Source organism: Qipengyuania sp. GPGPB31 (genome assembly GCF_038396345.1).
Classification (GTDB): Bacteria; Pseudomonadota; Alphaproteobacteria; order Sphingomonadales; family Sphingomonadaceae; genus Qipengyuania; species Qipengyuania citrea.
In genome coordinates this window covers 277,489-386,609 of the sequence record NZ_CP149572.1, presented here as the reverse complement: position 1 = coordinate 386,609, position 109,121 = coordinate 277,489, and the positions used below count along the sequence as shown (strand labels likewise).

Genomic DNA, 109,121 nt, shown 5'->3' with positions numbered 1-109,121 from the left:
TCCGACAACATCGTGTCACTTGGCCTGTATGGCGAAGTTGCGGGCGTTAGCAGCATCGCTTCGCACCCGCAACAAGCCGTACAAGCGCTTGTTCAATCGGGACTTTGCACGGCGCCGCCTACCGGTCCGGCGGCAAGGATGGCTTCCAGCCTGTCGAGTCGGGCGGCCAGCGGGGCGCGCCACTCCGCCTGTTCGGGAGCCGATTGCAGCAATTCGCGCCACAGCTCCAGCGTCCGGCCGGGCTCGCCGCCGCGCAAAAAGGCGAGTCCGAGGAAATAGGTCGGTGCCGGATTGTCGGGTGCCACCGCCTCGGCCTGCGAATACGCGTAAAGCGCCGCGGCTGTCAGCTGGCCATCGGCATGTTCGACCAAGGCATTGCCCAGCGCCAGCCAGGCTTCGCTGTCAGCGGGGTTTTCCGCGACGGCGTTGCGCAGGAAATTCGCCGCCTGTTCGTGCTGGCCGCGCCGGGTGAAAGCATCGGCGGTGACCACGAAGCGCGAGGGGAGCCGGCCTTCGGGATAGAATTCGCGCCGCGCCACGACCATCATTTCACCCGTCTGCGCGGTCTCGTCGACCACCGGGTCGGCAGGCGCGCCGGGCTGTCCCGGATTACCATGCATGGCATAGCCGGCGAGGCCGAACAGCAGCGCCGAACCGAACAGCATCCACAGCGCGCGGGGCAGCTTGAGCAAATAGACCGCGAGCGCGAAGACCAGCGCGGCAAGCGCGATGATGGGAAACCAGCTCATGCGCGTTTCCGGAACCGGCGCAGCAGGATCGCCCCCGCCACCGCGATCAGCAGCATCGGGATGGCGAACAGCGGCCAGGTCGTGGCGCTGACTGCCGGCTTATAGCTGACATAATCGCCATAGCGCTGGATCAGCCAGCTGCGGATCTCGTCGGGGCTCTCTCCCGCCGCCACCCGGATGCGCACTTGGTGGCGCATGTCGCCGGCCATCGGCGCGTCGCTGTCCGCGATCGATTGCGACTGGCACTTGAGGCAGCGCAAGGTCTCCATCAGCTCCTGCGCCGCCGCTTCCTCGGCGGGATCCTCGAGCTGGCGATAGGCGAAGGGCGCTGGCGGCATGGTTTGCTGCGCCGCCAGCGGCATGGCGAACGCGAGGCAGAAAGCGGCAAGTGCGGGACGCGTCATCGGGCCTTCTCCAGCTCGTCCAGCAGGATCGGCACGTCCCGTGCCCGGATATCGCCGATATGCTGGTAGCGGATGACACCCTGGCCATCGATCACGAAGGTTTCAGGCACCCCCGAAGACCCGATCGCCAGCTGCACTTCGGACAGATCGTCGCGTCCGATATGGGTGTAGGGATTGCCATGCTGCGCGAGGAATCCGGCAACATCCTCGGGGCGGTCGCGAATGGCGATGCCTACTATCTTCGCTCCCTGCTGTTCGAGGCTTTCGAGCTGCGGCGCCTCGGCGATGCAGGGCAGGCACCAGCTGGCCCAGATATTGAGCAGCCGCGGCTCACCATCGGCAAAGGTGCCGCTCGCGACCCCTTCCACGCCGTCAATCGCCGGCGGAAGGTCGAAATAAGGCAGCGGCTGGCCGACCATCCCGCTCTGGACGAAATCGTCCTTCGGCTGGGTAAGCTGATAGGCTGCCAGGCCGACAAAGGCGGCAAAGGCGAACAGCGGAACCCACAGACGCCAGCTCATGCCAGTGCCTCCCGGTCGGCGCGCCGTTCGGCGATGCGCGCGGCAAGGCGACGGTGGCGAAGGTCGGTCAGCACCCGGCCGATCAGCGCGAGCAATCCGCCCAGCGCGATCAGCAGGCCGCCGTACCAGATCAGCGTGACGAAGGGTTTCCACCACAGCCGCAGCTGCCAGCGACCGTCAGGCGACCGATCGCCGACCACGGCGTAGAGCTGGCCGTTCCAGCGTGTCGCCAGCGCGCTTTCGGTGGTCTGCTGTGGCGGAGCCCAGAAATTGCGCGACTGCGGTGTAAGCTCGCGCGCTTCGCCATCTCCATAGCGCGCGGAAAGACGGGCCTGGACCGCGGTCCAGTTCGGTCCGGCCACCGGTTCGACCCCTTCCAGGACGACGGTCCAAGGGCCCACGGTGGCGGTATCGCCCTGTTCGATCGCGGCGAGCCGTTCCTCGGTGAAGGCACTTTCGCTGGCCATGCCGATCAGCGCGACCGCAATGCCGAAATGGGCGACGACCATGCCCCAGGTCGCCAGCGGTGTGCGTGCCAGGTTGCGCCCGCGCAACGGCAGCCAGCTGGCCACCGCCAGTCCGATCCCGAAAGCCAGTCCGAGCAGCGGCAACAGACCGATTTCCGTCAGCAGGCTGGTCAGGACCAGCGCGGCCACCACCAGCGCCGCGGTCAGCGCCACTTCCTTGCCGATCCGGTCGATGCGATCCTCGCGCCAGCGCAGCAGCGGACCCACGGCCATTACCGCGAACATCGGAATGGCGAAGATTGCCCCCACCGGATTGAAATATGGCGGCCCCACCGACACGCGGACATCGAAGGCTTCGGTCAGCAGCGGGTACAGCGTGCCGAGCAGGACGATCGCCAGAATGGCACTGAGCATGACGTTGTTGAACACCAGCGCGCCCTCGCGGCTTGCCAGCGCAAACCGTTCGCCTTCGCTGATCGTGTTGGCGCGCAGGGCGAACAGCAGCAGCGCGCCGCCGATAAAGATGCCCAGCAAGACGAGGATGAACGTGCCGCGTTCGGGATCGACCGCGAAGGCATGGACGCTGGTCAGGATGCCCGACCGCACGAGGAAGGTCCCCACCATACTCATCGAGAAGGCCACCACGCCCAGCATGATCGTCCATGTCCGCAAGGCGTCGCGGCTGGCGAGGACGCTGGCCGAATGCAGCAGCGCGGTGGCTGCCAGCCATGGCATGAGCGAGGCGTTCTCGACCGGGTCCCAGAACCACCAGCCGCCCCAGCCAAGCTCGTAATAGGCCCAATAGCTGCCGGCTGTGATGCCGATCGTCAGCATGATCCAGGCGGCCAGCACCCAGGGCCGCATCGCACGCGCGAAATCGGGAGTTACCTGCCGGGTCAGCAACGCGCCCACCGCGAAGCTGAAAGCGACCGACAGGCCAACATAGCCGAGATAGAGCGTGGGCGGGTGGAAGGCGAGACCGATATCCTGCAGCAGGGGGTTGAGGCCCATTCCCTCTGCCGCGGGGACCGGTAGCCGCTCGAAGGGGTTCGAACTGAGCAGCAGAAAGGCATAGAAGCCGAGCGAGACAACGCCCTGCGCCGCGAGCGTTCCGTTCATCGTCCGCTCGGGTAGGCGCCGTTCGACCAGTGCAATCAGCGCCCCCGCCAGGCCCATCACCATGACCCACAGCAGCATCGAACCTTCGTGATTGCCCCAGGTGCCCGATAATTTGAACACCAGCGGCTTCAGCGAGTGCGAATTCGATGCCACCAGCTTGACCGACAGATCGGTGATGGCGAACAGCCAGACGAGCATGGCGAAGGAGAAGGTTACCAGCACGCCCTGGACGATCGCCGCGGGGCGGATTAGCGCGGCCAGTTCGCTCGCATTACCGGCGCGCAGAGCCAGGAAACCAGCGCTCATTTGGAGCGCGGCAAGCGCGGCGGCAAGCCACAGGGCCGCAAGACCGAGTTCGGCGATCATTCGAGACCTACCGTGGTTTCTTCGGCCATTTCGGCAGCGCGGTGCTGCTCCATTTCCTGCAGCTCGCGCGGGACGTAGTTCTCGTCGTGCTTGGCCAGCAAATTATCCGCGATAAAGGTCCCGCCGGGACCGAGCCGCCCCTCCGCAACCACACCCGAACCCTCGACGAACAGATCGGGCGCAATACCGCTGAACCGGACAGGAACGCGCGCGCCATCGTTGCCCGTTACCGCGAATGTTAGCGTGACGCCGTCCGCCGCAGTCTGCAACGATCCCTCTTCGACCATGCCGCCGAGTCGCACCGCCTGGCCAGGTTCGGGCGGGTTTTCGAGCATCTGTTCGGGCAGGTAGAAATAGCTTGCCTGATTGCGCAGCGCATAAGCCGCCAGCAGTCCCGCCCCGATCAGCGCGACCAGCGCCAGGACGACAAGCACGAGCCGCTGGTGTTTGGGTTTCATCGCGCTCATTTCCTGCGGCTTTCATCACGGCGCTTCTCGGCGCGTTGCATATCGAACCAGGCCCAGGCGACCATGCCAAGCGTGCCGATGACACCCACCGCATAGGCCGCGACGACGAAGTCCCACTGGTCGAGCGCTTCACGCATCACACAGCCTCCATCGCACGGCGGCGCAAGCGGGCTTCCGCCTGGATATCGGCAAGCAGGGCGCGCATCCGGGCCAGCACGATACCGCCGAACAGCAGCGAAAAGCCGATCACCGCGACCAGCAGGGGAATGAGGAATTCGGCATCGATCGCGCTCTTGCCAACGGTGATGCTGGGTGGCTGGTGCAGCGAATTCCACCATACCACGCTGCGGTTGATGATCGGGATATTGATTGCGCCCAGGAGCCCGAACAGCGCGGGAATGCGCGGTGACAGCCCTTCGCGCTGCGCGGCCTGCGCCAACGCGATATAGGCGGCATAGAGGAAAGCGAGCACCAGCATGCTGGTCAGCCGTCCGTCCCACACCCACCAGGTGCCCCAGGTCGGACGTCCCCAGATCGAACCGGTGGCCAGGCAGATGATCGTGAAGGCGAGGCCCGGAAGCGCCGCGGCGCGTGCCGCCAGCGCGGCCAGTGGATGACGCCAGACGAGAAACGCGAGACTGGACAATGCAATCGCCATCCAGCCCCCCATTCCCAGCCACGCGGCAGGAACGTGCAGGAACAGTATGCGGACCGTTTCGCCCATCAACCGATCGGGCGGCACCTGGAACAGGCCCCAATACAGCGCCGCAGCACTCGTCAGGAGGCCGCCGATCAGCAGCGCCGGCGTAAGCCAGGCTGCAAGCGACAGGAACCGTTTGGGATTGGCGAAGCCATGCATTGAAATTTACCGTCCGGCACCGCTTTGGCAGCGCTCATCAGGCGTCGCAAGACCGCAGTTCAACGACCGATCAGTTCCTGCGCCATGCGGTCGGCAACCTGGTCGGGCGATACGCCGGTTTCGTCGCTCTGCCGCCAGATCTGCTCGAGCCGACCGGGGATCAGCGCGATACGCTTGCGCACTTCGTTGATGTCGCAAGGGGCATTGTCGCGGCGGCACAGATATTCGAGCGTTACCGAGATGATCCCGCCCGCGTTGATGACGTAATCGGGAGCGTAGAGAATACCGCGTTGCGCCAGCATCGGCCCGTGTTCGGGCCGCTTGAGCTGGTTGTTCGCGCCGCCGGCCACGATCTGGCAATCGAGCCGCGCGATTCCTTCATCGTCGAGCACCGCGCCCAGCGCATTGGGGCTGAAGACATCGCAGGCGATCGACATCACCGCATCGGGAGCCGCGGTTTCGGCGCCGAGTTCGGCGGCCAATGCGGCCGCGCGGTCTTCGTGGATGTCGGACAGCGTCAGCCGGGCGCCATCCTTGGCCAGCAGCCGCGCGACGCCGCCGCCAACGCTGCCGGTGCCCTGCACCGCGACATGGACGCCAGCGACGCTATCCTTGCCCAGCTTGTGCTTGACCGCGGCCTTGATGCCCAGAAAGATGCCCAGCGCGGTAAACGGGCCCGGGTCACCCCCGGCAGCGCCCTCGCCTTCAACCGGAAGCCCCGAAACATGCTGGGTGCGCTGCGCGACGGCGGCCATGTCGGCTTCCGAGATGCCGACGTCCTCGGCCGTGACGTAGCGCCCGCCAAGCGCATCGACGGCATCGGCGAAGGCCGCGAGCAGTTCGGGAGACTTGGTCTTGTCCTTGTCCGCCAGGATGACGGCCTTGCCGCCGCCCATGGGCAGTCCGGCCATGGCGTTCTTGTAGCTCATGCCGCGCGACAGCCGCAGCGCATCGCGCATCGCATCGGCGGGATCGGCATAGTGCCAGAAGCGCGTGCCCCCGGCACCGGGACCGAGATGCGTCGAATGCAGCGCGATAATCGCGGTCAACCCGCTCTTGGCATCGCGCACCACATGAACCAGTTCATGGTCATCGAAATCCGCTTCGGTCCAGAAAGCCGTCATGCGCGCGCGCCCCATATGCTTAGGTGGACGGCTGGAAAACGGGCAAAATGGGGCGATCGACGGGGTTCGAACCCGCGACCTCCGGTACCACAAACCGGCGCTCTAACCAACTGAGCTACGATCGCCATATGCCCCCGGAACCGCCCGGGAAGGGGGCCTGATACGCATGCGGGTAACAGCGTCAAGCCGCCCTGCGCAACGGCGCGTGCCTGTTGCACAATGAAGTGCATATGGGAAGCGAAAATCGCAAGCCGGCGTCATACACGCAATTTTCTTTCGCGGTTGTGGTCGGGTCTTCGCGCGCTATCGTGTTCCCCATGATCCGACCGGGCGAATCTTCAGCCGATACCCTGTTGAACCACCGCGGCATTCAACGCGTGCCGAGCGATCGGATCGAGCTGTTCCAGTTGCGCGAGTTCATTGACGGCGACTTGCGCACCAAGCTGATCCGCCTGATCGAACAGGACCGCCGACCCTCGACGCTCGCCGATGCCGGCGAAGACCGGTATTTCCGGACCAGCGAAACCTGTGACCTCGACGCCGGCGAACCCTGTGTGCGTGCGCTCGAGGACAAACTCGCCGCACTCAACGGCATCGATCCGGCGTATGGCGAACCGCTTCAGGGCCAGCGTTACGACGTCGGGCAGGAATTCAAGCCGCATTGCGACTATTTCAATCGCGGCGGAACGGACTGGGATAAATACTGTTCGGTCGCGGGGCAGCGCACCTGGACGTTCATGATCTATCTGAATGATGTCGAGGCAGGCGGTGCAACGCGGTTCAGGGTCATCGGCAAGACCTTCCAGCCCGAAGCGGGAAAGCTGCTATGCTGGAACAACCGCCGCCCTGACGGGACCGAAAACCCAGCCACGCTGCATCACGGCATGAAAGTCCGCAAAGGGCGCAAATACGTGATCACCAAATGGTACCGCGAGAAGCCCTGGGGCTGGTAAGCGAGCCCCGCGCAGAGTGTGGCGCAAACGCAAAAGGGCGGCCCCGCGGGACCGCCCTTGCATAAGCCTTGTGGCTCGCTGCGCTCAGTTCTTCTTGAGCGACAGACCGCCGAAGCGCTTGTTGAAGGCTGCGACACGGCCGCCTTCCTGAAGCTGCTTGGTGCCACCGGTCCAGGCCGGGTGGCTGGTCGGATCGATTTCGAGCGCCAGCGTATCGCCCTCGCTGCCCCAGGTGGAGCGCGTCTGGAATTCGGTACCATCGGTCATCTTGACCGTGATCATGTGGTAATCGGGGTGACCTTCGGCCTTCATGATTTGCGTCCTTTGAGCTTCGGAGCGGTTCCGACCGATCCAGCTGTTTGTGGGAAAGGCGCGCGCCTAATCGGATTCCCTGCCAAAAGCAAGCCCGATCACGCGGCGCCGCTTGCGCTGTTCAAGCCGCGAAGGATTGCCCGTAGGCACTCCCGCAGCCGGATGCGGATCAGTCCGCCGGAGCGTCGGCGATCATGGCGGTGAACTGGACTTCGCAGGTCACCTTGCCGTCAACCGAAGCCTCGCCCGCGAACTTGCAGACCCGCGCGCGTTTCTGAACGAAACTGGCCTTGAGGTCGAGCAGGACGCCGGGCGTCACCGGGCTGCGGAACTTGGCGTTTTCAATCGCCATGAAATAGACCAGCTTGCCCGACCCGGCGAGCCCGAGGCTGTCGACTGCGAGCACGCCAGCGGCCTGTGCCAGCGCTTCGATCTGCAACACACCGGGCATGATCGGCGCGCCGGGGAAATGCCCCTGGAAGAAGTCCTCGTTGAAGCTGACCGCCTTCACCGCATGGATCCGCTCGTCGGGCACGAGCTCCTTCACACGGTCGACAAGCAGCAGGGGATAGCGATGCGGCAAGCGCTTCAGCACCTCGACGACGTCGAAACCCGTATCGCTCATCACCCTGCTCCTTCGTTCAGGCTCAGCGGCCGGCCGGCTGCGCAGCGGGCTGCTGCTGCTGCGCCTGTTGCTGGGCGGCCTGCTGCTGCGCGACATTCATCAGGACCTGCGAGACGGTCTGCTGCGCGGCGAGAGAATCCTGGCGCGGGCGCCAGCCTTCGGGGGGCGTGATCTGGACGGTCGGCACGCGCTGGTCGAGCACGGCGACCAGATCGTCGGTCACGTTGACCGCTTCGGGGGCCCACTGGATCGCATCGGGGGTGAGCAGCAGCTGGATGTTCTTCTGCTGAACCACCTGCTGGCGGACGTTCTGGTAGTCGTTGATCAGCTGTTCGATGGCATAGGTCTGCGCCAGCACGATCGGCTGCGAAGCCTGGCCAAGCTGCTGTTCCTTCTGCTGGATCTGCTGGACCACGCCGGGGTTCGCCTGCAGTTCGGCCTGGCTCAGCTGGCCATTGCTGTCGGTGTCGAGGCTCTGCTGCAGCGTCTGCATTTCCTGGCGGAGCGTGCGGATCTGGCCGATCTGCGCGGCGAATTGCTGGTCGATCTGCTGATAGGCAGCGATCCGCGCCTGGCTGCGCACGATCACCGCTTCGGGGCTGCTGGTGGCAATGCCGGCCACCTGGGCTGCGGCGGGGGTGGCGATGGCCACCGTGCCAGCAAGTGCGGCTGCGGCGATGGTTTTGGTGAAAAGTTTCATTAGAATTGCGTTCCTACGTTGAAGGAGAAGGTTTTGGTGTCGTCACCGACCTGCTTCTTGAGCACGCGAGACACGTCGATCCGGAACGGACCGAAGGGCGAGTTCCAGTTCACGCCTACACCGACCGAGATACGCGGCGCCGGGCTGTCACCGACGAAGACTTCCTTGAAGAAGGTCCCAGGAATGACGTTGCGTTCATTCTCGGTACCGTCGGGAGCAAAACGGTTGGTCACCGCCTGGATGATATCATTGCCCTGGTCGTCGACACCGGGCTGGAGATACAGCAGATTGCCGTTGCCGTCGGTGGCCTGCAGGCCGTTGGGATAATCCTGCAGCACCGGCTGGGTCACGCTGAACAGCGAACCCACGTCGAGGAAGATCGACGGGCGCAGGCCCATTTCGCGGGCCCCGCTGCCGAGCGGGATTTCGAGTTCTGCACGGCCGAGGTAATAGGCCTTGCCGCCCAGCGCATCGTCGACGCGCTGGTCGCTGGCGAGCGCTTCTTCGATCGTCTGCGGGACCAGCGGCGTCGCATCGTCGCCATCGTCGTTGAGGTACTGCAGGCGAACGATGCGGGGGCCGACACCGCGAATGTCGAAGCCGCGCATCTGCGGTTCACCGAGGAAATAGCGGTCGGTCAGGCGAACATCGTCCTGCCCGGCGACCGAATTATCCTCGAGGCTGCGAATCCAGCCGCCTTCGCCGGTTACCGAGAAGATGAACCCGGCACCGACCGGCCAGTATTTCGCGGCACGCGCACGCGACCGGACGTATTTCACGTCGCCGCCCAGACCGGCGAATTCGGTAGTCCAGCTGACGGTTTCGCCGCGCGATGGGCGCAGGCGGCTATTGAGCGTGTCGTAATTGAACGTCAGACCGACGATCGAGCTCGTGCGCTCGCCGATTGCTTCACAGAGATAGCGGCTGGCAAGGATCGGATCGCAGGTGGCGATGCCGTCCCCATCGCGGTCGGAGAAATACAGCCCTTCATCAAGCGACACATCGTCATAATTGAAGGTGTAGCTGCCGATCGCCGAAACATATTCGGTCAGCGGAACGCCGGCACGCACCTGCAGACCGGTGGTCGACTGTTCGAAAGTGGTGTTGCGTTCGTTGTTGCGGAAGTTGAAGCTGTTGGTGTCGCGGCGATAGATATCGACCCCGGCAGAGATGTTCCGATCGAAGACATAGGGCTCCGAAAAGCTCACCTGCGCCGATTTCGAGTAGCGCGAATAATTGAGGCTCAAGCCCACGGTCTGGCCGCGCCCGCGGAAATTGCGCTGGCGGATCGAGCCGGCCAGGATGAAGCTTTCGAGGCTGGAGAAGCCGGCCGACAGCTGCAGCTCGCCGGTCGCCTGTTCTTCGACATTGGCTTCGAGCACGATTCGGTCGGGCGCGCTGCCTTCGACCTGGTTGATCTCGAAGTTTTCCTGAAAATAGCCCAGCGAATTGATGCGCGCGGTCGACCGCGCCACCGACAGCGAATTGAAGGCATCGCCTTCGGCCAGACGGAACTCGCGGCGGATCACCTTATCCTGCGTCAGCGTGTTGCCGTTCACGTCGATCCGCTCGACATAAACGCGCGGCGCCTCGCGCAGGACGAAGCTCACGTCCATCGTCAGGCTGTCCTGGTTGCGGCTGAACTGCGGCTGGACGTCGGCAAAGGCATAGCCGAACGTGCCGGCCAGCTCGCTCAGCTGCTCGACCGTGTCCTCGACCTGCTTGGCGTCGTACCAGTCGCCGCCCTGCATCGGCAGGCGGGCGGTCATCGAGGCGTCGTCGAAATCGCGGATCTGCGATTCGACATCGACTTCGCCGAATTTGTAGCGCTCGCCTTCCTCGACCACGTAGGTGATGATGAAATCGCGCTTGTCGGGCGTCAGTTCGGCCACTGCCGAAACCACGCGGAAATCCGCATAGCCTTCGGTGAGGTAGAACTGGCGCAGCTTCTGCTGGTCGAACGCCAGGCGATCGGGATCGTAGCTGGTGTTGGAGCTGAAGAAGCTGGTCAGCCGCGCCTGCTTGGTCAGCATTTCGCCGCGCAGCTCGCCATCGGAAAACGCATCATTGCCAATGATATTGATCTGGCGGACCTTGGACTTGGGCCCTTCGCTGATCTCGAAGACGATATCGACGCGGTTCTGCGACAGCTGCACCATCTTCGGTTCGACCGTGGCGGCGAAGCGTCCCTGCCGCTTGTACAGCTCGATTATGCGAGCAACGTCGGCGCGAACCTTCGAACGCGTGAATATCTGCCGCGGCGAAAGCCGGATTTCGGGCAGGATCTTGTCGTTCTTGATCCGCTTGTTGCCCTCGAGGATGATCCGGTTGATGACCGGGTTCTCGACGATGGTGATGACGACATTGCCGTCGCGGTTGACGACGCTGGCGTTCGAGAACAGCTCGGTTGCGTAGAGGTCCTTGAGAACCGCGTCGCCCGCTGCCTGCGTCCACGTGTCGCCCGGACGAAGCTTGATATAGGACAGGATCGTCTGCGGCTCGAGCCGCTGCGCACCGCTTACCGCGATGGTACGAACCACATCGGCTTGCACCGCTGCGGCAGGCGCAGCCTCGGTCGCGGTTTCTTCCTGTGCGAAAGCGGCGACCGGAACACCAGCGAGCATGGTACCGGCCAAGAGGCCCACCGCCAGCCGTGTGGCGGAATTCCTGCGTCGCGAGGCGGCAAAAGCAAAATCAGTCATCGACAAGGAGTTTCCCGTCCTCGTTATACATACAACGTACCCGGCTGGTGGCGCCCCGATCCGGCAGAGGGTCGCAGCATGCGGGACGACCCTGCCGTCCCCTGCCCCAAGCGCCTGCGCCGATCAAGCTTTGCCACCGTATATCGCCGGTTTCCCGCTCCCTTTCCCCGGCTAATTCCCGAAAACGGGCAAGCTTACGAGGTCGTTGATCGTGACGAACACCATCAGCATGAGCACGAGGGCCACGCCGGCGCGGTACGCCACTTCGGTTCCACGGGGACCCACCGGCTTCCGACGGACAGCTTCTGCCGCGTAGAAAGCCAGGTGCCCGCCGTCGAGCGCCGGGATTGGCAGCAGGTTGATGAATGCCAAGTTAAGCGAAATGAGTGCGGCGAAATTGATGAATGCCATGGCGCCCAGGCTCAGCTGTTCGCCCGAAAACTTGGCAATCTTGACCGGCCCGCCCAGTTCCTGGACCGAGCGTTCGCCGGTGAAAATCTGGCCTATCCCGGTGACCATCATGTCGATGATACCGAGCGAATGGTCGACCGCCAGACCGAGCGAGGCGATCATGCCCTGCGGTTCGAAATCGAAAGACGATGCGCCCGATGCGATCCCGATCAGACCGACTTTCGAGACGTTGCCGAAGCGGTCTTCCATCTCGACGCTGCGCACGGGCACCGCGAAGGTGCGTTCTGCCCCGTCACGGGCCACCGTGATGTCGAGCGTGCGGCCGGGGTAAAGCAGGATCGAATCCTGCACGTCGCGGAAATCCTCCATCCGCTCGCCCTCGACCGCAACGATCCGGTCGCCGATTTCAATTCCCGCGGCCCGCGCCGGCGAGACCTCGGCAAATTCGGCCACCGTCATCTGCTGCGCCGCATCGGCGGGAACCGGCTTGCCGTAAAGGGCGAAGAAGCCGGCGAAAATCGCCAGGGTCAGCAGGATATTTGTGGCTGGGCCAGCAAACACGATCAGCGCGCGTTTCCACAGCGCCGCATGATGGAAACTTCCGATCCGGTCCTCGTCGCTTGCCAGCGCAGCGGCATCGGCATCGGGAATGCTCGCGGGGTTCATATCGCCCTTGAACTGGACATAGCCGCCCAGCGGCAGCGCGCTGAGTTTCCAGCGCGTCCCGCGCCGGTCGGTGAAGCCCGCGATTTCCTTGCCGAAGCCGACCGAGAACGCCTCGGCATGGACACCGAACCAGCACCCGACGAGGTAATGGCCCAGCTCGTGGATCGTGATCAGCGGCCCGAGCAACAGCGGGAAACCGAGCACGTAATACAGCCAGAGAGGAAGGTTCAATTCCACGGGTCAGGCAGGCTCCAATATGCGCGTCGCGCGACTGCGGGCATCCTCGTCCACCCGCAGCACATCTTCGAGCGTGCGGGGAGCTTCGAGCAATTCGCCTTGGTTGAGGACATCCTCCACCACTACGGCAATCCGGCTGAACGCAATCTTACGGTCGAGAAAGGCGGCCACGGCAATCTCGTTGGCTGCATTCAGCACCGCTGGCGCGGCTCCGCCCGCCTCCGCCGCCTCACGCGCGAGACGCGTGGCCGGAAAACGCGTTTCGTCCGGGGCGAAGAAGGACATCTCGCCGATTGCGGGCAGGTCGAGCGGTGCCATCGGCGTATCCATCCGCGCGGGCCAGGCGAGGCACGAGGCGATCGGCACACGCATGTCCGACGGTCCGAGCTGCGCCAATGTCGAGCCGTCGCGGTATTCGACCATCGAATGGATCACGCTCTGCGGGTGCACCACGATACGGATGCGATTGAGCCCGACAGGAAACAGGTGATGCGCCTCGATCAGTTCGAGGCCCTTGTTGAACATCGTCGCGCTGTCGACGCTGATCTTGGCGCCCATGTCCCAGTTGGGATGCGCGATCGCCTGTTCGGGCGTGACCGCAGAAAGGTCATCTACCGTTCGCAGCGGGCCGCCACTGGCCGTGAGCGTGATCGACCGGACATCCTCGATCCTGCCGCCGGCGAGGCACTGGAAGATCGCATTGTGTTCGCTGTCCACCGGCAACAGCGTTGCCCCGTGGCGGGCGACTGCGGCGGTCATCACTTCGCCCGCGGAAACCAGCGCTTCCTTGTTGGCCAGCGCGATTGTCCCGCCCTGTTCGATGGCAGCCATGACCGGCCCGAGACCGGCGCAGCCGACGATCGCAGCCACGGTCATGTCGACCGGGCGCGAGGCCGCTTCGCACAGGGCACCCCGCCCCGCGGCCGCTTCGATCCCGCTTCCGGCCAGCGCATCGCGCAGCTCGCCGAGCCGGCTTTCGTCCGCCACCACCGCAACCTGCGCACCGAATTCGCGCGCCGAGGCTGCCAGGGCCGCGACGTTGCTGTTGGCCGTAAGCGCGACCACGTTCCACTCGGCCGGATTGCGGCGAACGAGATCAAGCGTCTGTTCGCCCACCGAGCCAGTGGCGCCGAGGATCGATATCGAACGCATCAGCGTGCCGCCCCGAGCAGGATACCGGCCAGCAGCACGACGGGGATCATCCCGTCCGTCCGGTCGAAGACGCCGCCATGACCGGGGATCAGCCTGGAACTGTCCTTCACACCGGCCTTGCGCTTGAGCCAGCTCTGCAGGAAATCTCCTGCCTGTGCGACGATTGCGACCGCCGCGCCCAAGCCCAGGATCTGGCCCGCTTCGGAGAGGTCGAAGAACATCGTCGTCTCGCCCGCAACGCTGCGCGCCACGACGTAGATCCAACCCGCAATCCAGACGGTCGCACCGACGATTCCGCCAAGCAGCCCCGCCCAGGTTTTCGACGGGCTGATTGCCGGCGCGATCTTCGGACCGCCCAGCGTGCGTCCGAAGAGATAGGCAAAACTGTCCACGAAAATGACCGCGCCGATCACCCCGACGACAATCGGCAGCGGGAAGCGCGACAGCATGTAGCCGGCAACGCCAATGTAGATCGTACCGGCAAGGATGCCCGCCAGGCGATAGGATATGTTGGGTGTCGCTTTGACGACAAGCAGGACGAATTCGACCAGCGTGGCCAGAACCACGGCCAGCACGAACCAGCCGAACCACGGTTCGCCCGCGACCAGCGCGCCCACTGACAGCGCGATCATCACCAGCGCGGAAACGATCCGCACCGGCAAATCGGCATTCTTGCGCGCGGCTACGCCCGCTCCAGTTTCAGCGTCCACCAAATCGCCTCTCCCTCTCCGCGAACTCGGCCAGCGCCCCGGTTAGGTGGTCCGGGGTGAAATCCGGCCATAGCACATCGAGGAAGAGCATTTCCGCGTATGCTGCCTGCCACAAGAGGAAATTCGACAACCGCACTTCGCCGCTGGTCCGGATCAGCAGGTCGAGCGGCGGCAGATCGGCGCTGAACAGATGGCGTTCGATCGATTCCTGCGAGATTTCGCCTTCGGCCGCCGCCTTGCGCGCGGCCTGCGTGATTTCCGCATGCGCGCCGTAATTGAGCGCGACTGCCAGCGTGCGCGATCCTTGCGCGGTCTGCGCCAACGCATCCTCGAGCATCTCGACGATGTCCGGTGCCAGCGAACGCCAGTCGCCGAGGATATGCAGCCTGACGTCATTGGCGATGAATTCGGGCAGGTCGGATTTGATGAACTTGCGCATCAGGTTCATCAGGTCGTCGACCTCTTCCTCGGGCCGCTTCCAGTTCTCCGAACTGAAGGCATAGAGCGTGAGGCATTCGACCGGCGTGTCCTTCAGGCTGCGCACCAGTTCGCGCACGGCCTCCACGCCCTTCCTGTGCCCCATCGCGCGGGGCAGGTGCCGGCGTTTGGCCCAGCGGCCGTTGCCGTCCATGATGATGGCAACGTGCCGCGCAGCTTTGTCAGGGGTGGTCACGAGTTCGTCCGATAGTGGCGGGCGCTACAGGCGTGCGCGCGCGAACCGAAGGTCCGGCATCGCCCGCAGCGAACACAGATGCGGCGCGGGCCGCTCACTGCGTGAGGATTTCCTTTTCCTTCTGCGCGGCGACCGTATCGCATTCGGCGACATATTTGTCGGTCAGCTTCTGCACTTCGTCCTCGCCGCGCTTGCGCTCGTCTTCGGAGACTTCCTTCTTCTTTTCGTCTTCCTTGAGCGCTTCCATGCCATCGCGGCGCACATTGCGGATCGCGATCTTGGCCTGTTCGGCATATTGGCCTGCCAGCTTCGCCAGCTCCTTGCGGCGTTCCTGCGTCAGGTCGGGCATCGGCAGGCGGACGTTCTGCCCGTCGATCATCGGGTTGAGACCGAGGTTGGCCTTGGCGATACCCTTTTCGACCGCGGTGACATTGGCCTTGTCCCACACCTGCACGCTGAGCATGCGGGGTTCGGGCGCGCTTACCGTGGCGACCTGGTTGAGCGGCATCATCGAGCCGTAGACCTCGACCATCACGGGATCGAGCAGGCTGGTGTTGGCGCGACCCGTGCGCAATCCGCCAAGATCGCTCTTCAGGCTCTCGACCGCGCCGTTCATACGGCGTTCGATATCGGCTTTGTCATACTTGGCCATGGCGGCTTCCTCTGTCTTTTCGTTCAGTTCCTGACGATCGTCTGCACGCCCTGACCGCTCAGCACGCGGGCCAGATTGCCTTTCTCGCGGATCGAGAAAACGACGATCGGAATATTGTTGTCGCGGCACAATGCAACCGCGCTGGCATCCATGACCTTGAGATCATCGGCCAACACCTTGCCGTAACTTACGGTATCGAAACGCTTGGCGCCGGCATTCTTCTTCGGGTCACTGTCGTAGACACCATCGACGCTGGTGCCCTTGAGCAGCGCATCGCAATTCATTTCCGCGGCGCGCAGGGCTGCGCCGCTATCGGTGGTGAAGTAAGGCGCGCCCACGCCGGCAGCGAAAATGACGATACGGCCCTTTTCGAGATGCCGCTCCGCGCGGCGCCGGATCACCGGTTCGCAGACCTGGTCCATCTGCACCGCGCTCTGCACCCGGGTCTGCACGCCGAGCTGTTCGAGCGCACTCTGCATGGCCAGCGCATTCATCACCGTGGCGAGCATGCCCATGTAGTCGGCCTGCGCGCGGTCCATCCCCTGCGCCGCGCCCGCCATCCCCCGAAAGATGTTGCCACCGCCGATGACCAGGCAGATCTCGAGCCCGGTCTCCTTGGCTGTTTTCACTTCTCGCGCCAGTTCCATCACGAATGCCGGATCGATGCCGAACTGCTGATCGCCCATCAGCACTTCACCCGAAAGTTTCAGGAGGACACGTTTCATCGTCGAAAGGGGCATGGATTCTCGCTCGGCAGAAGTTGGCGCGGCTTTAGAGCGCATGAAGGGCGCTGCCAAGTGCGCGGGAGGTTTTGGAACACCAATGGGATAGGCGGCCTTCCGGCCAGCGCGTGATTTGGCGCAGCGCTCCACGCGGGTTGCTTGCGCAGAATCACCGGCGTCCAATGGAAAGCGGCCGCCGAACCGAAGCCCGACGACCGCCCCCGAATACGGGTATTTCCTAGTAAGCGCAGGAAAAGGCTTTGTTCCAGCCTCTTACTGCGGCTCATGCACAGAATTATCCGGCTGCTGCAGCCGCAACTTCCGCGGCGAAGTCGGATTCTTCCTTCTCGATGCCTTCGCCCAGCTGGAAGCGGACATAGTCCACCAGCTCGACCTTGGCACCGACGTCCTTGCCGGCCTGCTCGACGACCTGCGCGATGGGGGTCTTGTTGTCCATCACGAAGACCTGGCTGAGCAGCGCGTTTTCCTTGGCGTACTTGCCGATTGCCCCTTCGACCATCTTTTCCTGGACGGCTTCGGGCTTGCCGCTTTCGGCAGCCTTTTCCTTGGCGATCGCGCGTTCGCGTTCGATCACTTCGGCGTCGAGGCCGTCAGCGGTCAGCGCCTGCGGGAAAGCGGCGGCGATGTGCATGGCCAGCTTCTTGCCCAGTTCCTCGAGCTTGGCGGCGTCGCCTTCGCTTTCGAGCGCGACGAGCACGCCGATCTTGCCGAGGTCGGGCGCCACGGCGTTGTGCATGTAGGGCACGATCACGCCATTGGTGACCGAAACGGTCTTCATGCGGCGGACCTGCTGGTTCTCGCCGATGGTCGCGACATTGTTCGTCAGCTTGTCGGCAACGCTGCCGCCATCGGGATAGTCAGCACCCTTGAGCGCTTCGACATCGTCGGCCGAGGCCTTGAGCGCGACCTGCGTGGTCTTGCGGACGAAGTCCTGGAACTGGTCGTTCTTGGCAACGAAGTCGGTTTCCGAGTTCACTTCGACGGCAACGCCCTTGGTGCCTTCGACGGCAACGCCGACGAGCCCTTCGGCAGCGGTGCGGCTCGACTTCTTCTGGGCAGTGGCGAGACCCTTGGCGCGCAGCGCGTCGACTGCGGCTTCGATATCGCCGTCCGCAGCTTCGAGAGCCTTTTTGGCGTCCATCATGCCTGCGCCGGTCTTTTCGCGCAGAGCCTTTACGTCAGCAGCAGTGAATGCAGCCATGGTGTTTTCCTTCTCGATATGATGTGCGGGCACCGGGCCAGCTAGGGAGCGGCCCGGCGCGTAACTCCGCTATATGACGGGCGCATGATGGCGCCCGTCAATGGAGGGCTCAGGCCCCGACGGTTTCCTCGGGCGGATTTTCCATCGCGCCGACATCGGCACCCGAATCCTGCACGCCGTCGCCCTTGCCGCTCTTGGCCGCATTGGCGACCGCTTCGCAGTAGAGGCGGATGGCGCGGGCAGCGTCGTCATTGCCCGGGATCGGGAAGGCGATGCCCTCGGGGTCGACATTGGTGTCGAGCACGGCAACCACGGGGATGCCAAGAACGTTGGCTTCCTTGATCGCCAGATCTTCCATGTTGGCGTCGATCACGAACATCACGTCGGGAATACCGCCCATGTCGCGGATGCCGCCCAGCGAAAGTTCGAGCTTGTCCCGCTTGCGGGTCAGGTCGAGGACTTCCTTCTTGGTCAGACCGGCAGTGTCGCCCGACAGGCGTTCGTCAAGCGACTTGAGATACTTGATGCGTTCGCTGATCGTCTTCCAGTTGGTCAGCATGCCGCCGAGCCAGCGATGGTTGACGAAGTGCTGGCCCGAAGCGAGCGCGGCTTCGCGGATCGCGTCCTGCGCCTGGCGCTTGGTCCCGACGAACAGCACCTTGCCGCCCGAACGGGCCGTCTGCTGGACGAAGTCGAGCGCGCGCGCAAACAGCGGCACGGTCTGCGACAGGTCGATGATGTGGATGCCGTTGCGCGCGCCGAAGATGTACGGCTTCATGCGCGGGTTCCAGCGGTGGGTCTGGTGGCCGAAATGCGATCCGGCCTCGATCAGTTCCTGCATCGTGACGGTAGGAGCCGCCATAGTAGAATTCCTTTCCGGTTATGCCTCTGGAAAGCTGGAACCCGAATGCGGTCATGTCCCGCGGCGGGCACCGGTATGTGCGCCTTCCATGTGGATTTGCCCGCAGCGCAACGACCGGGAATCGCCCGAATGCGTTGCAGACCGCGCGCCCTTAGCGCTGCGGCCGGACAAACTCCAGCATCAATTCCGGATGCGAAACGGAATTTACACGTCAGTTACCGCTTGACAGCGCAGAACAAAAATAGAACAAATGTTCCAGCAACGGAACAGCCGCGTTGCAGTGCTGGTTTTCCACACGGCTGGGCCCGGTCTGTCAACAGGTTTGTCGACAGGCATCTAGGGAGATTTAGAGATGTTCGCACTGGTCCTGCTCACGTTGTTTGCCGCCATGACCGCGGCGACCGCAGCCGTTTTGGCCGACAGCGCGCTGCGCTGGTGGTCGGCCTTTTCAAGCCTGCGCCGCGAACTCCCTGGCCAGGCGGACGGCGCCCTTCCCGCGCTGCGTCCGACCTCCGGCGCAGCGCGTCCCGCATTGCTCCGCCCTGCTGCTCTGCGGACAGCGAACCGCGGGATCAGCCGCGCCGCTTGAAACGGGCGTAGCGCAGTAGCGAATAGGGTAGCAGCAGCAGGTAACCGGCACAGATCGCGCTGAGCGTCCACCATGGCTCGACCAGCAGTGCGGCGAACAAGAGACCCACGAAAGCCAGCACCTCAAGCCTGATTCCCCTCCGCGGGCGCAGCGAGGTCCAGCTGGGTGTGGCGATGTTGGAGATCATGAGAACGGCTATCGTGGCCAGCCATATGCCGACCAGAATGGGATTGCGCAGCTCTTCCATTCCCGTCGCCATCCACAGATAGAACGGCGCGAAGGCGAGGCCCGCCCCGATCGGCGCGGGCACGCCGGTGAGGAAACCGAGCGATTTATGCGGCTGGTCCTCCACATCGATCTGCGCATTGAACCGCGCGAGGCGCAGCGCACAGCAGATCGCGAAAGCGAGCGCGGCAAACCAGCCGAGCCGCGGCTCCGCCGACAGCGACCACAGGAAGATTATGATCGCGGGTGCGGTGCCGAAGCTGAGCGAATCGGCAAGGCTGTCGAGCTCGGCCCCGAAGCGCGACTGCGCCTTCAGCGCCCGCGCGACCCGGCCATCGACCCCGTCGAGCACGCCGGCAAGAATGACGGCGACGACCGCAGCACCCCAGTTCTCGTCGATCGCGAAGCGGATGCCGGTCAGTCCGGAACACAGCGCGGCGGCGGTAACCGCATTGGGGATCATCGCGCGCAAGGTCAGCGCGCGCGTATGGATTTCGGCGGGCGGTTCGTCCTCGGTCGCTTTCGGCCCCAGGCGGACAGCCTTATCGTGTTCGGTCATTGTGCTACACCCTCAAGCAATTGCTGCGATCCGATTTCGGCCAGCACGGTTTCACCTGCGACGACTTTCTGGCCCAGCAGGACCTTGGGATCGGTTCCGGCAGGAAGATAGACATCGACCCGGCTGCCGAAGCGGATCAGCCCGATCCGCTGCCCCACGCCGACCGTGTCTCCGGGCTTGACGAAGGGGACGATCCGCCGTGCGATCAGGCCCGCAATTTGCGTGAAGCCGATCTTCAGCCCATCGGTCCTCTCGATCAGCAAGTGCTGCCGTTCGTTCTGCTCGCTCGCCTTGTCGAGACCCGCGTCGAAGAACTCGCCGGGGATATAGACCACCCGGCGAACCGTGCCCGCGATCGGTGCCCGGTTGATATGCACGTCGAAGACCGACATGAAAATCGAAATGCGTGTCACCCGCCCCGGGGTAAGCCCGAGATGGCCGGTGCCGTCGTCGACCATCATTTCCTCGGGCGGGTCGACCTGCGCGATCAGCGAAACGAGCCCGTCGGCGGGGGACAGGATCACCCGGTCATCCTGCGGCACCACGCGCTCGGGATCGCGAAAGAAGGCGAAGATGCCGAGCGAGAGGAGCAGGAGCGGCCAGCCGATGATCTCCCAGTCGAAACCGATCAGGAACACGAGGCTGACGAGCACCGCGACCGCGCCGAACTTGCGGCCTTCGGGATGAATCGGCGGCCATGACCAGCGCACGTCGCCGCGGCCACGATTGTCGAGAAGATCACCTGCCATCGCAAACACCTAGGGCCTGGGCCCCACGGTCACAAGGTGTCATCCCACCTTGCGCACGAACACCGCCCCCGCCGAGTATCCGGCGCCGAAGCTGCAGATCAGCCCCGTATCGCCGGCCGACAGATCTTCGTGGTGCTTGTGAAAGGCAATGATCGACCCGGCGCTGGAAGTGTTGGCATAGGTATCGAGCACCGTAGGGCTTTCGTCCGCACTGGCTTCGTGCCCCAGCACCCGCTGCGCGATCAGCCGGTTCATGCCCGCATTGGCCTGATGCAGCCATAGCCGGCGCAGCGCCTGCGGATCGATGCCAAGCCGCTCCGCTTCGGTCACGATCATTTCGGCGACCATCGGCACGACCTCCTTGAAGACCTTGCGGCCTTCCTGGACGAACAGCTTGTCCGGCCTCCCCTCGCCTTCGGGTGAAGCGCGGTTGAGGAAGCCGAAATTGTTGCGGATGTTGTTCGAGAATACGGTCTTGAGCCGCGTACCGAGGATATCCCAATGCTCTGCCGGGGCCATTTCGGCATCCTCGACAAGGACGGCGGTCGCCACATCGCCGAAGATGAAGTGGCTGTCGCGATCGCGCCAGTTGAGGTGGCCGCTGGTGACTTCGGGACTGACCACCAGCACGCTGCGCGCATTGCCCGCGCGGATGTAATCGGCGGCGGTCTGGATGCCGAAGGTCGCGGACGAGCAGGCGACATTCATGTCGAAGGCGAAACCGTCGATCCCCAGCTCCTGCTGGATCTCGATTGCCATTGCCGGATAGGCGCGTTCCATGTTGGACGCCGCGCACAGCACCGCGTCGACATCGGCCACGTCGCGGCCTGCCCGCTCGAGCGCATCGCGCGCCGCCTTGACGCCGATCTCCGCCATCACCGAAGGTTCGTCGTTCGACCGTTCGCGCATCCGCGGCGCCATGGTTTCCGGGTCGAGGATCGGCGCCTTGGTCATCACGTGGCGCGCCTTGATCCCGCTCGCCTTTTCGATGAACTCTACCGAACTGGGCTGCAGTTCCGCGACTTCGCCCGCCGCAATCGCCTGCGCGTTGTCGGCATTGAATATCTCGACGTAGCGATTGTAGCTTTCGACGAGTTCTTCATTGGTTATGGCTTCGCCGGGCGTGAACAGCCCGGTGGAGGAGATGACCGCGCGCCCGGCCGAATTCTGGTTCTGGCTCATTGCGGCTGGTTAGTCTCGCTCAGATTTTCTCGCAACCGTCTAACCGGCCCCGCCCTGCCGTCCGGCCGCTGCGCCGCGAGACGCCGCAGGCCAGACCGATGCCCCCCCTTGGCAATGACACGGCGACTCGATACCGCAGCCGCATGCCCGAACTGTCCCTTAGCCGTCCGACCAGCTTCTGCGATGCCTGCGCGATCCGCAATCGCGCGATTTGTGCCGATCTCGATGATCGCGAGATCGGCCTGCTCAACGGCATTGGCCGACGGCGCCATTTGGTCGCAGGCGAGCAGCTGATGTGGGAAGGCGACGAGGCCGTGCTGGTGGCCAACGTCATCGAAGGCATGCTCAAGCTCTCGACGCATCTGTCCGATGGCAAGGAACAGATCCTCGGGCTCGTCTATCCCTCGGATTTCCTCGGCCGGCCTTTCGGCGAAACCTCGCCCTATGGGGTCGAGGCGCTGACCGACACGGTCATCTGCGTCTTCGAACGGAAAGATTTCGAACGCTTCGCCAGGGATCACCCCCGGCTCGAACACAAATTGCTCGAACGAACGCTGACCGAACTCGATCGCAGCCGGCGCTGGATGTTGCTGCTGGGACGGATGACTGCCGAACAGAAGGTCGCCAGCTTTCTCCTGGAGATCGGCGAACGGCTGGGCAACGCCAAAGCCCGCGCAGGCACCCACGTCCCGCTGCCGCTTTCTCGGCAGCAGATCGCCGATGTGCTGGGCCTGACCATCGAAACGGTGAGCCGGCAACTGACCCGGCTGCGCAATGCGGGCGTCATCGACCTGCCCTCGCGCCGCGAAATCGTCCTGCAGGATCTACCCGACCTCAAGGCGCGCGCGAGCTGACCGCCGAGCCCCGCGGGCCGGTTTGTCATTTAGTAGAGGGTGGCGGTGGTGGCAGGGCTTGAATCGAACTTCGCAAATAAAGTTTTGAAATTGTTTTAGTATTCAGAGGAAGCGTAAACGCTCCCCCACACTCTCCCCCACATTTTTGTTCATATAAGCCTTGTTCGATTCAGCTTTTTGACAATTAAGCTGAATATTTCGAGCTATCGCGATCCGCCCACATGCGATTTTTGGGGTCGGTCGAGACCTACCGAACCCCACTTACAGGCATCGCTCCCGGCCGTCGAGAACCTGACTGCAAGGTCGGTTTGGGAGCTTAATTTAGCCCCATCCCCAGTTCTTGGTATTGACGTCCGATGCTAACGCTGACTCAACGATTCCGATGAGAAGACATTGCGGACGAAATTTGATCGACAGGTGCAACCATTCCAGCACCTTGCTAGGTGTCGGATGATGAAGACCGATCTCGACCATCTCCCACCGCAAAAGCAGCGTGAACTCGAGCGCGTGGTGCAGCTGATCTTCGAGGAATTCGACGACGCCTTCGCGCTTGCCAGGCACGAGTGGAAGAAGGCCGGGCGCATCCTCAAGGTCATCCTGTACGGCAGCTACGCGCGGGGCACCTGGGTCGACGAACCGCATACGGCGAAGGGTTATCAGTCGGACTTCGACCTGCTGATCATCGTCAACAACAATCGGCTGACCGACAGGGTCAAGTACTGGGCCAAGCTCGACGACCGGCTGATGCGCGAGTACGGCGTGACCGGGACGCTCAAGACGCCGGTCAATTTCATCGTCCACACGCTGCAGGAGGTGAACGACGGTCTCGCGCACGGACGCTACTTCTTCATGGATGTGAAGGAGGAAGGGGTCGCGCTCTATCAGTTCGACGATACCGAACTTCACACTCCGAAACCGAAGACCCCGGCCCAGGCACTCGCCATGGCGCAGGAGTACTTCGACGAGTGGCTACCCAGCGGGCAGCAGTCACTTGAGACCGCACGCTTCACGATGGAAAAGGGCTGGACCAAGAAAGCGGCCTTCAATTTGCATCAAGCGACGGAGAGCCTTTATCACTGTGTCTTGCTGGTCTGCACGTTCTACACCCCGCACGTGCACAATCTCGGCTTCCTGCGCACCCAGGCCGAACGCATCGATGCGCGCCTGACGCATGTCTGGCCGCGCGAAACCAGGCGTGATCGCGCGCGCTTCGAGAAGCTGAAGGAGGCCTACGTCAAGGCGCGCTATTCGAAACACTACCGGATCACGAGGGAAGAGCTCGAATGGCTCGGTGAACAGGTCGAGGAGCTTGGCCGCGTCGTGCACGAAGTGTGTTCCGAGCGGCTGGCGAAGCTTAGGGAAGCTGCTATCTGACCGCTCCTGAAATTACCTTTGGGGGCACGATCTGATGACCGACAAAGAGCCAGACCATTTGGCAAAGTTCCTTGAGTTGATTAGCACTCAGGAAGCGAATGAGAATGCTATTCAGGCTTTTATGGAAGCCCATACGGCATATATGCCCGCGCCCAATTCGTTCTCGCGGGGCCTTCACCTGAAGAGCATCATCGCCAAGTTCCCGATCGGTGACCGGGCATGCGACTACGCTTATCTCGCCAAAACCAGTGTTGAGTGGGAGCTGACGCTCGTCGAGCTGGAGGATAGCAGCAAGCGCATTTTCAAGCCATCCAGCAAGAACGAAGCGTTCACATCGGATTTCAATGACGCTGTCGCGCAAATCGGCGTCTGACGGGATTATGTCGAGAGCCATCTCGATCAAATTCGTGACCGATTGCGCCCGCTTCTAGTTCCGCCGCAAATGGCGAATAACAGGCTATCGGTGCGTTACATGCTGATCATCGGACGATCAGATGAGCTCGAAAACCATCAGCGACGGAGGCAGCGCCTCGCGAGTTTCGGCGAACAAAATCGAATCTCGGTCCTTACCTATGACACCGTCAGGCGCATGGCAGAGCGCGGCGAAACCAAGCCCAAGGCGGTCCTGCGCGCAACAAGCCGGGGCTACAAAATGCAGTCAGCGGAGGCGAGTCAAGATGTATGTTTCCAAGAGCGTCCAACAGGTTCTTCAAGATTGTGCGCATCGCAGGTCACTATCATGCCGATGACCGCTTTCCACCCAATTGCGGACGTCCGGCGTCGCAGCCGAGCTTCCAAAGAGCGGCCATTCGGAAGTGTTGAATGACCGCTCTCGCGTTAGATTTCTGTTCGCTCGGCCAAGAGCAAAGCGTCCTCAACGTCTACTCCGAGATAACGAACCGTGTTCTCGATCTTCGTATGGCCGAGGAGGATTTGGATCGCGCGAATGTTTCCGGTTGCCCGGTAAATCATCGCGGCCTTGGTCCGTCGTAGAGAATGCGTTCCATATTCGGCTTTGCGTAAGCCAATCGCTGTCACCCATTCATCAACGAGCCGAGCGTATTGCCGCGTGCTCATGTGGTGATTGCGGTCGATGCGGCTGGGAAACAGGAAGTCGGCATGGCTACCTCCTCGCCTCTCCAGCCAAGAAATTAGTGTTGCTCTTACATCGCTGGTAAGTTCGAATTGAACCGGCCGATTGGTCTTCTGCTGAACTACGGTGGCTCGGTTCCTGATGTCGGCACCTGCGACCACATCGCCGATCTTGATTTTGACCAGATCGCAGCCTCGCAGTTTGCTATCGATTGCCAAGTCAAACAGCGTTCGATCCCGCAACCGCCCCTCTCGATCCAAAAAGAACCGGATCGCCCAAATCTGCTTCTGGGTGAGCGGTCGCTTTGTCCCGACAGTCTTTCCAGCATTCCATGCTGCTCGTCCTAGTCCCGCGCTATCATAGTTAGAATATCCCATTGTCTTTCTCCTCGGCCGGAGTTGGCCGAGGTAGATAACGAATGGCTGCTTTTAGGATCGCGTAGCGACAGCCCGAATGACCGATATTAGGGCGCAAAGCTGCCATCGAACTCAAACGCTAAGATCGTCGCGAAAGCTCCACGACTATGCCGGCAGCTAGCGCTTCCTCGGCCCGCTCGCGACGCTTCTGAACCGATGAAACCAGTTGACGCTTTGCATGGTCCGACATCCGGGTGACTGCAGCAAGTATGACAGCTTTCATGAGATCGGGATGCATGGTCATTCCCCGTCAACTGTTGCGGGGTCGTCGGCGCGGATGCGCCTGCGCTCGACAAGCGATCTGAGACTTTCGGTCAGGACCAGCGTCGAACTCCCCAGCTTGACGATCTCGACCTCACCTTCACCGATGAGCAAGTAGAGAGTACTGCGCCCGATACCGAGGTAGAGGCAGGCATCCGGCACACGCAGAGCAATAGGCTCGATCCGGCGGCGTTCCTGTTGCTCGTGAAGATGCTCTGTCGTGTCTGCGGCTGGCATCGCGGTCGGTCCTTTCATCTGCCTGGTGATGACGGACCGACCTGGGGGACATGGAAGGGAGCAGGCCGGCTCGCCATCAACGTTATTATCGAACGAGGACGGCGCTTCCCGCCACATGACGATTGTTCGCCAGAGCTGGCGATCCCGCGAAGCTCCCCCGACAAGAGGTCAAAGATGGGAGAAGCGGACTATCCTGCATCGCTCGGCGTGCAAACGGATCACCTCTTGCGCAGCGCGGAGCCTGGTGAGCGCGCCCGGATTGCTGAGCGCCGTCGCGTTTGATACTGAAAAACAAGGACAATCCTGGCCGACAGCGGCGGTATGAGCAGCAAGCCATCGGTTAAAATATAAAAAAACCAACCACCTGCACCCCGACCGACGGCGGTGCTTTTATCTTGCCATCCCTTCCTGCCTCAGCACCACCGAGCCGGATTGCCAAAATCGGACGGCGGGATTGATCGCATTCGGGTGGTTGCCAATCCGCAGTCCGGGCGGTTTCTCTATGTTCACCACCCCAGAATGGATTGCAGAGCGGATGCAGTTTGGCTGCATCGCTCTGCAATTCGGAGTTGCCATTTCAGCTGTCTAGTCGTGCTCTAACAAAGCGTTCAGACAATTGCGGCGCGACCCCCAGAATGAGAACCTGACGGCACCAAAGCATGTCACTGATCGACTGCAGCCAATCCTGGATGATGCTCTCGGACTGATTTTGCTTGGATCGTGATCACTCTGACGGGCGAGCCTGGTCAACCGACCGGGCAACCATATCTTTGATCATGGCCGAGTGTTCTTCATCGGTGGGCATGGGATATCGCTCGTTGAAACAAAGCATCCGCCCGCTATTCCATGCATCGATTTCGTAGCGATCATCTCGCAGGCTCTGTTCGGCGGAAGCGGACAACTCGAGATGCTCGGGGCCAACATATGCGAACATGCCTTCCGGATCATCTTGGCGCGAGCACCGAGAACATGCAGGTTCCTTCGATCGTCAAGTCAGAGTTCGTCAGTTGGGCGGCCCCAAGGCGAGGTCAACTTAACCCCGAAGTCTTGACCAATCCCGTTTGGGCATGGCTGATTGAAACTGGGCTTAGTCCAGAAGTTGCACACATGGCGGCGGGAATTGGTCGGAGGCGCAAACCCGGCTGGAATTTCGGAGAACGGTTCGGACAATCGAGAACAGCACTAGATGATGGCTCTAGCGTTCTCATCGGCGGTGAGTACGAGGATTTCTACGACCCCGATTTCTATATCTACAATGACGTGGTTGTCGCGCGTTCTGACGGCTCAATCACGCTATACGGTTATCCTGAAGAGGTCTTTCAACCGACTGACTTTCATACCGCAACCAAGGTCGGAAACGGCATCTACATCATTGGCTGTCTTGGTTATGTCAAAGATCGTCGTCCCAATCACACGCCAGTGTATTTCCTAGATCTGCAATCGTTTCAGATATCTGCCGTGGAAACCGTCGGGGAGGCACCTTCTTGGCTCTTCAAACATACAGCGAAACTCGAGCCGGATACGCATGCAATTTCAGTGGAAGGAGGGCGGGTGATGCAGGAATCTACGAACGATCTTATTCCAAATGACGGTGTTTGGAAGCTTTGCTTAAGAACGTTCGAATGGACGAAGCAGAAAAGTTAGCAATCGGGACATTAGCTGCGGGTCCGCTCCCGGCACATCGCTAGTTCGGCAATTCGGGCGCGAACTGGGTCGAAAGAGGGCGTTTATCTCAGGGCTTACTCTGCAGGACATGGCGAAGAGAAGTAGGAGAGGTAAACTTCGAACGAGACCAGTCCGACCGCTTCGCGTTGCTCTGGCATCTTCTCTTCATCCTCAAGGGGCTGAGGCACGCGCTCACCGCCCTTGCAGTAGACTTGTGTAGCGTATCGCTGCTCGCCTACAAGTTTCAGCATGACACGATCATAGAGGTATGCGTAATTCTTTGCTGACACCTCTCCTCGCTCGACGAGAGGCTCCATCAACCTAAGTGCTTGAAGCTGAAATACGGGATCACGATCTGCGTGCTGGGCCAAAAGCCATGCTTTCGCAGATGCGTCCACGCCGACTTTAGATATCGTTGGCCAACCCTGATCAGCTACAATTTCTTTCAGCCATTCAGTGTTAGCCCTGTCACGAACCGCGAGTTCTCGGCGCAGCAATGCAAGGAATATTGGTTTCTGCTTTGGCGCTAGGTGAGGGACTCCATCTCTCGGAGTTTCCGACCAAGCCCAGGACAAAGCATTGCGATAGACTTGATCCGCAATTACCCGTTGGTGCAGATCCTCTGCTAATGAGCCGCTACGTCGATGGATATTGTTTTCGGCTAATTCTGTGGCGGCGACTAAAGCATCGAAGATTGGGCGCGTTGTTATATAATGTGATGAGAAATCTTCGAAGTCGTCATACGCCTCGGGTTCCGGCTTTGCCGCAACCTGTTCGCACACCGGATAGCTGACGGGGGCGTTTGATGGCGTCTCCTTAACACCCATCTCGATCAGTTTTTTCCTAGTTTCTTCGGCGGCTGAACGCGCGCATTCTTCTAGCCACGATTGGATTGCCTCATACTCCGTCCGTTCAATGACAGTCGCATTAGCAAACGCACCACGCATCCATGCAAAGTCCGGGGGCGAAAACTCTTCGTTGGCAATGTGTTGTTTCAGGACCGGCGGTGGCGCCACTTCCGGGGAAGCTGCTGCGGCGGCGAATGTCAGTGGAATTGTCGCTAAAGCCAACGATCTGACAATGAACAATTCTGACCTCCTCTACGGCGCGATCCAAAATCGCCTCACCCTGCGTCAAAGTGAATGGCATCCAAAGTAGCCAGAGGCAAACGTCGCCTTTCGGGTCGTTACCGGCTAGTCCGGTTTCAGCCCAAAAAGCACGGAAGCCGCCTGACGGCTCCTAACGATCGCCGCGCCATGCGCGAAGGTCTGATTATGGGTGGAAAGCGGAAACCAAGACTATTAGTATGAAGGTATGTCATACGTATCAAGGGCGGGCCGGATGACGCGCTTCAATCGTCGGTTCGGCCGCATCTTTATCCCCATCTGGATAGGGCTCGCGCTCCTGTTTACGATCGCTGCTGCTGCGGATAGCGTTTGGCAGTTCGGATGGGGTTACAGCAGCGAAGATGCATTGCTTGGTTTAGGCATGGTAGGCTTCGGCTTCTTGTTTTGGCTAGCTTGGCACTGGATGCTGAAACTCATCGACTGGCTGAATGTGATCTTCCTTGGGTCCGACGCAGGAGAAGGCACGCGAGACTGAGGTTTGCTAGCCCTGAAACGTCAGCAATCGGGTCGGCAGCAGAAAGGCGGGTTTCGGCAGTGACCAAGCCGAAGCTGCCTGGCCGTTCTGAAGGTCGCCCGGCGGGATCGGCACTGCGAGATTTGGGTGGTTAGCTGCCATGTGCCTACATCGCATTTAGCCGAGAGGGTCCGATCCTCTCGCCGAAGTTCCAAAGAACCGCGTTGCCTTCATTAAGCTCTGTGTGCGCTGCGGGCATGATAGGATGAGAGTTCAACGCAACCGGCGAACACTTCTTGATCCACCTTTCCACGCTCCCCACGATGGACCTCAATTTCGACCAATCGACTCTTTCAATCACTTCTTCGTTGAATATTGATCGTTGTCGCGCACCCTTCTCTGTCCAGCAAGACATGGAATAGGGATTGAGGCACCTTTCAACATCGGTAGTTGCGTTCACTCTGATGATCGCCGGGCTTTCGAGGATCGTCCAACCCTTCTTGCCTATCTCCTCCCGATACTCCCTGCTGAAGGCAACGTTCTTCCGGGTTAAGCCTCCACCCACCTCTGATGGCCATGCGGCGAATGATCTGGCACCCTCGGATAGGTAGCTCGAAATTTCATCGGGCGACTTGAAAAAGAGATTCGGTTGGTCTGGTGCGGAATACTCTTCGAAAAGCTTAATGCCCGGCACTTCGAAAAGACGGCGCGAGAGGTCCGTCAAATCGTCCATTGCAGCATAAAAGATAATTGTCATCGGCATGATCTACCATGTAGCCGCAACGTCCGAAATGGCGTAGTTACCGGCTAGTCCGGTTTCAGCCCAAAAAGCACGGAAGCCGCCTGACGGCTCCTAACGATCGCCGCGCCATGCGCGAAGGTCTGATTATGGGTGGAAAGCGGACCCTATACATCGAAGACTCTCGTGTTAGGTCGTGGGATATGAGTCCTTGGATAACTGGTCTAATTGGCGGCGCTATTGCTGCGGTCCTTTGCGCCCTGGCGCTTCGGAATCAAAAGGCTGCGGAGATAAGCAGGGACGGCTGGAAGACCCTTCACCCCAGTTTACTTCTCCATGCCATTTTCATTCTGGGCTTCGGACTCACTTCTCTGTTCGCTTACATCGCTTTGAGCGGAGGATCGTCGTTGCCAGACGCCGACGCCCAAAACCTATATCTTGCCGCTCTATTGACCACACTCGCAGTGATGACGGTTTATTTGTGGTGGACTACGTATGCGCAGACAATCGCATGGAAAGGGCAACAGCTTCGAGTTCGACGCGCATTTGGCAAAGACCGCAATTGGCAATTCACGGAAATTCGGTCCATCAAAGTGAGCGAATTTCGCGGTGACTGTCGCATCCGGTTCAATGATGGCTCCGGAATCACTTTCTCTTCTTACCTTCACGGCTCGAAGCAGCTTCTTGGGCGACTGCCTAAATCCAAGCGCTCAAGCTGAATGTCCGCTTTTGGGTCGTCTACGGAAAGACCGTTTAGCGCATCCGCGAACCCTGAAGCAGACGGACCGCTATCGGCCCAATTGCCGCCGGTCTGGAATGCGCCCAAAGTCGATCATTTAACCAATCGAAGCGCGATCCCGAAAACAGCCATTCATTCAGTACCCGACGTTGGCAGCTTTTGCCGGCTCACAGTTCGTTTCATTTTCCGCTACGCTGTGTCGCGTGCGAGCTCTTGATCACTTCGGCGATTACGCGACGAACCCGGCGCTTAACCCCACAAACCCACAGACAGCACCCGCGGATTAGAAGGGTATTTTGTCGTCGCTGTCGTATGCGAGAGCATCGTAGGTCTGACTTGCGGCCCATTCGCCGGGTTCGGTTCTCGCGTCAGCTTCGACTTTCGCGCTGATGTTCTCAACGATGCAGTGTGCCCGCTGATAGAGTTCGTCAAATGTGACGATTTCCGGCGATCGAGTATTCCGACGATAGAGTTCGAAGCACGCGATTTTGTGGTCGTTGCCGCGGAGTTCGGCCAAGTTGCCGATCACAAGGTAGCTGCGGGGTTCCACTGAATAGGCGAGTTCGCCGGTGTCGTTGCCGTCGCCGTCTTTCAGCACGTCCCGGAAGCGGTCGCGACTAAACTGGAATGCGGTCTTTTGCGTTTGCGTGACGGCTGCGGAGAGTTCGTCAGACACGGCCCAACATCCGGCTCGATACGGATCTTTCCGCAACAGGTCCGTTGAACCCTTTTTGATTTCGATGAGGACATATTGGCTGATTTCAGCCCGCGTTCGCATAAGCGCGTCGGCGGTTTTGCCGGGCGTGTCGAAGGCATTGCCGGTTGTTCGCGCCTCTAGCTTCGGACCTACCTTGTCCAAAAAGACGTAGTTCAAACCATGTCCGAACACCCACGGATTGCGTTCGAAGTACGCTTGCCATTCGCGTTCACTGTGGTCTGTACCTAGCATCGCTTCGAACTCGGCGAGCGCCTGTCGCTTCGCTGCTACAGCGTAAATGTCTTGATGAAGCGACGGCGTTTCGGCGAGGCCCTTTACGATTGCCGCGCCCTTGTCCGTCGCTAGAAGCGTAACGAGTGCAGCAACGTCAACATTTTCCAGTGACACCCTCGCCTTCGTAGCTTCAGACAAGTCTAAGTGCGAAATGATAGATAAGAGCTGCGCCATTTGGGCTGCTTGGCAATAGTTCACTTGGATGTGGCCGTCGCTCTGCCAGCCGTGCGTTTTGTGAAAGCGGAGCTTCGTGATCTTCAGCGAACCGAAGTCGTTTCGATCGCTTACATAGAATGCCTTCACCGCAAGTCTGCAGCGTGGGGTGATTTCGACTTCCCCTAAGTCTTCTTCGCTTTCTGCGACGATCGTAGCGAACGCTCCCTTTTGCGCCGGGTAGGTGTAAAGATGGTTCGGCTTATAATTCGCCAGATATTCAATGTCATCCGCCATGCCGAACTTTTACCGCGTTTGAGCGCAAGATCGAAGAGGGAATGTACAAACCTCGGTTTTGAAATTCCAGTCATTCCGCTCGGCCCCAAGCCGCTAGTCCGCGCACTAACCTTAGAATTTCTCGAGTATTAAAAACGTTGTTATTGACATACGTTGGTAAGTTGTCGCAGCTCGCGTGCATCTATAGCGAAATCCCGACCCTCCTGTGGACCGCCCTTATGAATAATGCCAACGACTTCGCCAGATTCGTTCGTGACAGGACCTCCTGACATGCCCTGTGCGAGCTTTTGGGTGACTTCGATCAATCGCACATCTGCTTTTTTGGTTAGCGTACTGACGACACCAGGTCGTATGTTGAGGGGGTCGCCAAATCCCCAGGATGGATAGCCTAGCGCGTTGACTTTATCGCCTACCGCAGGAGCCCTGACCCCAAGATCCAACTCAAAATATTCTGTTACCGGAATGTCGTGCGAGAGGATTGCGAGATCGCGCGCATTATCGACATGAGCGACTGTAGCGGCGAAGGTATTTGCATGGTTGGCCGGGTGAAAGATCTCAATATGGCCTTGTCCATCCAAACAATGGGCAGCTGTAACCAGGCCGACATCCTTTAGAAAGAACACGGAACCTTGCTCATTGTCGGACTCGGTCACCCAGATTGCACGCTCACGGCGTTCTTCCATGGTTGGCTCGATCGGTATCGCTTGAGATGGAAGGCAGATATTGTGCCGGACGATGATGCTGCGGACGACGGGATCATACGCCCCTTTGACATTGACCAGCCATTCGATTTTACCGCGGATGTGCTGCGCAAGAGAGCCGCTATTGCCCAAGTCAATAAATCGCTGCTGCGCACCGATCGGCCCCAACTTCTCGAATGAATGAAGTTTAGCACGAAGGTTTCGCACGAAACGGCGATCGACGTTCAGCAACTCATTCACCTTCAGACCTGTAACCGTCCGCCGGGAATTACGATCGGCAAAATGCACTTTGCTCGGATTGAGCGTAAATCCATTTGCAGTGAAAATTTCGAGAAGCTGCGATGAGAGCAGTTCGAGCTTGAAGTTGCCGCTGGGTGGAATGGCACTTTCGAAAGCGGCTGTTATGGGCTGGTGGCTCGAAAACGTTATATCGTCTGCATAGCGGGTGTAGATGCAACGCGCGCTCTTTGCGAAATGCATCAATTCCCGATCGAGTCGAAAGCAAATCATGTTCGACAGGACTGGGCTCGTTGGGGCACCTTGTGGAAGCGCGCCCTCGCAGCAGCATACCACGCCAATCGTTGATGCGACGTCATGGCTCACCCCGATGGCCTCCAGAACGCCTACGACACGGTTTTCCGTAATCGTGCCGAAGAAGTCTTGGACGTCAATATTGAGAATGTTCCGCCGGCGCAGATGAGCTGTGGCATTGGTTTTGACCGACTTACCACTCACGAAACCATGGACAGGATTGCGAACCCTATAGAGCTGATTGAGGAGCGGGAGGATGCGACGCTGCAAGTGCTTAAGACGCTTGTCCGGTGCGAGTATCCGCCGCCGTTTTCCGCCTGCCTTTTCAAGTTCGAAGACGTGATACATCTTCCGGCGATACCAGCGAATTTTCTTCAGTTCGCGTTCGTTCATTCCCCAATGCGCGAGCAAGGCCGCCTTGCTCACCAACTCTGGAGGTATCGGGACATGAACGGGAGGGGCGAATGGATTTGACGGTATGGGATCCCCCTTCCAATCACGCCCGGGCCACCGAAAAGACACGGCGCGCATGATATGCGTTGACGTTAGCTCTTACGCCGCAGTTTCACAGCGCGTATGCGAAGGAAGATCCCACGGCGCCCGCGATAACACCAGTCGGCCTGACGAGCCAGCGGTAAGGATCGGAGGGTCTCGATCCTCCAGGATGACAAGCAGCGGATGCTGATCGAGACGTTGTTTCAATACCCTCTTCGCTAGAACCGGGCGGTCCGCTGTCGGCCTAAGTCCGGCCCACCTCAAGCCGTTCAGGTCAGCGCCCACTCTGATCGCTTAGGCTATTCCGCCTTTCGCCCGAAAGTGACGCTTCGCGGATCCACATCAGAGAACCCGCGTTCTTGATGGCCTACGTAGAAACCTGCCACTCAAAGGGGTAGTTTCTAGAAAGCATGGATCAGGCTAGCTGTCCGTGACGTTCGAGCAGGCGCATGAGGACGGCATTCGCCTGCGTAAAGTTCTCGCGTTGGCCCTTGATTTGATATGCCCATTTCGCGCCATGGAAGAGATTGTTGCGCAGGCGCCAGACAATCATCAGCAGAGCCAGAGTGCGGTCCCGCGGATCGTTGTTCGCACCCAGGATAACGGCTTCCACAAGGTCGGGGTGGTCGGACTTGCGCAGGTCGAGGAACGGATAGTGATGGGTCAGTTCGCCGTCGGCGAAATAGCGGTCTCGAAAATAGGCTAGCTGTGCATCGTAGAGGTCCGCACCCAGTACGTCGGCAGCCGCCCAGGCATCGACTTTCTCGGTTATGCGATCGACGCGGGCGTTTTCCTCCATGATGTCAGCCTCGAACAGGCTCCAGAGGAAGGCGAAGTCGAAGATCGCGCGTCGGTCGTCGTCGGGTAGATCCTGAAACCCGGGGGCTCGCGCCTCCAGCCACGCTTCGCTTGCGCTATTTGGCTTCTCCTTCCATCGATCAGTCCTCCGGTTCATCGTCGCGCCCGCTCAGCTCCGAAAAGTCGGTGAGCGTGTCGCAGTTGATGCAGTAATACATCTGCGAGGCATCCTGAAAGGCCATGCCGCAAAGGCATCCGCAGAAGGGGCAGCACTCGTCGATCTCGAGATCGCCCCATTCCCAGACGCCGAGATATTCGGGGACGACATCGCGGTCATAACCAACGATCTCAAAGGCGTCGGCATTCTTCGCGACAAAGCCGTCGCTGGTGGCGCGCATAAGGATTGGCAGGATGTCTGCCGGCTCGATCGCGAACCACTCACCGCGGACCCGCGTCGCCGCGAAATGATGATGGAGGCGGCGTTCCAGCTCGAACGTCTCCTCGGTATTGATCCACCCGAGGAGACGGATCGCGGAGGGGTTGCCGGTCTGGAGGTTGTTGCGGCGCTTCTCAATGTCCTTGGCGACGCCAATCTTGATGCGGCAGTAGCCGCTATCCTCTTCTCCGATGAAATAGACCGGCATACCGCGTTTGCCTCAGCCGATCAGGTCGAGAAGGCCCTCGACCACGGCCTTGTCCGATGTAGCGACGAGATCAAGCGGCCGGCTCTCCTGGCGCATGATCGCGATGAGCAGGCAAGCGGTGAAGGTCCAGAATGGAGACCCTTCCGACAGGCTATGGCCATCGATCATGGCACGGATGCGCTCGGCGATCGGCGGGTATTCGTCATTTCCCCAGTGTGCATGGGTGGGTGTCATTGCGTGGACGATGATCGCCGCGAGGGCGATGCCCATGGCCCGTTTCTGAGCGACCTGCGCGAAAGTGTGGCCATGGGCACCAGCATATTCGGCCACATTGCTCGTCATCGTCTCGCGCGCCCAGGTGTCGCAAGCCATCTCTTCCTCATAGCCTGGTGTTGGCGCGTCACCGGCGGCGCGGAACATGACGTGTTTCAATTCGTGGAGAAGCGCGAATGCGAAGGCGAGGCCGACAAGGTCGAAGGCCGCCTTTGCTTGCGCGTCGCCCAAGCTGGCGCGGTCAGCGGTGGGCAGGGGAATGTCTGTCGGCCATTGGATGGCGGCGGTACTACCTGCCTCCCGGAGACTGTGGGCGGCAGCGATTCGCTGCTTGAAATCGAACTCGAACTGGCCCCGACCGTGATCGGCCTTGAGCGCGGCGTCGATCGACACGCCGGTGCTGGTGGCGAGGACCAGCGCGGGGGCGTAGACCTCGACTGCGCGCCAAGCGGCGAAACCCAACAGCCAGAAGAAATCCAAGGTTTTGGTGTCGAACTTGATCCGCTTGCTGGTCGCGTTCAATGTCAGACCAGCCCTGCTCGGGGCGATCTCAACAGAATGTTGGTGGTCGGCCCACAGCCGGCAAAGTTCATCGGCCTTTTCCGGAACGGCGCCTCGCAAAAGGCTAAGCACAATGGTTTGGTTGGAAGGTTCGGTCGGCATCGGAATCTCACGGCGGGAGGGCGCAAGCGCGTATCATGAATAGCTTCGGCCATTCAATATGATGGCACCTAGGTGAAAGCCGAATATCCAGATGTCTCGGGTGCTCATTCCACGAGGCGGCAGATCGGCGTTTGAAGCGTAAGGATTTGTCAAAGGATTGGAACTTGACCGGCCGCTGTAAGGACGTGACCTGACCCGCACACCAAAGAGCCTAAAACGGTGGCTGCCGACAAGCGCCGACGCTTTTTCGCCCCGCTTAAGGAGCGACAATTTGATCGACGTTTGCTGCTTGGAAGGCGGTAACGAAGGTCAGCTATTCATCTTGAGTTTCTCGAAAGCCGCCTGTCTGTTACCGGCCCAGGAGCCGTCCGGCGGCTCCGGGAAAAGCTGACAAGCAGCAAAGCGCCCTATTATCAATCGGAGAGCTGTTCTATCGGCATGTTCGACAGCCGCCATTCGTTTGGGCACCCTTACCGTCTTGTGCTAGCTAGCGCATAGGAGGCGACAAGTGCTTAACCAAATAAACAAGATCAAAGGCTTTGGTGTCTTCGACAATTATTCGGCGCCAGCTGGATTGCCGAACTTTGGGCGCTTCAATATCATTTACGGGGAGAATGGCTCAGGAAAAACGACGCTGTCTCGCCTACTGGCTTGCTTACAGGCTGGAACGCATCCCGATCATCCAGCGCTCGAATTCAGTGTGGAGACGGAATCCGGCCCGCTGGCCCACGGCCAAAATTATCTACGCAAGGTACGCGTCTTCAACAGCGACTTCGTCGACGCGAATATCGGGCGCTTTGACGGTCCGCTCCGCCACATTCTCATACTCGGCGAGGAGAATAAGACGATCGCCGAGGAGCTGAAAGCGGAGATCGCAACGCGCGATGGACGTCTTGCGACCTTACAAACCCAGAATGCGGCTCTCACGAAGCAAGAGGCCGAAAAAGGGAAAGTCTTCTCCAAAATCGCTCAAACGATTGGCGAGGCTACTAGTGGCTCGACACTTCGCACATATCGGAAGCCAGACGCTGAGGCCGCCTTCGCCAAGCTTACAGAGGATTCAAAATCGCTTAGTGATGAGGAGCTTGGGGCGCATCGAGCGACCGTTCACCAAGAGGAAATGCCGACCGTCGGTGCGCTAACTCAACCCATCATCCAACAGCCGGATGGCACTGCACCGATTGGGGTAGTCGCCGCTGCTGGCGGGGCGGCCGAGCGAGCCGGCATACTCACAAACAGAACGGCGCAATCAGCAGTCATCGAGAGGCTCGCGAGCAAACCCGCCATTGCGGCCTGGGTAGAGGTTGGAATCAAGCTCCATAAAGGACACGGTTCCGAGAGCTGCGAGTTTTGCCAGCAGACATTGCCTGCAACCCGCTTGCAGGCCCTGGCGGAGCATTTCAGCACCGAAGATCAGAAACTCAAAGAAGACATAGAAGCCGAGAGACTTTTTCTTGCTGAAATCCGGGAGGCGCTCGGCCGCTTCAAGCTGCCCGATCGCCTCGCGCTCTACTCTGAGCTCCGCGCGGACTACGACACCGCGATCGAAGCCGTTAGCAAGCAGACTAGCTTGTTGAGCGAAAAACTCGACGAAATCGATGTGGCGCTGAAGGTCAAGTTGACCCAGCGCACAACCACTTATGAGCCGACGATGGTGTCTGGCACGGAGCGATTAACGGCAGCATTGCAGGCCGTTGCAGACATCCTGAAACGCCATGACGCAAAGACGAGCGTATTCGATGCTCAAAAGGTCAATGCTCGAAATGCGGTGGAAGCGCATTACCTCCTGACAATCAGTGATCAGGTGAAGGAGCAGAGCGACTCAATCGCAGCGCTGAAAGCAGAGATTCATCTGCTCACCAATGGCGGCGAAAGCCTTCCAGACAAGCGCAGCCTTGCGGATCTGTCGCAGTCGATCATCGACAAACAGGCAAAGGTCTCAAATGAGCACGCGGGCGGAGCTAACCTCACCGAACATCTGAAGCAATTTCTGGGGCGAACCGATTTGCGCTTTGAATCCGGCGCGGATGGCTATCGCGTGCTCAGACGTGGCAAGCCTGCCAAGCGCCTCAGCGAGGGAGAAAAGACCGCAATCGCGTTTCTCTATTTCCTGGTGCAGCTCAAGGATCAGGATTTCGATCTCGCCGAAGGCATAGTCGTGATCGACGACCCGATCTCAAGTCTCGACGCCTCAGCGATCTATCAGGCTTTTTCGTTTCTGAAGAATAGCGTCCAGGGGGCGAAGCAGCTTTTCATCCTCACTCACAATTTTGAGTTCCTACGGCTGCTCATCAACTGGGTGAGAAACATCCCCGGTCCCAAAACGGACAAAACCTTCACGATGGTTCTCTGCACCGAGACGGCCGATGGTCGGTCTGCCCGTCTCGCGCCGCTGGACAAGCTGTTGGTCGATCACGCTACGGAATATCACTACCTCTTCAAAGTTCTCTATACCTTTCAGTCCGACGGCACGATCCTGGGTTGCTATCATGTACCCAATATCGCCCGGAAGGTTCTCGAGACCTTCCTCGATTTTCATGCGCCGTCCAGCAAGAGCCTCTATTTGAAGTTGGAGGAAACAGATTTCGACCCCCACAAAAAGACTGCGATTTATAAGTTCGCGAATGACCTGTCCCATCACACAGGAAAGGGCTTTGATCCGGCCTTGGTATCGGAAGCCCAGAAAAATACCGCCTATCTGTTGGACATGATCAAAGCCGTCGCGCCACTTCACTATGCAGGCCTAAAGAAACTTTCCGAGCCGTGAGCGAATGGCCCCAGTGCGCCCCGAGTGTTTCGTTCAAACTATCTACCTCGAAGCTTGCCCCTCTACGGACGGTATGCAGCATTTACGAACCGATAGCTGCCTGTCTGCCATCGGTCCGATCTCGTACGTTTGCTGCTCATTTCACCAAACTGCTTAAATTGGCGGGATACAATCTTGTGATGATTGGCGTTCATACCAAATTGTGCAAAGGCGACCAGGGAGGAAGCGCGAGAAGTGGCCAGTCTGTTCTTTTCATATTCGCACGCAGACGAAGATCTTCGCGATCAATTAGAAACCCAGCTTGCGATGCTAAGGCGGCAAGGCGCGATTGAGGTTTGGCACGACCGGCGTATCGGTGCAGGCGATGAATTCGATCCCGAAATCATGCAGCATGTTGAAAACGACGACATCATTCTGCTGCTGGTAAGCCCTAATTTCCTCGCCTCAGACTACTGCTATGATCGCGAAATGCTTCGCGCCATGGAGCGCCACGAGGCTGGCGAGGCAATCGTAATTCCCGTAATCCTACGCGCATGCGAGTGGCATCACGCACCATTCGGTAAAATAAATGCAACGCCTCCGGATGGAAAGCCCATTACTCAGTGGCCAGACCGCGATCAGGCCTTCCTCGAAGTGGCCAAAGCAATCCGAAAAGCGATTGAGAAACTGGAGCCTGGCGCCCAGTCCGTTCAACTACACCCGACTGTTCAAGTGCAAGGTAGGTTGGCGAACGAAGCAACGAATCCGAGGTCCAGCAACCTGCGATTGGCGAAGCAATTCACTGAGAGACAGAAGGATCAATTCCGCGTCGAAAGCTTCGAATTTATCGCTCGGTACTTTCAAAACTCGCTAGCCGAATTGCAGGATCGCAACGACGGCATCGAAGGCGTATTCCGCCGAGTTGATGGAAACCGCTTTACCGCGTCGGTCTATCGAAATGGCAAGGCACTCGCCCGTTGCACCATTTTCCTGGGCGGCGGGTTCACCGGGAACGGCATTGCTTTCGTTCATGGTGAAACGGATTCCAGCAACACGCTCAACGAATCCCTTTCCGTCGATGCGGACGATCAATCGCTCTTTCTGAAAAGCTTTGGCATGTCTGCTGCGATCAACGGAAAGCAAGAAGCAAAGCTTTCTCAGGAAGGCGCAGCGGAGCACTACTGGGCAATGCTGATCGAGCCTTTGCAGCACAACTGAAAGGAGCGGTCGATGCTATCACCCGCTGAATTTACTGTAGGCGCGCTAACCGGCGCGCCTCACATGTCATTGGTGATCCCGCACGATAAGCGTTCAGGATGCTTCTTGCCTTTGCGGTTGGAAGGTCGCGGAACTTTTGCCGTTTTCCTGACCGGTGAAGATCGTTTCCGATTCTTTCACTACGGGAAGCCCGATGACGAGGAAGACGCCTATTTTCTGAAGGGTATCGTGATTTCGCAGATCGCAATCGAGCTTGATGAAACGTCGGCCTATGATCCTGATAGCGGCAATCGTGCGCTAGGTTCGCTAATCCGCACACAGGACAGACTTGAAATAGTGGTCAGGAGTGCGCGTGAACGAGTAGGCCAAACCATGTGCCTTCCAATCATTACCGAGCTGCCTGGGTGCGAAACCGGTGCGAGGGCCGCCTTTACTCGATGGCGCATTGTTCTTGGAGAAGGCCAGGAGAAGCGCGAACTTTTGCTGGTCGATTGTGTGGAAGTTCCGGCCTGAAATAAACTGCACGATTGCCGGTTCAATATTCAGAGAATATCGAGGCCAGCTTAGGTTTCATCAGCAATAATGATAAAAGCTGCGTCGCGCTGCTCCGCATGCTTCAGAGCTGCCTCTTCAGCAAGCTCAACAGTCGCATACTCTCCGTTCTCAGAAAATCCGGACATGGCGCCTTGAAGCATAAATCCTGATTGAACCCGACCATTCCAACCCTTGCTAAGCTTGAGATAAGCAACGGGTTTTCCCTTGGGTAATCGAATAATGTCCATCGCGTTCTCTCCGCAATATGGTCGACTAGGTTGTCCTTCGAGCAGCTTCAACGCGGCGTTGGCGAGCTAGCTCGTGCATGTTTACGGGCGTTGCGCCTAGAACTCGCGTCACCATGGCATTCAGAAAACGAGACGGTGACAGGTTGGCCGGCGTGAGATCCTTCAAAATTGTCACTTGAGGCAAATCGGGGACAGATTGGCCTTGATCTGACGTCGGCGCGGCGGTTGACTCTTCTTCATCTGCAACCACTTCAGCGCCTGGCTCAAGTATGCCTTCAGGATCTGGCTCTATCTCGTCTGCAGCCGCTGCCCCGTGGTCATCGTACTGCATCAGAATGAGGCAAGTCGCATGGTAAGCATCGTCTTCCTGCCCAAGCTTCGCCAGAAGATCGAAGAGCCAGTCGGCTGTTCTTGGTTCCTTCTGCAGAATGTCAGAACGTAGTCCGAACATGAAGCCAAGCGCAGCGAGGGTGGCGCAGCCGCAGATTCTTGGCGTCGCCGTATGATTCCTCGATACGGTTAGGTGCGTTCTTGCCGTAGGAGGAATCCATACGCTTGGTCGATATCAGGATCTCGGGCCCTGTGGCCCAATCTGTCATGATCACGTCGACCTGCTTGAGATAATTCTTGCCCAGGATCGCTGCCGACGATGAGGTCACCCCGGTAATTGAAGACTTGCTCTCGACACGTTCTACGATTTGCTCACGCAGCTTGATAGGAAGCGATTGAATCAGCGATGCGACGGGTGCAGGCAAGATACGCGGGTTTGCTGGGCGCGGCCAAACCTGATCGCGGTCGAAGCCAGCGCGGCGAAGTTCGTAGCTTAGCCAGACGTCGAGCGCGAGCGCTGGCACACCAGACTGGGTATTTGCTTTGAGGTAGAGCGGAACGCCAAGCAGTCGTTCGAGGGTGGCATAGTCAGGCTCAAATAGCAGTTCGCCGTTGGCGGAATTCAACCAAGGGTTGGTATGCGCGCCGTCCGGTGCCGCCTCAGAAACGATGCGGTCAAAAAGCACCCAAGCTTGCGACTTCGTCGAATCAGCCATTCGCTGGGCCTCCACGGTTCAAATTGTTGAATAAAGAAAGCCGGGATTGCCAAGCTATAGAGCGTGCGGATCCGACCGAATATGCCCCTCCAAATGGCCAACCTTCAGTCAGCATAATGGCGCCAGCGTTGCATTGTTTTCACTGCGTCTTCGAGTTCCTCGTCTCGCTCTCGGCCGAACGTAGAGATAGAAGGGAAGACGATGCGACCTGCCTCGCGTGGCTCAAGCTTGAGCATTCCGCCGCCTAGCGCGTGACCTTCGAGTTCGCAGCTTAGACGCACAAACGGCGAGGACCATTGTCCAAGATACTTTGCCGCTGCCTCGTTGTCCCTAATCCGGATCGAATGAACACTGTTCGTGCAGGAAACGCCGGCAGCATTACGAACGAGATTGGCGCGCCGTCCAGACATATAGCTGAGGACATAGTCGGGGATTTGGACGTCAGGGACTGCATACCAAGGCGCGCGATTGCGGCATTTATAACCTTGTCTCGCAGCTCGTCCGGCGCTGCTGTTGAGGTAATCGCGGATTGAAATGGGCAACTCCTGATCGCGTGTGAGCCGAAGCAAGAGTACGGGGTCGTCATTGCGCTTCCAGCTCTCAACGGTAGCTTTGGTAATTTGCCGCTCTGGCATAGCCCGCCCGTTGCGAACTGCTGGCTGCAGAAACCTTTCGGGGATACTCAGCCGTTCCGCATCCGAAGGGCGCAAGTGGAAAAAGTTGTTGTCGCCGCTGATATAACCGATGCCGACATTCGCAAAGTCAGCGAGGCGGCGGGTCTGTTGATCGTCGAGCGTATCAGCATACAGATTGCGAACCGATACGGGCAGCAGATAGGGACGAAGCCGTCGGTTCCAGATCGCGCGCCACTCGTCGAGATTTACCCGTATTGTTGGCTTCGGCGGAGACTTCGTTGACTTGAACTCGTCGACAATAGTGAACTCAATCGCTTCGCTCTTGCCCCCGAAGCCCTCGGTATAAAGCAACCAGCAGTCTTCCGAGAGAGTTGGGAATAGCTTTTTGCGCACCGCCACAATCTGCACTCGGGCAAACGATGCGACGAGATACTCGAGAAGCGGTGCTGCATAGGGCGCGTGGCCAATCTCGGCTGGCACAACGAAGGCCATTCTACCGCCCCGTTTCAAGAGTCCGGCGGTGGCAACTAGAAACGGTGCCCATGATGACGTGAGCCCACTGAAGCGGACGCCAAGATCAAGGCAAAGATCGAGTGCGCGGCGCCGCATTTCGCCTTTGAAAGTCTGGTAACGAATAAACGGAGGATTTCCGGCTGCACATTCGAAGCGCTCATGGGTTTCAATTGCCCATGTGAAGAAATCGCCTTCGTGCACCAACGCGCCAGGAGCACGCTCGATTGCCAGATGAGCCGATACCGGATTTTGCTCAATGCCGACGCTATTGCGGTGGTTGGCCAAGAATGCGCCATCGCCACACGAGGGGTCAATCATGCGATCGCTTGGCTTTTGGCAAGCCCAGCAAACGAGAGACTCGCTGACGCTGCCGGGGGTGAAATAGGCCCCTGACCGCTTCTTTGAAAATTCCGGAGACGTCCCCAACATGATGCATCACCTTAGATTATTTGCGCTACCCAGCAACAGGGTGGATGGGGAACATATAGCGAACATAGGGGATTGGCAACGTGCATCCGGGGATAAGAAGGAGCCGGCGTCCCAAAGCTTTCTGGCGCTCCCTATGGTGGATTGGCGGGTAGCAGTCCGACAACCTACTCAGACTAAGCTCCAGATTTTTGGCGTGTTGTCCTAGTATCGCATTTCAGGGCTGCCCTTGCGGGCGACCTGCTCTATTCGCTGCGCGAACCGGGCCTGTAGGCCCGGCCCATTCGGGTGACGATCAGGAGCGGGATCAGATTGAGCGGGAGTTTCCGGAAGTCGCGCTCTGTCCCGCGCTGCGCGCTCCTGAGGGCGCGGCGTTTTTGAGCTAACCCGCAGGCACTCTTGCCTCTCTCATTGCCGGATGCCCGCTGGCGCACTGATCGCGCGCGCAGGACGTCCGGCGGCTTCGCGCCGTCGCAAGAGTGCTGTTTCTTGTACGGATCGCTGACGCGATCCTTGCGCGGGAACGCCAAGGGCTTCGCCCTCTCGTTCCCGAAACCGCAAACAGACGCCCCCGGGTGGCGGGCTTACGCCCGCTGGCCCGCGCCAGGGCATCGGTTTGCGGTTTTCCCTCCCCCTCCCACCCTCGCCGGAAGGCAGGCGGCATGGCGAGGGCCATGCGCGCCAGTGGTAGAGGTGGCCTGGTGGCGGCGGACGCCGCGCTAGTCGTCCGCCTCCAGAGCTTCCTTCACTGTGACTGCGCCGGAGCAATAAGCGCCCCACTCATCCATGAGCTTCACTCGCATACCGGGATCCTCTTTGGTACCCAGGTAGGTGGTGCGGCGATAGGCCGCCTGAACCGCGTCTGGCGTCTTGTGTGCAAGCGCGGCCTCGACCACCGCGTTTGGAAAACCCGCGTTCGCTGCCCAGTCCGTGAATGCCGAGCGAAAGCCATGGACGTGAAAGGGCTCCTGCATGTCCCGCAACACCTTGAGCAGCGTCATGTCGGACATCGCTTTGCCCGTTACACCCGAAAAGACCACTTCGGCTCCCTCGACTCGGAATGCATCCGCCTTTGCAAGGACGCCGATTGCCGCCTCGGAGAGTGGGACCACATGTGCCTTGCTTCGCTTCATGTGCCCGGCGGGGATCGTCCAGAGCCGTTCTTCCAGATCGAACTCGTCCCACGTGGCGAGTCGGACCTCCTGCGAGCGCGTGCCGGTCAGGATGAGGAGATCGAGCGCAGAATCGTCCGAAAGATGGCTTGCGTCTCAGTGCGGTCAGGAAAGATGGAATGGCCACATAAGGCATTGCCTTGCGGTTCTGGGTTTTCTTGATTTGCCGAGGCAGGCCCCGCCCTGCTTTCAGGCTGCTGTTGGCAGACGGTGCTTCGGTCGATCTCCAGCCCTTTGCATGCGCATAGTCCAGCACCGCACAAATACGGTTGCGCACCTGGCGGGCGGTTTCCGGGATTTCCTGCCAGATCGGGCTGAGGACTTCGATGATGTCGGCTGCGGTGACACTGCCGGTCGGCATGTCACCGAGTTTGGGGAATGCGTAGTTCTCAAGACTGGCGAGCCATTGGCGTGTGTAAACATCGCTTTTCCAGCCCGCTTCATTGTCGGAGTGGTATTGAGTGGCGGCTTGACGGAAGGTGACCTTGGCGGCGGCTTCGTCTTTTCGTTCCGTGAGAACGTCGCGCTTTTCAACTTTAACCGCCTTGCGCAGTTCGTTAGCTTTCTCGCGTGCCTCCGCCAGCGTGACCAATTTGGCACTCCCAACCCCGATGTCCCTCCGCTTGCCGTCTTGCTGGAGTCGAAGCAGCCATGAAGCGGAGCCGGTTTTCCCCACTTTGAGAAATAGACCGTCGCCATCCTGATACGTGCCCGGATTCGCCAAAGCTGCCTTTACTGCCACCGCCGTAAGCTTACCCATTTCCTTCCCCACACTTCCGCAGGCCGTTCCGGAAAATACAAGTGTGGGGAAGCGTCCGTCTTTCCCCACACCTTCCCCACACTAGGCCTCGGATGCAGGTGGATCACGATGGCTCTGTGGGGACGGAATAGACGCAATATACCGCAGAAATCCAACAGTTTCCATGGATTTCTGGGGATGCAGGTAGATGCTAAGAGAGAGGGCGGTGGTGGACAGGGCTGGATTCGAACCAGCGTACGCTTGCGCGGGCAGATTTACAGTCTGCTGCCTTTAACCACTCGGCCACCTGTCCACACGGGCCATTTCACTGAGGAAATCGAGGGATCGGATAGTCCGACCCCGTGCCGAGAGGCGCCCCTTTGGCGAAGCGGCGCTTGCCTGTCAATGCCCTCGCTGGCACAGGCCCATGCAAAGTTACAGACAGGACGTATTCGATGGCTAAAGGCGAACGCAAACGTGCACTCAGGGGCCGTGCGGGCCGAATGAAGGGCGGCCGGGGCAGCGGCCGCGCGGGATCGGGGCAGGTGCGCCTGTGGGGCCGGCACGCGGTGGAAGCCGCGCTCAAGAACCCCGACCGGGTGCACCGCAAGCTGTGGGCGACGCGCGATGCGATCGATACGCTCGATGGCGAATTGCCGGCGGATTTCCCTCTCGAATACGCCGAAGCGACCGATCTGGCGCGGCTGGTGGCCAAGGATGCCCCGCACCAGGGACTCGTGCTCGAATGCGCGCCGCTGGAAGACACGCACCTCGACGAGGTACTGGACGGAGACCCGGCGCGCCCGATCGTGGTGCTCGACCAGGTCACCGATCCGCACAATGTCGGCGCCATCATGCGTTCCGCGGCCGCATTCGGCGCCGCCGCGCTTGTCACACAGGATCGCCATGCCCCGCCCGAAGGCGGCGTGATCGGCAAATCGGCCTCCGGCGCACTCGAAGTGCTGCCCTGGGTCCGCGTCGTCAATCTGGCACGCGCGCTCGAGCAGATCGCCGAGGCGGGATACTGGCGCATCGGTCTGACCGGCACTGCCGATGCGACGCTGGGCGAAACGCTGGCCGCAGGCCCCATCGCGCTGGTGCTCGGGGCCGAAGGCGAAGGCATGCGGCAGAATATCGAATCGCATTGCGACGTGCTCGCGAAACTGCCGATCGGAGACCAGATCGAGAGCCTCAACGTGTCCAACGCGGGAGCGATAGCGCTCTACGCGGTCGCCACGCGCTAGCCCACTTCAACACGGGGGAACCGACATGAACCGCATCCTTATCGCACTGTCCGCATCGTTCGCGCTCGGGGGATGCCTGTTGTCGCCGGGGACGTTCAGCAGCGAACTGCACCTGTATTCCGACGAAAGGTTTTCCTTCGCTTATGACGGCGAGATCGAGATGCTCGCCCTCAGCCAGCTGGCACAGATGAACCGGGCGAGCGAAGAGCGCTTCGAAGCCGAATGCTATGACGAGGATTACGAGGTCCGCGAGTGCAGCGAGGCCGAGATCGCTGCGCAGCGCGCTGAATGGGAAGAGACTGCCGGCGAACGCGCGGCAGAGCGCGTACGCGAAGCGGAAATGCTGCGCCAGTTCGTCGGCAGTATCGATCCGTCCGACCCCCAGGCCGCGCAAGAGATCGCTACGCGGCTGGAACGCCAGCGGGGCTGGGAAAAGGTCGAGTATCGGGGTGACGGCCTCTTTGATGTGAGCTTCGTCACTGCCGGGACACTGACGCACGATTTCGTCTTTCCCACGGTCGAAGGGATGCCGGGGGCCAATGCCTTCGTGAGCATCAACCTGCGCGACGGCGGCGAAGTGCGCGTCGATGCCCCCGCCTTTGCTGCAGGCAAGGAAGAACCGTCCTGGGGCACGGCGTCTTTCGCCGCCCTTGCTGCCATGGCACAGGCCGAGGAAAGCGGCGAAGCCCCGCGAATTGTCGTGCCCCAGGGCACATTCACGATCGTCACCGATGGACGGATCCTGGCGAACAACACCGATGAAGGCCCCAAGCCGCACGCACGCGGGCAGTCGCTGAGGTGGAATGTAGGGCCGTCGACGCAGCAGCCGCCCACCGCGCTGGTGGCATTCGACTGAACGATACGAAAACGCCGCGCCTCCCGGGATGGAAAGCGCGGCGCAGTTCGGTTCCATCCGCGCGTCAAGCGCGCGGATGCGGAAATCGTGCTTAGTTCACGGCGTCCTTGAGGCCCTTGCCGGCCTTGAACTTGGGCTGGTTCGAAGCCTTGATCGTCATCGGCTCGCCAGTGCGCGGGTTACGACCGGTCGAGGCCTTGCGCTTGGCGACCGAAAACGTGCCAAAGCCCACCAGGCGCACTTCGTCGCCGCTCGACAGCGACTTGGTGATGGCGTCGAAAACGCCTTCGACCGCGCTCGAAGCGTCGCTCTTGGAAAGGCCGCTGGAGTCGGAGACTGCGGTGATCAGGTCGTTCTTGTTCATTCTGGGAAACCCCCTTGTTTTGTCTTCGGGTGGGAATGGCTGAATCGCCTCGGCGAAGACGGAGGAATTGAGAGTTTTTTAGGCGCGCTGTCAAAGGCATTTTTGGCTGAAAACAGCGGATTTCAGGGCAAGATAGCGGAAAACTAGGGTGAACCGCGAATTCACCAATCAATCTGGCGAGTGGTCACGCGACATGGTCCGCGAAACCGAGTCCGCGGACCATGCGAGTCGCTGCAATGCAGCACATCAATTGTTAATGCGCAGTCTGTGATGCCACTCTTTGTGCGTGATCGGGCTGCGCTGCGAGATCGTCGGCTTCGGTCCATTCGATCGGGTCCGGCACGCTGCACAGCGCATGCGCGAGCACTTCGTCGACATGGGCCACGGGAACGATTTCCAACCCGTCCTTCACATTCGCGGGGATTTCCGCGAGGTCCTTGACGTTTTCCTCGGGGATCAGGACTTTGCCAATCCCGCCGCGCAGTGCGGCGAGGAGCTTTTCCTTCAACCCGCCGATGGCGAGAACGCGGCCCCGCAGCGTGACCTCGCCGGTCATGGCGACGTCGGGCCGTATCGAGATCCCCGACAGCGTCGAGACGATCGAGGTGACCATCCCCACGCCAGCGCTGGGGCCATCCTTGGGCACTGCCCCTTCGGGCAAGTGAATGTGGATGTTGCGGCGCTGGAACAGGCTCGGCTTGATCCCGTAATGCGGCGCGCGCGCCTTCACGAAACTGAACGCCGCGGCGACGCTTTCATTCATCACTTCGCCGAGCTTGCCGGTGGTCTTGATCTCGCCCTTGCCCGGCGTGGTGACGCTTTCGATCGTCAGCAGTTCGCCGCCGACCTCGGTCCAGGCGAGCCCGGTCACGGCACCGACCTGAGGTTCTTCCTCGCTCATGCCGTGCTTGAACTTGCGCACCCCGGCAAACTCGCTGAGGTTGTCAGGCGTAATCGTGACGCTTTCGACCTCGTTTTCGAGGATCTTGCGCAGGCTCTTGCGAGCCAGCCGGGCGAGTTCCCGCTCCAGCGTGCGCACGCCCGCCTCGCGGGTGTAATAGCGGATCAGGTCGCGCAAACCTTCTTCGGTCAGCTCGAATTCGCCTTCCTTGAGGCCATGTTCCTCGATCTGCTTGGCAAGCAGGTGGCGCTGGGCGATCTCGACCTTTTCGTCCTCGGTATAGCCTTCGAGCCGGATGATCTCCATCCGGTCGAGCAAGGGCTGCGGCAGGTTCAGGCTGTTCGCCGTTGTCACGAACATGATGCCCGACAGGTCGAGGTCGAGTTCCAGATAGTGGTCCTGGAACTTGCTGTTCTGTTCGGGGTCGAGCACTTCGAGCAGCGCCGAAGCGGGATCTCCGCGGAAGTCCTGGCCCAGCTTGTCGATCTCGTCGAGCAGGAACAGCGGGTTGATCTTGCCCGCCTTCTTGAGGTTGGTGACGATTTTGCCCGGGAGCGAGCCGATATAGGTGCGCCGGTGCCCGCGGATTTCCGCTTCGTCGCGCACGCCGCCGAGCGATTGGCGCACGAATTCGCGTCCCGTCGCCTTGGCGATGCTCTTGCCGAGCGAGGTCTTGCCGACACCCGGCGGTCCGACGAGACACAGGATCGGCCCCTTGAGCTTGCGCGTGCGCGCCTGCACCGCGAGGTATTCGATGATCCGGTCCTTGACCTTCTCGAGCCCGTAGTGATCGGCATCGAGCACCTGCTGCGCCTTGCCGATGTCTTTCTTGACCTTGCTCTTCTTGCCCCAGGGCAGGTCGAGCAGCACGTCCAGATAATTGCGGATGACCGTCGCTTCGGCGCTCATCGGCTGCATGGCCTTGAGCTTCTTGAGCTCGGCTTCGGCCTTTTCGCGGGCTTCCTTGCTGAGCCTGGTTTTGGCGATCTTTTCGGTCAGTTCGGCGATTTCGTCGCTCGCGTCGTCGTCGCCGCCCAGCTCGTTCTGGATCGCCTTGAGCTGTTCGTTGAGATAGTATTCGCGCTGGGTCTTTTCCATCTGCCGCTTCACGCGGCCGCGGATCCGGCGCTCCACCTGCAGCACCGAAAGCTCGCCTTCCATGAAGGACATGACCATTTCGAGCCGCTTGAGCGGGTCGCGCTCGACCAGCAGCGCCTGCTTGTCCGACACCTTGGCATTGATCGCTGCGGCAATCGTATCCGCGAGCTCGCCGGCATCGTCGATATCGCCCAGCTGGTCCGCCGCGTCCTCGCCCAACTTCTTGTTGAGCTTGGCGTATTCGCCGAACTGTTCGACCACCTGCCGCATCATCGCGACCACTTCATTGCCCGAAGCGGTTACCAGATCGCTCGACGAAACCACCGCTTCGACGAATTCGCCGCGCGGTTCGAGTGCTTCGAGCGATGCCCGCTCCGACCCCTGAACCAGCACACGAACGGTGCCGTCGGGCAGCTTGAGCAGCTGCAGGACCTGCGCCACCACGCCGACGTCGAACAGATCGTCGCGCTCGGGATCGTCGCAGCCCGGGTCGAGCTGCGCGAGCAGGAAGATGTCCTTGCTTCCTTCCATCGCCGATTCGAGCGCGGCGACCGATTTGTCACGTCCCACGAACAGCGGCACTACCATGCCGGGGAACACCACGATGTCACGCAGGGGAAGAAGGGGGTAGCTCTGGGTCATCAATCAATTCCATTGGGGGCCGTTGTCGGCCGTTCCCGAGGAATATGGTGAGCCATGTCCCGCAACGCAACGCCGCCGGTCAAAGTCATGTGGATGGCTGGTGACGCGCTTCACACGCGTTTAATGTCGCTTAACCATACACCGATTCGGTGCCAAGACGCGTTCTGCAGTGGGAGGGCTAGCGATGCTGGGTTCAATGGTCTGCAAAATGCGCGGCCATCGCGTGAACCGTCGCCATGTTTGGGACGACGGGATGAATTTCCGGACGAATTGCGCGCGGTGCGACGCGGCTTTGATCCGTGACCGCGAGGGCTGGCGCACCTTCGACAACAACCGCGATCTGGACGAACGGCGACGACCGCATCCTCGGCAGGACTGATAGGCCTTGGCCGGAGCGCTTCTGAAACGCCCCGGCCAGGGAAGTGCACATCACATTCCGGGCAGCTTGAACCCGGCGGGAAGGCCGGCGCCCTGCTGGATCTTGTCCATTTCCTGACCCGATACGCGATCGGCGCGATCGCGCGCGTCGTTGAACGCCGCCGTCACCAGATCCTCGAGCATCTGCTTTTCTTCGGGCTTCATCAGGCTGTCGTCGATCGCAACGCCAACGATCCGGCCCCGCGCGGTCGCGCGCACCTTCACGAGGCCGCCGCCGGCCGATCCTTCGACTTCGATTTCGTCGAGCTTGGCTTGGGCATCGCTCATCTGCTTCTGGATCGTTTCCGCGGCCTTCTGCGCCTGCGCGAGCATTTCTTCCATGTTCATGCTTTTCTACTCCAAGGGATTTCGCGGCGCTGGGAGGATGCGCCGCCGTCTTCAATCAATTCCGCTTCGGGGAAGGTGTCGAGCGCAGCCCTGACGAGCGGATGCGCGCGTGTTGCTGCGGCGGCCGCATCACGCTCGGCCTCGGCCACTTCGACCAGCGAGGGCGCGCCACCCCCGCCCGGCACTTCCTCGACCGCCCAGCGCTTGCCGGTATGGCGGTGCAATGTCTCGCGCAGGACCGGCGCGATATCTTCGGAATATTTCGCATCGCGCCCGTAGCGCAGGGTACCGTCGGTGAACTCGACCACCCGCACCTGAAGGCGCATGACGCTGGCCTGCTGCATCATCCCCGAAGCGTCGATCGTATCGACCGTTTCCTTCCAGTCCAGCGCCGCCTGCGGGGCCGCATCGCCCCCGCCTTCCGGTGCGGGGGAAGATGCTGGCGCAGGTCCTCGCTCGACAAGGGTTTCGAGCTTCCTGGCCAGCTTGCCCGGATCGGGCATCTGTCCGGCATGCAGGGTGCGCAGCAGCGCCATGCGCAGCGCAACCAGCGGATCGGGCGCAAGCCGGACTTCCTCGTGCCCCTTGAGCAGCAATTGCCACAGACGGTGCAACTGGCCGGCGGGGATCCGCGCAGCCCATTCCGCCAGTTGCTCGCGCTCGTCCGCGCTTACCCCTTCGGGCTCGTTGCCGGAAACCTGTGCCACCGTGATCCGATGGGCCACATCCATCTGCGCACGCAGCAGCGCCAACGGCTCTACGCCCAGCGCATATTGTTCGTCGACCGCCTCGAGCAGGGCCTTGCCCTCGCCCTCCAGCATGTGGCCGAACAGGCGCCGCTGCGCGCTCTTGTCGGCCAGGCCCAGCATGTCGCGAACCCGCGCTGCGGTCACCTTGCTGTCGGTATCGAGATCGGCATGCGCGATGGCCTGGTCGAGGATCGACAAGCCGTCGCGAACCGAACCCTCTGCCGCGTTGGCAACAATGTGCAGCGCCTCGGCTTCCGCCTCGACGCCTTCCTTTTCGCAGATCGACGCAAAATGCGCTTCGAGCAGTTCGGAAGGGATGCGCCGCAGATCGAACCGCTGCGTGCGGCTGAGCACTGTCACCGGGAGCTTTTCGACCTCGGTGGTGGCGAACAGGAACTTCACATGCGCGGGCGGTTCTTCCAGCGTCTTGAGCAAGGCGTTGAAAGCGTTGCGCGACAACATGTGGACTTCGTCGATAATGTAGATCTTGTAGCGCGCCGAAACCGCCGCGTAGCGCACCGCTTCGATGATCTCGCGCACATCGTCGACGCCGGTATGGCTGGCGGCGTCCATCTCGATCACGTCGATATGGCGCCCCTCGGCAATCGCGCGGCAGGGTTCGCACACGCCGCAGGGGCTGATGGTCGGGCCGCCCTGCCCGTCGGGTCCGACGCAGTTCAGGGCCTTCGCGATAAGCCGGGCGGTCGATGTCTTGCCCACCCCGCGAACGCCCGTCATCAAGAAGGCATGCGCCAGCCGGTTGCGCGCGATCGCATTGGCCAGCGTACGCACCATCGCTTCCTGCCCGATGAGTTCGGCGAAGGTCTGCGGCCGGTACTTGCGCGCGAGAACGCGGTAGGGCTGTGCGGGATCGACCGGCGCCGGATTGGCGGCATCTACAGTTGGCGGAGGCGATGCTTCTGCCGGGCTATCGGCATGCGGCGCCGCAGGCGCGGCAGGCTGCGGTGCAGCACCGCCGAACATCTGTTCCTGCCCCGCCTTCTCGAGGTCCGCCGCACTGGGCGTATCGACCTCTTGCGCGGCGCCGTCCCACGGGGGGCTGTCAGGATTGTCCGGTGAATCACCCATTGCCGACTAGGTAGGCACTACCGCGGCAAAAGTCATGCCATCACGGTTACGAATTGTGGGTGAAAGAGGAGCCGGCCGACCCGCCGCAATTCACCTGGGCTGCTTCCTTCCGGACCTGACCCGGTGAGCGAACGCAAACGTCCGACCGACTCCCGGCGCGCCATATGGTGAGGTTGGCAGGTTTTGTCCAGCCCCCAGGCCGGGCATTCGCGGCAGCGCTATCAGCCACTGGTTATCCTGCTGAAGGACGAACTGCGCTCAGCGAAAATTGTCGGCGTAGGCCTGCAGTTTGAGGCTCTTGGGCGGCGTAGCATGGACGCGGGCAACGATATCGTATTTGCGCGCATAGGCCTGCGCCTCTTCCTTCGTCGGAAAAGTCAGCTGAACCTGCGCCTGCGTATCGCCGCTGCCGGTCCACCCCATCAGCGGATCGGGACGCCGCGCTTCTGACTGCTCGAATTCGAGCACCCATTCATCGGTCCGGGCCCTGCCCGACTGCATGGCGTTCTTCGGTCGCTGATAGATTCGTGCTGCCATGGGTGCGCCCTTAAGTCAGCCGCCGGTTTTTGAAAAGGCGTTCTTGGTTTTCAAACTCGGCTTTTCCGCCCAGGGCTGCTCGGGCCAGCGGTGCTTGGGGTAACGACCCTTCATGTCCTTGCGCACGTCGGCCCAGCTCCCCCGCCAGAACCCCGGCAGGTCGCGCGTCGACTGGATCGGACGCCCCGCGGGACTCGTCAGCTTGAGCAGCAAGGGCGTGCGCCCGACCAGCGGATGGCGTTCCAGCCCGAACAGTGCCTGTACGCGCACTTCGACGCTCGGTGCATCATCCCCCGTATAGTCGATCGCATGCGTCGTGCCTGCAGGCGAAGCAAATACGCGCGGAGCTGCGCTGTCGAGCGTCTGGCGGCTATCCCAATCGAGCTGGCCCAGCACCGCATCGACCAGTCTGCCCTTCGGTATGTTCAGATCGCGCCGCCCCTCGACCAGCGGCAGCAGCCAGAGGTCTGCGGTCTGCGCCAGGGCCTCGGGTGAAAGCGCTTCGATCCCGGCATAGCTTGCACGCGCAAGCAGTTCCGCGGGAAGGAGTTTTGCCGCATCCTGCCGCGCCTTTTCCAGCAGCAGCGCAGCGATGGCCTGCGGGTCCGGCGAAGGGTCGGGTCCGCGCGCGAGAGTGACCGCGCCGAGTCTGCGTTCGAGCAGGGCCTCGACCCGTTCCCCATTCCATCGCAGGACCTGCCGGCGTTCGATCCGCTCGGGCAACCAGCGTTCGATATCGCCTTCGGCCAGCGCGATTGCCGAAGTGATCCGCGCCCCCTTGGCCTGCCCCTGCGCATCACCGATGACGAGATAGTCGGCGCGTGCGAGCGGCGATGCCGGGTCGAGGACGAAACCGCGCCCGCCGGCGGCGATCCAGCTCTCTCCACTCGCATCGCGGCGCCGTGCAATGAATTCGGGTCGTCCGGCAGCGAGGAGGATGCCGGGTGGGGGCCGGTTGGCATCCGCGTTCGCCGAAACGAGGCTGCGTGCGGTTTTCGCCCAGCGGCCCGCCAGCCTGCGGTTCGCTTCCGCACGCGTGCCCCGGTCCGCGTTCCAGCGAGCGAGACGCGCTTCCAGATCTTCGCCCTGCCCACCGAGCCCGCGTTCCTGGAGCAACAGGGCGAGCCGCGCCGCATCATCTGCTACGCCGTGTTCGCAACCGAACAGCACGCACGCCGCCCCCTGCGGGTCGAGAGGGAGCTTGGCGAGCTTGCTTCCCGTCTCGGTAATGCGCCCTTCGGCATCGAGTGCCCCCAGTGCTGCCAATGTGCTGCGTGCCGCGGCGATCGAAGCGGCAGGCGGCGGATCGAGCCATGCCAGTTCGCCGGGATCGCCCGTGCCCCATTGCGCCAGCGCCAGCACCAGTGGAGCAAGATCGGCGGTTTCCATTTCGGGCGGATCGAATGCGGGACGGCCCGCGTGACCGGCTTCTTCCCATAGCCGGTAGGCGACACCCGGGCCCTGCCGCGCGGCGCGGCCTGCCCGCTGCGCGGCAGCCGCTTGGCTCGCGCGATGTGTGACCAGCCGCGTGGTCCCGGCCGCGCGGTCGAATTCCGCGCGGCGGGACAGGCCGGCATCGACGACGATCGAGACGCCGTCGAGCGTGAGCGATGTCTCGGCGATGGCAGTTGCCAGCACGATCCGCCGACGCCCCTCGGGATCGCGCCGGATCGCGGCGCGCTGGCCCGCCGGATCGACTTGCCCGTGCAGCGGGAGGACGAGCGCATTCGGCAAGCGGCCTTCCAGCCGTTCGCGCGTGCGCTCGATCTCGCGCACGCCTGGCAGGAAGGCAAGGATGTCGCCCGCTTGTTCGCGCCAGGCCGTGCCGATCGCCTTGGCGACCGCGTCTTCCACCGGGATTTGCGGCATCGCGCCCAGCCATTCGATCTGCAGCGGGTGCGCGCGCCCCGCGCTTTCGATCATGCGCGCATCGTCACCGAGCAGCGTGCGGAAGCGCGCGCCGTCGATGGTCGCCGACATGACCAGCACGCGCAAATCCTCGCGCAGCACCGCCCGGCTTTCGAGCGCGAGCGCAAGCCCCAGGTCGCTGTCGAGGTGCCTTTCGTGCGCTTCGTCGAACAGTACCGCCGAAACGCCTGCCAGCTCGGGATCGGCAAGCACGGTGTTGACGAAAATCGCCTCGGTCATGACCAGCACGCGCGTTCGCGCGGATCGCTTTGTGTCGAGCCGTGTCAGATAACCGATCGTTTCGCCGGGCTTTTCCCCCAGCGCCTGCGCCATCCGTTCGGCCGCGGCCCGTGCTGCAACGCGGCGGGGCGAAGTGAGGATCACGGTGCCATTGCACCACGGCTGGTCGAGCAGTGCGGGCGCCACCGCGGTTGTCTTGCCTGCGCCCGGCGGCGCGACCAGCACGGCCCCGCTGTGCATGCGCAGCGCGTCAAGCAGATCGGGCAGGACCGCGTGGATGGGTAGATCGCTCACGGCCCTGCCCCTAACCCCGTCGTCCGCATGAAGTCGAGACGGCTTGGGCAACCGCTGCCCGGCCAGACCCATCCGGATGTGGTCGTTAGCCTGAAGCCGCTCAGTACCCGCGTGCGACAGAGAACAGCGCAGCCTGCGTCATCGCCTGCCGCGCGGTACCGTCGGGAAAAATCGACAGGGCATCGATCGCGCACTGCGCAAAGTGACGCGCACGTGCCTTCGTGTCCGCCACCGCATTGTGCCGATCGATCAGTTCGATCGCATGGTCGAGATCCGCATCGCTGGTCTTGAAGCCACCGATGGCTGCCTTCCAGAATTCACGCTCTTCCGCGCTACCCCGCGCATAGGCCAGAATGACCGGCAGCGTCATCTTGCCTTCACGGAAATCGTCGCCCCGGTCCTTGCCCATGGCGGCCGCATTCGAATCGTAATCCATCGCATCGTCGACGAGCTGGAATGCCACCCCGAGATTGCGGCCATATTCGTCGAGTGCCTGCTCCTGTTCCTCGCTGCATTCCGCGACCACCGCAGCAATGCGGCTGGCCGCGGCGAACAGCGCGGCGGTCTTCGCGCGAATGATATGGAGGTAGCGTTCCTCGCTGGTGTCGATCTTGCGCTGCGCGGTGAGCTGGTCGACTTCGCCTTCGGCAATGATCGCCGATGCGCCCGACAGGATCTTGAGAACCTTGAGACTGCCGTCTTCGGTCATCAGTTCGAACGAGCGGCTGAAGAGGAAATCGCCCACCAGCACGGTCGCCGGGTTGCCGTAGATGATATTGGCGGCCGCCTTGCCGCGCCGCAGGTCGCTGCCGTCGACGACGTCGTCGTGGAGCAGCGTCGCGGTGTGGATGAACTCTACCGCCGCGGCGAGCTTGTGCTGCCGGTTGCCCGTGTAACCGACCAGCTCCGCACCCGCGAGCGTCAGCATCGGGCGCAGGCGCTTGCCGCCGCCCGAAATCAGGTGACCCGCAAGCGCCGGGATCAACGGCACCTCGCTTTGCATCCGGTCAAGGATGACCTGATTGACCTGGTTCATGCCCGGAGCGGTGAGAGCCAGCATCGGCTCGATCGATCCTTCGGGCTCCTTGCGCGGCAGGGTAAGTACGTCGGCAGACATTTCGGCTTGGCCATGGTCTGCGCAAGCTTTCTTGGCAAGCGTACATTTCTTGTTAGCGTACCCAGATGTCCGATAACGCCCCGCCCGATCCCGTGCTCGCCGGCTTTCGCAAGAGCATCGACAACATCGACGCCGCCCTGATCCACATGCTGGCCGAACGGTTCCGCATCACTCAGGCCGTGGGCGAATACAAGGCGAAGGCCACGCTGCCGCCCGCCGATCCCTCGCGCGAACAGGCGCAGATCGCACGGCTGCGGAACCTGGCCGAGGAAAGCGAACTGGACCCCGAATTCAGCGAGAAATTCCTGCGCTTCATTATCGATGAGGTCATCCGGCACCACGAACGCGCTGCCGGCCGCTAACTGACAGCCGCGCGCTACGGCGCACTGCGCGGCAGCGTCAGGCGGACCAGCAAGCCGCCCAGGTCCTCGCTTTCGTCGAGATCCACCGAACCGCCGTAGATCTGGACGACATCGCGGACGATGGCGAGGCCGAGCCCCGTGCCGGGCTTGCCCGTGTCGAGCCGTGCACCGCGGTCGAAAATTTTAGCGCGCGCGCTTTCGGGGATGCCCATACCGTCATCCTCGATCCAGATCGTGCAGTCCTTCGCCGCGCGCACGGCATCGATCGTCACAAACACGCTGCCACCTCCGTATTTGGCAGCGTTCTCGATCAGATTGCCCAGTATCTCGTCGAGATCCTGCCGTTCCATCGCGACTGCGGCATCGCGGTTGCCATCGAGGTCGAACCGGGTGTCCTCGTAAATCCGGGTTACGGCGCGCAGCACGCTTTCCGCGCTCGGCCAGACTTCGGCGCGCGCATGGCCGCTGGCCCGCCGACCCACGGCACGCGCACGTGCAAGATGGTGCTCGACATGGCGCTGCATCGTCTTGGTTTCGCGGCACACCAGATCGGACAGGCGCGGATCGTGCGCTGTCGCGGCGTTGGTCAGGACGGTGAGCGGGGTCTTGAGCGCATGCGCCAGATTGCCGGCATGCATGCGGGCTTCCTCGGCCTGCTGCTCGGTATGGGCCAGCAGTGCGTTAATCTCATCGACCAGCGGTTCGACCTCGAGAGGGAGCGGCGCAGTAATCCGGTTGGTGCCATGCGTCCGCATCGCCAGGATCGCCTCGCGCACCCGGCGCAGCGGCGACAGGCCGTACCAGCTCTGCAGCATCGCCATCGTCAGCAAACCGAGCCCGAGCGCGGCGAAACTCCAGACCAGGATAGATCGTATGCGCGTGATCTGGTAATCGAGCTCGTCGCGGGCCGAGGCCACCGCGAAGGTCCAGCGCGTGTCGCTGTCGGGCAGGATGACCGTGCGTTCGACGATCCGCAGCGGTTCGTCCTCGAACTGGTCCGAATCGTAGAAATGGGGTTCGTTGTCGAAGTGATCGCCTTGTACTGTCAGGTTGCGATCCCACAGGCTGCGACTGGGGAACGGCTGGTGCCCTTCGCCGGTCACCTGCCAGTAAACCCCGCTATTGGGTTCGAGGAACCGCTGGTCGCCGAGAGAGCGATACAGCTGCACATCCCCGAAGCTGTCGATTTCGGCCGAAGTGATCAGCGCGGTCTGCACATATTCGAGCTGTTCGTCGAAATTGTCCTCGACCAGCCGGACCAGCGTCCGATCGAGCGCGAAACCGCCGCCGAGCAGCAGCACGCCGATCCACAGCGCGGCAATCGCCATCATCCGCCGCGCCAGGCTGCGTTTGGCGGGCGGCGGCGTGGCCACGGTCACCGGATTTTCGGCGGCAGGATTCGCCGGCGGGGATTTCCCGACCTTCGCAACCGCGCCGGACGCCCCGTCAGGCGCGCGGCTGGTCGGCGGGGTCGTCGAGGCTGTACCCGAGTCCACGGATCGTCGTAATCACTTCCGCACCCAGCTTCTTGCGAATGCGGGTGACGAAGACCTCGATCGTGTTCGAATCGCGGTCGAAATCCTGATCGTAGATATGCTCGATCAGTTCGGTGCGGCTGACGACCTTGCCCTTGTGGTGCATCAGGTAGCTCAGCAGCTTGTATTCCTGCGCGGTCAGCTTGACCGGCTCGCCCTGCAGCGTCACCCGGCCCGACCGCGTATCGAGGCGGACCGCACCGGCAGTCAGCTCGCTCGACGTATTGCCCGACGCACGGCGGATGAGCGCGCGCAGGCGGGCAATCAGCTCTTCGGTCTGGAACGGCTTGGCAAGGTAATCGTCGGCTCCTGCGTCGAGGCCGGCGACCTTGTCGGACCAGCTATCGCGCGCGGTCAGCACTAGGACGGGGAACTTGCGGCCTTCCTTGCGCCACATGCCGAGCACGGTCAGCCCATCGATTTCGGGCAGGCCGAGATCGAGGATCACTGCATCGTAATCCTCGGTGCTGCCGAGAAAATGGCCGTCTTCGCCATCGGTGGACAGATCCACCGCATAGCCATTCTGTTCGAGCGTCGATTTCAGCTGCTCGCCCAGCGTGGGCTCGTCCTCGACGATCAGGATACGCATATAAGTCCGTCCTCGGATAGTTTACGCCGCGTTTCGTTCATGTCGGTTAACGCGTCAACCGCGCCCGCGTTTCGGCGCCCGGTCAGCGGCTGCGCCGCAGCACCTTGCCGGTGCGCGCATCGACATCGACATACATCACGCGGCCATCCTTGATGAACTTGAGCCGGTAGGCCATCGCCGTCGAATCGTATGCGGGCCCGAGATATTCGGCCCCGCGCATCGATGGCAGGATACGCGCCTCGATATCGCGCAATTCGAGGATGTTGCCGGCGCTCATCTCGCGCCGCGCCTCGCCCTGTTCGGAACGGCGCTGCTGCGCAGAAGCAGGCTCGGCCAGAACGGGGCCCGCGACGATCCCGGCGGCCAGCAATAAGGTCAGAATGCGTGACATGATGCGAGTCTGCCTAGCCGCAGGGCATTGAACAAGGGGTGAATGTGCGCGGAAGCGATGGTTCGACCTAGCGCGTCATCTCGAATTTCACCGTCAGCGAAACCCGCGTGCCGACCAGCCCCGGCTCGACGGGGGTCGGCGCATCGGCAACCTTCATCGCCTGCCGCCCGGCCGATTCCTCGAAGGCGATCGGCGAGCCGGCGGCTACGGATTCGCTCACTTCGAGCAGCCGTACGCCGGTGAAGCCCGACCACTGGGCATATTGCTGCGCCTGCGAGCGCGCATTGTCGAACGCGGCCTTGCGGGCCTGCGCGCGCGCGGCATTGTCATCGTCCAGCGAGAAGCGGGGACCGCCGACGTTGTTCGCCCCGGCTGCAACCAGCGCATCGAGCACTTCACCGGCGCGGTCGACATCGCGCAGCGTCACGCTGACGCGATTGGAGGCCTGATAGCCGCGAAAGACCTGTTCGCGCGTCTCCTGGTCGTAGTCGTACTGCGCATTGAGATCGATGCCCGCGGTCTGGATATCGTCCGCGTCCACGCCCAGCGCCTTGATCCGGTCGATGACGGCGGTCATCTCACGCGCGTTGATCCGCATGGCCTCGACCGCGGTGCGCGCCTGGCTGGTCACGCCCGCGCTCAGATCGACGATATCGGGCTTGGCGTCGACCACTTCGCTCACGGTGAGTTCGACGACCGGGCCCTGCGCCTGGATCTGGACTTCGGCGGCCTGCGCGGCGGATGCGAAGGTGGCTGCCGCCAGGGCGGGAATTGCGAAACGGATCATGGCTTTGCTCCTCATAGGTCGAACGGATTATCCGTTTGGCTGCTTTACGGCTTGCTGAACGGGAATGTTCCCGCTTTCCTCGAACCGTGGCAGCCGCTAGCCACCGTCGCGGACTTCAGGGGGTATCTATGAAAGCTTGGACATTGGCACTGGCGGCGCTTGCCGGACTGGGGGGCCAGCCGCTCGCCGCGCAGATGGAGCGCGTGCCCGATCGTCCCGCCGGCGAAGGCGAAGGCCCCTTCGACAGACTGCTTATCCGCGGGGCTACCGTGATCGAGGGCAGCGGCGCACCGCCTGCCGGACCGGTCGACATCGTCGTCGAAGGCAATCGCATTGCCGCACTCTATCCCGGCGGGGCCCCGGCCGCAGAGGCGCAAACTGCCCAGCGCGTGGTCGATGCGCAGGGCATGTACGTCCTCCCCGGTTTCGTCGATGTCCACGGCCATAATGGCGATGCGTCGAAGGCGCCGCAGCCATCCTATGGCTACAAGCTGTGGCTTGCTCATGGCGTGACGACGGTCCGCGGCGTCAGCTTCTACTTCGGTCCCGATACGCCCGATATCAGCGACACGCGGCGCAGCGCCGCCAACACCATCACCGCGCCGCGCCTGATCCCCTATGCCGTGTTCGGCGACAAATGGGACCGCGGCACCCCCGAAACGCCTGCCGCTGCGCGCGAATGGGTGCGCTGGGCGAAGGCGCAGGGATACTGGGGGGTGAAGTTCTTCAACGGCTATTCCCCCGCAGTCTTCGAAGCGGCTTTCGACGAAGCCGAGAAGCTGCAGATGGGCACTGTCGCCCATCTGGCGCAGACGGGCGTTGCCGAAGTCAACGCGCGCACTGCGGTCGAACTTGGGCTCGAAGACGTCACGCATTTCTACGGCCACTTCGAAAGTCTACTCAAGGCCGGGCTGCCGCACTATCCCGGTGACTACAACTACTTCGACGAGCAGTCGCGCTTCGCCTGGGTGGCACGCCTGGCCCCGCAGGCGGTCGAGCCGGGTAGCGAGAAGTGGGAAGACTATGTCGACCTGCTGATTGACGAGGACATGACGCTCAGCCCGACCTTCAACATCTATGCCGCGAGCCGCGATGTCATGCGGGCGCGCGGTTTCGACTGGCACGCGAAGTACACGCTCCCCTCGCTCGGCGATTTCTACGCCCCCAGCGCGACCAATCACGGTAGCTATTACAAGGACTGGACCAGCGAGGACGAGGTCGCGTGGCGTAACTTCTACGCCAAGTGGTTCGAACTGACGAAGGACTTCCACGACCGCGGCGGACGCGTCACCGCAGGCTCGGACCCTGGGTACATCTACCAGACCTGGGGCTTCGCCTATATCGGCGAGCTCGAGATGCTGCGCGAAGCGGGCCTGTCGCCGCTGGCGGTCATTCGCGCCGCGACGCTCGACGGCGCGCGCTCCTTGTACGAACCGCTCGGGCAGGAACCGCCGATGGGGCGCATCGCGGTCGGGCAGCTCGCCGATCTCGTGATCGTGCCCGAGAACCCGCTCGCCAATCTCAAGGTCCTCTATGGCACCGGGCATACGCGGCTGAACCGGGAAACCGGGGCGATCGAGCAGGTCGGCGGAGTGCGCTGGACGATCAAGGACGGGATCGTCTTCGATGCCCATGCGCTGCTCGCCGATGTCGCGCGGATGGTCGAAGAGCAGCGCCAGGCCCGCTGACGGCTTGCGGCGGGGGCCAAGCGCGCCTACCTCGCGCGGCCTATGGCACAGCCCCCTATCCTCAGCCTCGAAGGCATCGCCCTGCAGCAGGGCGGCAAGTGGCTGTTCGGCGGGCCCGACCACGAGCCGCTGGACCTGCACGTCGGCCCGCGCGACCGGATCGCGCTGATCGGACGCAATGGCGTGGGCAAGACCACGCTGTTCCGGATGATCGACGGCCAGGTCGAAACCGATGCCGGCGAGCGCAAGATCAAGCCGGGCACGCGGATCGTGGTGCTCGAGCAGGACCCCGACCTGGCCGGCCATGCCACGCTGATGGATTGGGCGCTGGCCGGTGCCGGCGCCCCGCAGGAACACGAGGTCGACGCCATCGCGGGCCAGCTCGGCATCGAGATGACGCGCGCCACCGAGGGCGCGAGCGGCGGCGAGAAGCGCCGTGCGGCCATTGCGCGTGCGCTGGCGCAGGACCCCGACCTCCTGCTGATGGACGAGCCGACCAACCACCTCGACCTGGGCGCGATCGACTGGCTCGAAGGCTGGCTCGAGCGCTACAAGGGCGCCTTCCTGGTCATCAGCCACGACCGCACCTTCCTCAAGCGGCTGACGCGCGCGACGCTGTGGCTCGACCGAGGGATCCTGCGCCGCAAGGAGGTGGGCTTCGGCGGCTACGAGGCGTGGGAAGAGCAGGTCTACGCCGAAGAGGCCCGGGCCGCGGACAAGCTCGACGCCAAGCTCAAGCTCGAAGCACACTGGCTCGAACGCGGCGTCACCGCGCGGCGCAAGCGCAACCAGGGCCGGCTCGAGAAGCTCTACCAGATGCGCGAACAGCGCGCCTCGATGATCACCGCGGGCGGCACGGCCAAGCTGCAGCTCGCGACCGAGGCTTCGTTCAAGTCCAAATCGGTCATCGTCGCCGACGGGATCAGCAAGAGCTATGGCGAACGCACGATCATCAAGCCCTTCAGCCTGCGCATCCAGCGGGGCGACCGCATCGGTATCGTCGGCGCCAATGGCGCGGGCAAGACCACGCTGCTGAACATGCTCACCGGCGAGCTCGAACCCGACAGCGGCAGCGTCGAGATCGCCAAGACGCTGACCGGCGTGATGATCGACCAGCAGCGCCAGCTGCTCACTGCCGACAAGACCGTCCGGCAGGTGCTGGCCGAAGGCGGCGACTGGATCGACGTGCGCGGCAATCGCAAGCATGTGCAGGCCTATCTCAAGGACTTCCTGTTCGACCCCAAGATCGTCGACATGAAGGTCAGCGTGCTGTCGGGCGGTGAACGCAGCCGCCTGCTGCTGGCGCGCGAGTTCGCCAAGGCGAGCAACCTGCTGGTGCTCGACGAGCCGACCAACGACCTCGACCTCGAAACGCTCGACCTGCTGCAGGAGGTCATCGCCGACTACGAGGGCACGGTGCTGATCGTCAGCCACGATCGCGACTTCCTCGACCGGACGGTGACGATCACGCTCGGGCTCGACGGGACCGGGAGGGTCGACGTGGTCGCGGGCGGTTACGAGGACTGGCAGCGCAAGCGCCGCCAGACCATCGCCAGCAAGTCCAGGGCGGACAAGCCGGGCGGCAAGGCTCCGTCCGCGCCCCCGCCCCCGCCGCCTGCAAGGCCCGCCAAGCTGTCCTACAAGGACCAGCGCGACCTCGAGCTCCTCCCGGCGCGGATCGAGGAGCTCGAAGCGGCGATCGCCAAGGGCGAGGCGATCCTGTCCGATCCCACGCTCTACACCGCCGATCCGCAACGCTTCGCCAACATCTCGCAAGGCATCGAGAATGCCCGCGCCGAGAAGGATGCCGCCGAGGAACGCTGGCTGGAGCTCGCCGAGCAAGCCGGAGCGTGAGCCCCGAGGCAGAGCTGCGCGCGGCGATCGCCGGCTGCCGCACCTGCGCGGCGCATCTGCCGCATGGTGTGCGCCCGGTGACGGGGTTTTCGGCAACCGCACGGTTGCTTATCATTGGCCAGGCACCCGGGTCGAAGGTCCATGCCAGCGGAATCCCGTGGGACGATGCCAGCGGCGACCGGCTGCGCGAATGGACCGGGCTGACCAAGCAGCAGATGTACGACCCTGCGCAGGTGGCGCTGGTGCCGATGGGCTTCTGCTATCCCGGCAAGGCCAGCGGCGGCGACAAGCCCCCGCGCCGCGAATGCGCGCCGCAATGGCACCATCGCATCCTCGACCTGCTGCCCGAAGACCGGCTGACCCTGCTGGTGGGAACCTATGCGCAGGGCCATTACCTGCCCGGTGCGCGCAGGCTGTCGATGACCGAGCGCGTGCGCCGGTACCGCGAATTCCTGCCGCACTTCTTCCCGCTGCCGCATCCCGCGTGGCGTTCGACGATCTGGATGCGGCAGAACCCGTGGTTCGAGGCCGAAGTCCTCCCCGAACTGCGCGAGGCGATTGGCCGCCATATCTAGGATTGCCCCCGCACCAGCCCGACAGCATGCGGGAGACATGGACCGCATGGACCACGGTCCTGAGCGAAAAAGCCCCAGCACACGCAGCATCAACTAAGGCGATAGAAATCGGCCACCCGGTCGAGCGCCATACCGAGCACCAGCTTGCCACTGCGCGCGGGCCAGGCCAGCGCCTTTTCCGCCGCCGGCACGCCTTCACCCCAACAGGCGACGCGCCAGAGGATATCATTCAGCCCCGGCCCTGCCGCCGCCATCGCACCATCGAAGCGCGCTTTCGCCGCAAGCTGCCGCTCGCTTGGCGTGAGCCCGTCCCCGCCGCTTCCTGCGCAATCGACCCGCACCGGATCCCACCGCATCGTGACCGACGGCGCCAGCTGCGCCTTTTCGTAATCCAGCCGCAACCGCTCGGCGGCATCGAACCGGCGGTCGGACAAATGTCCACGCGCATGCAGCCAGGACAGCGGGCTTTCCGCCAGGTTAACCGTCACGCTGCGCCGTGCGGGCCGTGCCCCCCTGCCACGGCGCGGGCCTTCCTCGGTAAGTTCACGTTCGACAAGCTTGCGGCGCATCGGCATTTCTCCTGCGGTGGGTGGGAGTTTGCCCTTGCTTCCATCTGGTTCCTGTAGGAAAGATGGAAAACCAATTTGGTTATTCCGGGGACAGTGCCGTGATCAACCGCATCCGCGATATCCGCCGCCAGAAGGGCCTGACACTGGCCGATCTGGCTGCTGCGTGCGAGCCGCCCACCACTCCGCAAACGGTGGGCCGGCTGGAAACGGGCATGCGCAACCTGTCGCTCAAATGGATGGAACGGATTGCCGCCGCGCTGGGGGTCGAACCCGAAATGCTGGTGCGCAGCGAAAGCGGCGATCACCCGCAAGTCGTTGCGACGCTCGAACAGGCGGGGCCGGAAGCGCGGGCCACCCCGCGCGACGCCATCCTCGCCACCGATCTCGGCGGGGGCGGATCGCTGATGGTGCTCGATATCGCATTCCCGCATGGCGAATACCGCCCCGGGGACCAGTTGTGGCTGCGCCGGATCGCGCCCGAGGACGCTGCCCGCGCCATCAACCGCGACGTGCTGGTGCCCCGCAAGGGTGGGCGCTTCGCGTTCGGGCGGCTGATCGACCGACAGGGCAGCATGGTTGGGCTGTTGCCTCCCGGGCATGGCGAAAAGCAGCAGGTGGTCGACAATCCGGCGTGGATCGCGGTGGCGGAAATGCTGGTACGGCGGCTGTGAGCGTGGCGAAAACCCGCCGGGTCCTCTCGCTGTCGACCCTGTTCCCCAACACGGCACAGCCGCGCTTCGGGATCTTCGTGGCCAAGTCGCTCGAAGCGCTCCAGCGCGACACGCATTGGGACGTGGAGGTCATCAACCCCATCGGCCTGCCGCCGCTGGCGCTGGGCCGCTATCGCGTGCTGTCGGAGGCCGCTTGCGACACGCAGGAATTCGGCATGACCGTGCATCGACCGGTATTCCGCCTGCTTCCCAAAATCGGCGGGCGGCTCAATCCGGGGCTGATCGCCAGGGCGGTCCTGCCGCTCGCGCGCGAACTTCACGCGCAGCAGCCGTTCGATCTGGTCGATGCGCAGTTCTTCTATCCCGACGGTCCCGCCGCAATGGCCGTCGCGCGCGATCTGGGCCTGCCATTCTCGGTCAAGGCGCGCGGCGCGGACATCCATTTCTGGGGCGCGCGCGCCTATGGCCGCGATGCCCTGCTGGAAACCGCCGACGCCGCCGCAGGCGTGCTGGCTGTGTGCGAGACGCTGGCCGACGACATGGCAGAGCTGGGAATGGCGCGCGACAAGATCACGGTGCATTACACCGGGCTCGACCGCGACCTGTTTCGCCCGATGGATCACGTGGGCCTGAAAAAGCGCCTCGGCGAAAGCTTCGGCATCCCGCTGGCCGCGTCGGACACGGTGCTGGTCACGGTGGGCGCGCTGATCGAACGCAAGGGGCAGGCCTTCGTGATCAAGGCGCTGGCCGATCTGACGAATGCACGTTTGCTGCTGGTCGGTGCGGGGGCGGATGAAACCAGCCTGCGCGGACTGGCCAGGCAGGTGGGCGTGGCCGACCGCGTGCATTTCCTCGGCAGCCTCGAACCTGCGTTGCTCCCCCCATCCTGAGCGCGGCCGATGCCATGGTGCTGCCGTCCGCCAGCGAAGGCCTCGCCAATGCCTGGATCGAGGCGCTGGCCTGCGGCACGCCTATCGTCATCACCGATGCGGGCGGCGCGCGCGAAGTGGTCACCTCACCCGCGGCGGGCGTCATCGTGGCACGGACATGCCGTGCGGTGCGCGAAGGGATCGAACAGGTGATGCGCAACCCGCGCCCGCCCCAGGCGGTGGCGGCGACGGTGGAGCGGTTCAGCTGGGCAGCGAACGCCGCCGCGCTCGCCGCCCATTACGACGCGGTCGCCTAGACCAGGCCGCGCGCCTTCTTCTCCTGTTCGTCGGCAACGCTTTCGGTCGGCACGAAACTGTCGCTGGTCACGCCCAGCCAGACCAGGATCGGCGCTGCCGAATAGACCGAGCTGTAAGTACCCACGAACAGGCCCAGCGTGATCGCGGCGACCATGCCGAACAGGCTGGCGGGGCCGAACAGCAGCAGCGGCAACAGCGCCACCAGCAGCGTGAGCGAGGTCATCACCGTCCGCGCCAGCGTTTCGTTGACCGACAGGTCGAGCAGCGCGGGAAGTTCCATCTTGCGGTATTTCTTCAGGTTCTCGCGGATGCGGTCGTAGATGACGATCGTGTCGTTGAGCGAATAGCCGATGATGGCAAGGATCGCGGCGATGATCTGGAGGCTGAATTCCAGCTGGAACAGCGCGAACATGCCCAGCGTCAGGCTGACGTCGTGGAACAGCGCGAACAGCGCGCCCACACCGAACTGCCATTCGAATCGGATCCAGATGTAGAGCGCGATCGCCCCCATCGCGGCCAGCAATGCATAAAGCGCGGTCTGGCGGAATTCGCCCGAGACCTTGCCCGACACATTGTCGTTCCCGTCGAGCCGGAAATCGTCATATTCAGCCTGCAGCGTGTCGACGATATCGTTGGCCGCCTGCTGCGCGGCTTCCTTGTCGGCGGAAACCTCGTCGGGCAGGCGCACGCGGATCGAAACCTGGTTGTCTTCGCCGAAGCGCTGCACCACCGGCGATCCGTAGCCGAGCGCTTCGACCTGGTCGCGCAGTTCCACCACCGGCGCTTCCTCGCTTTGCGTGAAGGTGGCGCGCACTTCGAGACCGCCGGCGAAATCGACGCCGTAATTGAGGCCCTTGGTCAGCACCAGCGCCCAGCTGACCGCAATCAGCAGAACGCTGATGGCGAAGAAGGGCACGCGCCACTTGAGGAAGCTGATATTGGTGTCGTCGGGGACGAGCTTGAGCAGTTTCATATCGTCGCCCTCCTTACAGTACGATGTCTTTGGGCTTGGCCTTGCGCAGCCAGCCGGCGACCCACATGCGGGTCAGGGTAACGGCGGTGAAGACGCTGGTGAACAGGCCGATGATCAGCACCACGGCAAAGCCGCGGATCGGACCCGAACCGAACAGGAACAGCAGCACACCGGCAATGAAGTTGGTGATGTTGGCGTCGTAGATCGCGCGGCTGGCTTCGTGATAGCCGTTCTCCACCGCGGCGATGACCCGGCGCCCGCGTTTGCGTTCCTCGCGGATGCGTTCGTTGATCAGCACGTTGGCGTCGACCGCCGCACCGATGGTCAGCACGAAGCCCGCGATACCCGGCAGCGTCAGCGTGGTGTTGAGCGCGACCATGATGCCCAGCAGCATCGCCACGTTGATCCCCAGCGCCGCGGTCGCATAGACGCCGAAACGGCCATAGCTGACGATCATCAGCGCGATGACGAGCAGCGAACCGACACCCAGCGCCAGCATGCCGCGCTTGATCGAATCGGCGCCCAGATCGGGCCCGACGGTGCGTTCCTCGATCACGGCGAGATCGACCGGCAGCGCACCCGACCGCAGCGAGATCGCCAGCTGGTTCGCGGTCTCGACCGAGAAGCTGCCCGAAATCTGCGCGGAGCCGCCGCGAATGGGTTCGTTGATATTGGGCGCGGACAGCACCTTGTCGTCGAGGATAATGGCGAAGGGCTTGCCGACATTGTCGGTGGTCAGCTTGGCGAAGCGGCGTCCGCCGTCGCTGTCGAACTGGATATTGACGACCGGTTCGTTGGTCTGCGGATCGAAGCTCTGCTGCGCCCCTGTCAGATTGTCGCCGCGAATACCGCCGAGCCGGCGGACCGCCAGCGAAGTGCCCGCGAAATCGGAGGTATCGACATAGGGGAAGATTTCCGATCCCGGCGGGGCGAGGCCCTGTTGCACATCGCTGGGCAGCGCGTTCTGGTCGACGAGCTTGAATTCGAGCTTGGCGGTCTGGCCGAGCAGCGCCTTGAGCTGGTCGGGATCCTGCAGGCCGGGCACCTGCACCACGATCCGCGTATCGCCCTGGCGGATGATCGTCGGTTCGCGCGTGCCCAGTTCGTCGATCCGCTTGCGGACCACTTCGGTGGCGCTTTCCATCGCATCGCTGACAGCCTGGTCGGTGCCTTCCTGCGTGGGGGTGAGGACCATGCGGTTGCCGTCCTCGACCGCCATGTCCCATTCGCGCACCAGCCCGGTGCCGTTCATCGCGGGAAGCAGCAGTTCGCGGGCGCGGTCCACCTGGCCGGGATCGTCGAGCATGAAGCTGAGCCGGCCGTCGCGGGTGGAAACGTCGCCGATGCGGATCCGCGGATCGGCGCTGCGCATGGTGTTGCGCACGTTTTCTTCCATGTTCTCGAGCCGCTGCGCAGCGACCTGCGCGGCATCCGCTTCAAGCAGGATATGGCTCCCGCCGGCGAGATCGAGGCCGAGATTGACCATCGGCTGCGGCAGGGCATCGGGCCAGCGAATGCTGGTGGCCGACAGCAGCGAGGGCAGCGCGGCAAAGACGCACAGGCCGGCGATCAGCCATAGCCAGATCTTACGCCAGGTGGGAAAATCGAGCATGAAGTGGTGCGCCCCGTCCTAGTCGTTTGCGGCAGGCTTGTCGCGCGACGACAGCACTTCGCCGATCGTGTTGCGCACCGCCTTGACGGTCATGCCCTTGGTCAGTTCGACATGGACGTAGTGGTCTTCGACCTTGGTGATCTTGCCGACCAGTCCGCCGGCCGTAACCACTTCGTCGCCCTTGGCGAGACCCGCGACGCGTTCGCGGTGCTGCTTCTGCTGGCGCATCTGCGGGCGCAGGATGAGAAACCACAGGATCAGCAGCATGCCCAGCGGCAGGACCCAGCCCGTCCATGCGGGCGGCTCGGCTGCGGCGCTACCGGCGGCGGCGAGAAGATCGATCATCGATGAAATACCTGTCGGAAATTGGCGTTGTGTCGAATTCGCAATTGGAGCGCGCGGGCGCCGTGTTCAAGCCGCCTGCACCACCCTTCTTGCGAAAGTGCGGCGCGGTTAGCAGCAATGCGATGCCGGGGCAACGAATTGCCTGCGAACTGTGCTTGCCATGCTCAAACCCCCGCCCTATAGGGCCGCCTCCACTGGTTTCGGGATGTAGCGCAGCCTGGTAGCGCACCATACTGGGGGTGTGGGGGTCGCTGGTTCGAATCCAGTCATCCCGACCAGTGGACTTCCCTCATATCGCAGCAGCCATGACGATCCGCGCGGCCCCGCGCCGACAGTCACGCGCCGACGTTCGCGTTTTCCTACACGAACCAATCTGGTTATTCGATTCGGTCTCGCCAACCGGAGACGCCCATGCCGCTCATCGAATCGCTTATCGGCCCGCTTGCCTCGATCATCGACAAGGTGATCCCCGACAAGGACGCACGGGCCCGGGCGAAGCTCGAACTGCTTGCGCTCGAAGGCACGCAGGAGTTGAAGCAGATCGAGACGCGCCTGTCCGCCATCGTCGCCGAAGCGCAAAGCAGTGACCCCTGGACCAGCCGCGCCCGCCCAAGCTTTCTTTACGTGATGTATGCGCTGATCCTGTTCAGCATGCCGATGGGCGTGATCGCCGCTTTCGACCCCATCATTGCGCGCGCCATCGGCGAAGGCATGACCCGCTACCTCGCCGCGCTTCCCGAAGCACTCTACGCACTCTTCGGCACCGGCTACCTCGGCTACACCGCGGCGCGCCAATGGGGTAAGGTCAAGGGCGTGGATCAGTAGGTCTCACGGAAAGAGCGTTCTCAGCCCGCGTCGGCTTTCTGGCGCCAAGGCAGGCGCCCTTCGATTTCCGTCTCGAGACTGAAGCTCAGGAAGGTTCGGATCAAAACGATTCCCGACAGGACGGCAACGCTTTCCAATGTCGGTTCGATGGCGACCGTGTTGATGATGTCGGCAGCGACGAGGAATTCGAGCCCCAGCAGGATGGCCCGGCCGAGGCTGGATCGCAATTTCTGCACGGCCTCGTTGCGGTCGTACCCGCAGACCAGCCGGTACATGAACAGGGCCAATGTGGCGAAGCCGCCAATCGTAATGATGGCGATCCCGGTCAGCTCGATGATCCGGGTGGCGTGATTGGCAATTTCGATCGCGAGAGTGTCTAGCATGCGCGGGACCTCCTTTCCCCTGACACAAGACCCTCGAACGGCCAGTGCTGTTCCGAAAACCTCGCTCAATACGCGAAGCATCGCGGCCCTTCCGCGGCCTGCCGATTGCCGCTAACCCCTTCCCCATGACCGACACCGTTTTCGTTCTCAATGGCCCCAATCTCAACCTGCTCGGCACGCGCGAGCCGGAAATCTACGGCTCCGATACGCTCGCCGATATCGAGGCGATGCTTGGCGGGAAGGCGCGCGAGCTCGGCCTCGAGATCGACTTTCGCCAGACCAATCACGAAGGCGTGCTGGTCGACTGGCTGCACGAGGCGCGCAGCACCGGAGCGAAGGCGGTGCTGCTCAACGCCGCGGCCTATACGCACACTTCGGTCGCGCTGCTCGATGCGATCAAGGCGATCGGGGTGCCGGTGATCGAAGTGCACCTGTCCGACCCCGCGACACGCGAGGGTTTCCGCCATCTTTCCTATGTCGGCATGGCCGCAGTTGACGAGGTGAAAGGCCTGGGAGCGCGCGGCTATGCCGTAGCGTTGGAGAAAGCAGCCGCGCTCTAATTTGCGCCCTCACCCCTTGCCCAAACGCCGCGCGGGTAGCATAGGCGGCGCAAACAATACGCAAGGGGTTCCATGGCCGATCGTAAAGGCAGCACCGGCAAGTCCGGTATGAATGTCGACACCGCTCTCGTTCGCGAGCTCGCCGAAATGCTGGGCGACACCGGACTGACCGAAATCGAAGTCGAAGATGGCGAACGCAAGATCCGCGTTGCGCGCGGCGGCGTGGCGATGGCTGCGGCACCGGCCGCGGCGCCCGCCCCTGTGGCAGCGCCCGCCCCGAGCGCCGCGGCGCCGACGCCCGAGACATCCGCTGCCGACATCGATACCGCCGGCGCGGTCAAGTCGCCGATGGTCGGCACGGTCTACCTCGCATCCGAACCCGGCGCGGCGAATTTCGTCAAGCCGGGGGACAGCGTGAGCGAAGGGCAGACGCTGCTGATCGTCGAGGCGATGAAGGTGATGAACCCGATCACCGCCGACAAGGCCGGGACGGTCAAGTCGATCCTGGTCGAGAACGCCCAGCCGGTCGAATTCGACCAGCCGCTCGTCGTCATCGGCTGAGCGCGCCCGTGAGTATCTCCCGCATCCTGATCGCCAATCGCGGCGAAATCGCGCTGCGCATCCACCGCGCCGCCCATGAAATGGGTATCGAGACGGTGGCGGTGCATTCCACCGCCGATGCCGATGCCATGCATGTGCGACTGGCCGACCACGCGGTCTGCATCGGCCCGCCCAGCGCGACTGACAGCTATCTCAACGTGGCCAACATCATTTCGGCCGCCGAAGTCAGCCATGCTGACGCGATCCATCCCGGCTACGGCTTCCTGTCCGAAAACGCCAAGTTCGCCGAGATCGTCGAAGCGCACGACATCGCCTGGATCGGGCCCAAGCCCGAACATATCCGCACGATGGGCGACAAGGTCGCCGCCAAGCGGACCGCGGGCGCGCTGGGCCTGCCGCTCGTTCCCGGGAGCGACGGCGCAGTCAGCGAGATCGGCGAAGCCCGCGCGATCGCCGCCGAAATCGGCTACCCCGTCATCATCAAGGCTGCCAGCGGCGGCGGCGGGCGCGGGATGAAGGTCTGCGAAAGCGAAGACCAGCTCGAAACGCTGATGCAGCAGGCCGGCAACGAGGCGAAAGCAGCCTTCGGCGATGCCACTGTCTATATCGAGAAATACCTCGGCAACCCGCGCCATATCGAGTTCCAGGTATTCGGCGATGGCAAGGGCAACGCCATCCACCTGGGCGAACGCGACTGTTCGCTCCAGCGGCGCCACCAGAAGGTGCTCGAGGAAGCCCCCTCCCCCGTGCTGGGCGAAGAAGACCGCATGCGGATGGGCGAGGTCTGCTCGAAGGCGATGCGCGACATGGGCTATCGCGGTGCCGGCACGATCGAATTCCTGTGGGAAAACGGTGAGTTCTATTTCATCGAAATGAACACCCGCCTGCAGGTCGAGCACCCGGTCACCGAAATGATCACCGGGATCGACCTGGTCCGCGAACAGATCCGTATCGCAGCGGGCAAGCCGCTGTCGGTCACGCAGGACGAAGTCGAGTTCAAGGGCCACGCGATCGAATGCCGGATCAACGCCGAAGACCCGTTCGATTTCACGCCCAGCCCGGGAAAGATCACCTATTACCACGCGGCCGGCGGGATGCATGTCCGGGTCGATAGCGGGCTGTACGCCGGCTATTCGATCCCGCCCTATTACGACAGCATGATCGCCAAGCTGATCGTCTACGGCCGCGACCGCGAACGCTGCATGATGCGGCTCAAGCGCGCGCTCGAGGAAATGGTGGTCGAAGGCGTGAAGACGAGCATTCCGCTGCACCAGGAACTGCTCCAGCAGGACGATGTGAAGAGCGGCAACTACTCGATCAAATGGCTCGAGGAATGGCTCAAGACGCGCGAGGCCTAACAGAAGTTCGGCCAGTTCCGGTATAATCGGCAGGTGCGCGACTGCTCGGTGGGTTCAGCGCCTAGGTTTCGTCGCTCATGGCCGCAAATCGTGCGACCAGCGCCCGTACCTCGTCGTGATCGCACGGGGTGATCCGAAATCGCTTCCCGGCCACCGTGCGGATGTGCAGTTGCATCGCACCGAACCGCGATTCCGCACGGATGTGGCGAACTTCGTCCCAGCCCAGCGGATCTTTCCTGATAGAGGGGTGAAACCGCAATCCCTCGTCATCGGCCAGCACCGCGGTTTCATCGATCCAGCGACGGGCCATCTGACCGAGGTTGTAGGTGACCGCCGCGGCGAAGAGCACCAGCGGTATGCTGATGCCCTGCCAACGGAATCGGGCGAGATACGTAATCAGCTCGCTGCCCCGGGCCGAGGACGGTTCCACTTCGATTGCCGGGATCAGCGCGATCAGCGCCACGGAGATCGCGCCTACAGCGCCAGCCAGCATCACGATGGCCAGGCATCCGCCGGAGAACCGAACTCTGGTTGGTGGCACGCGGCAACGTCTGTCAGTTGAATTTGAAACCCGCCGCTTCTGCCTCGGCGATCACCTCGGCGCCCGTCTGGCGGGGGTGGTCGCCTTCGATGCGGCACCAGTCGGCGCGTTCGTCGACGAAAATTTCCTTCTCGATCGCATGTTTGGCAGCGGCATCGAACAGGCCCGCGGAGAAACTGCGGCCCCCCGTCGGCAGGAAGCGGAACCACAGATTGCTGCCGCAATGCGCGCAGAAAGCGCGTTCGGCCCATTCGCTCGAGCGGTAGATGGTGACACTGTCCTCGCCCGAGATGCGGACGGATTCGCCGGTCTGCGCGCTGTAGAACGAACCCGCCCAGCGGCGGCACATGTCACACTGGCAGATCTCGATGAGCTGCGCCGGATTGTCGAGCGCGATGGTGACCGCGCCGCACAGGCAATGGCCCTCGATCCGCGCGGCACCGCTCACAGCGGGACGCCGGGCTCGAGCTTGCTGGTGCGGATGGTGAGCGAGGTTTTCACGCTTTCGACATTGGGTGCCGGGGTCAGCTTGCTGGTCAGGAACTCCTGGAAGCTCTGCAGATCTTCGCTGACGATCTTGATGATGAAGTCGATTTCACCGTTGAGCATGTGGACTTCGCGCACTTCGGGCAGGTCGCGCATCGCCACTTCGAATTCGCGCAGCGCGTCTTCGGCCTGGCTCTTGAGGCTGACCATCGCGAAGACGGTGATCGAAAAGCCCAGCTTGGACGGATCGAGCTCGGCATGGTAGCCGCGGATCACGCCCTCTTCTTCCAGCGCGCGGACACGCCGCAGGCATGGCGGGGCCGTCAACCCGACCCGGTGTGCCAGTTCGACATTGGTGATTCGTCCTTCGGACTGGAGTTCCCCCAGCAGCCGCCGGTCGATATCGTCGAGATTGGCCATACTCATTGCCCCTGCTACCCTTACGCCGCGATGTGGCATCGCGAAACTTCCACGAAATGTTAACAACGCGACACAGGCGTCTTGGCTAACATTATTAGTCTTGCCAGCAATTGTCCCGCTTTGCAACGCGCTGGCAACTTTCCGTTCATTGTAAGTTTTACAGCGGTAGAAACCCTGGCCTGCGATGGGGTAACTGTCGCAAACCCTCGCCACCCCCGGAGAATCCATGCATTTCGACGATCGCCTTGCCACTGTGCTGCGCCACCGCGCCGCCGGCGAGCGCGCGGCGAAGACGCAGTTCCGGCAGTTGCTCGATCTGCTGGGTGAACGGCCGCAGCGTGGCGGCGACTCCGCGCTCAAGGCGGCGGCCTATCTCCGGCTGATCGCGTTGGCCGACATGATCCCGACTGCCGAACGCGCCGCGATCGTGGGCGAAAACGGCTGGCGGTTCCGCAATCCCGAACTGGTCCGCTGGTTCGGCGAGGCGCATCCCGCGATCGCCGCGGCGGCTTTGCAGCGCGCCGATCTCACGGGCGAAGAATGGGCCGGGATCATTCCCACGCTGCCGATCCGGACGCGCGGCTTCCTGCGGCATCGCCGCGACCTGCCATCGGCTGCCGTGCGCGTGCTCGACCGGCTGGGTGTATCCGACCGCGCGCTGCCGATGCCGAAGACCGTGGCTGCGAAAGAGCCCGCAGCACTGCCCGCGGAAGCCGAGGGGCCCGCGGACACCGGCGCTGGCATGCATGGTCCCGCGCCCTTCTCGCTGCGTCCGGCGCAGGCGCAGGCGCCGGACCCCGCGCCACCCCCGACCGAAGCGGCCGAGCCCACCAGGCCCGTCGAACCCGAAGGGCCGCCGGTCGCCTCCGAACTTGCCGAGCCTGTCGGTCCTGTCGATCCCGTGCCTGCTCCCGCCGCGCAGGATCCCGACAAGTCCGACGGCATTCGCGCGCTGGTCGAACGGATCGAAACCTTTCGCAAGGCGCGTGCGCCGCGCACCGCCCCAGGCGATGCGCCGACCCTGCCAATGGCCGAGCTCGAGCAGCCGGTTGCCCGCAAACCGATCGATTCCTTCAATTTCGGCACCAATTCCGAAGGCCGGATCGATTGGGCCGAACCCGCGATCGCGCCGCTGGTTGTCGGGATCGACCTGTCGCAGCGCCGCGCCCATGCGCCGCTGGGCGGCGATTTCGCCGCCGGTTTCGCCAATCGCCAGCCGCTGCGCGACATGCCGATCACGCTGCGCGGGGCCGAGGCGATCGAGGGAGACTGGATCGTCGATGCCGCGCCGCGCTTCACCCGCGGCGACGGGCGCTTCCATGGCTATGTCGGTCGCTTCCGCCGCGCGATTGCGGCGGTCGACGACCGCGTCCAGCGCGGTGCCGACCGACTGCGCCAGCTGCTCCACGAACTACGCACGCCGGTCAATGCGATGCAGGGCTATGCCGAAGTCATCCAGCAGCAGGTGTTCGGCCCGACCCCGCATGAGTACCGCGCGCTGGCCGCCTCGATCGCGGGCGACTCGGCGCGCATCCTCGCGGGTTTCGACGAGCTCGACCGGCTGGCGCGGCTCGAGACCGGCGCGCTCGATCTCGAGGCGGGCGAAAGCGATTTCGCCGCCATCGTCCGTGCCCAGGTCGACCAGTTGCAGAGCGTCCTCAGCCCGCGCGTGGCGCGCTTCGAAGCAGAGCTTGCCGCCGATACCGCACCATTGGCGCTGGCCCGCGAGGAAGCCGAGATGCTCGGCTGGCGCGTGCTGGCAACAATGGCCGGCGCAACCGCTGCGGGCGAACATGTCGCGCTGGCGATGGTGCAGGATGGCGAACAGGTCGCGCTGCGGATCGCCTTGCCCGCCAAGCTGGCCAAGGCCGAGGATATCTTCTCTTCCGATGTCCGCGCGGGCGGCAGCACGCTGAGTTCGGGCATATTCGGCGCCGGTTTCTCGCTCCGCCTCGCCCGCGCCGAAACGCGCGCCGCGGGCGGCGAACTGGCGCGCGAGGGCGATGCGCTGGTCCTCAGCCTGCCGCTCTTGACCGCTGCCGAGCCGCTGCCTAGCCCTGTCGATGCGCCCGATCGCGCCGCCGGCTAGGACACGCCCACCATCGCACATGCCAACCTCCTCGACCCGCCCGTACCCTCGCAGCAGGTCCGGTTTGCCGAAGGGTTCGGCCAGCGATCGCTGCTGACAGTCGACACCGAGGAGGAATTCGACTGGAATGCCCCTTTCCGTGCCGATGGCTACGGGCTGAGCCACGTCCGCGCGATTTCGGGTTTCCAGGAATTCTGCGAGGGGATCGGCGTGGTGCCGGTCTATCTGGTCGACTGGCCCATCGCCACCGACCCGCTCGCGCGCGAGATCATCGGCGATGCGGTCCGCGCGGGCACGGCCGAGGTGGGCGTGCAATTGCACCCGTGGGTCAATCCGCCGCATACCGAACAGGTCAACGCGCATCACAGCTATGCCGGCAACCTTCCGGTCGAACTGGAAGAGGCCAAGTTCCGCAAGCTGCGCGATACGATCGAGGAAGGCTTCGGCACGCTTCCGCGGATCTACCGCGCGGGCCGCTACGGGCTGGGCCCGCAGACTGCCAAGTTGCTCAGCGAAACCGGGATCGCGATCGATAGCTCGGTGCGCGCGCGTTACGACTATTCGGCGACGCAGGGGCCCGATTATGCCCGCCACCCGGTCACGCCCTACTGGACCGATCCCGACCACAAGCTGATCGAACTTCCGCTGACCACGGTGTTCTGGGGCCTGCTGCGCCAGCAGGGCGGCCATGTCTTCCCGCTCACGACGAGGTTCCCCCGGCTCGGCGGGGCGCTGTCCCGCCTCGGCCTGCTCGAGCGGATCGGCCTGACCCCCGAAGGCGTGAGCATGGACGAAGCGCTGCGCGCGATCGACATCGCCATCGACGACCAGCTGCCTGTTCTGGTGCTGAGCTTCCACAGCCCGTCGCTCGCCGCGGGTCATACCCCCTATGTCCGCACCGAGGCCGACCTCGATGCGCTCTACGACTGGTTTCGCGGGGTCTATGCCTATCTCGACACGCGCGGCGTGCGACCGACCACGGTCGAAGAAATCATGGCATCGGTCGACGCCTAGCGCTTGCCAGCCCATCGCCGCGCGGCTAGGCGCGCTGTTCCGCACGACGTGGCTGGGGGCCTGTAGCTCAGTTGGTTAGAGCTGGCCGCTCATAACGGCTAGGTCGCGGGTTCGAGTCCTGCCGGGCCCACCAAGCTCGGCGTCTTGCGGGAAAACCGGTCGGGGAGTGGCGCAGCCTGGTAGCGCACTTGTTTTGGGTACAAGGGGTCGCTGGTTCGAATCCAGTCTCCCCGACCAGTTTTTCATCGCCAGACGGCCCGGTGGCCGCTTCGGCCGGCCGAACGACCCGGCCCCGCGTGTGAGGAACAAGGCCTGACACCCTCCGCACCATCGGCTGTCGATCCGCGGCTCATCTGGGCCATCGCGCTGCCTGCGATGGTGACCAATGTCGCCACAGCGCTGATCGGCGTGGGTGACATGTGGATCGTCGGGCAATTGGGCGATGCCCCGACTCAGGGCGCAGTCGATATCGGTGCCAAGCTGTTCGCCGCTCTATTCACCGTCATGAACTTCCTCAAGACCGGCACCACCGGCCTCGTCGCGCAGGCGGGCACGCGCATGGGCCAGCACGCGCAGGCGCAGGTGCTGGTCAAGGGCGTGGTGGTCGGCCTCGCGATCGCGGCCATGCTGCTGCTGGCCAAGCCGGTCCTGCTGCCGCTGATGCTCGATGCGCTGGGCGCCGAGGCGCGTGTCCGCACGGCAGCCGTCGTCTATGCCGACATCCGCTACTGGAGCGCGCCGGCAGTGCTGGTGAATTTCGCGCTGATCGGCTTCCTCGTCGGGCGGCGGCGGATGCGCGAAGTGCTGGCGATCGAGATCTTCTACAATCTGCTCAACATCGCGCTGGGCCTGTGGCTGGCGCTGGGGCTGGACTGGGGCATCGCCGGGATTGGCTGGTCGAGCTTCATTGCCGAGTTCGCCAAGCTGGCGGCGACCGGCGCGCTGATCTGGTATCTGGCGGGGAATGATCTGTGCGCCGCGCTGGCAGACCGCTCGAACATTTCCCTGCGCGCGCTCAAGCCGTTCCTGGCAATCAACCGCGACCTCTTCCTGCGAACGGTGGTGCTGATGGTGGCGATCGCGATGCTGACCCGGCTGGGGGCGGAACGCGGCGCGGTGACGCTGGCGGCCAACGGCATCGTCTACCAATTGTTCGTGCTCGCCGCACTGCTGCTCGACGGGTTCGAGAACGCCGCCCAGGTACTCAATGGCGAGCGGGCGGGCGATGGCGACCGCGCCGGGTTTACCGCGCTGGTCCGGGCGATCCTGTGGCGCTGTCTCGGCGTGGCGATCCTGCTCTCGGCGGCCTTCGCCTGGGCTGGCGGGATGATCACCGACAGTTTCGCGGCGACGCCCGCGGTCGCCGCCGAAGCGCGCACGCTGTGGCCGTGGATCGTGGCGATCCCGCTGGCGGGATTTGCCGGGTTCGTGCTCGACGGGGTGTTCGTGGGTGCCAGCTGGACGCGCGCACTGCTGCTGTCGATGGCGGGCGCCGCGCTGGGCTATGGCGTCATGCTGTGGCTGACATGGCCGCTGGGCAATCACGGGCTGTGGGCCAGCTTCATCGGCTTCCTGGTGCTGCGCGCCGGATTGCAGCTGGCGCTGATGCCGCGGTTGCTGCGCCGCGAAATGGCTTAGACGCGGGCGCGGCGCATGTCGGGACCCTGCCGATGCGGCCCCATGGCGAGCAGCATCCCCTCATCCTGCGATACGATGCGGTTGCGGCCCGCCTGTTTTGCCCGATAGAGCGCCGCATCGGCGCGCGCGAACAGCCGGCCGTAACCTTCGTCGGGTTCCCACTGCGCGATGCCGAAACTGGCGGTCAAGCGGACACCGTCGGAAATGCCCTCGATCTGCATGTGTTCGAAGCGGGTCCGGATCCGCTCGGCGAGCTTGCGCGTCGGCCCGGCGGGGCAGTCCCACACGAACAGGCAGAATTCCTCGCCGCCGACCCGTCCGGCAATATCGGTCGACCGGATCGCCGAACGCAGCAAATCGCCGAAACCGGCAATCGCACTGTCACCGACCTGGTGCCCCCAGATATCGTTGACCCGCTTGAAGTGATCGATATCGGCTACGATCACGCTGATCGGGACATCCTCCTCCCGCGCGCGCTGCAGCATGGCGATCGCCTGCGTTTCGAAGGGGCCGCGCATTTTCAGACCCGTCAGCGTATCGCGCTCCGCATCGTCGCGCACCGCCTTGGTCTGATCGGTCAGCGCGGCACCCAGCAGGATCAGGGCCATCAGGACCGCAGCCAGCGCGAGCCAGACGACCATCACGGCGTAGAACGGGGTCTCGCGGTATTCCACGGCGGTCATCTCGCCCTGGACCATGATCGCGACCAACGGGCGGACGAAGAACTGGAAGGCGCCCATCGCGAGCAGGAAGAGGATCGCCTTGTCGAGCAGCTCACTGCCCGCCTTGCGGGCGATCGCCTGCGTTCCCAGCGCAAGGATCAGCCCATAGCTGGCGTTCGCGGCGTAGAGCCGCGCGTTGTAATCCGCCCCGAAGCTCGCCCCCACCATCATGACCAGGCCGAGCCCGGCGATAAACGCATAGAGACGGTGCGGGATCGGCTGGCCGTAGCGCGTGCCGATACCCCAGACCATGGCGATGGTGCCCAGGGAATAGAACAGGTGCATCGCCACGACCGCCGGGATGCCGTTGGGATCGGGCGTGAGGTGGAAGATGAAAAAACCGGCCGCGCTTGCGAAATAGCTTACGGATATGATCGCGATCCAGCTGGCGCCGGGTTCGCGGCGCCACAATATCAGGAAGGCGATACCGAACACCATGTTGAGCATGGGGTTCGCCAACGCGAGAATATTCTCCGACATGCTACACCTCGACCCTTCACCCCTTGCTTAGGTGATAACAGTTAAAGGTGGTTAAAGAATACCGCTTTTACTGGTGGATACCGTGTATGACGCCAGCGATGACATGGACCGGCCGCGCCGGAAACTGCGGTCAGGCGTTGGCTTCGTGCCGCTTGTCGGCCAGTTCGGCAATGGATGTCACGACCCCGCGCTTCTTGCCCTCGCCGTCGCGCACGATGCAGTTGCGGCCATTTTCCTTGGCTGCATAGAGCGCGCCATCGGTGCGTGCGAACAGCTTGCCATAGCCTTCGCCCTCGCCGCGTCCGGCAACGCCGAAACTGGCGGTCAGGCGCTGGTCGCCGGGCAATCCTTCGATCTGCGCCTGCGCGAACTTGCGGCGAATGCGTTCGGCCAGCGAGACCGCGGCCTGTTCATCGCAGTTCCACGCGAGGATGCAGAATTCCTCGCCGCCGATGCGCCCGGCAATATCGGTTTCGCGAATGGTCCCGCGAACGATCTCGCCGAACTGGGCGATCGCCTTGTCACCGGCCTGGTGCCCCCAGACGTCGTTGACCGCCTTGAAGTGGTCGATATCGGCAACCACCAGCGACACGGGCGCGCATTCCTGGTTGGCCCGCTCGAGCAGCGTGACCACGCCCTGTTCGAAGGCCCGGCGCGTGCGCAGCTTGGTCAGCCCATCGAGATCGGCCTGTTCGCGTACGGCCTTGATCTGGTCGTAGAGGCAGGCGCCGACCAGGACCATCGCGCTCATCAGCGCGATCAGCGCAAGCGACAGATTGAGGACCGAGTAATAGACCGACTGCCGGTAGACGCTGGCCGGGATCGACTGTTCGATCAGCAGCGTCAGGACCGGGCGGATCATGAATTGCGCGGCCAGAACCGAGTGCGCGGCAATGATCAACTTGTCGATCGCTTCGTGCCGCGGACCGCCCAGCAGCGACATCAGGCACACGAGATACATCGCGCCATAGCCGACATTGACGATGATCAGCCGAGAGGAAATATCCGGGCTGGTCAGCACCGCTACCGCCAGCGTGGCCGCCGACAGGCCGTAGATGACCAGCAGCACCCCGAGATAGGGCGGCTGTCCGGCGCGCTTGGTCAGCGCCCAGATCGCGGTCGCCGTGCTAAGCGAATAGAAGAACTGGGTGATGTGGAAGACGTAGGGGGAGCCCGTGTCGAACAGGTGGGTCGTCCCGAAACCGATCGCGAACAGCAGATAGGCCGACGCGAAGCCGAGCACGTAATTGCCCATCTTCCCGCGCCACCACATGATGAGGAAGACCGCGAAGAACACGATCGACATCGTCGGGGTGATCATGCCCATAATCTGTTCGCGCATGGACTGTCCCTACCCTTCCTGCCGGCATTTTAGGGGCGCCCTGTTAATAGAACGTATAAGGGAATACCCCAATCGGCGCTCCCATCGTGTTTCGCAGCTGAAAAGTCCAGCCGCCAATCGACACTGCGCCAGTTGCCGCGGTTCGCCCGCACCCGCCCCATATGGCATTCCCCATGCTTGCCCCGTGGCGTCGGTGCGACTATCTGCGCGGCAAAGCTTGCGGGCCGCCCGTGCCCGTCATCCCAAACCGATCCGAAGGACCCCGCCCATGGCCGCCCAGTACGCATTCGTCATGAAGGACATGACCAAGACCTTCCCCGGCGCTTCCAAGCCGGTGCTCAGCAACATCAGCCTGCAGTTCTACCAGGGCGCGAAAATCGGCATCGTCGGTCCCAACGGGGCGGGCAAGTCGACGCTGATCAAGATCATGGCGGGGATCGACACCGATTTCACCGGCGAGGCATGGCCGGGCGAGAACATCACCGTTGGTTATCTCGAACAGGAGCCCGAGCTCGACGAGAGCAAGACCGTGCTCGAAAACGTCAAGGACGGCGCACGCGAGATCGCCGACAAGGTCGATCGTTTCAACGCCATCAGCGCGGAAATGGGCGATCCGCAGGAGGACACCGATTTCGATGCCCTGATGGAAGAGATGGGCACGCTGCAGGAGCAGATCGACGCGGTCGACGGCTGGACGCTCGACAACCAGCTCGAAGTCGCGATGGAAGCGCTGCGCTGTCCGCCGGGCGACTGGGCGGTGACCGACCTGTCGGGCGGTGAAAAGCGCCGCGTGGCGCTGACCCGCCTGCTGATCCAGAAGCCGTCGATCCTGCTGCTCGACGAACCGACCAACCACCTCGACGCGGAAAGCGTCCAGTGGCTGGAAAACCACCTCAAGGAATATGCGGGCGCGGTGCTGATGATCACCCACGATCGCTACTTCCTCGACAATGTGGTGGAATGGATCCTCGAGCTCGATCGCGGGTCGTACTATCCCTACGAAGGCAATTACTCGACCTATCTCGAGAAGAAGGCCAAGCGCCTCGAGCAGGAAAGCCGCGAGGAAAGCGGGCGCTCCAAGGCGCTGTCGCGCGAACTCGAATGGATCCGGCAGACGCCCAGCGCGCGCCAGACCAAGTCGAAGGCGCGTATACGCAAGTTCGAGGAACTGCAGGAAGGCCAGAAGGACCGCAAGCCGGGCAAGGCGCAAATCGTCATCCAGGTCCCCGAACGGCTTGGCGGCAAGGTGATCGAGGCCAAGAACATTTCCAAGGCCTATGGCGACAAGCTGCTCTTCGAAAACCTGTCCTTCATGCTGCCCCCGGGCGGCATCGTCGGCGTGATCGGCCCCAACGGCGCGGGCAAGTCGACGCTGTTCAAGATCCTCACCGGCAAGGAAGAACCCGACAGCGGCACGGTGGAAATCGGTTCGACCGTCCATCTCGGCTATGTCGACCAGAGCCGCGACCATCTTAATCCGAAGAACAACGTCTGGGAGGAAATCTCCGACGGGCTGGATTACATGAAGGTCAACGGCCACGACACCAGCACGCGCGCCTATGTCGGCGCATTCAACTTCAAGGGGGCCGACCAGCAGAAGAACGTCGGCAAGCTGTCGGGCGGTGAACGCAACCGCGTCCACATGGCCAAGATGCTCAAGGAGGGCGGCAACGTCCTGCTGCTCGACGAACCGACCAACGACCTGGATGTCGAAACGCTTGCCGCGCTCGAGGAAGCGATCGAGAATTTCGCCGGCTGTGCGGTGGTCATCAGCCATGACCGCTTCTTCCTCGACCGGCTGGCGACGCATATCCTCGCATTCGAGGGCGACAGCCATGTCGAATGGTTCGAAGGCAATTTCGAAGCCTATGAAGAAGACAAGCGCCGCCGCCTCGGCGATGCGGCGGATCGCCCCACGCGCCTGGCGTACAAGAAGCTGACACGGTAACCACCGGCCCCGGCCATCCCGGGCTGCGGCGCGCAGGTGCTCCGCAGCCCGGTCGGACCTTTCGGCATCGCGCGCACGGCTGCGCGCCAGGTTTGCGCTGTCCCGTGGGCGCTCCGGGCCGACTGCGTTTGACTAGTGCAGGCCGAGTTGCGACAATCGCGGGCAAGGCGCCCTGCAATGGGCGCGTCCCCGCGCGGCGCATCGCCGCCGCCACACCAAATCTCGAAAAGGACAGTCATGACAACTCCCAACAACGGCGACACCGTATCGATCGACTACGTGCTGCGCAGAGGCGACGGCGAAGTCGTCGGCACGACCGAGGAAATGGGTCCGCAGGACATCGAACTGGGCAGCGGGCAGATCTTCCCGCAGATCGAACAGGCGCTGACCGGCATGGAAGTGGGCGACGAAGAAACCGTCGAAATCGCTTCGGACAGCGCTTTCGGGCCCCGCCGCGACGAACTGGTGATCGACATTCCGCGTGAAAACCTGCCGCCCGAGCCCGCCCCCAGCCGGGCATGGCCATGCAGGCCCAGTCGCCCGACGGCCAGCCGCTGACGCTCTATATCGTCGAAGTCGGCGAACAGACGGTCAAGGCCGACGGCAATCATCCGCTGGCAGGCGAGGACATCAGCTTCGCGATCACGCTGCGCGACATCAAGCAGGCGGCCTGACGATGTCCGGGCGGGCGGGCGGCACGTATCGCGGATCACCCGCAGCGTGACGACCGCCCGCCGCCTCATCGTACGCGGACGCGTCCAGGGCGTGTTCTACCGCGACTGGACGGTCGAGACCGCTGCCGCGCTGGGCCTCGCCGGCTGGGTCAGGAACCTGCCCGACGGCACCGTCGAAGCGCATGTCGAAGGGCCGCAGGCCGCGGTCGACCGGATGATCGCCGCCATGCATGACGGCCCGCCGCGCGCCGCACCCGACACTGTCGATGCAGAGCAGACAAGCGCGCAGGGATACGATCGCTTCGAACGGCGCTGACAGACGCCGCTAGGGCGATATCCACTGGCCATCGCCGGCAGTCAGCACTGCGCGCCGGTGCCCGGTATGCGCCAGGCTGAACCAGTCCGCCTGCTCCACCTGGACCAGCAGCACGGCGAAGTTTTCGCGCGCGCCCTGCACTTCGTCGTCGGTCGGCTCGACGCCTTCGAAGCGCTCCGGCAATCCCGAAGTGGGATGATCCGCCGCCACGCCCGGTCCCTCCCCGAGATAGCATCTCCGCGCGAAATTGTTGCTCTGCGCCCAGGCTGCATCGGCAACCAGCCCGGTCCGTTCGATGCGGCCGGTGCCGCGCAACCGCAACTGGATCTTCGCCTGCCTGTCATAGGCGAGCACCCCGATACGAGGATCGGTTTCGATGACCGCAACCTTGGGCGACCGGACATCGGTATGGAACCGCAGCAACCAGCTGTCCGCATCGAATGCGCGCAGTACCATCACCCGCGCATCGGCATCGGCCGTCGCCACGACGGGGCTGTGCATCGCCGATCTGCGGTCGTTGGCCGCGGCCGAAAGGCGTGCGGCGATATCGGTGCGGACTTCATCGAGCGTGTCGTACATGCCAATGGCAATGCCGGTATCGAACGATCGTGCCAAGACTCAGTGCGTTCATGTTTCGCCAAATAAACATGAACAACAACGTGACCAACCGGTTCAGTTTCGCGTCAGGCCGTTGTGATACAAAGTGCGACATCGGTGCCGCGGGTGGTGGAGCGGCTTCAAACGCAAGCATGAGGACAAGCTCCATGAACCTGACCAAGCTGATGAAAGGCACGGCCCTGAGCGCGCTTGCCGCGGCGATGGCCATCACTGCCCTGCCCGCCCCGGCGGAAGCACAATCGCGCGAACGCGGCGAACGCGGCGAACGGGCCCAACGCGACCGCGGCGATCGGAGTGAAGCGCGTCAACAGCGTGCCGCACGCGAGCGCATGCGCCAAATGGATGCCCGCGAATTCCGCAACGTGCGCAGCGAACGGCGATCGGTTCAAGTCGATCGCGGCGACAACCGCGCCGACATCCGGCGTGCACGAACGGAAAGCCGGCGCGGGGAAGCGCAACGCGCAGAACGCGCCGCAGCCCAGCGCCGCCAGGCAGAGCGGCAGGAACGCAGCGAGCAGCGCCAGCGTGTGCAGCGCGACGCCGCACGTGATGCCCAGCGTGCGCAGCAACGGCGCGAGGCACGCCGCGATGCCAGTTCGCGTCAGAACGCCTATCGCAGCGAACGGCGCCGCGACGCGCGCGAGGATCGTCAGCTCAGGCAGGAGCGTTACCGTGCCGAACGCCGCCGGGATGCACGCCAGGAACGCCGGTACAGGCAGGATGTGCAGCGCAGCGCGCGCCAGGATGCCCGCCGCGCACGCTATTACGACGGCCGCCGCTGGCATAGCTACAATCGCTGGGACCAGCGCCGGTGGCGCGACAATCACCGCTACGACTGGCAGCGGTACCGTCTGGGCAACCGCAGCATCTTCCAGCTCGGCCGCTATTACGCGCCTTATCGCGACTACCGCTATCGCCGGCTGAGCATCGGGGCACGCATCGGCAACCTGTTCTTCGGCAGCCGTTACTGGATCAACGATCCCGGTCGCTACCGCTTGCCCGCCGTCTACGGCCCCTATCGCTGGGTGCGCTATTACGACGACGTGTTGCTGGTCGATATCTACAGCGGCGAGGTCGTCGACGTCATCCACGACTTCTTCTGGTAAGCCATACCGCCAGCCGGCTTTCGAGAGTGGGCTGGACGGTGACAGAGCCCCCGCCAAGCGATTGGCGGGGGCTTTTTCGTCCCTGGCCCAGGACAGAAAGCCGGTTTGTCAGGCCCGGCCGAAGGGCAGCATGCGGAAGATCCCCCCGCTACGGTCGACGAAAGTGTGTTTGAGCGCGCCGAGGACATGCAGGACGATCAGCGCCAGAAAGACCGTCCCGCCCAGCGCATGGGCATCGAAGATGCGGCCCGCCAGGTCACCGTTCTCGCCCAACGGCAGCGGCGGAATGGTGAACAGGCCGAAGATATCGATATCGCGGCCGCTGAGCGAATTCGCCAGCCAGCCGCCCAGCGGCAAGCCGATCAGCAGGACGTAGAAAACGACATGGACCGTGCGCGCCAGTGCGGCTTCCCAGCCGCTGATCGTGGCTGGAAGCGGCGGCACCGGATGCGTAAACCGCCACAACAAGCGACCCAGGGTCAATACGAGGATCATGATCCCGACGGCCTTGTGATAACCGAACATCTCGATCTTCGCCGGCATGTCCAGCGCTTCGGCGCGTTCGGCGATCTGCCAGTTCGCGATCACGAGGACCGCGATAACCCAATGAAACACCATGGCCCCGGTCGAATAGCGGCGCGCAATCGTATCGCTCATCATTCCTGCTCCTGCTTTGACCCGGCCCGATCCTAGCGTGCACATGCTGTGCGACAAGCGCCTTACTTGAAGCCTCCGGCACGGTTGCTAACAGGAGCGCATGAGCAAGACTGCGAGTGTCCCCGATCAGGATGCCCTCAAGCGCGTCGGTGCGCGGGTGCGCCAGCGCCTCGAGAGCGATCCGCAAGCCTACAAGGTGCCCACCGACGCGGCCGAGATCTACGCCATCGGCGATTTCCTGTCCGGCGAGGAATGCCGCCGGCTGACGCATATGATCGATGCTGTCGCCCGGCCGAGCGAGCTGCACGAAACCGCCTATGTCGCCAAGTTCCGCACATCCTATTCGGGCAATTTCGACCCCCACGATCCCTTCATCAAGGCGATTTCGCGCCGCATCGACGATGTGCTTGGTCTGCCGGCCAATGTCGGCGAGAACATCCAGGGCCAGCGCTATCTGCCCGGGCAGGAATTCAAGCCGCACAACGACTGGTTCTATACCGACCAGGAATACTGGAAACTCGAACGCAAGCGCGGCGGGCAGCGCTGCTGGACCGCGATGGCCTTTCTCAACGAAGTCGAAGAAGGCGGGCACACGCATTTTGTCGAGATCGGCGCCTCGATCGAGCCCAAACCCGGCGTGCTGCTGGTGTGGAACAATGCCACCGTTGAAGGGGTGCCCAACGAATACACGCTGCATGCGGGCACCCCCGTGATCAGGGGTCAGAAATACGTGCTCACCAAGTGGTACCGCACGCGCAAGCACAGCTGACCCGGTCAGTTCGCCTTGCGCGAACGCGTAGGCACGCGGATAACTGCCTTCAGCCCTTCGGGCTCGAAACGCACGTCCACGCTGCCGCCGAGACCGCGAATGACCCCGTCGATCAGGCGCGTACCCGAACCGGTGCCCTTGATCTCGGGCTCATCTGCCAATGTGCCGGCACCTTTTTCGCAGCGTTCGATCCACTCGACCACCAGCATGTCGTGGCTAACCTGCCATTCGATATGGACCTTGCCGTCCTCATGCGAAAGCGAACCGTATTTAAGCGCATTGGTCGCCAGTTCGTGCATGGTCAGCCCGATCGGGGTGACATGTTGACGGGGTAACCGGGTCGGTTCACCGCCGAGTTCGATCCGGTCGGCATAGGCGTTGCGGTATGGCCGCATCACGGATTCGACCAGGGTCAGCAGATCGGTCTGATCGTGCTCGAGCGCCTCGCTCGACAGCGAGGCGCGGTGCGCCCCGGCCAATGCCTCGATCCGCCGCTCGACTTTCCCGGCGAGCTCGGCGACATCGCTCGAACCGCGCGCGGACAGGCGGACGATCGCGGTCAGCACGGCGAACAGATTGTCGGTGCGATGCCGCAGTTCCTTGGCCACCCGCTCGCCTTCGACGATCGTCTCGCGCGCGGCGAGCAGCTCGGTAATGTCCCATTGCGACCCGAAGAAATAGGCGAGTTCGCCCTGTTCGTCGTAGATCGGCCCGACATGCACCGCGTTCCAGAAGGCCGTGCCATCCTTGCGGTAATTGAGGACGTCGACGACGGTATATTCCGCCGTGCGCATCGCGTCGCCCAGCCGCTTCGTCGCCGACTGCCTGGTCGCGGGCCCCTGCAGGAAGCGGCAGTTGCGGCCGATGACCTCGTCGCGGGCATAGCCGGTCAGGTCGAGAAAGGCCTGATTGCAATACACGATCGGGCAGTCGTCCTGGTGCGGATCGGCAATGCACAGCGCCATCCGCGTCTGTTCGGTGGTCTGGAGGAATAGCTGCGACGAGCCGATCTTGAGATCGGCGAGCTGGCCGACGATCTGCGCGTTATGCGCAGCCTCGTCGATGGCATCATCCAGGGGGCCGGCGCCCTTATTGTCGGTGTCCTCTGAGTCCATGGCCCGCCCCATGGTGTGTCCCCTGTCGTATGAAACGCCTGCTGTCGCGCAAAGACTGTCGCCAACCGCGCACGATGGCAAGCCCGAAGAGGGACGTAGACGAAGCGGACGCCCGGCGGCCTTGCGCCCCGCTCGCTTTTATTGACGCGCGAGCGCCTCGGCGATCAGCTGCCGGGTGTTGGCGACGCCGTACAGCGCGATGAAGCTGCCCATGCGCGGGCCCTGGTCGCTGCCGAGCAGCGTCTGGTAGAGCGCCTTGAACCAGTCGCGCAGCGAGGCGAAACCGTATTCCTCGCGCTTGCCGATCTCGTAAACCTGCGTCTGCAGGTCTTCCGCACTGGTGTCCTCGGCGGCTTGCGCCAGATAGCTGTCGAGCGCTCGCAGCGCCTCGGCCTCGTTCGCGCTGGGGGCACGCTTGTCCAGCGTGGGGACGATGTAGTCGCGCGTATAAGTCACCGCCGTGGCGATGAGCACTTCGAGCTCGGGCGTGATCCGGCTATCGCCGATATAGCTGGCGAGGTAATCACGCAGCGCATCTTCGCTTGCCTCGGCGCCCAGCACGCTGGCGAGGTTGAGCAGCAAGCCGTAAGTCACCGGCAGGCTGTCGCCCGCGCCCGGAGCTTCCGCCGCTTCGAAACCGCCATTGGCCCGCGTGAGGTGCCACACCGGATTGCCGAGCTGCTTGTCGAGCTCCTGCTCGACCAGCCGCTCGCGGAACTGCCAGTAATCATCCACCGCGCGCGGGATGACGCCGACGTGCAGCTGCTTGGCGCTCTTGGGATTGGGGAAGATGTAGAAGCCCAGGCTCTCTTCCGAACCATAGGTCAGCCATTCGTCGATGGTCAGCCCGTTGCCCTTGGACTTGGAGATCTTCTCGCCGTTCTCGTCGAGGAACAGCTCGTAGATCAATCCTTCGGGCTTGCGCCCGCCCAGCACCTGCACGATCTTGCCCGACTGCACACCGCTGTCGGTCAGATCCTTGCCGTACATCTCGTAATCGACGCCCAGCGCATACCAGCGCATTGCCCAGTCGACCTTCCACTGCAGCTTGCTCATGCCGCTCAGCGCGCTCTGCTCGACGACGGTCCCATCCTCGTCGGTGAAGCGGATCGTGCCCGCCTCGGCATCGACCACCTCGACCGGCACCTGCAGCACGCGTCCGGTCTGCGGGCTGACCGGCAGCACCGGCGAATAGGTCTGGCGGCGTTCCTCGCGCAGCGTCGGCAACATGATGTCGAGGATCTGCCGGTTCTTGCGCAGCACCTGCCGCAGAGCTTCGTCGAAGGCACCCGAATTGTAGCGATCGCTGGCCGAGACGAATTCGTACTGGAAACCGAAGCGGTCGAGGAATTCGCGGAGCATCGCGTTGTTGTGCGCGGCGAAGCTGGCGTGATCGGTATCGAAGGGATTGGGCACCCGGCTCAGTGGCAGGTGGAGATTATCCTGCAACAGCTGCTGGTTGGGCACGTTGTCGGGCACCTTGCGCAGCCCGTCCATATCGTCGGAGAACGCGACCAACCGCGTCTTGCCGTCTTCGGGCTTGGCGCCGATCAGCGCTTCGAAGGCGCGGCGCACCAGCGTGGTGCGCAGAACTTCCTGGAACGTGCCGATATGCGGCAACCCGCTGGGGCCGTAACCGGTTTCGAACAGGACCGGCGAGCCGTCGGGCTTGGCGCCGTCGGGATAGCGTTTGAGCAGGCGCTGCGCCTCCTGGAACGGCCAGGCCTTGGACACGCGTGCAGCGGCGATCAGATCGTTCATGCTCATGCGCCCGCCTCTCGCCAAATTGCCGCAACGACGCAAGCCGCAAATTGCGCGGCGGGAATGGTCCATATCCGTTCGATGTTTCGCGCATGGCGGGCCGCGAGCGCCCGATTTGCAAGCCGATGCTGCCCCATGGTGGAGCGAGTTTCAGTCGAAAACGATGTCGGGAAAGCGGACCATTGCCCCGCGGCCACAAGGCGCCGCAGGTCACTCAGACATCGGAGTTGAAAATGGCAGACTATCCTAGTTTCGACGAAGAAAAGGTCTAGCATGCGCTCGACGCGGCCAACGGCACAATGACGCTGTCGGACTGCAGAAATCGGACGGCGGGCCCAACATCCTGGCCGGCGGAGAATTCGCGGTACAGGCGCAGTGCATCAGCGTCACGGTGAAGAACAACAAGGTCTGCCTCAACCTGCCGCTGGGCATCGGTTCGGTCTGCCTGCCGATCCCCGTTTCGATCCCCGACGGCACGGCCGCCGAAGCCTGTCTCAGCATCTGCACCACCTGGGGCATACCCACCGGGGTCAAGGTGACGGTCTCGGTTGCCGGGCACACCATCGTGACGAAATCCTTCGGCAAATGCTGATCACTTGACCGCAGCACCGGGCAGCCGGTGCCGGCGTCGGGAATTCCCTCTCTGGCCGGACGGGTAGGGGCGCTTTCCCCGCGAGCGCCCCTATTGCCCAGCCCCCTCCCCGATCGATCGGCGCGGCCCGCAAGCCAGCCCTCTCGGCAAGACGGCTGCGCGCTCTGTTTACTTTTCGTTCCTGTCCCATCATGGTCGCGCGGTGAGCCAGCCCCTGCCCCTCCCCGCCCTGCACGCCAGCCACGCAGGCACCTGGCTGCGCGATGCCAATGGCGCCACGCGGGGCTGTTCGAAGGGCGAAGCCGTGATGGCCGCCGCCGATACGCCGCAATTGCTGATGAATGCGCCGCTGGTGGCCAGCCGTCTGGGCTATCCCGACCTCTCGGGGCTCGATCTGCTCGAACTATTCGCCTTCGTCTATCCTGCACGTTTCTGCGTGCCCACGCCCAAGGGCCTGGCGCATGCGCTGGGCCTCGAAGAACCGGCGGACGACGCGGCAGTGCCGCTCCTGCTGCAACGCGCCGCGGGCGCTCTGGTCGCGACCTGCGAAAGCGACGACTGGGCCGAACGCGAAGGCGCGTGGTCGACGCTGCAGTCGCTTGCGCGGTTGCGATGGCCCTGGGCGGGCGTGCTCGCGCCGCATGTCCGCCGGCCCGAGCGGGCCGAGAAGTGGCTGTTCACGCGGCTCCCCGAATGGGAGGAAACCGCCGAAAGGCCGCAGCCGGCGCAAGTGCTCATCGACGAACCCGAAATCGAGGCCCAGCTCGAGCGGTTGACCGGGGAAGGCGCCGAACGGCGTGAAGGCCAGCGACTGTTCTCGCGCGATGCAGGGCATGTCTTCGGGCCGCGCGACCGGCAGAAGCGGCCGCACGTCCTGCTGGCGCAGGCAGGCACCGGCATCGGCAAGACGCTCGGCTACCTCGCCCCCGCCTCGCTCTGGGCCGAACGGTCGGGCGGGACCGTGTGGGTATCGACCTATACCAAGAACCTGCAGCGCCAGCTGCGCCGCGAAAGCCGCAGCGCGTGGCCTGCCGCACGCGCCGATGGTTCGCCTCCCGTGGTGGTGCGCAAGGGGCGCGAGAACTACCTTTGCCTGCTCAATCTGGAAGACGCGTTGCAGGGCGGGTTCGCGGGTCGCCCCGCAATCCTTGCGCATCTGGTCGCGCGCTGGGCCGCCTATTCGCAGGATGGCGACATGATCGGCGGCGACCTGCCCGGTTGGCTGGGCACGCTGTTCCGCAAGCGCGGGATTGCCGCGCTGACCGACCAGCGCGGCGAATGCGTCTATGCCGGCTGCCCCCATTACCGCAAATGCTTCATCGAACGCAGCGCCCGCAATGCGGCGCAGGCCGATCTGGTGATCGCCAATCACGCGCTGGTGATGGTCAACGCCGCACGCGGCCGCGATCCTGCCAGCCGCCCGACGCGGATCGTGTTCGACGAAGGACACCACGTGTTCGACGCCGCCGACAGTACCTTTTCCGCTGCGCTGACCGGGCAGGAAGCGATCGAGCTGCGGCGCTGGATTGTCGGCCCCGAAAAGAACAGCCGCGGACGCCGGCGCGGGCTTGCGGCCCGGCTGGCGGATGTCGCCAGTTACGACGATGCGGGCGGCGAAGCGGTCGAAGATGCGGTCGTTGCCGCGCAGGCGCTGCCTTCGGACGGCTGGCTTGGCCGCCTCGCCGAGAACGCCCCGCTGGGCCCGCTCGAACATTTGCTGGCAGCAGTGCGCGCGACCACTTTCGCACGCGACGAAAGCGGTCTGGAGATGGGCTATGGCATCGAGACCGAAACCGCCCAGCTACCCGGCGAGCTGGTCGAGGCGGCAGGCACTGCGGCGCAGGCGCTGGCAGCCATCCGCACACCCTTGCTGAAGCTTGCCGGACGGCTCGAAGCGATCGTCGAGGACGCGCCTGACTGGCTGGATGGACAAGGCCGTGCACGCATCGAAGGCGCGCGCCACTCGCTCGCCTGGCGGATCGACCTGATCGCGGCTTGGGAAGCGCTGCTGTCGCGGCTCGGCGGACCGGCCGATCCCGAATTCATCGACTGGCTGCAGGTCGACCGTAACGATCTCGCGCGAATTCGATGTCGGGATCTATCGCCACTGGCTCGATCCGATGAAGCCATTCGCCAAGGTCGTGCTCGAACCGGCGCACGGGGTCATGCTGACCAGCGCCACGCTGACCGACCGCGACGAGACCGGGCCCGACTGGCCGCATGCCATCACCAAGAGCGGCGCGCCGCATCTGGAACTGGCACCGAAGACCGCTGAGGCGCAAAGCCCCTTCGATTACGCGGGCCGTGCAGAAGTGCTGATCGTCACCGATATCCGCAAGGGCGATATCCCCGCGCTGGCAGGGGCCTATGCGCGGCTGATCGAGGCGAGCGATGGCGGCGTGCTGGGGCTGTTTACCGCGATCCGGCGGATGCGCGCGGTCTATGGCCGGATCGCCGACCGCCTCGCGCGCGCCGGCCTGCCGCTCTATGCGCAGCATGTCGATCCGATCGATACGGGCACGCTGACCGACATCTTCCGCGACGATCCGCGCGCCAGCCTGCTGGGCACCGATGCGCTGCGCGACGGGGTCGACGTGCCCGGCCGGAGCCTGCGCTGCGTGGTGATGGAAAGCGTGCCGTGGCCGCGCCCGACCATCCTTCACCGCGCGCGCCGCGCCGCCGCGGCGGATCAGGAAGGCGGCGCCAAGCGCTATGACGACCGCATCATCCGCGCGCGACTGGCGCAGGCCTTCGGGCGCCTTATCCGCACGCGCGAGGATGCCGGCCATTTCGTCGTGCTTTCGCCCGCTTTTCCCAGCCGGCTGCTGTCCGCCTTTCCTGAAGGCACCCCCGTCACGCGGCTGACGCTCGAAGAGGCTTTACAGCGCGTGGCCAACGGTGTTGTTAGCGCCGACCTTTCGACAGCGGAGATCCTGCCCCAGTGATGACGCACGCATGAAGATCCTCGGCCTGCTGCGTCATGCCAAGTCCGACTGGGGGCAGAGCGACAAGCGCGATTTCGATCGCGGGCTCAACGATCGCGGCCGGCGCGGAGCGCAGGTGATCGGCGACCACATTCGCGCGCATGGCGTCAAATGGGATCACCTGCTCGCCAGCCCGGCGCAAAGGGTCAGGGCCACGCTGGCCGAAGCGCTGCCCGACATGGCCCCCGAGTGGGACGAACGGCTCTATCTCGCGGGAACCGATACGATCATGGAAATCATCCGCGAAAAAGGCGGTGATGGCGATGCGCTGCTGCTGTCGGGCCACAATCCCGGCCTTGGCGACATGCTGTTCGAACTGGTCGCGCCCAAGCAGGAAAACGCGCTGTACGACGAGGCCAAGGTCAAATTCCCCACCGCTGCCTATGCGGTGTTCGAGCTCGATATCGACGACTGGAGCGAATTGCGCACCGGTTGCGGCGTACTCGCCCACTTCGCCCGCCCGCGCGATCTCGATGCGGAACTGGGGCCGGAGTACTGAGGCGACTTGCCCGGCCGGGAACGGCCTCGAGGGATCAGATCAGGCCGGCGTCCTTTAGCTGCGCAGCGCGCCCGCGAGCCACGGGCACCCTGAGGCCGGTTGCCAGCACGATCTTGGTGTCCCTGCCGCTCTTTTCGCTCCCCGCGATAGCCGATTGCGCCACCCACCAGCTGCGATGGACGCGCAACCCCGCGTCCGGCGGAACCAGTTCGGCGGCCTCCGACAGCTTCATCAACACCATTTCGCTGCGCCCGTCGCCGATCACCTTCACATAGTGATCCTCCGCCGTCATCGCGATGATGCGCGGGAAACCCTTGGGCAAGCGGCAGTGCATGGCGGTCTCGGTCAAAGCGGATGCACCTTCGCCCGGCGCGTCACCGCGCGGCGCCGCCATCTCGCCTCCCGTTCGCCTTTCGCTGCGGCGATAGGCAAGGAAGAACAGCACAAAAAAGGCGACAGCGATGAGCATCGACATCGGCCAGGCAAACGCAAAGGCGGGGCCGAACGCACCGCTGGTCCCGCCCGTCAGCCAGAGTATGGCCCAGGTGATGACGACCGATCCCACGGGAATGGCAAAGGCATAGCCCCACAGTTCGTCCCAGCCGAGCATGCGCGCCGATGCGGCACCGATCAACGCCAGCCCGCGCATGACCGCCCAGCCGGCCAGGCATCCGCCGATACCGAAAGCCATCTGCATGCCGAGCGATGTCTCTGACGCAGGCGGGAATCCGATCAGTGCGAGGAAGACACCGCCAAGCGCCACGATGCCGACTTCGGCGAGCATGCGCTCGCGCCAACCGGGGCCGCGATTCGGCCGGCCTGACTGTTCCGGGAGAAGCTGGTCGGTCACCGCCGAATGTCTTCCCGGACAGTTCGCGCGGCAGCGGCGACCATCCACGTGTTTGCCTGACCGTTCACGTAGTTCCTCTTTGTTTTGCTGCGGCTCCGATCAATCCGGAAGTTCCTTTGAACGAAAAACCGAACCGACGGAACATCACCATGCCCAGAACCGCAAGCCGCAACAGGCCGAACGAAACCACGACGGGCGCGGCAAAGCCGCCCTCGATCCTGTCGACCGCTGCGATTACAATCGCGGCGACCGTGGTCATGACCGGAATATCAATGGTATTCGGCGGGTTCGGATCGCAGGATGCCATGCAGACATCGCGCGGGATCAGCTTGCCGATCGTCGCCCATCTGGCGACGGTGCTGTCCGCGCTGTTGCTGGGACCCGTCGTCCTGCTGCGCCGCAAGGGCGATCCCTGGCACCGCCGGCTCGGCCGGGTTTGGGTCCTGTTGATGGTCGTGACCGCGCTGGCATCGGCCTTCATCCGGTCGCCGGGGGCGGGTCTCTTCGGGACCGGCTTCAGCGCGCTCCACCTGTTCACCGTGTGGACGCTCATCTGCGCGCCGGTCGGTGTCTGGCTGGCATGGAAGAAGCGTATTGCAGCGCACCAGGGCGTGATGACCGGGCTCTATATCGGGCTGGTCCTCGCCGGATCCTTCACGCTGATACCGGGCCGCCTGGTGGGGAGTATGGTGTTCGGGTGACAACCGGCCGGAGCCGGTGCAGAGCAGCTGATCAATCCGGCCACGGCAGACCGGCGGCTAGCGCAGAACCCGCGGCCCCGGCCCGGCTTCGGCCGCCATGTCATCGGGATTGTAGAGCTTGCAGGTCTTGAGGCTGAGGCAGCCGCAGCCGATACAGCCATCGAGATTGTCGCGCAGCCCCTGCAATTGCTCGATCCGGCGGTCGAGGCTTTCGCGGATTGCCTCGCTGATCTTCCACCAGTCGAAGCTCGAGGGGGTGCGGCCCTGCGGCAGGCTGCGCAGATGTTCGCCGATATCCTCGAGCGACAGGCCGAGTTTCTGGACGATGAGGATAAAACTCAGCCGCCGGATATCGCTGCGCAGGAACCGCCGCTGGTTGCCCGCGGTGCGGATAGAATGGATCAGCCCCTTGTCCTCGTAGAAACGGATCGCCGAGGCGGAAAGGCCGGTGCGGCGCGCAAGATCGCCGATGCTGAGCTGGTCGTTCGCATTCATCGATCAGGCTGATAGATTATTTCGAGCTTGACCTCAAGTGAAGTTGAGGTTGCATAGGGCTGTGCATCGCAACCGGCGGCGGCCATCCGGCCCCGCCTCACAGGAGATGCATGATGACGACAGGACGGCTCGAACACGCCAATATCTCGGTGACCGACCCCGAACGCAGCGCCGCGCTGCTCAGGGACCTGCTGGGCTGGGAGGAACGGTGGCGCGGTCCGTCGCATAAATATGGGCGTTCGGTCCATGTCGGGGGGCGGCACGATTACATCGCGCTCTACACCGGCGAGCATGTGCGCGGGGGTTATGCCAAGGGCCACCCGCTCAACCACCTGGCTTTTACCGTGGACGATCTCGATGCCGCCGAGGCCGCGGTGACTGCGCACGGCCTCGAACCCTTCGGGCATGACGATTACGAACCCGGGCGGCGGTTCTACTTCTTCGACTGGGACGGGATCGAATTCGAGGTGGTCAGCTATGAATGAGCCGATGCACCGCGCGTCGCTGTTCGCGCCATCCCCGCGCCGGCCGTTGCGCCCTGGAACCCGGCCATCGCCCCGAGGGGAACCTCTTCGAACCGGCCGAGCCAGCGGCGCGCCATCTTCGCCAGCGGCACCGGGTTGAGATAGTGCCGCTTGCAGCGCCCGTCGCGTTCGGAAGCGACCAGTTCGGCCGCTTCGAGCACGGCGAGGTGCTTGGCCACCGCCTGGCGGGTCATCGGCAGGTCTTCGCTGAGATTCGCCAGCGTCAGGCCGCCCTCCTCGCTCAACCGGTCGAGCAAGTGCCGCCGTGTCGGATCGGCCAGCGCTGCAAATGTGTCGGTCATGCGAACATGGTTACGAAGATCTTGCCGAGTCGCTCAAGCGCGCGGCGTCCGCGTGGGCCGGTTTGTCCACCGTCGGGCCTCAACCGGGCAGCGTACCCGTCTGCCGCTGCGCCTCGGCCAACGCGATCGCGGCGCTCGTCGCGACATTGAGCGAGCGGACCGCGGGACGCATCGGCAAGCGCACCTGCGCATGGCTGGCTTCCACGACGGTATCCGGAACGCCTGCGCTTTCCTTGCCGAACAGCAGCACATCGTCGGCGCGAAAGGCGAAGTCGTAGGCCGAGTGTGTCGTCTTGGTGGTGAACAGCACGAGGCGGCTGTCGCCCAGGCTGGCTCGAAACGCCGCGAACCCCGCATGACGCGTGACCGCGACATGGTCGATATAGTCCATCGCCGCCCGCCGCACCCGGCGATCGTCCCACGCGAAGCCCAGTGGCTCGATCAGGTCCACCCCCGCGCCCATGCATGCGCCCAGCCGCAGCACGGCGCCGACGTTTCCGGCGATCTCGGGCTCGAACATCGCAATCCGCATGTTAGAGCAGTCTCGGCGTGTCCGAGATCAAGCCGTCGGCCCCTCGTAGGCCTCGACGATGCGCCCGACGATCGGGTGGCGGACCACGTCGGCGGCGGTGAAGCGGATGGTGCCGAAACCATCGACGCCCTCCAGCTTGCCGACCGCATCGGCCAGTCCGCTCATCCCGTCGCCGCCGGGAATGTCGACCTGCCGCGGATCGCCGCAGATTACCATCCGGCTGTTCTGGCCGAAGCGGGTGAGGAACATCTTCATCTGCTCGCGCGTGGTGTTCTGCGCTTCGTCGAGGATGACGAAGGCATCCGCCAGCGTGCGGCCGCGCATGAAGGCGATCGGCGCGATCTCGATTTCGCCCGAGGCCAGCCGCCGCTCGACCTGTTCGGGCGGCATGCAATCGTAGAGCGCGTCATACAGCGGGCGCAGGTAGGGATCGACCTTTTCCTTCATGTCACCGGGCAGGAAGCCCAGCTTTTCGCCCGCTTCCACCGCCGGACGCGAAAGGATCAGGCGCTGCACGCTGCCGGTGATCAGCTGCGCCACCGCCTGCGCCACCGCGAGGTAGGTCTTGCCCGTTCCCGCCGGACCCAGCGCGAAGATGATGTCGTCGCGCACCAGGCTGCGCATGTAGGTTGCCTGCATCGCGCTGCGCGGAACGATGGTCTTGCGCCGCGTGCGGATCATGATCGGCGGACCGCCCTTGCCATTGCCCGCATCGGCATCGACGATCCCGTCGAGAGTGGGTTCGTCCGACATGGTGATCAGCGCTTCGATTGCCCCGGCGTCGAGATCCTGCCCCACCGCCAGCCTGTCATACATCGCGGTGAGCACATCGCGCGCGCGCGCCACGCTATCTTCGGGTCCTTCGATATGCAGCTGGTTGCCGCGCGCCGACATGAACACGCCGAGGCGGTTCTCGACCTGTACCAGATTGGCATCGAACTGGCCGAACAGGGCGGCCAGCAAGCTCTGGTTCTCGAAGCTGATATCGATTTGCGCGCGGCGCACTTCGCGCTGCGGCGAAGGCGGCGGGGAGAAGGCCTGGGCGTCCTTCTGTACGGGTTTGCGGGCCATAGGCTCCTTTCAAATGCGAGTCGGAGTTTAGGCTTCAACGCATGACGCGCAAGCTGGTCCCCGGCGCGGGACGGTGGATAGTCATCCCGCTGTAATCAGGCGGCGACGGTTTCGCGCAGCATCCCGGCAAGCGAGTTGGGGCCCGCCTCGACCAGTTCGATCTGCACGAGGTCGCCGATCTGCACGTCGCCTTCGAACCACGCGCTCTGCAGCCACGGCGTCTTGCCGAGCCACTGGCCGGGCAGCTTGCCCTTGCGTTCGACCAGCACCTCGCAGGTGCGGCCGACGGTGTTCTGGTTGAACGCCAGCTGGTCGCGGTTGAGCGCGGCCTGGAGCCGCTGCAGACGCTCGTCCATGACCTCTTTCGCGACCTGCCCGTCCATCGTCGCGGCCGGGGTGCCGGGGCGCGGGCTATATTTGAAGCTGAAGGCCTGCGCATAGGCAACTGCGCCGACCAGCTGCAGCGTTTCCTCGAACTCGGCATCGGTCTCGCCGGGGAAGCCGACGATGAAGTCGCCCGACAGTGCGAGATCGGGCCGCGCGGCGCGGAAGCGCTCGAGCAGCTTGAGATAGCTCTCTACGCTGTGGCTGCGGTTCATGGCTTTCAGCACGCGGTCGCTGCCCGCCTGCACCGGCAGATGGAGGAACGGCATCAGCTTGGGCGTGTCGCCATGCGCGGCGATCAGGTCGTCGTCCATGTCGGCCGGGTGGCTGGTGGTGTAGCGGATGCGCGCGAGGCCATCGATCGCCGCGATGTCGCGGATCAGCCCCGCGAGACCGACTGCGTGGCCCCTGTCGTTCTCGCCGCTCCACGCGGACACGTTCTGGCCGAGCAGCGTGATTTCCTTCGCGCCGGCTTCGACCAGCTTGCGCGCTTCGGTCACCAGGTCGCTGTAAGGACGCGAGATTTCGGCGCCTCGGGTATAGGGCACCACGCAATAGGTGCAGAACTTGTCGCAGCCTTCCTGCACGGTGAGGAAGGCGGTCGGACCGATCCGCCGGCGTTCGGGCAGCGCGGCGAACTTGGCGATCGCGGGCATGTCGGTATCGGTCGCGCGTTCGCCCTGCACCGCGCGGTCCAGCATTTCGGGCAGGCGGTGGTAGGCCTGCGGGCCGACGACCATGCTCACCGCGGGCGAGCGTTTCATGATCTCCTCGCCCTCGGCTTGCGCGACGCAGCCCGCGACCGCAATCATCGGCGGCTTGGTCTGCGTCTTGCCCTTGGTCAGGCGGCCGATGTCCGAATAGATCTTCTCCGCCGCCTTCTCGCGGATGTGACAGGTGTTGAGCACCACCAGATCGGCGTCCTCGCCCTCGGGCGCGGGCGTGATGCCCTGTGCGTCGAGCATCTCGGCCATGCGTTCGCCGTCATAGACGTTCATCTGGCAGCCGAAGCTCTTGACCCGGTAGGTCTTGGGAGGGGTGGTGGTCGGTTTCATGAGTGGCGCGCCTTTACCCGATGGGACCAGCCCTTTCAACGAAAAGGGCGGCTCGTAGCCGCCCTTCCCGTTTTCGATCCCGGCGAAGTTTACCCGACAGTCGCCTTGACGATCTTGCCCGGGTTTGCCGGCGGTTCGCCCTTGGGCAGCGCGTCGACGTGTTCCATGCCGCTCTCGACCTGGCCCCAGACGGTGTACTGGCCGTCGAGGAATTCGGCATCGTCGAAGCAGATGAAGAACTGCGAATTGGCGCTGTCGGGCACCTGCGTGCGGGCCATCGAGCAGGTCCCGCGGGTGTGCGGTTCGCTGTTGAATTCGGCCTTGAGGTCGGGCTTGTCGCTGCCACTCATGCCGGTGCCGGTCGGATCGCCGCCCTGCGCCATGAAGCCGGGGATCACGCGGTGGAAGACCACCCCGTCGTAGAAGCCTTCTCCGGCCAGCGTGGTGATGCGTTCGACATGGCCGGGCGCGAGATCGGGGCGCAGCTTGATCACTACATCCTTGTTTTCGCCGTCGCCGGTGTCGAGGGTCAAAGTCAGCTTGTCGGCCATGGATCGTGTCTCCTGTGAGTGATTGGCGGCCTACATAGGGATTGTGGGCCGAGAGTCACCAGTCGAATGGCACCGGCCGCTTGCATTCCCCCCGGGTCTGCCTAGACCGCTGCCATGAGCGAAAGCGACCGCCCCCTCGACGATGACGGTTTCCTGCTGGCGCGCGAGTCGGCCGACGAAGCGCGCCCCGACGACCGCATCGACGACGAGCGGATGGACGAGGAAAACACGCTCAAGAAGGAGTATGTCGAAGCCGTCGAGCAGGCGCTGGAGGACGGCGACACCAAGGCGGTGTACGAGCTGGTCGAACCGCTCCACCCCGCCGATATCGCCGACCTGCTCGAACTGTTCGAGCGCGAACAGCGCTACCAGCTGGCCGCGGCGATCACCGACCTGATGACCTCGGAAGTGGTCGCCGAACTCAACGACTACGTCCGCGAAGACATGATGGAAGCGCTGCCGCCCGAAGCGGTGGCGCAGATCGTCGACCAGCTCGAAACCGACGATGCGGTCCAGCTGATCGAGGATCTCGACGAGGCCAACCAGCGCGCGATCCTGGCCGAAGTCGAGATGGAGGACCGGATCGCGATCCAGTCCGCGCTCTCCTATCCCGAGGAAACCGCCGGCCGTCTGATGAGCCGCGATTTCGTGGCCGTGCCCGAGCACCTGACCGTGGGCGATTTGATCGATTTCCTGCGCGACGGGCGCGACCTGCCCGACGATTTCTACGAGATCTTCGTGGTCGACGAGAAGCACCACCCGGTCGGCACCTGCGCGCTGAGCTGGGTGCTGCGCGCGCCGCGCACGATCCCGCTGGCCGACGTGATGAAGCGCGACCAGACGCTGATCCCCGTCCTGCTCGACCAGGAAGAGGTCGGGCTGATGTTCCAGAAGTACAACCTCATCAGCGCCGCGGTGATCGACGAGAACGACCGGCTGGTCGGCCAGATGACGGTGGACGACGTGGTCCACATCATCTCCGAGGAAGCGGGCGAGGACGCGCTGCTGATGAGCGGCGCGGGCGAAGGCGACATCAACGAGCCGATCCGCGAAGCCTATTCGGCGCGCGTGCGCTGGCTGGTCGCCAATCTGGGCACCGCGCTGGTCGCCTCGGTGATCATCGCGCTGTTCGGCGCGGCGATCGAAAAGCTGGTCGCGCTGGCGGTGCTGATGCCGATCGTCGCCAGCATCGGCGGCAATGCCGGCACGCAGACCATGGCGGTGACCGTCCGCGCGATTGCCACCAACCAGCTGACGCGCAGCAACACGCGCCGCATCCTGCTGCGCGAGATGCGCGTGGCAGTGCTTAACGGCATGACCATCGCGGTGCTGGTGGGGCTGGCGACGGGGGTGATCTTCACCCCCACGCTGGGCGCGGTGATCGCGCTGGCGATGGTGATCAACGTCGTCACCGCGGGTTTTGCCGGGGTGATGGTGCCGGTTGCCTTCGAACGGCTCGACCAGGACCCGGCAGTGGCCAGCAGCGTGTTCGTGACGATGATCACCGATTCGATGGGCTTCTTCGCCTTCCTCGGACTGGCCGTGGCCAGCGGCGCGGTGGGCTAGCAAGCCTACACATGGACCGCCTGTTACACGGTCCAGGGCGAAAACCGCCACGGGTGGTCGCTGCGTTGCGAAACCGCGGAATTGCGGGGGCTGGAGGGTTGGAGATGCGCGCATGGCCCGATCCTGCCAGTGGCGGGTCGGTGTAGGAAAGCAGTGAGTTTGCCGTCCCCATCACGTCACCCCGGACTTGATCCGGGGTCGGGGCTGCCTGGCCTCGCCCGTATCCGATGAAAAGAAGCACCGGCCCCGGATCAGGTCCGGGGCGACGGGGGAGTTGAGGTTTCGCTGGTATCCCCTATCTCACCCCCATGCCGCTCAACCTGACCAAGATCGCTTTCGGTGCGCAGACCTATGGCGATATCGAGAACTGGTACGCCGCGCGGCGCAGCCCCAATCTGACCACGCGCTATCGCCCGACCAAGTGGGAAGAATGCATCGGCGGGTCGCTCTACTGGATCCACCAGCACAGCATCGTGGCACGCAGCGAGATCCTCGGGTTCAGCGAGACCAGCGACGGGCGCTGGTCGATCGACCTCAAGCCCGAACTCGTCCGCGTCCATCCGTGCCCCAAGCGTGCGCACCAGGGCTGGCGCTATCTCAAGGGCGAACCCCCGCGCGACCTCGCCCCCGGCGAGGATATCGGCGATGCGCTGCCGGGCAAGCTGGCGGGCAAGCTCGAACGGCTCGGCTTGATCTGACCGCACGCGGCGGCGCGGAATGGAACATCCGGGCGGGGCAGTCCGTTGGTAGGGCAAAGGAGAAACACTTATGCCCGAACGCCAATCGCTCCACCCCGACAACGAACTGATCGCCGAGATGACCGAGAATGCGACCCCGTCGCAGCAGGGTTCCTCCGGCGGCGAAGTGAACCGCCAGGTCGGCAAACGCGGCGAGCTGAACAGCGCGACCGATCCCGACAATCGCGAACCTGAAACGGGTTCGGACAATCCCGCGCAGGATGCGCAGAAGGGCGACAAGACGCTGGCCGCCATGCAGGACTCCCGCGGCTGATTCCTCGCCCATGACCGATAATGCAGCGCCCCGCCCTTCCCGGCGGGGCGTTTGCGTTCAGGCCGCGGTTTTCTCCGCCACGCGGCGCAGCGCGTCGGCATAGGCTTCGGCCGGCTGCGCGCCGGGGATCATAAACTTGTTCTCCACCACCATGGCGGGCACGCCGGTGATGTTGAGGTCCCATGCCGCGCGTTCCTCCGCGCGGACCTTGTGCGCCAGCTCCTCGCTGGCCAGCGCCCCGCGCGCAGCGGTGCGGTCGAAACCCTCTTCCTCGGCGATGTCGAGCAGCACCGCGTCATCGCCCAGCGCGCGGCGGTGGTTGAAATGCGCGCGGAACAGCGCGAGCTTGAGCGCGGTCTGGCGCTGCGGGCCATGTTCCTCGCCCGCCCAGGTCAGCAGCTTGTGCGCCGCGAAAGTGTTCCACATCATGCCCGTGGGTTCGGGGTCGTCGCCCTCGTAATCGAGCGAGACGCCGGCATTCTCCGCGGCCTCGCGCATGCGCCCCTGCACCGCTTTCGACTGTTCGGTCGTGGTGCCGTACTTGCGCGCGATATGCGCGGTGCGCTCCTCGCCTTCGGGGGCCATGTCGGGATTGAGTTCGAAAGCGTGCCAGCGGATATCGGCCTCGATCTCGCCCTCGAGCAGCGCGAGGCCCTTCTGCAGGCTGCCCCAGCCGACGAGGCACCACGGGCACATGACATCGGACCAGATATCGATCCGCAGGGTTCTTGTTTCGCTCATTGCTCGATCCACCATTGCATGAGGTGATGCGCGATCGCGTGCGGCGGCGGGGCGACGAAGGGCCCATCGCCCGCCATCGCCGCCTGCACCTGCGCGCGAGTGAAGAATTCGACTTCGGCCATCTCGGTCTCGTCGATCGTCAGTTCGTCGCTATCGGTATGGCTGTGGCAGCCGATCATCAGCTGGCTGGGGAACGGCCACGGCTGGCTGGCGACATAGGTCACGTCGCGCACCCGCACGCCGGCTTCTTCCAGCACTTCGCGCGCGACGGCTTCCTCGATGCTTTCGCCCGGTTCGACAAAGCCCGCCAGCGCGGAGAAGCGCCCTTCGGGCCAGCCGAGCCCGCGGCCCAGCATCAGCCGGCCTTCGTGTTCGACCAGCATGATCGTGACCGGGTCGGTGCGCGGGAAATGGCTCGCTTCGCAGGCGGTGCAATTGCGCTGCCAGCCGCCCTTGGCAAGTTTGGTATCGCCGCCGCACTGCGCACAGAACCGGTGCCGCGCATGCCAGTCGGTCAGGCTGCGCGCACCGCCATACAGCGCCAGGTCGTCGGGCGGCAGCGTCGCCATCAGCGACCACAGCTGCGGGTTCGCCATGCGCGGGGTGGCGTCACCGCGCGGCGGAACCGCGGCGAAGCAGGCCTTGCCCTCGTCCAGCCCGAGGAAGCACAGCTCGGCATCTTCGGGCACGTCGGCCAGCGTGCCCCAGACCAGCCGGTTGCTATCGTCGAGCGCGGGGATCAGCCCGTCGAGCGCGAGCACCCGCGCCTTCCAGTTCATGTATCCCGCCAGCCGTTCGGGGTCGGCGCGGACGTGATCGGCGCGGTCGAGCCGCGACCCGGTAAACGACAGCACGGTTTACGCCTTCGCCCCCTGCATCGCGGCCAGATCGGCAGTCACCGCTTCGGGGAAGCCTTCGTGGATGGGGTAGCTGTCCGACGGCATGAACTGCGTCATCAAATTGGCACGCAGCCCCGCCTTGTAATTGACGAAGGCGATCGTGCCTGCCGCGCCGCCCCAGCCATAGGACCCGTCGCTCACGCGGCCGCCCGCGCCGAAGCCCTGGCCTTCGACCCAGGTGCCTTCGGTGGTGGCGGTTTCGGGCAGCAGGTTGGACGTGCCCACGCGGACCGCGAGTTCGCCCATCACGCGCCTGCCCTCGATCACGCCGTAGCCGAGCAGCATCTGGAGGAAGCGGTCGTAGTCGCGCGGGCTGGAGACCAGCCCCGCCCCGCCGAAGGGGAACGGCGGCGGGTCGAGATAGATCGAGGCCTTGGCCGGGTCGACCGGCAGCGGCGTGCCGTTCATGATGCCGTAATTGGTGGTGAAGCGGCCGATTTCGCTGTCGGGCACGGTGAACCAGGTGCTGGTCATCCCCGTGGGTTCGAAGATCCGCGTGCGCAGGAATTCGTCGAAGGCCATGCCCGAGGCGACCTCGATCACGCGGCCGAGCAGGTCGAGGCTGACCGAATAGCTCCACTTGGTCCCCGGCTGCAGCACCAGCGGCAGCTCGGCCAGCCGGTCGGCGAAGACATCGAGCCCCTCGACCGCCTTGGCACGGCCAAGCCCGGGAATCGGCATGCGGCTGACCTGGCCCGGGATCAGGCCCTGCTCGGCATAGGCCTCGGTAATCGGGCCCTTCTGGACGATGCCATAGCCGAGCCCCGCAGTGTGCGTGAGCAGCTGGCGGACGGTGATCGGCCGTTCGGCGGGCACCACATCGGTGACCGAGCCGTCATAGGTCTTCTGCACCTGCATGTCGGCGTAGGCGGGCAGCAATTCGGCGATCGGCTGGTCGAGCCCGAGCCGGCCCTCGTCGATCAGCATCATCGCGGCCATGCCGGTGATCGGCTTGGTCATCGAATAGATGCGGTACAGGCTGTCGGCATCGGCCTGCGCCGCCCCGCCCAGCGCCAGCGTGCCGCGGGCGATCGTGAGCGGATCCTGCCGGCCCCAGCCGAGCGTGGCGACCATGTTGGCGACCTTGCGTTCGGACACGTATTTGTCCGCCAGCGCGGTGACCGCGGGCCAGCTGGCGGTGCCCGCCTGCGCCTGCGCCATCGCCACCCGGCCCAGCGGCGCACCGGCGAGCGCAGCCCCCGCGGTCAGCCAGGCACCCCCGCGCAGCAGCGCGCGGCGGGACAGGTTGGGGGTGTCGAATTCGCGATAGGCCATTGACGTCTCTCCGGAAGCTCTTTGACGGGGTTCTGCGGGACCGGCGGCGGAGCGTCAATTGCGAATTGAAACGGTTGCATTCGGGCAGTGTCCTATCCATATAGGACACATGCTGAACCTCCTTTCGATCCTCCTCGGACTGCTCTCGCTCGTCATCGTCATCCCCGCGACCATCCCGCTGCTCGGCTGGGCGAACTGGCTGGCGCTGCCGCTGATCGTCCTCGGCGTGGTCGTCGGCCAGCTGTCCTCGACCAATGGCGGACGCAATTTCTGCCTCGTCGTGCTGCTGATCGCCGCAATCCGGCTGAGCATCGGCGGCGGGCTGATCTAGGCCCCGCGCACCAGCCGCGCGGCGTTCGCGAACAGCGTTGGCAACCCGGCCTCCTCGATCCGGTCGAGCGGCCACCATTCGCCCGGCCCCGCGGGCTGCGGCGCGTCGCGCTGCACCAGCACCGACAGTTCGAGCGCGGCATGCGTGAAGACATGCCGCACCACGCCCGCATTCTCCCATGCCCCCGCCAGCGGCGGCTCGGCCGTTCCGTCGCCCTGTGCGCTCCAGCCGTCGTCGGGCAGCGCGCGCATCCCGCCCAGCATCCCCGTGTCCGCGCGGCGAACCAGCCAAACCGCCCCGTCGTGCTCGATCCACCAGGCGCGGCCTTGGCGCAGCGGCTTGGGCTTGCGCGGCGCCTTGACCGGGAGGCGTGCGGGATCGCCCGCTGCGCGCGCCGCGCACGCCTGCGCCAGCGGGCACAGCAGGCACCTGGGATCGCGCGCGGTGCAGACGGTCGCACCCAGATCCATCATCGCCTGCGCGAAATCGCCCGCGCGCCGATCGGGGGTGATGCTGTCCGCGGCGCTGCGGATCGCCTTGCGCGCGCCGGGCAGCGGGTCCTCGATCGCGAACAGCCGGGCGACGACCCGCTCGACATTGGCATCGACCACCACCGCGCGCCGGCCGAAGGCGATCGCCGCCACCGCCGCGGCGGTGTAGGCGCCCAGCCCC

General features: G+C 63.3%; 118 protein-coding genes, 5 tRNA genes, 1 other RNA gene and 3 pseudogenes (1 of these 127 running past the window's edge). 47 read left to right on the top strand and 80 right to left on the bottom strand.

Annotated elements, in window-relative coordinates:
• Positions 1 to 92 precede the first annotated feature (92 nt).
• The 9 genes from WKH79_RS02115 to WKH79_RS02075 form a co-directional block, all read right to left on the bottom strand.
• A complete protein-coding gene (locus tag WKH79_RS02115) occupies positions 93 to 749 on the bottom strand; it encodes a tetratricopeptide repeat protein (RefSeq protein ID WP_341859458.1) in 657 nt (218 codons plus the stop codon).
• A complete protein-coding gene (locus WKH79_RS02110) occupies positions 746 to 1,153 on the bottom strand; it encodes a cytochrome c-type biogenesis protein (RefSeq protein ID WP_341859457.1) in 408 nt (135 codons plus the stop codon). The genes WKH79_RS02115 and WKH79_RS02110 overlap by 4 nt, the downstream gene beginning before the upstream one ends.
• Entirely contained in the window at positions 1,150 to 1,674 is a 525-nt protein-coding gene (locus WKH79_RS02105) for a redoxin family protein (RefSeq protein ID WP_063506599.1), read from the bottom strand. The genes WKH79_RS02110 and WKH79_RS02105 overlap by 4 nt, the downstream gene beginning before the upstream one ends.
• Positions 1,671 to 3,626, bottom strand: a complete 1,956-nt coding sequence (locus WKH79_RS02100; RefSeq protein ID WP_341859456.1) for a heme lyase CcmF/NrfE family subunit — start codon at positions 3,624 to 3,626, stop codon at positions 1,671 to 1,673. The genes WKH79_RS02105 and WKH79_RS02100 overlap by 4 nt, the downstream gene beginning before the upstream one ends.
• On the bottom strand, positions 3,623 to 4,084 hold the full coding sequence (gene ccmE, locus WKH79_RS02095) for a cytochrome c maturation protein CcmE (RefSeq protein ID WP_082835787.1): 462 nt from the start codon (positions 4,082 to 4,084) through the stop codon (positions 3,623 to 3,625). The genes WKH79_RS02100 and ccmE overlap by 4 nt, the downstream gene beginning before the upstream one ends.
• Positions 4,085 to 4,089: 5 nt before the next feature.
• A complete protein-coding gene (locus WKH79_RS02090; protein WP_197458278.1) occupies positions 4,090 to 4,230 on the bottom strand; it encodes a hypothetical protein in 141 nt (46 codons plus the stop codon).
• Positions 4,230 to 4,952 (bottom strand): heme ABC transporter permease CcmC, encoded by a 723-nt coding sequence (gene ccmC, locus WKH79_RS02085; protein ID WP_341859455.1) that lies wholly within the window; start codon positions 4,950 to 4,952, stop codon positions 4,230 to 4,232. The genes WKH79_RS02090 and ccmC overlap by 1 nt, the downstream gene beginning before the upstream one ends.
• A gap of 59 nt (positions 4,953 to 5,011) precedes the next feature.
• The gene (locus WKH79_RS02080; protein ID WP_050600101.1) at positions 5,012 to 6,076 is read right to left on the bottom strand and encodes a Glu/Leu/Phe/Val dehydrogenase dimerization domain-containing protein; all 1,065 of its coding nucleotides are present in this window, start codon (positions 6,074 to 6,076) and stop codon (positions 5,012 to 5,014) included.
• 48 nt (positions 6,077 to 6,124) lie between these two features.
• Positions 6,125 to 6,201 (bottom strand) — tRNA-His (locus tag WKH79_RS02075).
• Positions 6,202 to 6,393: 192 nt separating this feature from the next.
• Between WKH79_RS02075 and WKH79_RS02070 the strand changes: the two genes are divergently transcribed.
• Positions 6,394 to 7,029, top strand: coding sequence for a 2OG-Fe(II) oxygenase (locus tag WKH79_RS02070; protein WP_341859454.1), 636 nt, complete (start codon positions 6,394 to 6,396; stop codon positions 7,027 to 7,029).
• An 84-nt stretch (positions 7,030 to 7,113) separates the two neighbouring features.
• Here the strand turns inward: WKH79_RS02070 and rpmE are convergent, their stop codons facing one another.
• From rpmE to rpsB, 12 genes are all read right to left on the bottom strand, one after another.
• Complete coding sequence (rpmE, locus tag WKH79_RS02065) at positions 7,114 to 7,341, bottom strand: 50S ribosomal protein L31 (RefSeq protein WP_050600006.1); 228 nt, start codon at positions 7,339 to 7,341, stop codon at positions 7,114 to 7,116.
• A 169-nt stretch (positions 7,342 to 7,510) separates the two neighbouring features.
• Complete coding sequence (gene fabZ, locus WKH79_RS02060) at positions 7,511 to 7,966, bottom strand: 3-hydroxyacyl-ACP dehydratase FabZ (protein ID WP_050600007.1); 456 nt, start codon at positions 7,964 to 7,966, stop codon at positions 7,511 to 7,513.
• A gap of 22 nt (positions 7,967 to 7,988) precedes the next feature.
• Complete coding sequence (locus WKH79_RS02055; RefSeq protein ID WP_341859453.1) at positions 7,989 to 8,666, bottom strand: OmpH family outer membrane protein; 678 nt, start codon at positions 8,664 to 8,666, stop codon at positions 7,989 to 7,991.
• Entirely contained in the window at positions 8,666 to 11,368 is a 2,703-nt protein-coding gene (gene bamA, locus WKH79_RS02050) for an outer membrane protein assembly factor BamA (protein WP_341859452.1), read from the bottom strand. The genes WKH79_RS02055 and bamA overlap by 1 nt, the downstream gene beginning before the upstream one ends.
• A 171-nt stretch (positions 11,369 to 11,539) precedes the next feature.
• Complete coding sequence (rseP, locus tag WKH79_RS02045) at positions 11,540 to 12,676, bottom strand: RIP metalloprotease RseP (RefSeq protein WP_341859451.1); 1,137 nt, start codon at positions 12,674 to 12,676, stop codon at positions 11,540 to 11,542.
• Between the two features lie 9 nt (positions 12,677 to 12,685).
• Entirely contained in the window at positions 12,686 to 13,834 is a 1,149-nt protein-coding gene (gene dxr / locus WKH79_RS02040) for a 1-deoxy-D-xylulose-5-phosphate reductoisomerase (protein ID WP_341859450.1), read from the bottom strand.
• Positions 13,834 to 14,544, bottom strand: a complete 711-nt coding sequence (locus WKH79_RS02035) for a phosphatidate cytidylyltransferase (RefSeq protein ID WP_063512525.1) — start codon at positions 14,542 to 14,544, stop codon at positions 13,834 to 13,836. Before WKH79_RS02035 ends, dxr begins: the two co-directional genes overlap by 1 nt.
• The gene (gene uppS / locus WKH79_RS02030) at positions 14,534 to 15,175 is read right to left on the bottom strand and encodes a polyprenyl diphosphate synthase (protein ID WP_063506427.1); all 642 of its coding nucleotides are present in this window, start codon (positions 15,173 to 15,175) and stop codon (positions 14,534 to 14,536) included. Before uppS ends, WKH79_RS02035 begins: the two co-directional genes overlap by 11 nt.
• A gap of 136 nt (positions 15,176 to 15,311) precedes the next feature.
• On the bottom strand, positions 15,312 to 15,869 hold the full coding sequence (gene frr / locus WKH79_RS02025) for a ribosome recycling factor (RefSeq protein WP_050600013.1): 558 nt from the start codon (positions 15,867 to 15,869) through the stop codon (positions 15,312 to 15,314).
• Positions 15,870 to 15,892: 23 nt separating this feature from the next.
• On the bottom strand, positions 15,893 to 16,609 hold the full coding sequence (pyrH, locus tag WKH79_RS02020) for a UMP kinase (protein ID WP_050600014.1): 717 nt from the start codon (positions 16,607 to 16,609) through the stop codon (positions 15,893 to 15,895).
• A gap of 277 nt (positions 16,610 to 16,886) precedes the next feature.
• On the bottom strand, positions 16,887 to 17,813 hold the full coding sequence (tsf, locus tag WKH79_RS02015; RefSeq protein ID WP_341859449.1) for a translation elongation factor Ts: 927 nt from the start codon (positions 17,811 to 17,813) through the stop codon (positions 16,887 to 16,889).
• A 109-nt stretch (positions 17,814 to 17,922) separates the two neighbouring features.
• On the bottom strand, positions 17,923 to 18,675 hold the full coding sequence (gene rpsB / locus WKH79_RS02010; RefSeq protein ID WP_050600016.1) for a 30S ribosomal protein S2: 753 nt from the start codon (positions 18,673 to 18,675) through the stop codon (positions 17,923 to 17,925).
• 352 nt (positions 18,676 to 19,027) lie between these two features.
• Here rpsB and WKH79_RS02005 point away from each other — a divergent pair, with 352 nt between their 5' ends.
• The gene (locus WKH79_RS02005) at positions 19,028 to 19,264 is read left to right on the top strand and encodes a hypothetical protein (protein ID WP_063505103.1); all 237 of its coding nucleotides are present in this window, start codon (positions 19,028 to 19,030) and stop codon (positions 19,262 to 19,264) included.
• On the opposite strand, the gene WKH79_RS02000 is transcribed toward WKH79_RS02005, so the two are convergent.
• The 3 genes from WKH79_RS02000 to WKH79_RS01990 are packed head-to-tail and all read right to left on the bottom strand — an operon-like array spanning position 19,248 to position 21,979.
• On the bottom strand, positions 19,248 to 20,048 hold the full coding sequence (locus WKH79_RS02000; protein WP_063505102.1) for a phosphatidylcholine/phosphatidylserine synthase: 801 nt from the start codon (positions 20,046 to 20,048) through the stop codon (positions 19,248 to 19,250). The two genes, WKH79_RS02005 and WKH79_RS02000, sit on opposite strands and share 17 nt — an antisense overlap.
• Positions 20,045 to 20,797 (bottom strand): phosphatidylserine decarboxylase, encoded by a 753-nt coding sequence (locus WKH79_RS01995; protein ID WP_341859448.1) that lies wholly within the window; start codon positions 20,795 to 20,797, stop codon positions 20,045 to 20,047. Before WKH79_RS01995 ends, WKH79_RS02000 begins: the two co-directional genes overlap by 4 nt.
• Positions 20,798 to 20,836: 39 nt before the next feature.
• Positions 20,837 to 21,979 carry a beta-ketoacyl-ACP synthase III gene (locus WKH79_RS01990; RefSeq protein ID WP_341859447.1) on the bottom strand — a complete coding sequence of 381 codons (1,143 nt, stop codon included), beginning with the start codon at positions 21,977 to 21,979 and terminating at the stop codon, positions 20,837 to 20,839.
• Positions 21,980 to 22,122: 143 nt separating this feature from the next.
• On the opposite strand from WKH79_RS01990, the gene WKH79_RS01985 reads away from it, so the two are divergent.
• From WKH79_RS01985 to WKH79_RS01975, 3 genes and pseudogenes are all read left to right on the top strand, one after another.
• Positions 22,123 to 22,833: a Crp/Fnr family transcriptional regulator gene (locus WKH79_RS01985; RefSeq protein ID WP_341859446.1), complete on the top strand. Its 711-nt coding sequence runs from the start codon at positions 22,123 to 22,125 to the stop codon at positions 22,831 to 22,833.
• Positions 22,834 to 23,286: 453 nt separating this feature from the next.
• The gene (locus WKH79_RS01980) at positions 23,287 to 24,207 is read left to right on the top strand and encodes a HEPN domain-containing protein (protein WP_341859445.1); all 921 of its coding nucleotides are present in this window, start codon (positions 23,287 to 23,289) and stop codon (positions 24,205 to 24,207) included.
• Positions 24,208 to 24,241: 34 nt separating this feature from the next.
• Positions 24,242 to 25,033 (top strand): annotated as a pseudogene (locus tag WKH79_RS01975) (Shedu anti-phage system protein SduA domain-containing protein).
• 11 nt (positions 25,034 to 25,044) lie between these two features.
• On the opposite strand, the gene WKH79_RS01970 reads toward WKH79_RS01975, so the two are convergent.
• The 3 genes from WKH79_RS01970 to WKH79_RS01960 form a co-directional block, all read right to left on the bottom strand.
• On the bottom strand, positions 25,045 to 25,677 hold the full coding sequence (locus tag WKH79_RS01970; RefSeq protein ID WP_269420783.1) for a tyrosine-type recombinase/integrase: 633 nt from the start codon (positions 25,675 to 25,677) through the stop codon (positions 25,045 to 25,047).
• A 279-nt stretch (positions 25,678 to 25,956) separates the two neighbouring features.
• Positions 25,957 to 26,214: a helix-turn-helix domain-containing protein gene (locus tag WKH79_RS01965; RefSeq protein ID WP_341859444.1), complete on the bottom strand. Its 258-nt coding sequence runs from the start codon at positions 26,212 to 26,214 to the stop codon at positions 25,957 to 25,959.
• A gap of 724 nt (positions 26,215 to 26,938) precedes the next feature.
• Positions 26,939 to 27,148: a hypothetical protein gene (locus WKH79_RS01960; RefSeq protein ID WP_341859443.1), complete on the bottom strand. Its 210-nt coding sequence runs from the start codon at positions 27,146 to 27,148 to the stop codon at positions 26,939 to 26,941.
• A 113-nt stretch (positions 27,149 to 27,261) separates the two neighbouring features.
• On the opposite strand from WKH79_RS01960, the gene WKH79_RS01955 reads away from it, so the two are divergent.
• On the top strand, positions 27,262 to 27,858 hold the full coding sequence (locus WKH79_RS01955; RefSeq protein ID WP_341859442.1) for a hypothetical protein: 597 nt from the start codon (positions 27,262 to 27,264) through the stop codon (positions 27,856 to 27,858).
• A 95-nt stretch (positions 27,859 to 27,953) separates the two neighbouring features.
• Here WKH79_RS01955 and WKH79_RS01950 read toward each other — a convergent pair whose 3' ends face one another.
• Positions 27,954 to 28,967, bottom strand: a complete 1,014-nt coding sequence (locus tag WKH79_RS01950; protein ID WP_341859441.1) for a DUF6624 domain-containing protein — start codon at positions 28,965 to 28,967, stop codon at positions 27,954 to 27,956.
• A gap of 253 nt (positions 28,968 to 29,220) precedes the next feature.
• Between WKH79_RS01950 and WKH79_RS01945 the strand changes: the two genes are divergently transcribed.
• Entirely contained in the window at positions 29,221 to 29,481 is a 261-nt protein-coding gene (locus WKH79_RS01945) for a hypothetical protein (RefSeq protein ID WP_063535279.1), read from the top strand.
• A gap of 145 nt (positions 29,482 to 29,626) precedes the next feature.
• Here WKH79_RS01945 and WKH79_RS01940 read toward each other — a convergent pair whose 3' ends face one another.
• Positions 29,627 to 30,223 (bottom strand): hypothetical protein, encoded by a 597-nt coding sequence (locus WKH79_RS01940; protein WP_341859440.1) that lies wholly within the window; start codon positions 30,221 to 30,223, stop codon positions 29,627 to 29,629.
• 107 nt (positions 30,224 to 30,330) lie between these two features.
• On the opposite strand from WKH79_RS01940, the gene WKH79_RS01935 reads away from it, so the two are divergent.
• Complete coding sequence (locus tag WKH79_RS01935) at positions 30,331 to 30,918, top strand: hypothetical protein (protein WP_341859439.1); 588 nt, start codon at positions 30,331 to 30,333, stop codon at positions 30,916 to 30,918.
• 303 nt (positions 30,919 to 31,221) lie between these two features.
• On the opposite strand, the gene WKH79_RS01930 is transcribed toward WKH79_RS01935, so the two are convergent.
• The 5 genes from WKH79_RS01930 to WKH79_RS01910 form a co-directional block, all read right to left on the bottom strand.
• The gene (locus WKH79_RS01930; protein ID WP_341859438.1) at positions 31,222 to 32,379 is read right to left on the bottom strand and encodes a Shedu immune nuclease family protein; all 1,158 of its coding nucleotides are present in this window, start codon (positions 32,377 to 32,379) and stop codon (positions 31,222 to 31,224) included.
• A 140-nt stretch (positions 32,380 to 32,519) separates the two neighbouring features.
• Positions 32,520 to 34,037, bottom strand: a complete 1,518-nt coding sequence (locus WKH79_RS01925; protein ID WP_341859437.1) for a trypsin-like peptidase domain-containing protein — start codon at positions 34,035 to 34,037, stop codon at positions 32,520 to 32,522.
• Between the two features lie 484 nt (positions 34,038 to 34,521).
• On the bottom strand, positions 34,522 to 35,061 hold the full coding sequence (locus WKH79_RS01920; protein ID WP_341859436.1) for a hypothetical protein: 540 nt from the start codon (positions 35,059 to 35,061) through the stop codon (positions 34,522 to 34,524).
• On the bottom strand, positions 35,045 to 35,548 hold the full coding sequence (locus WKH79_RS01915) for a GIY-YIG nuclease family protein (RefSeq protein WP_341859435.1): 504 nt from the start codon (positions 35,546 to 35,548) through the stop codon (positions 35,045 to 35,047). The genes WKH79_RS01920 and WKH79_RS01915 overlap by 17 nt, the downstream gene beginning before the upstream one ends.
• 12 nt (positions 35,549 to 35,560) lie before the next feature.
• A complete protein-coding gene (locus WKH79_RS01910; RefSeq protein WP_341859434.1) occupies positions 35,561 to 36,484 on the bottom strand; it encodes a phage exclusion protein Lit family protein in 924 nt (307 codons plus the stop codon).
• Between the two features lie 508 nt (positions 36,485 to 36,992).
• Here WKH79_RS01910 and WKH79_RS01905 point away from each other — a divergent pair.
• The 3 genes from WKH79_RS01905 to WKH79_RS01895 all read left to right on the top strand — a co-directional run bounded on the left by WKH79_RS01905 (position 36,993) and on the right by WKH79_RS01895 (position 40,961).
• On the top strand, positions 36,993 to 39,251 hold the full coding sequence (locus tag WKH79_RS01905; protein WP_341859433.1) for an AAA family ATPase: 2,259 nt from the start codon (positions 36,993 to 36,995) through the stop codon (positions 39,249 to 39,251).
• A 234-nt stretch (positions 39,252 to 39,485) separates the two neighbouring features.
• On the top strand, positions 39,486 to 40,448 hold the full coding sequence (locus WKH79_RS01900; protein WP_341859432.1) for a toll/interleukin-1 receptor domain-containing protein: 963 nt from the start codon (positions 39,486 to 39,488) through the stop codon (positions 40,446 to 40,448).
• Positions 40,449 to 40,460: 12 nt separating this feature from the next.
• On the top strand, positions 40,461 to 40,961 hold the full coding sequence (locus WKH79_RS01895) for a hypothetical protein (protein WP_341859431.1): 501 nt from the start codon (positions 40,461 to 40,463) through the stop codon (positions 40,959 to 40,961).
• Positions 40,962 to 41,011: 50 nt separating this feature from the next.
• On the opposite strand, the gene WKH79_RS01890 is transcribed toward WKH79_RS01895, so the two are convergent.
• From WKH79_RS01890 to WKH79_RS01865, 6 genes are all read right to left on the bottom strand, one after another.
• Entirely contained in the window at positions 41,012 to 41,230 is a 219-nt protein-coding gene (locus WKH79_RS01890; RefSeq protein ID WP_341859430.1) for a hypothetical protein, read from the bottom strand.
• Positions 41,231 to 41,255: 25 nt separating this feature from the next.
• Positions 41,256 to 41,681: a hypothetical protein gene (locus WKH79_RS01885; protein ID WP_341859429.1), complete on the bottom strand. Its 426-nt coding sequence runs from the start codon at positions 41,679 to 41,681 to the stop codon at positions 41,256 to 41,258.
• Positions 41,662 to 42,276: a hypothetical protein gene (locus WKH79_RS01880; RefSeq protein WP_341859428.1), complete on the bottom strand. Its 615-nt coding sequence runs from the start codon at positions 42,274 to 42,276 to the stop codon at positions 41,662 to 41,664. The genes WKH79_RS01885 and WKH79_RS01880 overlap by 20 nt, the downstream gene beginning before the upstream one ends.
• A gap of 104 nt (positions 42,277 to 42,380) precedes the next feature.
• Positions 42,381 to 43,853, bottom strand: a complete 1,473-nt coding sequence (locus WKH79_RS01875; RefSeq protein WP_341859427.1) for an N-6 DNA methylase — start codon at positions 43,851 to 43,853, stop codon at positions 42,381 to 42,383.
• 242 nt (positions 43,854 to 44,095) lie between these two features.
• Positions 44,096 to 44,380, bottom strand: a complete 285-nt coding sequence (locus WKH79_RS01870; RefSeq protein WP_341859426.1) for a hypothetical protein — start codon at positions 44,378 to 44,380, stop codon at positions 44,096 to 44,098.
• Between the two features lie 189 nt (positions 44,381 to 44,569).
• Positions 44,570 to 45,073: a site-specific integrase gene (locus tag WKH79_RS01865; RefSeq protein ID WP_341860081.1), complete on the bottom strand. Its 504-nt coding sequence runs from the start codon at positions 45,071 to 45,073 to the stop codon at positions 44,570 to 44,572.
• Positions 45,074 to 45,260: 187 nt separating this feature from the next.
• Between WKH79_RS01865 and WKH79_RS01860 the strand changes: the two genes are divergently transcribed.
• Complete coding sequence (locus tag WKH79_RS01860) at positions 45,261 to 45,677, top strand: hypothetical protein (protein WP_341860135.1); 417 nt, start codon at positions 45,261 to 45,263, stop codon at positions 45,675 to 45,677.
• Here the strand turns inward: WKH79_RS01860 and WKH79_RS01855 are convergent.
• Positions 45,582 to 45,782: pseudogene (locus WKH79_RS01855) on the bottom strand (Arm DNA-binding domain-containing protein); the annotation flags it as partial. The gene WKH79_RS01860 and the pseudogene WKH79_RS01855 overlap by 96 nt on opposite strands.
• Positions 45,783 to 45,988: 206 nt before the next feature.
• A tRNA-Tyr gene (locus WKH79_RS01850) sits at positions 45,989 to 46,074 on the bottom strand.
• 142 nt (positions 46,075 to 46,216) lie between these two features.
• Here WKH79_RS01850 and rlmB point away from each other — a divergent pair.
• Positions 46,217 to 47,005, top strand: coding sequence for a 23S rRNA (guanosine(2251)-2'-O)-methyltransferase RlmB (gene rlmB / locus WKH79_RS01845; protein WP_341859425.1), 789 nt, complete (start codon positions 46,217 to 46,219; stop codon positions 47,003 to 47,005).
• A 25-nt stretch (positions 47,006 to 47,030) separates the two neighbouring features.
• Complete coding sequence (locus WKH79_RS01840; RefSeq protein WP_341859424.1) at positions 47,031 to 47,861, top strand: hypothetical protein; 831 nt, start codon at positions 47,031 to 47,033, stop codon at positions 47,859 to 47,861.
• A 91-nt stretch (positions 47,862 to 47,952) separates the two neighbouring features.
• Here the strand turns inward: WKH79_RS01840 and WKH79_RS01835 are convergent, their stop codons facing one another.
• Positions 47,953 to 48,225: an HU family DNA-binding protein gene (locus WKH79_RS01835; protein WP_050600063.1), complete on the bottom strand. Its 273-nt coding sequence runs from the start codon at positions 48,223 to 48,225 to the stop codon at positions 47,953 to 47,955.
• A gap of 253 nt (positions 48,226 to 48,478) precedes the next feature.
• On the bottom strand, positions 48,479 to 50,866 hold the full coding sequence (lon, locus tag WKH79_RS01830) for an endopeptidase La (protein WP_341859423.1): 2,388 nt from the start codon (positions 50,864 to 50,866) through the stop codon (positions 48,479 to 48,481).
• Between the two features lie 184 nt (positions 50,867 to 51,050).
• Between lon and WKH79_RS01825 the strand changes: the two genes are divergently transcribed.
• The gene (locus WKH79_RS01825; RefSeq protein ID WP_237452495.1) at positions 51,051 to 51,245 is read left to right on the top strand and encodes a hypothetical protein; all 195 of its coding nucleotides are present in this window, start codon (positions 51,051 to 51,053) and stop codon (positions 51,243 to 51,245) included.
• A 50-nt stretch (positions 51,246 to 51,295) separates the two neighbouring features.
• On the opposite strand, the gene WKH79_RS01820 is transcribed toward WKH79_RS01825, so the two are convergent.
• The 6 genes from WKH79_RS01820 to WKH79_RS01795 all read right to left on the bottom strand — a co-directional run bounded on the left by WKH79_RS01820 (position 51,296) and on the right by WKH79_RS01795 (position 57,565).
• Complete coding sequence (locus WKH79_RS01820; RefSeq protein ID WP_063505538.1) at positions 51,296 to 51,631, bottom strand: YbaB/EbfC family nucleoid-associated protein; 336 nt, start codon at positions 51,629 to 51,631, stop codon at positions 51,296 to 51,298.
• A complete protein-coding gene (locus WKH79_RS01815; RefSeq protein ID WP_341859422.1) occupies positions 51,628 to 53,469 on the bottom strand; it encodes a DNA polymerase III subunit gamma/tau in 1,842 nt (613 codons plus the stop codon). Before WKH79_RS01815 ends, WKH79_RS01820 begins: the two co-directional genes overlap by 4 nt.
• Positions 53,470 to 53,530: 61 nt before the next feature.
• Positions 53,531 to 53,625, bottom strand: an RNA gene (gene ffs, locus WKH79_RS01810) — signal recognition particle sRNA small type.
• Between the two features lie 102 nt (positions 53,626 to 53,727).
• Positions 53,728 to 54,006, bottom strand: a complete 279-nt coding sequence (locus tag WKH79_RS01805) for an ETC complex I subunit (RefSeq protein ID WP_063505540.1) — start codon at positions 54,004 to 54,006, stop codon at positions 53,728 to 53,730.
• Between the two features lie 15 nt (positions 54,007 to 54,021).
• Entirely contained in the window at positions 54,022 to 56,448 is a 2,427-nt protein-coding gene (hrpB, locus tag WKH79_RS01800) for an ATP-dependent helicase HrpB (protein WP_341859421.1), read from the bottom strand.
• A 100-nt stretch (positions 56,449 to 56,548) separates the two neighbouring features.
• Entirely contained in the window at positions 56,549 to 57,565 is a 1,017-nt protein-coding gene (locus WKH79_RS01795; RefSeq protein ID WP_160767137.1) for a polyprenyl synthetase family protein, read from the bottom strand.
• A 65-nt stretch (positions 57,566 to 57,630) separates the two neighbouring features.
• Between WKH79_RS01795 and WKH79_RS01790 the strand changes: the two genes are divergently transcribed.
• Positions 57,631 to 57,927 (top strand): chorismate mutase, encoded by a 297-nt coding sequence (locus tag WKH79_RS01790; RefSeq protein ID WP_050600071.1) that lies wholly within the window; start codon positions 57,631 to 57,633, stop codon positions 57,925 to 57,927.
• Positions 57,928 to 57,941: 14 nt separating this feature from the next.
• Here the strand turns inward: WKH79_RS01790 and WKH79_RS01785 are convergent, their stop codons facing one another.
• From WKH79_RS01785 to WKH79_RS01770, 4 genes are all read right to left on the bottom strand, one after another.
• The gene (locus tag WKH79_RS01785) at positions 57,942 to 59,258 is read right to left on the bottom strand and encodes a HAMP domain-containing sensor histidine kinase (protein WP_341860080.1); all 1,317 of its coding nucleotides are present in this window, start codon (positions 59,256 to 59,258) and stop codon (positions 57,942 to 57,944) included.
• A 115-nt stretch (positions 59,259 to 59,373) separates the two neighbouring features.
• Positions 59,374 to 60,051 carry a response regulator transcription factor gene (locus WKH79_RS01780; RefSeq protein WP_050600073.1) on the bottom strand — a complete coding sequence of 226 codons (678 nt, stop codon included), beginning with the start codon at positions 60,049 to 60,051 and terminating at the stop codon, positions 59,374 to 59,376.
• Between the two features lie 82 nt (positions 60,052 to 60,133).
• Entirely contained in the window at positions 60,134 to 60,442 is a 309-nt protein-coding gene (locus tag WKH79_RS01775; RefSeq protein ID WP_341859420.1) for a PepSY domain-containing protein, read from the bottom strand.
• 67 nt (positions 60,443 to 60,509) lie between these two features.
• Positions 60,510 to 61,229, bottom strand: a complete 720-nt coding sequence (locus WKH79_RS01770) for an SIMPL domain-containing protein (RefSeq protein ID WP_160767140.1) — start codon at positions 61,227 to 61,229, stop codon at positions 60,510 to 60,512.
• A gap of 128 nt (positions 61,230 to 61,357) precedes the next feature.
• On the opposite strand from WKH79_RS01770, the gene WKH79_RS01765 reads away from it, so the two are divergent.
• Genes WKH79_RS01765 through WKH79_RS01755 form a run of 3 tightly spaced genes read left to right on the top strand, consistent with a single transcriptional unit; the run spans position 61,358 to position 65,346 of the window.
• Positions 61,358 to 62,917 carry an amidohydrolase family protein gene (locus WKH79_RS01765; protein ID WP_341859419.1) on the top strand — a complete coding sequence of 520 codons (1,560 nt, stop codon included), beginning with the start codon at positions 61,358 to 61,360 and terminating at the stop codon, positions 62,915 to 62,917.
• A 42-nt stretch (positions 62,918 to 62,959) separates the two neighbouring features.
• Complete coding sequence (locus WKH79_RS01760) at positions 62,960 to 64,771, top strand: ATP-binding cassette domain-containing protein (protein ID WP_341859418.1); 1,812 nt, start codon at positions 62,960 to 62,962, stop codon at positions 64,769 to 64,771.
• Positions 64,768 to 65,346: a uracil-DNA glycosylase family protein gene (locus WKH79_RS01755; RefSeq protein ID WP_050600078.1), complete on the top strand. Its 579-nt coding sequence runs from the start codon at positions 64,768 to 64,770 to the stop codon at positions 65,344 to 65,346. The genes WKH79_RS01760 and WKH79_RS01755 overlap by 4 nt, the downstream gene beginning before the upstream one ends.
• An 89-nt stretch (positions 65,347 to 65,435) precedes the next feature.
• Here WKH79_RS01755 and WKH79_RS01750 read toward each other — a convergent pair whose 3' ends face one another.
• Positions 65,436 to 65,915: a DUF6456 domain-containing protein gene (locus WKH79_RS01750; protein ID WP_050600079.1), complete on the bottom strand. Its 480-nt coding sequence runs from the start codon at positions 65,913 to 65,915 to the stop codon at positions 65,436 to 65,438.
• 98 nt (positions 65,916 to 66,013) lie between these two features.
• Between WKH79_RS01750 and WKH79_RS01745 the strand changes: the two genes are divergently transcribed.
• Genes WKH79_RS01745 through WKH79_RS01735 form a run of 3 tightly spaced genes read left to right on the top strand, consistent with a single transcriptional unit; the run spans position 66,014 to position 67,772 of the window.
• Complete coding sequence (locus WKH79_RS01745; RefSeq protein ID WP_341860079.1) at positions 66,014 to 66,586, top strand: helix-turn-helix transcriptional regulator; 573 nt, start codon at positions 66,014 to 66,016, stop codon at positions 66,584 to 66,586.
• Between the two features lie 2 nt (positions 66,587 to 66,588).
• Positions 66,589 to 67,476 carry a glycosyltransferase gene (locus WKH79_RS01740; RefSeq protein WP_341859417.1) on the top strand — a complete coding sequence of 296 codons (888 nt, stop codon included), beginning with the start codon at positions 66,589 to 66,591 and terminating at the stop codon, positions 67,474 to 67,476.
• A gap of 14 nt (positions 67,477 to 67,490) precedes the next feature.
• Positions 67,491 to 67,772, top strand: a complete 282-nt coding sequence (locus tag WKH79_RS01735) for a glycosyltransferase (protein ID WP_341859416.1) — start codon at positions 67,491 to 67,493, stop codon at positions 67,770 to 67,772.
• Here the strand turns inward: WKH79_RS01735 and secF are convergent.
• From secF to yajC, 3 genes are read right to left on the bottom strand one after another with little or no spacing between them, the layout of a single operon-like run.
• Complete coding sequence (gene secF, locus WKH79_RS01730) at positions 67,769 to 68,746, bottom strand: protein translocase subunit SecF (RefSeq protein ID WP_063506008.1); 978 nt, start codon at positions 68,744 to 68,746, stop codon at positions 67,769 to 67,771. The genes WKH79_RS01735 and secF overlap by 4 nt on opposite strands.
• Positions 68,747 to 68,759: 13 nt before the next feature.
• Entirely contained in the window at positions 68,760 to 70,358 is a 1,599-nt protein-coding gene (secD, locus tag WKH79_RS01725; RefSeq protein ID WP_341859415.1) for a protein translocase subunit SecD, read from the bottom strand.
• An 18-nt stretch (positions 70,359 to 70,376) separates the two neighbouring features.
• Entirely contained in the window at positions 70,377 to 70,703 is a 327-nt protein-coding gene (gene yajC / locus WKH79_RS01720) for a preprotein translocase subunit YajC (protein ID WP_050600083.1), read from the bottom strand.
• Positions 70,704 to 70,904: 201 nt separating this feature from the next.
• On the opposite strand from yajC, the gene WKH79_RS01715 reads away from it, so the two are divergent.
• Both WKH79_RS01715 and WKH79_RS01710 read left to right on the top strand, forming a co-directional pair.
• Positions 70,905 to 70,981, top strand: a tRNA-Pro gene (locus WKH79_RS01715).
• 133 nt (positions 70,982 to 71,114) lie between these two features.
• Entirely contained in the window at positions 71,115 to 71,528 is a 414-nt protein-coding gene (locus WKH79_RS01710; protein WP_341859414.1) for a holin family protein, read from the top strand.
• A 20-nt stretch (positions 71,529 to 71,548) separates the two neighbouring features.
• Here WKH79_RS01710 and WKH79_RS01705 read toward each other — a convergent pair whose 3' ends face one another.
• Entirely contained in the window at positions 71,549 to 71,911 is a 363-nt protein-coding gene (locus WKH79_RS01705; RefSeq protein WP_082835630.1) for a DUF1622 domain-containing protein, read from the bottom strand.
• Between the two features lie 125 nt (positions 71,912 to 72,036).
• Between WKH79_RS01705 and WKH79_RS01700 the strand changes: the two genes are divergently transcribed.
• The 3 genes from WKH79_RS01700 (at position 72,037) to accC (ending at position 74,390) form a co-directional block, all read left to right on the top strand.
• Positions 72,037 to 72,471, top strand: a complete 435-nt coding sequence (locus WKH79_RS01700; protein WP_160767148.1) for a type II 3-dehydroquinate dehydratase — start codon at positions 72,037 to 72,039, stop codon at positions 72,469 to 72,471.
• Between the two features lie 72 nt (positions 72,472 to 72,543).
• The gene (gene accB / locus WKH79_RS01695) at positions 72,544 to 73,032 is read left to right on the top strand and encodes an acetyl-CoA carboxylase biotin carboxyl carrier protein (RefSeq protein WP_269420961.1); all 489 of its coding nucleotides are present in this window, start codon (positions 72,544 to 72,546) and stop codon (positions 73,030 to 73,032) included.
• Between the two features lie 8 nt (positions 73,033 to 73,040).
• Positions 73,041 to 74,390, top strand: a complete 1,350-nt coding sequence (accC, locus tag WKH79_RS01690) for an acetyl-CoA carboxylase biotin carboxylase subunit (RefSeq protein ID WP_160767149.1) — start codon at positions 73,041 to 73,043, stop codon at positions 74,388 to 74,390.
• A 61-nt stretch (positions 74,391 to 74,451) separates the two neighbouring features.
• On the opposite strand, the gene WKH79_RS01685 is transcribed toward accC, so the two are convergent.
• The 3 genes from WKH79_RS01685 to WKH79_RS01675 form a co-directional block, all read right to left on the bottom strand.
• The gene (locus WKH79_RS01685; RefSeq protein ID WP_341859413.1) at positions 74,452 to 74,853 is read right to left on the bottom strand and encodes a hypothetical protein; all 402 of its coding nucleotides are present in this window, start codon (positions 74,851 to 74,853) and stop codon (positions 74,452 to 74,454) included.
• A gap of 91 nt (positions 74,854 to 74,944) precedes the next feature.
• The gene (locus WKH79_RS01680) at positions 74,945 to 75,379 is read right to left on the bottom strand and encodes a GFA family protein (RefSeq protein ID WP_341859412.1); all 435 of its coding nucleotides are present in this window, start codon (positions 75,377 to 75,379) and stop codon (positions 74,945 to 74,947) included.
• Positions 75,376 to 75,837: an Lrp/AsnC family transcriptional regulator gene (locus WKH79_RS01675; protein ID WP_050599282.1), complete on the bottom strand. Its 462-nt coding sequence runs from the start codon at positions 75,835 to 75,837 to the stop codon at positions 75,376 to 75,378. The genes WKH79_RS01680 and WKH79_RS01675 overlap by 4 nt, the downstream gene beginning before the upstream one ends.
• Positions 75,838 to 76,063: 226 nt before the next feature.
• Here WKH79_RS01675 and WKH79_RS01670 point away from each other — a divergent pair, with 226 nt between their 5' ends.
• The 5 genes from WKH79_RS01670 (at position 76,064) to WKH79_RS01650 (ending at position 80,578) form a co-directional block, all read left to right on the top strand.
• Complete coding sequence (locus WKH79_RS01670) at positions 76,064 to 77,926, top strand: histidine kinase dimerization/phospho-acceptor domain-containing protein (protein ID WP_341859411.1); 1,863 nt, start codon at positions 76,064 to 76,066, stop codon at positions 77,924 to 77,926.
• A gap of 12 nt (positions 77,927 to 77,938) precedes the next feature.
• Positions 77,939 to 78,940: a polysaccharide deacetylase family protein gene (locus WKH79_RS01665; RefSeq protein WP_230833601.1), complete on the top strand. Its 1,002-nt coding sequence runs from the start codon at positions 77,939 to 77,941 to the stop codon at positions 78,938 to 78,940.
• A gap of 56 nt (positions 78,941 to 78,996) precedes the next feature.
• Positions 78,997 to 79,073, top strand: a tRNA-Ile gene (locus tag WKH79_RS01660).
• A gap of 27 nt (positions 79,074 to 79,100) precedes the next feature.
• Positions 79,101 to 79,177: transfer RNA gene (locus tag WKH79_RS01655), tRNA-Pro, on the top strand.
• Positions 79,178 to 79,318: 141 nt separating this feature from the next.
• Entirely contained in the window at positions 79,319 to 80,578 is a 1,260-nt protein-coding gene (locus WKH79_RS01650; protein WP_341859410.1) for an MATE family efflux transporter, read from the top strand.
• Here the strand turns inward: WKH79_RS01650 and WKH79_RS01645 are convergent.
• Together WKH79_RS01645 and WKH79_RS01640 are read right to left on the bottom strand one after the other, a co-directional pair.
• Positions 80,575 to 81,780, bottom strand: a complete 1,206-nt coding sequence (locus tag WKH79_RS01645; RefSeq protein WP_341859409.1) for a GGDEF domain-containing protein — start codon at positions 81,778 to 81,780, stop codon at positions 80,575 to 80,577. The genes WKH79_RS01650 and WKH79_RS01645 overlap by 4 nt on opposite strands.
• A gap of 130 nt (positions 81,781 to 81,910) precedes the next feature.
• On the bottom strand, positions 81,911 to 83,122 hold the full coding sequence (locus WKH79_RS01640; protein WP_050599287.1) for a GGDEF domain-containing protein: 1,212 nt from the start codon (positions 83,120 to 83,122) through the stop codon (positions 81,911 to 81,913).
• A gap of 268 nt (positions 83,123 to 83,390) precedes the next feature.
• Between WKH79_RS01640 and ettA the strand changes: the two genes are divergently transcribed.
• The 4 genes from ettA (at position 83,391) to WKH79_RS01620 (ending at position 86,060) form a co-directional block, all read left to right on the top strand.
• Entirely contained in the window at positions 83,391 to 85,070 is a 1,680-nt protein-coding gene (gene ettA / locus WKH79_RS01635; RefSeq protein WP_050599288.1) for an energy-dependent translational throttle protein EttA, read from the top strand.
• 237 nt (positions 85,071 to 85,307) lie between these two features.
• The gene (locus WKH79_RS01630; protein ID WP_341859408.1) at positions 85,308 to 85,628 is read left to right on the top strand and encodes an FKBP-type peptidyl-prolyl cis-trans isomerase; all 321 of its coding nucleotides are present in this window, start codon (positions 85,308 to 85,310) and stop codon (positions 85,626 to 85,628) included.
• Positions 85,595 to 85,744 carry a hypothetical protein gene (locus WKH79_RS01625; protein WP_341859407.1) on the top strand — a complete coding sequence of 50 codons (150 nt, stop codon included), beginning with the start codon at positions 85,595 to 85,597 and terminating at the stop codon, positions 85,742 to 85,744. The genes WKH79_RS01630 and WKH79_RS01625 overlap by 34 nt, the downstream gene beginning before the upstream one ends.
• 46 nt (positions 85,745 to 85,790) lie before the next feature.
• Entirely contained in the window at positions 85,791 to 86,060 is a 270-nt protein-coding gene (locus tag WKH79_RS01620; RefSeq protein WP_341859406.1) for an acylphosphatase, read from the top strand.
• Positions 86,061 to 86,069: 9 nt separating this feature from the next.
• On the opposite strand, the gene WKH79_RS01615 is transcribed toward WKH79_RS01620, so the two are convergent.
• Entirely contained in the window at positions 86,070 to 86,675 is a 606-nt protein-coding gene (locus WKH79_RS01615) for a pyridoxamine 5'-phosphate oxidase family protein (protein ID WP_341859405.1), read from the bottom strand.
• Between the two features lie 149 nt (positions 86,676 to 86,824).
• On the opposite strand from WKH79_RS01615, the gene WKH79_RS01610 reads away from it, so the two are divergent.
• Positions 86,825 to 87,784: an RcnB family protein gene (locus tag WKH79_RS01610; protein ID WP_341859404.1), complete on the top strand. Its 960-nt coding sequence runs from the start codon at positions 86,825 to 86,827 to the stop codon at positions 87,782 to 87,784.
• A gap of 108 nt (positions 87,785 to 87,892) precedes the next feature.
• On the opposite strand, the gene WKH79_RS01605 is transcribed toward WKH79_RS01610, so the two are convergent.
• Complete coding sequence (locus WKH79_RS01605) at positions 87,893 to 88,441, bottom strand: cytochrome b (protein ID WP_341859403.1); 549 nt, start codon at positions 88,439 to 88,441, stop codon at positions 87,893 to 87,895.
• 100 nt (positions 88,442 to 88,541) lie between these two features.
• Between WKH79_RS01605 and WKH79_RS01600 the strand changes: the two genes are divergently transcribed.
• Positions 88,542 to 89,210 (top strand): 2OG-Fe(II) oxygenase, encoded by a 669-nt coding sequence (locus tag WKH79_RS01600; protein ID WP_063512450.1) that lies wholly within the window; start codon positions 88,542 to 88,544, stop codon positions 89,208 to 89,210.
• A gap of 5 nt (positions 89,211 to 89,215) precedes the next feature.
• Here the strand turns inward: WKH79_RS01600 and WKH79_RS01595 are convergent, their stop codons facing one another.
• Both WKH79_RS01595 and WKH79_RS01590 read right to left on the bottom strand, forming a co-directional pair.
• Positions 89,216 to 90,325, bottom strand: a complete 1,110-nt coding sequence (locus WKH79_RS01595; protein ID WP_341859402.1) for a PAS domain-containing protein — start codon at positions 90,323 to 90,325, stop codon at positions 89,216 to 89,218.
• Positions 90,326 to 90,463: 138 nt separating this feature from the next.
• Positions 90,464 to 92,092, bottom strand: a complete 1,629-nt coding sequence (locus WKH79_RS01590) for a lysine--tRNA ligase (protein ID WP_341859401.1) — start codon at positions 92,090 to 92,092, stop codon at positions 90,464 to 90,466.
• Positions 92,093 to 92,477: 385 nt separating this feature from the next.
• On the opposite strand from WKH79_RS01590, the gene WKH79_RS01585 reads away from it, so the two are divergent.
• The 3 genes and pseudogenes from WKH79_RS01585 to WKH79_RS01575 all read left to right on the top strand — a co-directional run bounded on the left by WKH79_RS01585 (position 92,478) and on the right by WKH79_RS01575 (position 96,161).
• Positions 92,478 to 92,678 carry a hypothetical protein gene (locus tag WKH79_RS01585; RefSeq protein ID WP_341859400.1) on the top strand — a complete coding sequence of 67 codons (201 nt, stop codon included), beginning with the start codon at positions 92,478 to 92,480 and terminating at the stop codon, positions 92,676 to 92,678.
• Between the two features lie 307 nt (positions 92,679 to 92,985).
• Positions 92,986 to 95,623 (top strand): annotated as a pseudogene (locus WKH79_RS01580) (ATP-dependent DNA helicase).
• A gap of 10 nt (positions 95,624 to 95,633) precedes the next feature.
• The gene (locus tag WKH79_RS01575; RefSeq protein ID WP_341859399.1) at positions 95,634 to 96,161 is read left to right on the top strand and encodes a histidine phosphatase family protein; all 528 of its coding nucleotides are present in this window, start codon (positions 95,634 to 95,636) and stop codon (positions 96,159 to 96,161) included.
• 34 nt (positions 96,162 to 96,195) lie between these two features.
• Here WKH79_RS01575 and WKH79_RS01570 read toward each other — a convergent pair whose 3' ends face one another.
• Positions 96,196 to 96,945 carry a LytTR family DNA-binding domain-containing protein gene (locus WKH79_RS01570; RefSeq protein WP_341859398.1) on the bottom strand — a complete coding sequence of 250 codons (750 nt, stop codon included), beginning with the start codon at positions 96,943 to 96,945 and terminating at the stop codon, positions 96,196 to 96,198.
• Between the two features lie 130 nt (positions 96,946 to 97,075).
• Entirely contained in the window at positions 97,076 to 97,270 is a 195-nt protein-coding gene (locus WKH79_RS01565) for a hypothetical protein (RefSeq protein ID WP_160767161.1), read from the bottom strand.
• On the opposite strand from WKH79_RS01565, the gene WKH79_RS01560 reads away from it, so the two are divergent.
• Entirely contained in the window at positions 97,269 to 97,712 is a 444-nt protein-coding gene (locus WKH79_RS01560) for a DUF2306 domain-containing protein (RefSeq protein ID WP_341859397.1), read from the top strand. The two genes, WKH79_RS01565 and WKH79_RS01560, sit on opposite strands and share 2 nt — an antisense overlap.
• A gap of 57 nt (positions 97,713 to 97,769) precedes the next feature.
• On the opposite strand, the gene soxR is transcribed toward WKH79_RS01560, so the two are convergent.
• Entirely contained in the window at positions 97,770 to 98,207 is a 438-nt protein-coding gene (soxR, locus tag WKH79_RS01555; RefSeq protein WP_050599300.1) for a redox-sensitive transcriptional activator SoxR, read from the bottom strand.
• 113 nt (positions 98,208 to 98,320) lie between these two features.
• Here soxR and WKH79_RS01550 point away from each other — a divergent pair, with 113 nt between their 5' ends.
• On the top strand, positions 98,321 to 98,692 hold the full coding sequence (locus WKH79_RS01550; RefSeq protein WP_050599373.1) for a VOC family protein: 372 nt from the start codon (positions 98,321 to 98,323) through the stop codon (positions 98,690 to 98,692).
• Here the strand turns inward: WKH79_RS01550 and WKH79_RS01545 are convergent.
• From WKH79_RS01545 to WKH79_RS01525, 5 genes are all read right to left on the bottom strand, one after another.
• Complete coding sequence (locus WKH79_RS01545; RefSeq protein WP_341859396.1) at positions 98,683 to 99,033, bottom strand: metalloregulator ArsR/SmtB family transcription factor; 351 nt, start codon at positions 99,031 to 99,033, stop codon at positions 98,683 to 98,685. The genes WKH79_RS01550 and WKH79_RS01545 overlap by 10 nt on opposite strands.
• 79 nt (positions 99,034 to 99,112) lie before the next feature.
• Positions 99,113 to 99,565, bottom strand: a complete 453-nt coding sequence (locus tag WKH79_RS01540; RefSeq protein WP_341859395.1) for a tRNA (cytidine(34)-2'-O)-methyltransferase — start codon at positions 99,563 to 99,565, stop codon at positions 99,113 to 99,115.
• A 27-nt stretch (positions 99,566 to 99,592) separates the two neighbouring features.
• Positions 99,593 to 100,636 carry a PhoH family protein gene (locus WKH79_RS01535; protein ID WP_341859394.1) on the bottom strand — a complete coding sequence of 348 codons (1,044 nt, stop codon included), beginning with the start codon at positions 100,634 to 100,636 and terminating at the stop codon, positions 99,593 to 99,595.
• Positions 100,637 to 100,731: 95 nt separating this feature from the next.
• Entirely contained in the window at positions 100,732 to 102,075 is a 1,344-nt protein-coding gene (gene miaB / locus WKH79_RS01530) for a tRNA (N6-isopentenyl adenosine(37)-C2)-methylthiotransferase MiaB (RefSeq protein WP_341859393.1), read from the bottom strand.
• Positions 102,076 to 102,164: 89 nt separating this feature from the next.
• On the bottom strand, positions 102,165 to 102,626 hold the full coding sequence (locus tag WKH79_RS01525; RefSeq protein ID WP_050600307.1) for a peptidylprolyl isomerase: 462 nt from the start codon (positions 102,624 to 102,626) through the stop codon (positions 102,165 to 102,167).
• A gap of 114 nt (positions 102,627 to 102,740) precedes the next feature.
• On the opposite strand from WKH79_RS01525, the gene mgtE reads away from it, so the two are divergent.
• The 3 genes from mgtE to WKH79_RS01510 all read left to right on the top strand — a co-directional run bounded on the left by mgtE (position 102,741) and on the right by WKH79_RS01510 (position 105,203).
• Entirely contained in the window at positions 102,741 to 104,192 is a 1,452-nt protein-coding gene (mgtE, locus tag WKH79_RS01520; RefSeq protein ID WP_160766567.1) for a magnesium transporter, read from the top strand.
• 308 nt (positions 104,193 to 104,500) lie between these two features.
• A complete protein-coding gene (locus tag WKH79_RS01515) occupies positions 104,501 to 104,890 on the top strand; it encodes a DUF1489 domain-containing protein (protein WP_341859392.1) in 390 nt (129 codons plus the stop codon).
• A gap of 70 nt (positions 104,891 to 104,960) precedes the next feature.
• Complete coding sequence (locus tag WKH79_RS01510; RefSeq protein WP_050600305.1) at positions 104,961 to 105,203, top strand: hypothetical protein; 243 nt, start codon at positions 104,961 to 104,963, stop codon at positions 105,201 to 105,203.
• 57 nt (positions 105,204 to 105,260) lie between these two features.
• On the opposite strand, the gene WKH79_RS01505 is transcribed toward WKH79_RS01510, so the two are convergent.
• The 3 genes from WKH79_RS01505 to WKH79_RS01495 form a co-directional block, all read right to left on the bottom strand.
• Positions 105,261 to 105,944 carry a DsbA family oxidoreductase gene (locus WKH79_RS01505; RefSeq protein WP_341859391.1) on the bottom strand — a complete coding sequence of 228 codons (684 nt, stop codon included), beginning with the start codon at positions 105,942 to 105,944 and terminating at the stop codon, positions 105,261 to 105,263.
• Positions 105,941 to 106,723: an NAD(+) diphosphatase gene (gene nudC, locus WKH79_RS01500; RefSeq protein ID WP_230833813.1), complete on the bottom strand. Its 783-nt coding sequence runs from the start codon at positions 106,721 to 106,723 to the stop codon at positions 105,941 to 105,943. Before nudC ends, WKH79_RS01505 begins: the two co-directional genes overlap by 4 nt.
• A 78-nt stretch (positions 106,724 to 106,801) precedes the next feature.
• The gene (locus WKH79_RS01495; RefSeq protein WP_160766566.1) at positions 106,802 to 108,118 is read right to left on the bottom strand and encodes a serine hydrolase domain-containing protein; all 1,317 of its coding nucleotides are present in this window, start codon (positions 108,116 to 108,118) and stop codon (positions 106,802 to 106,804) included.
• A 109-nt stretch (positions 108,119 to 108,227) separates the two neighbouring features.
• Between WKH79_RS01495 and WKH79_RS01490 the strand changes: the two genes are divergently transcribed.
• The gene (locus tag WKH79_RS01490; RefSeq protein ID WP_050600301.1) at positions 108,228 to 108,449 is read left to right on the top strand and encodes a hypothetical protein; all 222 of its coding nucleotides are present in this window, start codon (positions 108,228 to 108,230) and stop codon (positions 108,447 to 108,449) included.
• Here WKH79_RS01490 and mutY read toward each other — a convergent pair.
• Positions 108,446 to 109,121, bottom strand: partial view of an A/G-specific adenine glycosylase gene (gene mutY / locus WKH79_RS01485; protein ID WP_341859390.1) — the 3' portion only. 347 nt of this gene lie beyond the right edge of the window; only the last 676 of its 1,023 coding nucleotides appear in the window; the start codon falls outside the window, past its right edge; its stop codon occupies positions 108,446 to 108,448. The genes WKH79_RS01490 and mutY overlap by 4 nt on opposite strands.

Bases quoted from the DNA above. Each gene is read 5' to 3' on its own strand.
- WKH79_RS02115 (WP_341859458.1), bottom strand. From the start codon at position 749: ATGAGCTGGTTTCCCATCATCGCGCTTGCCGCGCTGGTCTTCGCGCTC.
- WKH79_RS02110 (WP_341859457.1), bottom strand. From the start codon at position 1,153: ATGACGCGTCCCGCACTTGCCGCTTTCTGCCTCGCGTTCGCCATGCCG.
- WKH79_RS02105 (WP_063506599.1), bottom strand. From the start codon at position 1,674: ATGAGCTGGCGTCTGTGGGTTCCGCTGTTCGCCTTTGCCGCCTTTGTC.
- WKH79_RS02100 (WP_341859456.1), bottom strand. From the start codon at position 3,626: ATGATCGCCGAACTCGGTCTTGCGGCCCTGTGGCTTGCCGCCGCGCTT.
- ccmE (WP_082835787.1), bottom strand. From the start codon at position 4,084: ATGAAACCCAAACACCAGCGGCTCGTGCTTGTCGTCCTGGCGCTGGTC.
- WKH79_RS02090 (WP_197458278.1), bottom strand. From the start codon at position 4,230: ATGCGTGAAGCGCTCGACCAGTGGGACTTCGTCGTCGCGGCCTATGCG.
- ccmC (WP_341859455.1), bottom strand. From the start codon at position 4,952: ATGCATGGCTTCGCCAATCCCAAACGGTTCCTGTCGCTTGCAGCCTGG.
- WKH79_RS02080 (WP_050600101.1), bottom strand. From the start codon at position 6,076: ATGACGGCTTTCTGGACCGAAGCGGATTTCGATGACCATGAACTGGTT.
- WKH79_RS02070 (WP_341859454.1), top strand. From the start codon at position 6,394: ATGATCCGACCGGGCGAATCTTCAGCCGATACCCTGTTGAACCACCGC.
- rpmE (WP_050600006.1), bottom strand. From the start codon at position 7,341: ATGAAGGCCGAAGGTCACCCCGATTACCACATGATCACGGTCAAGATG.
- fabZ (WP_050600007.1), bottom strand. From the start codon at position 7,966: ATGAGCGATACGGGTTTCGACGTCGTCGAGGTGCTGAAGCGCTTGCCG.
- WKH79_RS02055 (WP_341859453.1), bottom strand. From the start codon at position 8,666: ATGAAACTTTTCACCAAAACCATCGCCGCAGCCGCACTTGCTGGCACG.
- bamA (WP_341859452.1), bottom strand. From the start codon at position 11,368: ATGACTGATTTTGCTTTTGCCGCCTCGCGACGCAGGAATTCCGCCACA.
- dxr (WP_341859450.1), bottom strand. From the start codon at position 13,834: ATGCGTTCGATATCGATCCTCGGCGCCACTGGCTCGGTGGGCGAACAG.
- uppS (WP_063506427.1), bottom strand. From the start codon at position 15,175: ATGGACGGCAACGGCCGCTGGGCCAAACGCCGGCACCTGCCCCGCGCG.
- frr (WP_050600013.1), bottom strand. From the start codon at position 15,869: ATGGCCAAGTATGACAAAGCCGATATCGAACGCCGTATGAACGGCGCG.
- pyrH (WP_050600014.1), bottom strand. From the start codon at position 16,609: ATGCCCCTTTCGACGATGAAACGTGTCCTCCTGAAACTTTCGGGTGAA.
- tsf (WP_341859449.1), bottom strand. From the start codon at position 17,813: ATGGCTGCATTCACTGCTGCTGACGTAAAGGCTCTGCGCGAAAAGACC.
- rpsB (WP_050600016.1), bottom strand. From the start codon at position 18,675: ATGGCGGCTCCTACCGTCACGATGCAGGAACTGATCGAGGCCGGATCG.
- WKH79_RS02005 (WP_063505103.1), top strand. From the start codon at position 19,028: ATGTTCGCACTGGTCCTGCTCACGTTGTTTGCCGCCATGACCGCGGCG.
- WKH79_RS02000 (WP_063505102.1), bottom strand. From the start codon at position 20,048: ATGACCGAACACGATAAGGCTGTCCGCCTGGGGCCGAAAGCGACCGAG.
- WKH79_RS01995 (WP_341859448.1), bottom strand. From the start codon at position 20,797: ATGGCAGGTGATCTTCTCGACAATCGTGGCCGCGGCGACGTGCGCTGG.
- WKH79_RS01990 (WP_341859447.1), bottom strand. From the start codon at position 21,979: ATGAGCCAGAACCAGAATTCGGCCGGGCGCGCGGTCATCTCCTCCACC.
- WKH79_RS01985 (WP_341859446.1), top strand. From the start codon at position 22,123: ATGCCCGAACTGTCCCTTAGCCGTCCGACCAGCTTCTGCGATGCCTGC.
- WKH79_RS01980 (WP_341859445.1), top strand. From the start codon at position 23,287: ATGAAGACCGATCTCGACCATCTCCCACCGCAAAAGCAGCGTGAACTC.
- WKH79_RS01970 (WP_269420783.1), bottom strand. From the start codon at position 25,677: ATGGGATATTCTAACTATGATAGCGCGGGACTAGGACGAGCAGCATGG.
- WKH79_RS01965 (WP_341859444.1), bottom strand. From the start codon at position 26,214: ATGCCAGCCGCAGACACGACAGAGCATCTTCACGAGCAACAGGAACGC.
- WKH79_RS01960 (WP_341859443.1), bottom strand. From the start codon at position 27,148: ATGTTCGCATATGTTGGCCCCGAGCATCTCGAGTTGTCCGCTTCCGCC.
- WKH79_RS01945 (WP_063535279.1), top strand. From the start codon at position 29,221: ATGACGCGCTTCAATCGTCGGTTCGGCCGCATCTTTATCCCCATCTGG.
- WKH79_RS01940 (WP_341859440.1), bottom strand. From the start codon at position 30,223: ATGCCGATGACAATTATCTTTTATGCTGCAATGGACGATTTGACGGAC.
- WKH79_RS01935 (WP_341859439.1), top strand. From the start codon at position 30,331: ATGCGCGAAGGTCTGATTATGGGTGGAAAGCGGACCCTATACATCGAA.
- WKH79_RS01930 (WP_341859438.1), bottom strand. From the start codon at position 32,379: ATGGCGGATGACATTGAATATCTGGCGAATTATAAGCCGAACCATCTT.
- WKH79_RS01920 (WP_341859436.1), bottom strand. From the start codon at position 35,061: ATGAACCGGAGGACTGATCGATGGAAGGAGAAGCCAAATAGCGCAAGC.
- WKH79_RS01915 (WP_341859435.1), bottom strand. From the start codon at position 35,548: ATGCCGGTCTATTTCATCGGAGAAGAGGATAGCGGCTACTGCCGCATC.
- WKH79_RS01910 (WP_341859434.1), bottom strand. From the start codon at position 36,484: ATGCCGACCGAACCTTCCAACCAAACCATTGTGCTTAGCCTTTTGCGA.
- WKH79_RS01895 (WP_341859431.1), top strand. From the start codon at position 40,461: ATGCTATCACCCGCTGAATTTACTGTAGGCGCGCTAACCGGCGCGCCT.
- WKH79_RS01890 (WP_341859430.1), bottom strand. From the start codon at position 41,230: ATGGACATTATTCGATTACCCAAGGGAAAACCCGTTGCTTATCTCAAG.
- WKH79_RS01885 (WP_341859429.1), bottom strand. From the start codon at position 41,681: ATGTTCGGACTACGTTCTGACATTCTGCAGAAGGAACCAAGAACAGCC.
- WKH79_RS01880 (WP_341859428.1), bottom strand. From the start codon at position 42,276: ATGGCTGATTCGACGAAGTCGCAAGCTTGGGTGCTTTTTGACCGCATC.
- WKH79_RS01875 (WP_341859427.1), bottom strand. From the start codon at position 43,853: ATGTTGGGGACGTCTCCGGAATTTTCAAAGAAGCGGTCAGGGGCCTAT.
- WKH79_RS01860 (WP_341860135.1), top strand. From the start codon at position 45,261: ATGCGCATAGTCCAGCACCGCACAAATACGGTTGCGCACCTGGCGGGC.
- rlmB (WP_341859425.1), top strand. From the start codon at position 46,217: ATGGCTAAAGGCGAACGCAAACGTGCACTCAGGGGCCGTGCGGGCCGA.
- WKH79_RS01840 (WP_341859424.1), top strand. From the start codon at position 47,031: ATGAACCGCATCCTTATCGCACTGTCCGCATCGTTCGCGCTCGGGGGA.
- WKH79_RS01835 (WP_050600063.1), bottom strand. From the start codon at position 48,225: ATGAACAAGAACGACCTGATCACCGCAGTCTCCGACTCCAGCGGCCTT.
- lon (WP_341859423.1), bottom strand. From the start codon at position 50,866: ATGACCCAGAGCTACCCCCTTCTTCCCCTGCGTGACATCGTGGTGTTC.
- WKH79_RS01825 (WP_237452495.1), top strand. From the start codon at position 51,051: ATGCTGGGTTCAATGGTCTGCAAAATGCGCGGCCATCGCGTGAACCGT.
- WKH79_RS01820 (WP_063505538.1), bottom strand. From the start codon at position 51,631: ATGAACATGGAAGAAATGCTCGCGCAGGCGCAGAAGGCCGCGGAAACG.
- WKH79_RS01815 (WP_341859422.1), bottom strand. From the start codon at position 53,469: ATGGGTGATTCACCGGACAATCCTGACAGCCCCCCGTGGGACGGCGCC.
- WKH79_RS01805 (WP_063505540.1), bottom strand. From the start codon at position 54,006: ATGGCAGCACGAATCTATCAGCGACCGAAGAACGCCATGCAGTCGGGC.
- WKH79_RS01795 (WP_160767137.1), bottom strand. From the start codon at position 57,565: ATGTCTGCCGACGTACTTACCCTGCCGCGCAAGGAGCCCGAAGGATCG.
- WKH79_RS01790 (WP_050600071.1), top strand. From the start codon at position 57,631: ATGTCCGATAACGCCCCGCCCGATCCCGTGCTCGCCGGCTTTCGCAAG.
- WKH79_RS01785 (WP_341860080.1), bottom strand. From the start codon at position 59,258: ATGATGGCGATTGCCGCGCTGTGGATCGGCGTGCTGCTGCTCGGCGGC.
- WKH79_RS01780 (WP_050600073.1), bottom strand. From the start codon at position 60,051: ATGCGTATCCTGATCGTCGAGGACGAGCCCACGCTGGGCGAGCAGCTG.
- WKH79_RS01775 (WP_341859420.1), bottom strand. From the start codon at position 60,442: ATGTCACGCATTCTGACCTTATTGCTGGCCGCCGGGATCGTCGCGGGC.
- WKH79_RS01770 (WP_160767140.1), bottom strand. From the start codon at position 61,229: ATGATCCGTTTCGCAATTCCCGCCCTGGCGGCAGCCACCTTCGCATCC.
- WKH79_RS01765 (WP_341859419.1), top strand. From the start codon at position 61,358: ATGAAAGCTTGGACATTGGCACTGGCGGCGCTTGCCGGACTGGGGGGC.
- WKH79_RS01760 (WP_341859418.1), top strand. From the start codon at position 62,960: ATGGCACAGCCCCCTATCCTCAGCCTCGAAGGCATCGCCCTGCAGCAG.
- WKH79_RS01750 (WP_050600079.1), bottom strand. From the start codon at position 65,915: ATGCGCCGCAAGCTTGTCGAACGTGAACTTACCGAGGAAGGCCCGCGC.
- WKH79_RS01735 (WP_341859416.1), top strand. From the start codon at position 67,491: ATGGTGCTGCCGTCCGCCAGCGAAGGCCTCGCCAATGCCTGGATCGAG.
- secF (WP_063506008.1), bottom strand. From the start codon at position 68,746: ATGAAACTGCTCAAGCTCGTCCCCGACGACACCAATATCAGCTTCCTC.
- secD (WP_341859415.1), bottom strand. From the start codon at position 70,358: ATGCTCGATTTTCCCACCTGGCGTAAGATCTGGCTATGGCTGATCGCC.
- yajC (WP_050600083.1), bottom strand. From the start codon at position 70,703: ATGATCGATCTTCTCGCCGCCGCCGGTAGCGCCGCAGCCGAGCCGCCC.
- WKH79_RS01710 (WP_341859414.1), top strand. From the start codon at position 71,115: ATGCCGCTCATCGAATCGCTTATCGGCCCGCTTGCCTCGATCATCGAC.
- WKH79_RS01705 (WP_082835630.1), bottom strand. From the start codon at position 71,911: ATGCTAGACACTCTCGCGATCGAAATTGCCAATCACGCCACCCGGATC.
- WKH79_RS01700 (WP_160767148.1), top strand. From the start codon at position 72,037: ATGACCGACACCGTTTTCGTTCTCAATGGCCCCAATCTCAACCTGCTC.
- accB (WP_269420961.1), top strand. From the start codon at position 72,544: ATGGCCGATCGTAAAGGCAGCACCGGCAAGTCCGGTATGAATGTCGAC.
- WKH79_RS01675 (WP_050599282.1), bottom strand. From the start codon at position 75,837: ATGGCCAATCTCGACGATATCGACCGGCGGCTGCTGGGGGAACTCCAG.
- WKH79_RS01670 (WP_341859411.1), top strand. From the start codon at position 76,064: ATGCATTTCGACGATCGCCTTGCCACTGTGCTGCGCCACCGCGCCGCC.
- WKH79_RS01645 (WP_341859409.1), bottom strand. From the start codon at position 81,780: ATGTCGGAGAATATTCTCGCGTTGGCGAACCCCATGCTCAACATGGTG.
- WKH79_RS01640 (WP_050599287.1), bottom strand. From the start codon at position 83,122: ATGCGCGAACAGATTATGGGCATGATCACCCCGACGATGTCGATCGTG.
- ettA (WP_050599288.1), top strand. From the start codon at position 83,391: ATGGCCGCCCAGTACGCATTCGTCATGAAGGACATGACCAAGACCTTC.
- WKH79_RS01630 (WP_341859408.1), top strand. From the start codon at position 85,308: ATGACAACTCCCAACAACGGCGACACCGTATCGATCGACTACGTGCTG.
- WKH79_RS01625 (WP_341859407.1), top strand. From the start codon at position 85,595: ATGCAGGCCCAGTCGCCCGACGGCCAGCCGCTGACGCTCTATATCGTC.
- WKH79_RS01610 (WP_341859404.1), top strand. From the start codon at position 86,825: ATGAACCTGACCAAGCTGATGAAAGGCACGGCCCTGAGCGCGCTTGCC.
- WKH79_RS01605 (WP_341859403.1), bottom strand. From the start codon at position 88,441: ATGAGCGATACGATTGCGCGCCGCTATTCGACCGGGGCCATGGTGTTT.
- WKH79_RS01600 (WP_063512450.1), top strand. From the start codon at position 88,542: ATGAGCAAGACTGCGAGTGTCCCCGATCAGGATGCCCTCAAGCGCGTC.
- WKH79_RS01595 (WP_341859402.1), bottom strand. From the start codon at position 90,325: ATGGACTCAGAGGACACCGACAATAAGGGCGCCGGCCCCCTGGATGAT.
- WKH79_RS01590 (WP_341859401.1), bottom strand. From the start codon at position 92,092: ATGAGCATGAACGATCTGATCGCCGCTGCACGCGTGTCCAAGGCCTGG.
- WKH79_RS01575 (WP_341859399.1), top strand. From the start codon at position 95,634: ATGAAGATCCTCGGCCTGCTGCGTCATGCCAAGTCCGACTGGGGGCAG.
- WKH79_RS01570 (WP_341859398.1), bottom strand. From the start codon at position 96,945: ATGCTCGCCGAAGTCGGCATCGTGGCGCTTGGCGGTGTCTTCCTCGCA.
- WKH79_RS01560 (WP_341859397.1), top strand. From the start codon at position 97,269: ATGACCGGAATATCAATGGTATTCGGCGGGTTCGGATCGCAGGATGCC.
- WKH79_RS01565 (WP_160767161.1), bottom strand. From the start codon at position 97,270: ATGACCACGGTCGCCGCGATTGTAATCGCAGCGGTCGACAGGATCGAG.
- soxR (WP_050599300.1), bottom strand. From the start codon at position 98,207: ATGAATGCGAACGACCAGCTCAGCATCGGCGATCTTGCGCGCCGCACC.
- WKH79_RS01550 (WP_050599373.1), top strand. From the start codon at position 98,321: ATGACGACAGGACGGCTCGAACACGCCAATATCTCGGTGACCGACCCC.
- WKH79_RS01545 (WP_341859396.1), bottom strand. From the start codon at position 99,033: ATGACCGACACATTTGCAGCGCTGGCCGATCCGACACGGCGGCACTTG.
- WKH79_RS01540 (WP_341859395.1), bottom strand. From the start codon at position 99,565: ATGCGGATTGCGATGTTCGAGCCCGAGATCGCCGGAAACGTCGGCGCC.
- WKH79_RS01535 (WP_341859394.1), bottom strand. From the start codon at position 100,636: ATGGCCCGCAAACCCGTACAGAAGGACGCCCAGGCCTTCTCCCCGCCG.
- miaB (WP_341859393.1), bottom strand. From the start codon at position 102,075: ATGAAACCGACCACCACCCCTCCCAAGACCTACCGGGTCAAGAGCTTC.
- WKH79_RS01525 (WP_050600307.1), bottom strand. From the start codon at position 102,626: ATGGCCGACAAGCTGACTTTGACCCTCGACACCGGCGACGGCGAAAAC.
- mgtE (WP_160766567.1), top strand. From the start codon at position 102,741: ATGAGCGAAAGCGACCGCCCCCTCGACGATGACGGTTTCCTGCTGGCG.
- WKH79_RS01515 (WP_341859392.1), top strand. From the start codon at position 104,501: ATGCCGCTCAACCTGACCAAGATCGCTTTCGGTGCGCAGACCTATGGC.
- WKH79_RS01510 (WP_050600305.1), top strand. From the start codon at position 104,961: ATGCCCGAACGCCAATCGCTCCACCCCGACAACGAACTGATCGCCGAG.
- WKH79_RS01505 (WP_341859391.1), bottom strand. From the start codon at position 105,944: ATGAGCGAAACAAGAACCCTGCGGATCGATATCTGGTCCGATGTCATG.
- nudC (WP_230833813.1), bottom strand. From the start codon at position 106,723: ATGAACTGGAAGGCGCGGGTGCTCGCGCTCGACGGGCTGATCCCCGCG.
- WKH79_RS01495 (WP_160766566.1), bottom strand. From the start codon at position 108,118: ATGGCCTATCGCGAATTCGACACCCCCAACCTGTCCCGCCGCGCGCTG.
- WKH79_RS01490 (WP_050600301.1), top strand. From the start codon at position 108,228: ATGCTGAACCTCCTTTCGATCCTCCTCGGACTGCTCTCGCTCGTCATC.